Raw genomic sequence first — 92552 nt, forward strand, 5'->3', positions numbered from 1 at the left:
AAGTTTCTGGTACTCCATTTACTACTTCACCTTCACCATTAACTACTTTTACTAAGTGATATCCATTTGGTATTACTGGATTTATACTCGTGTCCTTACTTCCTACAACTCCTGTTGTAGTTTTAGCCGGTACTAATATTTCTCCATCTGTAGTTTCTACGATTGTTGTTACTGAACTATTTTTAACTACTGGTTTCTCTGGCTTAGTAGGTTTTTCTGGATTTACTGGTTTAACTGGTTTCTCTGGACTTACCGGTTTTTCTGGCTTAACTGGCTTTTCTGGTACCACCGGTTTATCAGCATTCTTTTCAACTATCCATGTTATAGTTTCCGATTTAGCTCCATAAGTTTCTGGTACTCCATTTACTACTTCACCTTCACCATTAACTACTTTTACTAAATGATATCCATTTGGTACTTCTGGATTTATACTTGTATCTTTAAATCCATTATATCCGCTTGTTGTAACTGGATTTACTAGTACATTTCCCATAGTATCTACTACTTCTGTTGTTACTGATCCTATTTCTCTTTTCACTACATGATAAACTATAGTATTTGGAGTTCCTAAAGCATCCCCTGTCACTGTAGTTCCTTCTTTACCATTTGTAGTTATTCCGACTATTTTCCATCCTCCTGGAATAGTTGGTACTACTACACTTCCAAGTTTAGTTCCAATTTTTATTTCTGCTGGTTTTGATACTGGTACTACAACCTGGCCTTTTGGTCCTACAACTTCTGTTGTTACACTTGAATATACTTGTTTAACTATAATAATTATATGGTTAGCTACGCTTCCGTCTTTTCCGACTATAGCATTTCCTTCAACTTTATTTAAAAGTTTTCCACCATCAGTTTCATAACCGATTATTTCATAATCTTTCGGTATCTTTGGTAATTTAACCTTTGATAATTCTGATCCTGTTTTTATAGTTTTCACTTTCGATGTTGGTACTACTATTGTTCCATTGTCTGTTTTAACTGTAGTATCTACATTTGTTTCATTCTTTTCTACAATCCAAGTTATTTTTTGATTTCCATCTATATAATTTGAAGGAAGTCCTGTAACATCTTTATTTTCCTCATTTACTATTTTAACTAAATGATATCCATTTGGTATTTTAGGTGCTACACTCGTATCTTTAAATCCATTATATCCACTTGTTGTAACTGGATTTACTATTACATTTCCCATAGTATCTACTGCTTCTGTTGTTACTGATCCTATTTCTCTTTTCACTACATGATAAACTATAGTATTTGGAGTTCCTAAAGCATCCCCTGTCACTGTAGTTCCTTCTTTACCATTTGTAGTTATTCCGACTATTTTCCATCCTCCTGGAATAGTTGGTACTACTACACTTCCAAGTTTAGTTCCAATTTTTATTTCTGCTGGTTTTGATACTGGTACCACAACCTCGCCTTTTGCTCCTATAACTTCTGTTGTTACACTTGAATATACTTGTTTAACTATAACAATTATTTGAACATTATAGTTTCTATATGCTGAAACAGTATTTACCTTATCCATAGTAGTTGAAATAAGCTTATTTGTATCAATATCTATTACCTTTGTCTCATCTATTTCATAACCATCAGGAATATTTATTTCTTTCCCATCAAAACTTATAGATTTTCCATTAAAACTCATTCCTGTTTTTTCGCTTGGAATTCCTGAATTCTCTATTTCTCCATGATTTAAAATTTCTCCATTTGGATATTCTACTTTTAAATCTATTTTTGTTGGTGCTTTTCTTATATAGTAAACTACCTCTTCACCACTTTGCCCTAATATTTCTGGAATAGTTGTCCCATCTGCATTAGGTGCAATTTTTTCTCCATTTATAGTTTCCTTAACTAGCTCGTACCCTTTTGGAATATCTATTTTACATAGTCCTCTATTTAAATAACTTCCAACTACTCCATTAAATACAGTATGTTCTTTAATAGTATTGGCACTTTGTATAACTTCATTTTTACTATTCACTACCTTTACACTCACTGTTACTGGTACTGATTTTAAAGGTGACATTATAAATTTAATTTTTGTAAGAGTTGTATTATTTGAAATCCCTGTGTTTTCCATCCAATTCATTACTGATTGCTCATTCATTGAATACTCACCTAAATTTCCTGGTGCAATATTTACTCCATTGACACTTATATAATCTAATTTATATCCCATTTTCTCAAATGCTTCTTTATTATTAACTGCAAATTTTATTAATTTCATTAACTTTTCTGGAGTTTTTACATCTATATTATTCTCAATATCGTCTCCATTACTAATTAAATCATTTAATTTAGGATTATTATTAAATGTATCATTTGCATTTTTAATAGTTTCATTTAATATATTTTCTGGTAATTCTGACGTAGATTCTATAATTGTTTTTCCTTTTGAATCTTTTCCATAGTTTTGAACCACAATAGATGACATCCAATCAGTTCCTTCATTTACACCATTTGGCGTTAATGTTATAACTGGTGATGTTGATCCAACATTATTTGTATTATCATAATATTTATACTCTGCATTTGTTGCTTGAAATTTTTTTATATCTACATTAGTTAGCTTTATTTTATAATGCATAGTATAACTAGCTCCTGGATTTACACCCACTTTAACCAAATATGCACCTATATTTTTTAAATCCATTCCTTTTTTATATTTAATCCAGCCTAATTTCTCTAATTCATTTTGAGTTAATCCTGCTAATGTATTTGGATATGGATTATCTAATATTTCTTTATTCCCTATCTCTTCTGTTTTTGAACTCCTTAACACCCATGTATCTGCTCCATTGGTATCTATATTCTCTAACGTAGACCCTAAATTCCCTACATTTAAATCTCCTACACTTGCTGGAAGTGTATCATTATTTGCTGATGGTATTCTTCCTGCAATTACATATGTAGTTTTTTCACTACCTAAATTATTCACAACATTTGTAATTGTTGTTGTATTGTTTTTTGCAACTCCATTACTATATTGCTGGCAAACATTCGCAGTATTATGTATAAAATTCACAGTGTCAGTAAATGCTGTATTATCAGCATATCCAGCCATTCCCCATGAATTCATATATCCATTTATTCGAGTTATAGGATATATTCCCCTTTGCTCTACTCCAGAACTATTACATGGTGCCATTGATGTTGTTATACTCTTTAAACTCATATCCGTATATTGAACTGGAATAGTTACCTTAATTAAATTAACCAATGTTCCCTTTGGTATTTTTATTACTGCATATGTATTATTAATTTGAACATCTTCACTTGGAACTACTTTCCCATTGAAAGTAATATTTCCTGTTACTATTGCATTTCCCCCAAAGTTCACTCTAATATAACTATCTTTTTTATACATATTTCCATCTGTAGCAACGTTAACTCCCATACTTCCATTTATAGTATGAGGCTGACTCAACCAATCTGCTTGTTTATATTCATTTAACCATTGTTCCGATATTCCATGACCTCTTTCATTATACGTTGTTGCTCCTTCATCAAATTTATCAAATCTTGTATCTGACACTGCCCAAGTTAAAATCGAAGAAGCAGAAACTCCATGTGAAAATTCACCGTCTCTAAAAAAAGTAGATTGAGTATAGTTCCATGGTAATACCCCATTCATTGTAGACTGTATAAGTTCATTAGGAGAGGATATTAATGCTAAAATTGAATCACTATTCTTAATTTTTTCAATTCCATCATAATCTGATTTTTTAAAAGCTTCCATTGTCTCATCAGAAATATTAGCTTTATTATATAGAATTCCTACTACAGTATTTGATGCTGAAACAGGATACATATTCCATCCTTCATAATTTTTAGGTATTTTTATATAGCTTCCACCAATAACTTTACTTTCTCCTTTTTCTATACTACTCGTTGTATATACAAAATTAGGTGAAAAATTTGTTTTTAAAGATTCGCCTTCTTTATAACTAGGATATTCATTATTTATAATCCCTTCCATTACGCTCATTTTTTCAGCTATAGTTCCTGTAGTCAATTCATTTAATATATTAGTAGGCAATTGCACATATATCATATTTTTTGAAACTAAATTTTTATTATTTTGTGTAATAACGCCTTCTCCATTAGTTATACAAGATCCAACATATGCTATTCCTGCTCCACCTTCTGAATTTATCTTTGCTGAAAATTTAGTTTTAATCCCATTAGTCATATTTCCATCGCCTAATACAATTCCACTATCTAATGATTCTAAATTAAATTTATCTTGCTTTTTATTCTCTATATTTTTTGGAATATATTGAACTGGAACTTCTCCACCTTCATAATTTACCAGCGTTCCATTTTCTGTTTCTTCACCATTATTAAACGTTGTCCCATTAGGTTCAGATATTAAATTTATTCCTATATTGTTTGAAATGGGTTTGTTCTCGTATTCTATGTTAAACAACTTCACATTTCCTTCTAATGCCTCGTTCAATAAATTTCCTTTAATTAAATATGTATTATTTTTATTTATTATAAAGTCCGGATTACTTATAGGACTTAACTTCATCCCTTCCGGTACTGATATACTAAAAGTTAAACTTTTAATATTATGTTTACTATCTATGTAGCCTAAATTATTTATGTCATACTTAGCTATATTTCCTTCATCTTTTGAGTAATTTATATGTAATGCTAATGCCCCATTTTCCAAAATAGGATTAGTTTTTATGTTTGCTGAGTATTTTTTAGTTAATAAAATTTTACCTAACGGAATACTATCTTCCTTTTTTTCACCATTAATCTTATAATTTAAAGTCATTATTGGATTTAATTGCACTCCATTTAAAGCATTATTTATTTTAATTAAAGTACTAAATATATAGCTTCCTGAACTATTCCACTCTTGACTATATTTTTGTACTTGTACATTTATACTATTTTCTAATGCCTCTACTCCTAATTGTTGCGCATTAGTTAAAGTTTTTCCATCTACTCCAGAAGGATTTAAATCTACTGTTATTGTTGGATTTTCTAAATTATATAGTTTACCTGTCTTACTACTAAATTCAATAGGTACATTATATTGAAAACTTGTTCCTGTCGTTCCTATATCTCCCGTTGCAGGAACCTGATTTTCTGGTACATATGTAGTATTCTCTGTTGTTCCATTAGATACATTTTTTAAAACTTGTATCTTTCCAACTTCTATTCCTATTTTTGATTCATTATTTTTATTATCTTTAACTTCATTTTTATTATGTACTTGTATAGGTGCTGCAGCTGCCATTATATTTGGCATCATTATACTTGCAGACACCGTTGTAGCTACTATTATTTTATTCACCTTTATTTTTTTCATAAAAGCCTCCTTGTAATAAGTCTATCGAAATATCCATTATTAATTTAAGCAAGCCAAATTTAATTTTTATGTCATTTTAACAGCATCCACAATTATCACATATTTCTCTCTATTTTATTTCACTTTCATTATTATTTAATTAAAATTTAAAAAAATTTAAATTAAATCCTATATTTTTTTGTGAATATAAAAAAAGTTGCATACTATTTCTAGTACACAACTTCCTTTTTATTTATCTAATTTCTTTTCCAAAAGGCATTAATGAAAGTTTAGCCAATTTAAAACTTTGTAATCCAAATGGTATTCCTACTATTGTTATACAAAAGATAACTCCACTGACTAAGTTACCTATACAAAGTGCTATTCCTCCAAAAATTAACCATAATATATTCAAAATAAAGCTAGTCCCGCTATCATCTACTGTTACAACTTCTTTTCCAAAAGGAAATAACTGAAGTTTTGCAATTTTAAAACATTGTAATCCCACAGGAATCCCTATAATTGTTACACACCATATTAATCCTGCGCAAAACCATCCAATTGCATTAATAAAACCTCCAAAAATAAACCATAATAAATTTCCTAAACAACTCATTACCTACTTCTCCATTTCATAAATCATTTTATATCTATTCTATCTAGTATTTATCTTCTTTTCAACTAAATTTAATAGTTATATAAGTGAAAAGGTTTATAATTAATGCTAATTTCTAATATTCGAAATTTATCTCTTTTAACTGTACTCTGCTATTAAAAAAACTTTTATACCCTAAATATACTACAATCATACTCCTATTTTTATGTCGTTGAAATATATCCAAGTAAATTTATTACTTGTCCTTCTGTTAATCTTATATTCATTTTAGCTTTTGCTAATGCATTTTCCGGATCATTTGGATATGCTTCATTTACAGTATTTATCATTTGCTCCTTAAATGTTACCCATGGAACTTCTTCTTGATATATTTGCGAACTAAATTGAGGATTCACTCCATTATCAAATAAATAATTATATATGTTAAAAGCCACTTCATTACCTTCAATAGCTCCATAATTATTAGCTTCTTCTACAGGCACTATACTTCCACCGTTATTATTTATCGCACTGTTTTCAGCCTTAATATAATTTTGCCAAATAGTATTTTGACTCTTCAGCATATTAGCTACATTAACAGTATCATTATTATTTATCTCTTCATTTAATTTTGCTCCAACTGCCAAATAATCCTTAGCAGTATCTACACCTAACGCTTGCATTCCATACCCACTTTGAAACTTTTGTTCTTGTCCAGCTTTTTCTTCCCAATTTCCTACTGCATTAAATTTATCTACAAAGCTATTTCCCACACTATTTAATTCTGGATTTGCAGCTACATTGATTGCTTTAGCTCCATCTAGTTCTATTTCAAATTCACTTTGTACATTATTATTTTTCTTTTCTACTATTGCCTTATTCTTGCTGTTAGTATTTTCATTCTCTACTTTTTTTACATTTCCCGAAGATTTTTCCGTTGCTACATTCCCATTATTCTCATTCTTAGTATTAGCTACATCCTTACTATTAGTATTAGCTACATCCTTATTATTTGTTGTCTTTTCAGAATTTATTGTTTTTTCAGAATTTGTAGGCTTTTCAGCATTTGTCGTAACTGTATTTTCTTTGTTTGTAGTTTTTGTACTTGCATAAGCTTCATATCCAATACCACTTCCTGCTATAACAACTACACAAACTACAACTATAATTCCTATAATTTACCTCTTCTATTTGCTTCTACTAGTCATCTCTTATATTAAGTAAAATCTTAATTCACCTTTATTTTACTCTTATAGTAATTTTTATAGTAACAAATAGATTAAAAACATATAACATTTTTGTAAATAATATCTTTTAAATATTTTTATTTCTATTTTTTCTAAAAAAAGCTTATTTGTGTTTTATCATAATCCTTTTTATAATCCTCTATAATATCATCCATTTTATATAAAATATTATATCTTTCACATTCCTCTTTAAATATCCCCATTAGCTTTTCATGATTTGTAGATGGACATACATAATCTTCTCCATATAACTCTTTATATCTCTTTATTATATCTTTTCCATATTGTTCTTTTATCTTTTCATAATAATAAACTCTCTGATTACTTCTTAATGTTACCCCAATTCCATGAGTATAAATAAATTTAACTCCACTTTCATAAGCTTTCTTTACTATCCCCTTTACGTTTTCCTCTGTATCGTTTATAAAGGGTAGAATAGGCATAAAAAGTATTCCAACATATATTCCATTATCACTTAGTTCTTTAACTGCTTTAAATCTTTCACTAGATGGATTTACACCAGGTTCTATAACTTTAGAAATTTCATCATCTATTGCTGTTATAGTTATTTTAATTAATACTTCTGAATGCTCTTGTATTCTTTTTAAAATATCTATATCTCTAGTAATTAAACTGCTCTTTGTTGCAATACTAATTCCAAATCTATGTTTATCTACAAGTTCTAATGCTTTTCTCGTTAATTTATATTTTTTCTCAAATAGATTATAAGGATCGCTCATAGCTCCTGTTCCTATTACACCTTTTTTTCTCTTTTTGCTTAAATCCTTTTCTATAATTTCTGCTGAATTCTCCTTTGCTCTCACAGTATCAAAATCGATTATATTATAACAATTACTTCTAGAGTCACAATAAATACATCCATGATTGCATCCTCTATAAATGTTCATTGTATAATTTAATCCAAACCATGGATTGTTATCTATATAACTTGAAACTATATTACTAGCTTTAATAAACTCCATCTCTCTTCTCCCTTATCAACTTCATCGAACTTATGTTTCTATTATATCATTCTATTTTAAAAGATTTAATATTTTAATGATATAATTTAATCATTAAATATAAGTAGGTGAACATATGAAAAGAAAATATATAAATAAAGCTTTTTGGGCAAGAATTATTGAAGGTAAGTCTATCTTAATTAATAATTTTACCCCTCGCTTTGAAGGTTATGCTGCTGCTATTTTCATAGAAACTACACACGAACCTTTAATGTGTGAAATTGAAACACATAGGATTCCTCTTGCTAATGATGGCTATACTTGGATTCAAAGATTGCCTATAGATAAAAATTATGCAATATCAACTATGTTTGATGAAAATGATAATATCATCCAATGGTATATTGACATAACTAAACAAAATTCTATTGATAAAAATAATGAACCTTTCTATGATGACTTATATCTTGATGTGGTAGTCTTTCCAAATGGAGATATCTTTTTATTAGATGAAGATGAACTCCAAGAAGCTTTAGATTGCGGAAAAATTACTAAAGATGATTTTAATTTAGCTTATCAAGAAGCTAATAAAATTTTAAACGGAATAGCTAAAGATATCCCTACACTCTCAAAAATGAGTCTTGATGATTTTAATTTTTTTAAATCATTTTTATAAATAATATGGTGATGCAAATTAATTTTGTGTCACCTTTATTTTTTACAAATATTTTTTTAATTTATGCACCTTTTCTTTTTTTCTAAATATAATATGAACATAGTTCAAATAAAAAAGTTAGGGATGATCGATTATGCCAAAAATTATTAAAGATGTAGAAAATAAAATTTTACTAGAAGCTAAAAATTTACTTGTTAATAGTAATTATGCCTCTTTTAACATTAGAGAGCTCTCAAAAAAATCTGGTTTTTCCACTGGTACTATTTATAATTATTTTACTAATAAAAAGGAATTAGTCAATTCAGTATTTTTTAAAGATTGGGATGATGCATTAGAGCGAATGTCTAAAATCAATGTAACTTACAGTACTTTTGAAGAGAAACTTTTTCAAATTTACTTAGAAATGGATAATTTTTTAAAAGTTTTTTTCCAAATTTTCTTAGAAATTTCTTCTCTTTCTCATTCCAATTGCCATCCAGCTTGTTTAAATTCCTTAAAAGATTTGCTTGATGAAATAGTTACTTGTGAAAAATTAAATAAAAATCTTACAAGCAACTTATCAAATGAAACAATCTGCAAATTTCTTATTAGTAATTTAATGTTACTTTGCACCGATAAAACATTAAACTTCGATGAGTTTTATTCAATGATTAAACTATAAATATTTTATTTATATCAACTATTTATCTAATAAACATAAACGATAAGGAGGAATATATTTATGAAGAAAAAATCTACTGTCATCGCGATTATTATTTTCTTATTAGGAATTTTTATGGGGGCCATGGACTCAGGAATTGTTTCCCCTGCTAGGACTATAATTGCTAATAGTTTAAATTTAACTGATACTATGAGCATTTGGGTTATAACTATTTACACCCTTGCATATGCAGTTTCTATGCCTATTACAGGTAAGCTTTCTGATAGATATGGTAGACGAAAAGTCTATATGATTTCAATTTCACTTTTTGCTATTGGTTCCCTTATGTGCGGATTATCTAATTTTTTAGGTAATTATGAATTTCTACTTTTCTCTAGAGTAATTCAAGCTCTTGGTGGTGGTGGAATAATGCCTATTGCAACAGCTTATATAGGCTCTTCATTTCCTATTGAAAAACGTGGTTCTGCTTTAGGTTTAGTTGGTGCAGTATTTGGGATATCAACGATTCTTGGACCTAGTATAGGATCATTTGTATTAGATATAGTTGGAACAAATAACTGGGGCTATTTATTTTTTATAAACTTACCTATCAGTATTATTATTTTAGCCCTTGCCTTTACTTTAAATGAAAATAAAAATGAAGGTCCTACAAAAAAAATGGACATACTTGGTTCTGCTGCTATAACTATAGTAATAGTTTCACTTATGTATGGATTAACAAATTTAAATTTTCATGATTTAGCAAACTCTTTTCAAAGTTTAGATGTATGGCCTTTCCTATTAATATTTATCATTTCATTACCAATATTTATTTTAATTGAGAAAAAGGCTCAAGATCCAATCCTAAATCTTCATTATTTTACTAATAAACAAATAGTTTTAACTTTAATAATTAGTTTCATTGTTGGATGTGGTTTGATGGGAACAGTATTTTTACCTCAATTTGGTGAAAATATTCTTAAAATCAAAGCTGGAAACGGTGGTTATCTAGTAACTTTATTTGCTATTTTTACTGGTTTTGCTGCTCCATTTGGCGGGAAAATCATTGATAAGTTTGGTGTAAAAAAAGTTCTTATAACTGGTTTTACTTGCACTATGCTCGGAACATTATATCAAGCTTTTATAACTGCTAATAATCCAACATTTATTAACCTTTTTATAGGTCTTGTTTTAATGGGCTTTGGTATGGGATTCACTATGGGAACTCCTGTAAATTATCTAATGATGTCTTTAGTCCCACCTGATGAAATTTCTTCTGGGCAATCTACAGTATCTTTAATTCGTTCTATCGGTGTAGCTATATCACCAAATATTTTAGTTAACTTTATATCCGATGCTGGAAGTAAGGTTCCTGATGCAATTCAAAAAGTTTTACCACCTATTACCGGCATGCCATCTGATATATTTACTAATGCAAATACTGCCTCTAATAGTTTAGCATCCTTTCAATCATCCGATGTAACTACAATCTTTAATACAGTAAAAGATTTTGTAAGTACCATGTTAGATGGATTAAAGCCTGTTTTATCTAAGGTTCCTCATATGAATTTTGATGCAGTAAAATCTAGTTATATGACTTCTCTAGACGGATCAAGATCCGCTATAGAAGGAGCATATCAATCAACTATGAATTCTGGTTTTGCCAATCTTTTTATAGCTGCTGCCATAATTGCTGCTATTGGCTTATTAGTCACTTTATTTATTAAAAATCAAAAGAAATCTATATCATAAATCATATATTTTTTTATAATAAAAAAAGGTTGTAGTTAAAACTACAACCTTCTATAATCAGAAACTATCTTCTGTTTTGTTCTTTTTTAGCTCTTCTGCAAGCAGCACATCTAGTTGGTTCGTTTTCGAATCCTTTTTCTTTGTAGAATTCTTGCTCACCTACTGTAAATACGAATTCTGCTCCACAATCTCTGCATGTTAATGTTTTATCTGTCATAATATGTTCCTCCTAAAATTAAAGAATCTAAATGGATATAATAATCTCTAATTTCTGAGAAACTATCTACCTAAATGAAACTTTTTTTGTTAGCATTTCTGCTACTCACTTAGAATAACATATCTTTTATTCTTTTACAAGCTTTTTTTTAAATATATTCTTTTCCAGCTTTTAAACATTCTTTCACATTTACTTTTATACCACCAAAAGAAACATTAATTTCATCCTTTTCAACGTCTATTCTTCTCACATTAGCATCTTCTAATATTTCTATATCTAACTCATTACAATACTTTTCTATAAATTTAAATATATCTATTTTAAAACAATTATCATCAAAAGTTATTCCTTCTAAATCTGCAAAAGCATTCCCTAAGTATCCTATTATCCTTTTAGATACTGAATTCATTAAACTAAAATTTAATACCTTAAAATCATCAATAATCATATATACATTATTATTCATTAAATCTATTATCTTTAAGGTTAAATCAAAATGAATGCTCTTTCCAAAAACTTTAACATACCCCTTAAAAATCACCTCTTTATCAATTTCTACTTTATATAATTGGACTTTACTTTGTATCTTACTAAAGATTAATATATCTTCGCCTGATAAACTTATATCAACATTTTTAACTTTCATCTATCCGTCTCCCAAATAGTTTTCTATATTATAACATATTAAAATTTTTCTTTTAAATATCATTACTCGCTTTAAAGCTCTTATATATCCTATTTACTATTGGATCAAACTCTTTTATTTTACTCTTATCGTATTCTAAAACAAATCCTTGTATCATGTTTTTACCAATCTTTTTATATTGATATATAACCATATCTCCTTCAAGCCATGATGCTACAAAAAAATCTTTCCCCTTTTCTTTATAACTAATATTATCTTTTCCATTTACTAATTCTTTCTCCATACTATCTGGTGTTTCATTTAATACGTTATATCCCCCACTTACAGTTAATTTTAAATCTTCATTTCCTACTTGTATTCCATCACCATTATCCGGATCCACCATCACTTTTAAATAATCTGGATATTCAATAGAAAATCCAAATCTTTCATTATTATATTTTTTATAGTTTATTTCTTTAGCTTTTTCACTTAATTCACTTTTTTCATCATTTTGTTTTTCTTTACTCTCTACTTTATCTATACTTACTTCTTCTACACTACACTCTACCTTTTTTTCCTTAGTAACAGCCATTCCACATCCTACCAAATTACATATGATACATACTATTCCTATACCCTTAAATATCTTATTCATTTACCTTCTCCTAAAAAAAACATTTCTTCATTTTAGTCTTAAATCACATATATTATGCTTACTTTTATCAATTTTAATATCAAAATTAAAAAATATTTCTTTCTCAAGCCAGTTTTCCTTTTATTTAGCCTGCTTTTTATCTATCTGATTAAACTAACATTATTCAGTAAAAAAATACAAGCTTTAAGATTTAAACCTCTCAAAGCTTGTATTCCTATTTTTTTGTTGCTTTTTTCATTACTTTATATCCAAACTTCCCAACTACCTTAGATATCAAACCTATCTTAACATTCTCATCATATAGCACATCTTTAGTAGCCTTCCATTTCCAATGTTTATAATCGGCACTTTCATGACTTGAATTCATAGCCATAGCCTTCCAACCATTATACATAAACACAGATTTAAGTCTTGGTTTTCTCAATTTCTTACTTTCTAACTCTAATGCAAATTCCTTACCCATTTTTTCTATCTTCTTAATATTTTTATCTGTTAATATTTCACTTCTATAAGCTATTGGTAGAACCTTTATAGAATTTATTCCCCAATATTCTAAAACTTCTTTTATATAATTCCCAACTTTCTCATGTCCTGCTCCTGCTGTTGTTGTTACTACTAAAGCTTTTTTCTCAAAATATGTTGGTCTATGAAACTTAAACGACATATGATCTAAAAAAGTCTTAAGTGTTCCTGTTACATTCATAGAGTATACTGATGAAGTAACAATTAAGCATTCTGCTTCATCTACCTTACTAATAATATTCTCCATCCTCTCACTATGAGGGCATGTCTCCTCCCCTTTTAAAATACAATTAAAGCATCCTATACAATTAGGAATTTTTTCTTTAGCTAATTCTATTACTTCAAACTCAAACTCACCATATTTATTCATTTCTTCTTTAACTTTTTCTAATACATCCCATGTGTTTCCTCTCCTTGGACTTCCATGAATGACTACGCATTTCATTAAATCTAACCTCCATATATATCACTACTATCAGTTTATTTAATCCACGTAAAAAAATTCCTCTATATTTTACTATTCACTTAATTTTTTTCTCTAATAATTTCTTTAAAAATTCTATATTTTCACTATAATACTTATGTGCTTTTTCATAAGACCAACTGCAATGTTCTATCCCCATAATCATCAAATATACTCGTAATTTTTTATAAAAACTTTCATCTACTCTCATATATTTTTTATACCCATCCAAAAAAACTTTTTCATAGTCTCTATTTTGAGTAAAATATTTAAAATATAAATTTGCTAAATCATTTTCATTATTATCAGGATAACTTTGCTCAAAATCAATTATTGCACTAATATTATAAATCCCCTTACTCTCTTTAACCAATATATTTCTTCCATCAAAATCATTATGAGTTAGTCTAAATACAGTATCACTAAATAATTCAATATAGTTTTCTCTTATAATTTTTATTGCTTTAAACAATACCTTTTCATCTGGTAATTTTTGATTTTCGATCTCTTTTATCCGCTCTTCCATTTTTTCTATTTTATATTCTATATAATCATTAGACTTTATGCTTTCGTCCCATTTCAATGCATAATCAAAAATTTTATATTTATGTAACTTTCCTAGTTCCTCTCCCATTTCTTCAAATAATGTTAATCTATTTTCATAATCTATTTCTTCTAACACTTTCTCTAATACAACACCTTCAATATATTCAATTAAAATCCACTTTTTCTTATCTTTTTCTCCAACCTTTATTATTTGAGGAGTTTTAACATCACTCTTTTCTAATATTTTCAATGAATTAATTTCTCTTACACTCTTTCCTTCAATACCATATATCTTCAAAATATAAATTCTATTATTAACCTTAATTTTATATACCGAATGTCTTCCAAGCTCACGATTTCCTACTTCAGTTATTGTGCTATTTTTTATACCTATCTCTTTTTCAATTATTCTTTCTATATCTATAATTGAATTTTGCATCTTCACACCTTCTAACCTATTTTTCCCTAAAATACAATTTATTTTCATTATATCATATTCTTTAAATAGCAAAAACACTAGAATTTTACTTCTAGTGTTCTTAAAACAAATCATTAAAACGTCCCTATTTATCTAATATCTTTATTTATATAGTTATTTCCTTGAACCTCTATTTAAAATAATTTATTCCCATACTATCTCTAACTTCATCTAAAGTTCCACTTGCTATTCCTCTTGCTTTTCTACTTCCCTTTTGTAATATTTCATATACATAGTCTATATTTTTCTCAAACTCTCTTCTTCTTTCTCTTATAGGTCTAAGTTCTTCTTGCATAACTTCATTTAAATATTTTTTTACTTTCATATCACCAAGCCCACCTCTCATATAATGAGCTTTCATTTCTTCAAGAACTTCTTTATCTTTACAAAATGCATTTAAATATATGAATACTGGATTTCCTTCAACTTGTCCTGGATCCTCAACTCTAATATGATTTGGATCAGTATACATTGACATTATTTTCTTCTTAACATCCTCTTCACTATCTGATAAATATATAGCATTTCCTAAAGATTTTCCCATTTTTAAGTTACCATCTATTCCTGGAAGTCTTCCTAATCCTTCTTTAGGTAATATAGCTTTTGGTTCTACTAAAATTTCTTTATTATAAGTTGTATTAAACGTTCTTACTATTTCTCTAGTTTGCTCTATCATTGGTAATTGATCTTCTCCAACTGGCACTATACTAGCTTTAAATGCTGTAATATCAGCAGCTTGACTTACTGGATAAATTAAAAAACCTGCTGGAATACTTAAATTAAACTTCTTTTCTTTAATTTCATTTTTTACTGTTGGGTTTCTTTCAAGCCTTGCAACAGTAACTAAATTTAAATAATGCATTGTAAGTTCATTTAATTCTGGTATTTGAGATTGCACAAAAATTGTTGATTTATTTGGATCTATTCCTACTGATAAATAATCTAATGTTACTTCTACTAAACTTTTTCTTATCTTTTCTGGATTCCTAGCATTATCTGTTAATGCTTGTTGATCCGCAACCATTATAAACGGATCATATATTTCTTTGTTTTGAAGTTCAACTCTGTTAAGTAATGACCCTACATAATGTCCTATATGTAGTTTTCCTGTTGGTCTATCTCCTGTTAATAAAATTTCTTTACTCATTAAAATCACCTTCCATTTTTAATTCTTTATAAAATAAAAAAACTCCCTCCTAAAAATATAGGACGAAGATTATATCCGTGTTGCCACCTAAATTGTATAATTTTAAAATTATACCACTCATTTTCAAGTACTAACATACTCTAGCTACTATAAGGTGTAGCACACCACTTTACTAATTTCTTAAAAGATTTCATATCGTTCCTCAAAGGTCCATTCACTAATCTCTTCTTGCTAGGATTTCACCATTTCCTACACTCTCTTTATTGAAGCTAAATTACCTACTTCTCCTTCTCACAGGATATTAAATTATTTCTTTTTTTACAATTATACACCTATAAAATTTAAATGTCTATAAAATAGTTTCCCTTAATTTTAGACTAATATAACTATATAATCCTACTTTACATAATCCATAAATAAAAAATCATCAGTTTAAAATGAATTCTTCAAAACTGATGATTTTTAGTGTATCTTATCTGTTATCTAAGTAACCTGCGATATTTAATAAGTTAAGTATTAAGTTTATTAAATCTAAGTATAAGTTTAATACAAAGATTGATAAATCATTTTTATCTCTTACATACCCACTATTCAAAGCCATTTTCATAATGCTTATATCATACATTACATATGCAGCAAAAATAACTACTGATACAGCACTTATAATTACTGATACAAAACTACTAAATACAAATATATTTATTACTGAAGCTACTATTATAGCAATAAGTCCAGCAAATAATACATTTCCCATACTCATATAATATCCAGCTTCTTTTCTAGATGCTTGGAATGCAAGAATTGCAAATAATACAATTGCTCCTGCTATTACTGAGAAAAATACTGGTGCTCCTAATGCTTGTAAATAGTACATTAATACTGGATATAATATTACTCCATATATAAATGTAAAACCATATACAAATCCAATTGGAAAACTTCTAGGTATTACAGATTTTCTACTAAACATAGATAAAACTATGAGTCCTATAAAAACTATTCCTATAAGTCTATTTGCCATATATGCTACTTGAATTGGTACAAAAAATATACCAAATAAAAATCCTAATCCCATAAATACTAATGAAATTGCTAACGAAGTAAATATAGTTTGCATTGGATTTACCATATAATTATTCGCTTTTGAATTAACGTTCATATTCATCATTCCTTTCATTTGCTTCTTATTAAATAATGATACTCTAAAATTAGCTTTATTTGGTTAAAAATTTATTAATATTTTTCCCTAAATTTAGATTTCTAATCTATTTCTCTTTTTCTATTTCTAATGACTTTTGAATTAAATTATCTAATATTCCCTTTAGCTCCATTAATTCATTTACTTCCATTCCTGTTGAGCAATAAATCTCTCTTGGAATATCTTTAACCTTTTCCTTAAGATTAACTCCTTCTTCTGTTAACTCTACTAAAACAATTCTATCATCTTCATCGCTTCGATATTTTTTAACTAAGTTCATTCCCTCAAGTTTTTTTATTACAGGAGTTAATGTACCTGAATCTAAATATAACTTATCTCCAATCTCTTTTACACTTAATTTTTTATGTTCCCATAAAACAAGCATTGTTATGTACTGTGTATATGTTAAGTTATATCTTCCAAGTATAGGTTTATATTTTTTTATAACCCCCTTAGATGCAGCATATAAACTAAAGCAAACTTGATTTTCTAACTTTAAAACTTCATCATAATTCATCTCTTACCTCTCCATTACTAAAAATACTTCTATATAAATAATATACCTTAACTTAATCTTTTTATAAAGATAAGTTAAGGTATATTTCTTATTTTAATAATTTTTCTATATCCTTTTCCATACTAAGTGGTTTTGTCATAGATGCATATCTTTCAATTACAGTACCTTCTGAATCTATTAAAAACTTAGTAAAATTCCATTTTATTTTAGAGCCTAAAGCTCCTTTTTTATTTTCTTTTAAAAATTTATAAATTGGATGTGTATTCTCTCCATTAACTTCTATTTTTTCAAACATAGGGAATGTAACCCCATAATTCAATTTACAAAAACTATCTATTTCTTCATTGCTTTTAGGATCTTGACTTAAAAATTGATTACATGGAAATCCTAATACAATAAATTTTTTCTCTTTATACTTTTTATATAATTCTTCTAACTCTGCAAACTGTGGTGTAAACCCACATTTACTAGCAGTATTTACTATAAGAATTACTTGCCCTTTAAACTCTTCCATTTTTATTTCTTTACCTTGCATATTTTTAGCATTTAAATCATAAAAATTCATTTTAAAACACCTCTTCTTAATTCTTATTAACTAATACTTCTAATAATTTTTGATGTCCTTTTTCATCTAATGCTGCACTTTTCACTAAATCAGCTGCATCACCTAATCCTAATTCTCTAATCTTTTCTGATAACTCTAAAATCTTAGGATATGCTCCTTCTTCTTCTTTTATAAACATAGGTAATACTGACATTATATCCTCATTCATCATTCCATTTAAATAAGCATATAATCCACTATGTCTTGCCTCATCGCTTCCTATTTTAGTAAAGCTTTTAGCTAATTCATCTTTTCCTTGTTCTTTAGCTATATGTGCTAATGCAAAATACATTCCAGCGGCCATTGCTTCACCTTTTGATAATTCTTCTATTACTTTTTCTAATTCTGTTCCTTTAGTCGATCCATATATTTTCATAATAATACCTCTTTTCAAATTTCAATTGTGTACAATTAAATTGTATGTCATTAATTATATTCTGTCAAATACTTTTTGTAGAAATAACAATAAAATATTTTCCTCTCCATTTTTATCTGTTTAATCTTTCCAAATATCTTCTCCATAACTCTTCCTTAAAGGGCATCCCTCCTCCAGCTTAAATGTTCTCTCCCTACTTGCTCTTAAAAATTTTATTTTCTCTTTCTTTAAATTCCAAAGTTCATCTGAAAAACTATAATTATGAGTTACAAAAAACACCATGACTTTCGATTCTATTAAACCATTAATAATATTATCTGAAATAACTTTCCCCTCCCTATCATTAGTTGAACTAAATGCTTCATTAAATAAAACTAGAGAGTCTTTTTTTATTTCTTCCATTAAATCCCTCATTCTTTTTAATTCTTCCTCAAGCTTTCCTCCTGTTAACCCTTTATCTTCTTCTCTTTTAAAATGTGTAAATATATTTTTAAACACCTTGCTTTTATACTCTGTTGCTAAAGTTATCAACCCACTTTGGAAGAGAATTTGATTTTCCCCAATACTTTTTAAGAATATTGTTTTTCCGCCTCTATTTGCTCCAGTTATAATAATTAATTCTTCATTGTTACAAACTAAATCATTTCCCTTTACATCTATATCTTTCTTTAAACTTAAAACAATTTCTTTTACATTCTTAACTTTAAAATTCTCTCCTTCTTCTCCATAAGAAATATCAATTTTATTTTCCATACAACTTTCATATAACTTTATTCCACCTATATAAAACTTTAATTCAAAACTTAAATTAATAAAAAACTCTTTTATTCCATTACAAGCATTTTCTATTACATTTCCAATTTCATTTAAACTTTTATTCTTTATTAAAGTTATTGTATCTAATGCTCCACTATCTCTTTCATTAACTAAAAAAAACTCTTTTTCTTTCTTATGAATTATTTTTCTCATTAATGAATCTTCTTTTTTCTTATCTACTAATGCTAGTTCATTCAATTTATTTCCTTTTCCAAGCCTACCTTTTATAAATATTCCTTCATTAAACTTTAGCTCAGTCAGTATTCTCTTTAATTTTTTTAAATAGCTTTCATCTAGCACCATAGCTATTTCTTTGGATAGTCTAATTAATCCTTCACTCTTTAATTCTCTTATTCTTAATTCATCTTCTATTTTTCTAAGCTTTTCTAAAAACTTTTCAATTACTAAGATTCCTCTATTCACTCTATTTATTGGATATTCTGAAAACAAACTATGGAGTACTTTCTCTTCTTCTTCTATGGCTTCATCTGCTATACTTTTTAATTTCAATGCTAACTTATCATTATTTATAAAATCTTTTAATATAGATTGCCTCCATTTTATATCTTCTATTTTAGTTAATGGATTTAAAAGTATCTCTTCTAACTCCCTATCATCCATTATCTCTAATATCCATTCCATTTCTAAATCAAATATTTTATTTTCATCATTTATAGTTTTTTTATAATTTCTTATAAAATCTTTTTCTCTAAAAAGTAGATAACTCTTAATCATTTAAAATTCGCTCCTTTATACTTTTATAGTCCAATCCATATTTTTTCACTATATCTATGGCATAAACTTCCCCTAAAGCTTCTTTTCTCTCTATTTTATAAGTTCTCTTATTGTCAGAAGCAGATGCTACTAAAGAAACTGTTTTTGGATACTCATTAAGCTCTTTAATAAATGTTACGTATATACAAATACAATCTTTCTTTACTATTTCCTCCATAACTTTTCCGCCTAAAAGAATTCCATCATCCACTGCTGTAGATGAAAACAACTCATTTAAAATGACAATAGAATCTTTTGTTATTTCATCTAAAATACTTTTTATTTTAACAACATCTTTCTCTAACATGCTTTTTAAATCCATAGCTTTTTCCCCTCTTCCAAAGTGGGTAAACATCTCTTTCCATAAAAAAAGTTTGCTTTCTCTTCCTTGAACCTTTCCACCAAGACTTGCAAAGAAATGTATTTGTCCAAATGTTTTTGCAAAGGTTGTTTTTCCCCCACTATTAGGGCCACATACTATGAAAATCCTTTCATCTTTTTCTAATAAAAAATCATTTGTTATTATCTCCTTTTTAGAATAAATATTTTTATTTGCTAAAGATAAAGAGAAAATTTCTTTCCCATATATTTCTTTATCTTTATTTATTTTGGGATAGTTAAACTTTAATTTATTAAACCTTTTCATAAACTTTAAATAAGAAATATAAAATCTCACTTCTTTATAAAATAATCTTATCTTCTCATCAATAAACTCTTTATATTTATTTTTATATTCATTTAACCTTCTGAATATATTTTCATTTTCATTTTTAATAAGATCTAAAATTCTTTTTTCTAATGAACCCATTTCTATTTTCTCATTAAAAGAACCTCTATAATCTTTATATTTATTTATAAATGGCTCAAGTACTTCTTTAATATCATTATCGCTCTCTTTATAATCTTCAAACTCTTTACTTTGAAAATTTATTAAACTTATCTTTAATCCCTTTATAGATAAAATGTATTCTATTTTTCCTAATTCCTCTTTAATGTCTTTTGTTTCTTGTAATAGTAAATTAAATCCCTTTGTTTTTACATATTCATTTATCATTCCTTTTATATAATTTAATCCTTCTGACTTTAATCTTCTTTCATTTAATCTTTCATTTAATTCTCCTATCTCTATTAGATATTCCTCTATAACTTCTAAAAATATTCTATCTTTTTGAGCTTCTAAATCTAATTTATTTACCCTTACAATACTCTTATCTATTCTATTAATTACTTGTATAAACTTTTCAATACTCTCAAACAATTTTTCATTTTCTAAATCCTTAAATATCTCTTGCCTATATAAAATCTCCTCTTTACTTTTTAATGGAGATTTATATATCTCTTCTAAAAAAGAATCATCATATTCCCCTACAAACTCTTTTATTAAATCACCTATCTCTAAATCAATTAAAATTTCCTCCTTTACTTTATTTACCCTCTTTTCTTTCTGAGCTAAATCCTTAAATAAAATACTTTTCTTTTCCATTTTATTCACCTAAACTTTCAATTTATTTTGAAAATAAAAATGACTTCTACTTAAAACTTAAGTAGAAGTCATCAGCTAAAATTAGCATTTAAGATATTATCTAAAGGAGCACTTCATTCCTCTTTTTTCTTTTATTATAACTCTTTTATTTACAATAATATCTTTTTTTTACAATTATTCATTTTTATTTTTCATTTCACTAATTTGATCAACCTTTTTCACTATTTTTTCTGCTAGGAATGCTGCTATTAATATAATAATCCAACTATTACAACTAAAGAAAAATATTAATAATACTATTGAAATCTTATAATTTCTAAGAACTCCAGCAAGCATAGTTCCCATAATTATAGATGCTGCAAAAGACATATTAAGTCCTAACATATATGCACTAGCCATACCTATAGCTGCCCCTGAAAACATAATTGGGAAAATAGGTCCACCAAGCCAGCCTGTATTTATACATATTTTACTTGCAACTGGTTTTATTAATCCAATAATTATAAGCATTCCAATCCCTAACCCCACACTTGTATTTATTAATGCTCGTAATGTATGTTCTCCTGAAAACAATACAAATGGAAGTGAAATTGCTAGTCCTCCTAAAATTAATCCACCAACAACTGCATTTGCTATTTTATATTTCTTTAATGGTTTAAATACTCTCACTATAATTTTATCTAACACAGCCATATATAAAACCATTACCAACCCTATTATAAATAAAGGAATTAAATATTCTATCTCTTTTTTACCTATAATAACTTTAGAAAACTTAGTTATAAAAGAAACTTTATCATCTAATTTTTCTAAAAGTAAAAACATTATAGTTGAAAAGAAAATAATACTTCCATATAAAACCCTCTTAAAATTTTTAATTTTCTTTTGATCAGTTTCATCAATAAAATTATAAAATCCATAATACGGTACTTCAAAAATCCTTTTAAACTTTGATTTAATCTCTACTTTCTCATGCTTTTCTCTTTTAAATCCATACTTTAAATATTCACCAGTTAAAGTTGACGTTCCACCTATAATTCCACTTAAAGCTGCTTCTGGTCCTACTGTTCCTCCAAACCATAAAACTGCAAATATTTTAACGATTGCTTTAGGTAAAGTTCTATATTCTACCCTTTTTGTCTTTTTAAATTCATGTAAAATCTCTTCCATTGATTTTGGATAACTTCCAATATACTTTTCGCATAGTCCTACTACAATTCCACCTATTATACATACTATTAAAATTAATATTTTACTGTTTTTCTCTAAAATAAAATTTTCCCAAAATATATGTATTCCTAAATAAACTAGTAATAAGAATAGCCATATTATAAACCCTATTATTGCTCCTATTAAAATAGCATATAATAAAGTCCCTATTCCTCTCAGCAATTTATTCATTTTTCTCCTCCTAAGTTTTTTTATAAATTTTCTATAATCTCATAAAATGCAATTAATCCACTTTCTAAAACTCTTATATCTCCCTTAGTTAAACACCATTGAAATGCAAGTCCTCTAGTAAAACTATCTATTATTAAAAAAACTTCACCTTTCGTTCTTCCTTTTTTAAACTCACCACTATCAATTCCTTGCTCAATTAGAAACTTTAATGGTTCTGAGTATGCCCTATTATCAAAATTACTTTTTCTATCATTTATGCTATCTGTTAAATTTGTTATAAATGCTCTAGATGTTAATTTATACCCCATTTTTTCTATATATTCATTTTCTAATTTTACAAAAAACTTTATTTTTTCTTTTATCTGAATATTATTATTTTCTAAATCAAATTTCCTATACTTCTCTAACACATATATATCTAACTTTTTAAATATATATTTACTCATATCTTCATAATAGTTAGCTTTTATAATATCGTCTTTTGACTCAAAATGTACATAAAAGGTTCCTTTAGCAACTCCCGCTTCTTTACAAATTTCACTTACAGTAATATTTTCATAGCCCTTCTTATCTACTAAATCCATTGCTACTTTAAATAATTTTTCTTTCGTTAATCTTGATTTTTCTTCTCTTTTCATTTCTCCTCCTAAATGACCGCGGTCATTTTTATATTATTATAATACTTTTATTCTTTTTTAACAATAAAAAAAACCTCAAAGCAAAATTAGTATATAACTAATCTTACTTTAAGGTCTTTATCTATCAACTTATTTTCCCAGTGTATTTATCCACTTATCTGCTATTTTTTCTTCATGTTTTTTAAACTTCTCATATTTTTTATATTTTCTTAAAACATTTTTTATTTCTTTATCTAAATCTCTAATTTCCATATATTCTACAATGCCTTCATGAGCGTAAATATCACGTATTGCTTCACTTTCTGCTCTTTTTTCCTTAACATCATTTAGGTTATTTAATAATCTCTTGAATAAATCCTTTTTACTAGCAACCTCTGGATCTGCTCCTTCATTTGCTATTGCTAAAAGAGTCTCTAACCTCTTTTTTGTATGTTTAAGTGTTACATCATTCAAATCATCTTCTATTCCATATTCCTTAAGGTACTTATGAAAATTTTCTAAATTATCTTCACCTTCAAAAACTTTTAAAATTTCTACTTTTGTTAACTCTTCCATCTTTACCACCTCAATAAAATTTAATGTTTTCTATGATTATATTTATTTCCTTCGAGTTTATGTTCAGCCTTTTCTTCTTCTTTTCTAATTTCATCTAGCTTAACTCTTTTTTTAATAACCATTTCCTCTTTATATCTTCTATCTCCTGTATTACTCATTTTTTTCACCTCTAAATTTATTTTTTTAAATTCATCATGATAAATTTTTAGAAATACAAAAAAAAGCCAATAATATCTACACGTGTAATCTTTATATATGTAGAAGTCATTAGCTTATAGCGGTTAAAGGTTAACTTCATAACCTATTATTTACTTTTTTTCTTTCTGTTATCAGTATATCTCTTTTATACCTTTTTTTCAAATAAATACTTGTTAACTTTATGTGAAGTCTTATTTCTTCACATTAAACAATTCATAAAAATAATCCCAATCTTCTTTTAATTCATCCTTTTCTTTTTTTCTTTCCTCATCTACTTCTTTATCATATACACAATATATATGCTTGCTTGTAAATCTTTCTGTAACCTCAACTTTATATGCTGTAATTACGCATTTAACATTTCTTTTATAGCTCTTTATAACAACTCTTAATATCTTTCCATTATAATTTTTTTCATAATAATAAACTTCTGATTTTCTAGATGATTTATATACATAATCTGGATTTTCTAATATATCTACTATTTTTTTTAATGTTATCTCTCCATGCTTTAAATGTATGTGCTTTTTATAATTTCTATAATATAAAACTACCTTTCTATGTAATTTAGCTTCTATTTTGAAAACCAACAATTTATTTTCGTAATAAAATCCCATACCATATTACTTCTTTCTTTACATATTTTTCTTTTATTATATCACAAAACCCATAAATTATTTTGTATTAAATCCCCATACTTTTATAGCTGCAAAGCACACACACTCTCTCTTCTAGAAATATTATTTTAACTTTATTTTATACTAAATTTTCCTTTTAATTATTTCTATTAGAAATAAACAAAAAATAAGCTAGAAAAGTAAAATACTTTTCTAGCTTTGTTATCTTATTTAAAAATAATCTGAAAAATATGCTGCTTGTTGTTCTATAGAGTCTTCTAACATATCTAAAGTCTTTCTATCACATGAAAGCCTTCCTATTTTATATAAATAATCTGGACTCTTATACCCAAGTAGCATTGTTGTCATTGTTTGTATATCTATTTTATCCGTTGTCTTTTCATTTACACGTGCAATGCTTCCTTTTCCTTCATTATCAATTTCTAACTTAAATGTTCCTTGATTCCATGATAAAATCGGATCATCCATTACAAAAGTCCATTTTCTTTCAACTGTATCTGGTTTAAATGGATACTGTTTTATAAACTCCTCTAAATCAACGATTCTCGCCATGTAATAAGGTGATATTGTTTCTTTTATATCTGCATCTTCAAGTAAAAATGCTAATGGTTCATCTGTAAATGTATTTCCTACAACCTTTGTTATCATTGAAAAATGTGCACTTATAAAATTCCATAATCCTAGACGTGCTTCTTCATTAACGAAAATCATATCTTTAATATGGAAAACTTCATCTTTTATCCAATATAAAACATATCCTTCTTCTTCATATTTCTCATTATAATATACAGCTGCTGTTAAGTCGTCTGTATCCCAAAGCCAATATTCATTCCATGCTAAATCATCTCTTATTAATGCTCCATGAGTTTGAAGAGCGAATCTTTCATAAGCCCTTTTTATTTCCTCACCCTCAACATCAACTCTTTGTACTTCACCTGTTACTCTTTTATTTTTTGGTAATTGATAATCTTTGATTTCATAAACAATCTTATCAGATATAATTTCCCAACCTTTTCTTCTATAGTAAGGTATTGAGTATGGATAAAGGTAAGATATTGTTTGATTTTTTTCTTTCATTTCTTTTAATGCTTGATATAATAATTTATGCATTAATCCTTGATTCGAATACTCTGGATATGTTCCTACTCCTGTAAGTCCACCCATATCATAAGTTCTATCAAATATTCTAACTTTCATTGGATATACTGCTACTTGTGATATTAATTTATCTTTATCAAACCACCCTAAAACTTCTGCCTTTACTAATGTAGGTGATTTAGCTCTAATCATTTCTTTTTCTTCCCAACCTACTCTTTGTAAATCTAAATCTGTTACTTGAAAAACATATCTTAATAATTGATTGTACTGCTCTAAATGTTCAATACCAACCTTTTTCATTTTTAATTCTCTTCTGCTAAACATATAATTTCCACTCCCTTTCATTATCTTTTTTATATATTATAGTTTATCTTTATTATAAATTAATACTCTTTTTTAATCCTTAAAATTTTCTTCCCACCATTTTACTTATTTAGCTTTATTTAAGTTGCCAACATTTTTGCAATTTGTTATATTTAATATCCAATTTTAAATAAGGAAGTGACTTATGAAATTATATTTCAAAAAATTTATTACTAATGAACGTTCACCACTCAAAGTTAATTTTACTGATAGTTTTATTGGCTTTATAGGTGGTTTTATAACTATTTCGATTTTAGGATATCTATCTTTCAAAAGTTCTGCCCCTTGGATTGTAGCACCATTTGGTGCCAGTTGTGTTTTAGCCTTTGGTGTTTGGAACGCTCCACTATCACAACCTCGTAATATTATAGGTGGCCATCTTATTTCGTCATTTATTGGAATATCTATTTATCAAATTTTTGGTGCTAATTATTGGTCTGTTGGATTAGGTGTTGGGCTTGCTATTGGTGCCATGCTTTTAACTAAAACTACTCACCCGCCTGCTGGTGCTGATCCTATAGTCACTATTTTAGGGAAATCTACCTTTGGCTTTTTAATTCACCCAATTCTTTTAGGTTCTATTATTATAGTAATTTTAGCTTTATTCATAAATAACTTTAGTAAAAAAAGAAGTTATCCTACTTTTTGGATTTAAATGTACATATTATTAGAGCACTTTATTTAAATAAAGTGCTTTATATTTTTTAAACTCTAAGATAAGAATATCCTTCTTGTTGTTTTTCCATAATTTCTATTACTGCTGCTTTCACTATTATTACTTCTTCTAAAAGTTCCTCTTTTTTTAAATCAAAAGTTTTAAGTGAATTATTACATGCTTTTATCTTTACATTTAAATCCTTTAATTCCTTAAATCCATCTATTAGCCCTAAATTTCCTGCTATTTTTTCTTTTAACGCTACTACTGAAGCACTATTAGCAACTATTTCAATTTCACAATCTTCTTTAATTTTCTTTGCATTTTTTGCATTTCCTATAGCTGTTTTCCACTTATCTATTTCCCCTACATGTATTAACAATTTCATACCATCATCTTCTTTCGTTAATTTTTTCTTTTAACTACTCTTATTATACTACATTATTCTATAAATTTTATTTCAAAATTTAAAAGAACAAGCCTTTTAAGCTTGTTCTTATCTATTGTATATCTAATAAATATTGTGTTTTTTCTAAGTATGGCATTTTTTCACCATACATTATTTCTTTTAAATCACCTTCATAAACTATTCTTCCTGGTAAATTTAATAGTTGTTGTGGTCTTATGAGATTTGCGGGCATATCCCATTCTACAATTCCACACTGATTTAAAATGTAATATACAAATTCTGAACATAAAAATTTGTTTTCCACACTCATTTCTTTATTTAATAATACGTAAATCAATCCTTTTGGATTATATTTATATCTATAGCTATTTATTATAAATTCATCTATTATGGTTTTAAATTTTATATATTGTTCTTTTGTAACTTCTATTTCTATTATACTGCCTGGTAATACTTTTTGATGCTTATATAATCCTTTTGTTACATTTTCTTTCTTAAACACTCCTATAAAAGGGTTATACGTATATTTTCTGCTAAACCCATACATTTCATTTAATTCTTTATCTAATGAAATAGCTGCATGAGTATATTTATCTTTTGTTATCAATTTTACAGCATTAGATAAACCAGAGTTTGTTCTAGTTAGAACCACATATATCTTCTCTTTTTTCATGTTTATTCCCCTCAAATCCCCTATACATAATATCTATTAACTCTTATAACTTCTCACTTTTATAAACTTCATTTCTTTTTTATACTACCATATTTTTTCATTTTTTGTACATCTTTTATTCATTTTTTGTACATTTTTTGCAACTTTTATAAATTTCATATTTTACAACTTCCTTTTTTCCACATTTTATATGTAATTACTAATTAATTTAATTTTTTACTTTTATTTTTTACCAAATAATGGTAAAATAGACTTAACATAAATGTAAGGGTGATTGAATTATGAAAAAGAAAAAAATTAAAAAAAGAAAATATAATAAAAAAGTCTATTTAAATAACTTAAAAGAAGAAATCATAAATTTAGAAGATGAAATACTTAACTTAGAAGAAATAACTATTGGTGATTATTTAGAAGAACAGGCAAGTAATCTTATGTTACAAGTCAAAGATCATGAAGAACCTACTTTAGATATAAAAGATTTAATCCAAAATAATATAACTATCGAGGAAATACCAACTTTAATTGACTGTAGTAGCGATATTCAAGAATCAGAACCTATTGAACAAGCTCCAGCCATGTATGAAGAGGAAGTTGCTGCTACTACTGAAATTATTCTAGATGCTGATATTAAGAAAAAAGAATTAGATTTATATCTTAAAGAGGAAACCAAGTATATGGAATTTGATAAAAAACTAATTAATCTTGCGCGTCCATCTACCGAGCCTAAAACATCTTCATTTAAAAGATATCTTGGACGTTTTTTTACAGACGATGTTAAAATTTTCAAATGATAAAATTTAAATTATAGTTATCATACTATTAATTTAAAATATATAAATTTCTACGTATAAAAACTACAATCTTAACCTTTAAAGTTAAGATTGTAGCTTTTTTATTTTCACTCATAATTCTATTTATTACGTATATTAAATGTATTTTTTTCTTTATTTTAATCTTTTATCATCATCCTCTACATATTCTAAAATTTCGGCTGGCTGACAATTTAATACTTTACAGATAGATTCTAATGTAGAAAATCTTATTGCCTTCGCTTTATTGTTTTTTAAGATAGATAAGTTTGCTTTTGTTATTCCTACTTTTTCTGAAAGTTCATTTGAACTTATTTTTCTTTTAGCCATCACTATATCTAAATTCACTAATATGGGCATGATTTTCCTCCTCTATATGGTCATATCATTTTCAATTTTTATTTTTCTAGCATTACTAAAAACCGTTGCAAGTACTGCAAATAATAATCCGATAGTTATACAAATAAATCCAATTACAACTGTAGGTCCAACTAATAATGCATCATGAAATTCAATTATATTATACTTCATAAAATTACTACAACATATAAAAATTATAATCTCTAAAAAAGATAATATTGATATAACCTTTAGAATTTTTATACTCTTTTCTGAAAAAGCTTCATCTTTCATTGTTAAACTTACTAATCTTCTTAATTTAAATAATGCTATAACATATGGTATTCCTAACAAATATCCTGATATTAATAAAATTAAGAAGGTATTACTTCCTGTTCTACTTATCATAGACACTTTTATAAAAGCTCCTACAATAAAGGGTAACCAAACTAATAATGCTATGGTTACTACAATTCCAATAATTAAAATTAAATTTAAAATTTTTGAATTAAAATTTTTCATCTTTTGTTCCCCCATTTCCTTTTACAATATTTATTATACATATTTTTTATTGTTTTTCAATATATTTTTATTTTAATTCAATCTAACTTTCAATTTTTATTATGAATTTAAATCTTCTTATGTATGTTTAAATACTTTAATTAAATAAAAAAACACTATATCGCCAAATTAGCGACATAGCATTTTATTTAAATTATTATTCCTTCAAAATGATCCATTTCATGCTGAATTATTTGTGCTGGAAAATCTGTATATATTTCTTTATGTTTTTTAAAGTTTTTATCGAAATATTCTACTTCTATTTTTTTATATCTTTTTGTTTTTCTAAATCCAATTAATGAAAGACAGCTCTCTTCTGTTTCATACTCTCCTTCATTTTTCAATATAACAGGATTAATCATAGGAATTATAACCGGTCCTATACAAAAGACTAATATTCTCTTTTTTACCCCTATCATATTTGCTGCAAGCCCAACACATCTATCTAAATTTGCTCTTAATGTGTCCATTAAATCATTAACAACATTTATATCTTCTTTTGTAGCTATTTTTGATTTTTGATTTAAAAATAATATATCTTTTACTATTTTCTTTTCCATACTTATCTACACCTCACCTTATTAATTATATATTTTTTATTATAACCTATTATGAGGCTATGTAGTACTTTCAAGAATTTAACTTATTAAAAGATATTATCTATTAAATTTATTTTTTATATGCTTTTAGTTTTAAGATTTATTTATACTTTTATTTATCTCATCTAACATTATATATGTTGATTGAATTCCTCCATCACTAATATACCAAGCTACTGTATTTAAATATATTATATTTCCCTTTTTATACACTTCACTTGAGTTAACTAATTCATTATTCAATAATTCTTTAGCTGTTTTTTTATCATTAGTTATAGCACCTTTATCTATAACAAACATATAATCCGCTTTTTGATTTTTTATATATTCATACGAGACAGTCTGTCCATGATCTGCTGCTTTAACATTCTCATCAGTATTTTCAAACCCTAGTTCATTATAAATTACACCAAATCTTGATTCTTTTCCAAATACACTTAATTCACCATTACTAGCCATTATTGTAGTTGCTGAATACCCATTTTCTTTCACCTTTTTATTTATATCTTCTACCTTTTCATTAATTTTCTTTAATTCTTCTGAAATCTCATCTTCTTTATTAAATATATCACCTAAATACTTAAGATTCTTTGTAGTTGATTCTATATATTCCCCATCTTTTTTAGCTAAAGATATTGTTGGTGCTATTTGAGATAATTTTTCATAAAAGCTATGCTGTCTTCCATTTATTATTATTAAATCTGGTTTTAGTTCATTTATTTTTTCTAAATCTGGTTCTTTTAGCCCCCCAACACTTTCATATTCATCACTTTTATACTTACTTAAATATTCTGGTATTGTTGAAGATTTTGGTATGCCTACAATACCCTCTATCCCTAATTTATCTAATGTATCTAATGCTGCAAAATCGAATACTACTATTCTTTTAGGTTCTTCATTAACTTCTGTTGTCCCTACTTCATGCTCTATTTTAACTACAGCTTTAGTTTTCTCCTCCTTATCTTCTTTTTCCTTATTTGAAAATAATAAAGCCCCTCCAAAAAGTACTGCTACAGCTCCCCCTGCTATTATCCCTATCTTTTTATTCATTTTACCCTTCTCCTTTTAATCATATTATTTATAAACTATTTTCTTTTAAAATTGATTATCTTTCTCAATTAAAAATAAACGCATATCTCTTGTCCATTTATATTTTGAATATTAAAATCCATTTCATAAATCTCTTCTAAAACATCCTTTTTTATTATTTCTTCTCTACTACCTACTTTAGCTATCTTCCCATTTTTAAGTGCTACTATATAATCTGAATAACAAGATGTATAATTTATGTCATGCATAACTAATACTACTGTTTTCTTTAACTCATCACAAAGATTTCTAAGGACTTTCATCATTTCTACAGAATGCTTCATATCCAAATTATTAAGAGGTTCATCTAAAAATATATATTCTGTATTTTGAGCTATAACCATTGCAATATATGCTCTTTGTCTTTGTCCCCCACTTAACTCATCTAAATATTTCTCTTCTATTTCTTTAAGTTTCATATATTCTATGGCTTCATCTATATATTTTTCATCCTCTTTTGTTAATTTCCCTTCACTATATGGAAACCTTCCAAAACTAACTAGTTCCCTTATTGTTAATCTTAAATTTATATTATTAGTTTGTTTTAAAATTGCAATCTTAGTTGATAATTCTTTACTATTCCAATCATCTAATTTTTTACCTTCTATTAAGATTTCGCCACCATCTTTTTTCATAAGCCTTGTAATCATTGATAAAACTGTACTTTTTCCTGCTCCATTTGGTCCTATAAAAGAAGTTATCTTACCTTTTTCTATATCTACTGATACTTTATCAACAACATTTTTATCTGTATATTTTTTTATCAAATTTTTTATTCTTATCATTTTTTATTTTTCCTCCCTTAAAAGTAAATATATAAAATATATTCCTCCTGCAAAATTTATAATCACACTTAGAGTAGTTGAGAAAGTAAATATTTTTTCAACTAGAAATTGTCCTCCTATAATGATAAATATACTTATTAAAATTGATGTACTTATTAAATAACTATGCTTATATGTCTTTAATAACTTTCTACTTACATTTACTACAATTAATCCTAAAAATGTTATTGGACCTACTAATGCCGTAGATATAGATATTAATATCGCTACTAATATAATCATTTTTTTTGAAACTCTATCATAATCTATACCTAGGTTTATGGCATGTTCCTTTCCTAATGCCATTACATCTAAATATTTCATATCATCATAAATAAATGGAATTACTATAATTAACATTACACTTCCTAGTAAAAGTATTTCTGTATTTATATTTCCAAAGCTTGCATATAAATTATTTTGAAGTGCTGCATATTCATTTGGATCTATTACTACTTGCATAAAATTTGATACGCTTTTAAATAAAGTGCTAAATATCATTCCTACTAAAAGTAAAAATACAATGTTGTTTCCACTTTTTTTAAAAAGCTTTCTATAAAGGATATAGGATACCAATATCATAGAAATTACCGATAATAAGAAATTATAATTCTTATTAGTTATAAACTTATTGCTTGTCCCTAAAACAAAAACTATTACTGTCTGAATAAGCACATATAAAGAATCTAATCCTAAAACACTTGGTGTAAGAATATTATTATTTGTTATAGTTTGAAATACCATTGATGCAAAAGCTATACACCCACCAGTTAAGATCATTGCCAAAAGTTTTGGAATTCTTTGACTCATAGCATATTCTAAATTTTCTAACTTAACACCGAATGTTAAATATATAATTGATGTTATACAAATCATGCCTATGATTATTAAAATAATTCTTTTTTGTCTAGTTTCTTTTAACATCGTATTTTTCTCTATCTTAAGCTGCATATACTTTCCTCCTAAGTATCATATAAAGGAACATTACACTTCCTATAACTCCTACAGTTAATCCAATAGGAATTTCATAAGGATATATAATCACTCTTGAAAATATGTCACAAATCAAAACAAATATTGCTCCAAATAATCCTGTATACCAAATATTCTTTTTTGTATTATCGCCTTTATACATAGAAACTATATTTGGAACTATAAGTCCTATAAATGGTATACTTCCAACTGTTATTACTATACTAGCTGTAACTATAGCCACAATCCCTAATCCTAAATTTACGATACTACTATAATTCAATCCTAAATTTGTTGCAAAATCTTCTCCCATACCAGCAATGCTAAATTTATTAGCATAAATATATGCAATAAAAATAAATGGAATCACTATATATAGCATCTCATAATTTCCTTTAAGAATCATTGAAAAATTTCCTTGCATAAAACTTGTTATATCTTGCATTAAATCATACTTATATGCAATAAAATTTGTTATTGAACCTATTATATTTCCAAACATTATACCTACTAAAGGTACTAATACAGCATTTTTAAACTTCAATCTTTTAAGAATTTTCATAAATATAAATGTTCCAATAAGTGAAAAAATAAATGCTATCACAACTTGTCCACCCATTCCTATATTAGGTAAAAACATTAATGAAAATACTAGCCCTAACTGTGCTGCATCTATAGTTGCCCCAGTAGTTGGTGATACAAACTTATTTCTGCTTATTTGTTGCATTATAAGTCCACATATACTCATTCCCATACCTGAAGCTATTATACTTATAAGCCTTGGTATTCTACTCACTCCTAAAACCATAAGTTGCTCATTAGTTAAATTAAAAATATGATTTATTTTTATATCTTGCACTCCTATAAAAATAGATATGATAGATAATATTATTATTAAAATTATCAAATATCTCTTCTTCATATATCCTCCTTAGCATCTCTTCTTCATATATTATTAATTTTTTATTCGCACTTATTATATTGATAATAATTCTCAATGTCAATATAAATTCAAAAATATTTTATACAAAAAAATACTCTATCTACTAAAAGATAGAGTATTCATCGTTCTTTATCATTTAAATATTCTTTTCTCACATAATATATGCTTATTATAAATACTATAAGTAAGCTTCCTTGTATAAAATAACTTCCCTCTGTTTCTAAAAATATACTTCCTATAAACAATATGATAGTTAAAATTGTTACTGGACTTTGTAAAATACTTTTCATTTCAATATTCCCCATATTATTTTTGACTTAAAATATTATATGAACTATATTTTCTATAGTTTCATCAATTTATATTTTTTATAACTCTTAAAATTTTATGCAAAAAAACCACAGCTATAGTTTTAGCTGCAGTTTTTTATTTTCTAAGAACTCTCTATATAAACTCATTAGATTTTTATTTACTATAATTTCTTTTACTATTTATTACTTCGATTTTTTCTCAATATAATATGTTATTTATTTAAATTCTTCATTTTTTTTCTATTTATTTTCGTTCCTATAAAATAAAAAAATACAGCGCTTCCACTTATTCCTATAAAAAATCCTAAATAATACATAAAGTTATTTATCAATTCATTAAGCATTACATACACTCCTTTATTTATATAATAACTTATAGTAATCACTCCAAATATTAACATTTATTTAATTTATTCATCTTTCTATAATTTAATTAACATTTTAAATAAAAAAGGGAAGCTTTACGCTTCCCACTGCATTCTCCACAAATGCTTTCTTATTTCATCATTACCATTAATTAATAATAATTTGTTTTTTTCATCCCTTATAATAAGATTTTCTCCTTCTTCTTCTATCATTAATCGTTTTAAATCATATTCCTCTAATTTTTTTTCATCTTCTATATACAATTTATTTTTCCATATAAACATTTCTATATCACTATTTATATTTTCTAAATACTCACTCTTAATTGATTTCATTAATATTATATACATAAGAAAAATACCTATACAAACTCCAATTCCCATGGCTCTTTCTATACTAATTCCTATTCCTATACTTAATATTACTCCTACTAAAAATGTCCCTCTAACTAAGTTTATAATAATTTTTCTAAATATTTTCCCTATACTTTCTTTAACTTCACTTAAATATCTACCTTGTATATTAATTTCCTTATTTCTATCTAGTATAGTATTCTCCTTTTCTAAATTCTTCAATATCTTTAATTCTTCTTCACTAAATTTTTCTTTATCTATCTCTAGATTATCCCCAAATATAATTTTCTTTTCTCCTATTTCAATTGCATCTATAGGATAAATACTTCTCAAGTACTCCATATTTTTCTGTATTATAATTTTTTCTTTATATATTTTAATATTTACTTCTATTTCTTCTTCATTTTTCCCATAAACTTTTTGTATATCTTTGAAGCCTTTATCTATTTTCTTTTTTTGTCTCATTCCATTAATATAAAAAATACTATATCCTATTATAATAAATACTGCTCCTATAAATCCTTTTACACTTGTTTTCCCTAAAACAAGTAATGCTGTTATATATATTATAGCCAGTTTTTTCACTTTACTATTAGAATATAATTCTTTAAATTTACTATTTGCATCTCTCTTGCCCTTTTCTAGATATTCTTCTAACTCCATTTTTTTATTTAACTCTAAAAGCACTTTCCCATTTTTTTCTTCTACAAATTCAAACACTTTTTCATTAAATAACCTTATCTGTATACTTTCCTCTTTCCTTATAATATCTAAATCTTCTCTATTTATTACTGTTATATCATCACCAATAAATATGTATGCTCTTAGTTCACCTAAATAAATTTTCATATTTCTCAAATTTAAGTTTGACATAAATTTATTTTTTTCTTTTACATTATTCAGTCCACTTATTTTAATATCTTCTGATGCAATAATAATTGGTGTAATTATAAAAAAGAGTATTAAGAATATTCCTACTCTAAAAAAATCACTTTTTAATCCACTCATTCCTAATAATACTATTATTAATCCTAAACAACTAATTTCCTTTACTACTAATCTTTCTTTTTTCATTTCTTTTTTTATATTAGCTTCAAATTCTATTGGATTTATTTCTGTTTTTTCCCCTAATATGTATTTTTTAAAATTAATTTCTTCTATTATTTTTTCTCTTATTTCATAAGGCGCTTTTTCTCTCTTTAATTTAATTAAATTTTTAAGCTCATCTATCTCTTCTTCTCTAAACATATTTCTATCAATAAAATATTTGATAGTTTTAAACTCTAATACTACATTTTCATTTTCTACTATCACATTCTTTAGAGAATCTATCCCATAAACTTTTTTTATTTTATCAAATGTTATTTCTATAAACTCATCTTTTACTTCTAAAATTCCATATACTGAAAAAGATTCTTTTTTATCATTTCCCGTTGCCAAAAGGATATCTTTATTTCTATGTCTTATAGTCTTAAATCTTTCTCTCTCAATATAATCAACCAAGAACTTGTCCCTATATTTAAAAGAACAAATTACGCCAATAGCTGAAATTAGTACTCCTAATGCTATAAATATTATTTTTTCTTTATTATAAATTCCTATGGAAATATAAAAAATAAAAATACTAAATATAAATATTCCCACACTAATCATATTTTGTATCAGACTATCTTTTCCATGATATTTTTCTCCTAAAATTATTTTTTTTAGGATAATTTCATTTTCTTTTCTCAAATCTTTTTTTAGCATTGTCTCTTTAACATTAAAATTTACTCTCATACCCACTCCCCATAAAAAACTAATTTTAACTTAATTTAATTTTAACATATTATTAAATAAAAGTTAATATTTTATAAAATTTTTCTTTTTTTCCTACCTATTTAAACTTTATATTCTATAGTACACGAAAAGATTGGGACTTATTGTAAGTCCCAACCTTTTTAAATTTCCCTATTTTCAATTTTTTTCTAAATTAACCCATCTAATGTTGTATCTTTTAAAAGTTTTTTAACTATTCCTTCTCCTGGTATTTGTCTTCCACAATTTAAAGTTTTCATAGAATTAGATAATGCACGAATATCATATTGTGAAGGATGCATTTCTGGTGCCACTTTATTAACTTTTAATAGTTCATAAGTTGCCATCATAGCTGAACGAATAGAATATTCGACTGTAAATACAACATCTCCAGGTATTTCTGAGAATTGTCCTAAAAATGCTAAGTTCTTTGAACCATCTGGTACAACTTTTGGTCTATCACCTAAAACTCTAGGCATAAACTGTGAAGTTATATATGGCATCATAACAGGTATAACTTTATCAGTTTCTAGTATTTCATCTATATCATTTTCAAGACCTAAGTGATATAGTAATTCTTTTAATAACTCTTCACCTGTACAGTCAACCATTTTTTTCTTTATATAATTTCCTTCTACATCTAAGAATAATCCATATGCCCATAATACAATTACGTCATCTGGTTGAGTTCTAAAATGTGGTTGTCTATTACAAGTTATACTCATTAACCAATTAGAATCAACCATAGTTACTACTCCACCAGTAACTGTTTTTCCTGAGTGAGGATCTCTTCCTGTTAATTCACGAATTTTATCTACTAACTTAGAATCTTTACATGTTATAGTAAATGATTCCCATTTTGATTTATCTACATCACCACAGAATACATCTGGATTACCAAAAGCTTTATCTTTTTCAGCTATATTTTTCCATAGACTCCATACTGAACCTAAGTCTCTTCTTAATTTTGGTACTGTTTTATTATCTCCCATATCAGAACATTCAGTCATTGATCCATTTGTTATCATTACTACATCATCTTTATTTACATTTATTAAAGTTTTTTCTCCATTTAAATTTAAATGAATCTTAGTAACAACTTTTTCAGTTTCTGTTATATCAATATCTAAATCTACAACTTCAGTATTATAAGTAAAGTTAACATTTTTATCTTTTAAATAATCTGTTAGTGGTGTTATAAATGTTTCATATTGATTATATTTTGGGAATACTAAACAGCTCATATCGCTGAACCCTGGAAGAGCGTGAATAAAACGATGCATATAACGTTTCATTTCAACAACGCTGTGCCAAGGTTCAAAAGCAAACATTGATGCCCAAAGGAACCAAAATTTAGTTTCAAAAAAAGTTTTATCAAAGAATTGTTCAATTGTTATATTGCCTAAATCCTTTTCTGTAGCTAAAAATAGCTTCATCATTTCTTTTGTATGAATAGATTCTAATCCTACATTGTCAACTGGAATTTTTTCTCCACAGTTATGAATTAATCTACAATTTGATGAATTTGGATCTGCATCATTTAATTCTTTAAATTCATCTAATACTGAGTAACCTGGTTTTTCTAAGGCTGGAATATCTGCAAAAAGATCCCATGTACATTCATAGAACTCTTCCATTTCTCTTCCACCACGACATACATACCCTGTTTCCGCATTTCCTGAACCATCCATAGAGCCACCTTCAATAGAAGATTTTTCTAATATGGTTATATTTTCACCTTTCATATGTCCATCTCTCATTAAATAAAAGGCTGCCGCTAGTGAACCAATTCCACCACCAACTAAATAAGCTTTTTTGTTTTCTATTCCTTCTGGAATATTAGTTTTATTTCTTCTATAATTACCCATTTTCATATCCTCCATTCTTTTTTGAAATTGTTTACTTATCCCTTATTGACATTATATCTCTCTGGTAATATCATTGAAATAATCAATTTAAACATTCTGTGGCAACTTGTCACAAATATAGAATATTGTGCATTTTTATTAAAGGTGGTGTTTATATGCAAAGTGTAGTGATTTCAAATATGACAAAGGAACTTTTCTCTAACGCATTAAAAATTCATATAAAAGTAAAACCAATAAATAAAATAACTATTCAAGAATTATCTACAGAGTGTGGTCTAAGTAGAAGAACATTCTACAGACATTTTCAAGATATCTATGACTTATTAGAATGGAGTTACCAAACTGAAATTAAAAATAAAATAGAACCTTATATGGATTTTGACCATTGGCAAAAAGGTTTATTAGATTTATTTGACTATTTCTACTCTAATAAAGAGACAAGCATTTCAATAATAAAATATTCTAGACGTGAATACTTAGAAAAATTTTTAAATTCTATTCTTATGGACTCTATTAAGCCTGTAATGGAACAAGAATCCCATTATATTAATCTTCCTAATGATAAAAAAAATTTCCTTATAAAATTTTATACTTTAAGTTTTACAACATTACTAATAAATTGGATTGAAGAAGGAATGCAAGACTCTCCTGAGAAAATTATAGATTCTGTATGGAAAATATTAAATGGAAGTATTTTACGAATTAGCTCTGATTCTCTCTAATTCTTTCTTTATAATGTAAAAAGAATTTATATATATTAATTTATTTAAAAATTCTTTTTATTCTTATATCCTTTTCCTCTCAAAGTTTAAATTTTATTTAACATTATGTTAAACGTATACAATTACCTTTGTAATCGTTGTATAATAGATTTATAGAAATACTAGTATTTCATTTAAGTTATTATAATTTTTTTATTTAAGAGGTGGTTTTTATGAACTTATATAAAGATTTTTTAATGTATTCTTCTGATGACCTTATTAATCTAGCAAAAAAATCAGGTACTTTTGAAGAAAAACACTTTTATGAATTATTAGTTAATTTATGTTTCTCTAATGATGTTCAAAATTCGATTACAGACAGAAAAATTGAAACATTAGGTCATATATCTAAAAATATATAAATAAAAGAGGTTGATTTATTTTCAACCTCTTTTATTTATTAATTTTCTTTCCCACTCTGTATCAGACTCGTACTTTCCCCTATTATTTTTTATATAATATTCTAATAACATCTTCTCTTCAATTCTAAGTTTTCTTATAAACTCATCTATTTCATCCTTCCATACGCAATTGTTCAATATTTCTATAAAATCTTCTAAGCTTCTTATTTCATCCCTTACTATAATTAATTTATCATCGACACATTTACAATTATTTATCTCTTCTATTATTTCTCTCAACTTATCATCTTCCATTTTTTCATTATCTATAAAAAATTTTTCTTCTAAAATTTCTTTTTCAAAACTTAAAAACACTTTATCTAAATTATTGTTTCTAACTCCCTCTTGAACCCTAGACACAATATTAAGAGTTACCTTTCTAATATATTCTTTTTCTTCTTCCATTTTTAAATATCTACATATTTTTTCTGTCCCATTAATCATAATTTCTTCAATATTATTATTTTCAAAAATCTTTAATAATCTTCTTCTTTGAAATTCTGTTACTTCTAATATAAATATATCTTCATTTAAAATGGCTAATCCAATTGCATTAGTTAATATTGGTTCAAATATGTTAATCAATAGCCCTACATAATCCTCGCAATAATTTTCTAAAAGTAACTCAACCTTTTCTTTCTGAAATTTATTGCAAAATTTATTTTCAATTAATAAACTTCCAAGATATTTTTTTATATACTCAATTCCCAATAACTCTTCTGATATGGGATTTGCAAGTTGATAATCTATACTACATTCTATTTCTTGTGCCAAAAATTTATAATCATACTTCTTAAATCCTAATGCAATTTCTATTAGAGTATCTTCATATGATTGATTCTCTACACCTAAATCTTCCTGTATCACATTTTGCAATAACTTCTTTCCCTCTTCTATATCCCTTTCAAAGCCTTTCCATGACTTCTTTAATTCCTCTTCTAAATCATCAATAACTAATATTTTTCTAAAATCCTTTATCTCTCTTTTTAATGAAAAACAAATAGATTTAAAAAGTTCTTCTCCTATTTCTACAGGTACAGAACTACTATCACCCATTGTATATCTCTCTATTCTTTTACCAAGAAGTTCCCATAGCCTTATTTTTATAATTTCTAAATCATCATTTTTTATATCTCTTATATTCGTATCATTAAATACTTCTAAATATATATCTCTATCCTCTTCTAACATAAACTATTCCTTTCTATGTCTAAGCCCATATCTAGTATTACGGCAAAGCTCTTCAAGATTTGTTCCTGCTAAATATTCTACTGATCCTTGACACATTCCATTAAAATATTCTTTCATAAACTGAATTAGTTCATCATCTGCAATTTGCTCCATTGCTTCTCCCTTAAAGAAATAGAAAATATCTTGAAGTTCTTCTAAAGTTTCTTCATAATTTTCTTGCATAATATAAGGTGAATCACAAAATGCATCTATTAACTCCTTCAGCACTCCATTACCTATTTCCATTCTTCCAGTACTCTTTAAACTTTCAAACCTTTTATTAATTAAATTTTCAATTTGGTTGTCTGATAAAACTACTCCATATTCCATAGTTAATTTATTGCTTTCTTTTATATTAGATATCATTTTCTGTTTCTGCATATTTTGAATAGTTACCATAATTTTTTCTTCCATATACATCACCTCTAACCTATCTTACACCTTCTTTCAAAACCTTTCCAGACTTGATTTTTTGGCAAATTTATGGTAATATATAAATATAGCAAAAGCAATGTAACCTTAGTAAATATCAAGTGTTACATTGCTTTTGCTATATTATTATTTTTTTCTTAATTCTAGACTTTGTTCATCCAGCTTCAAGGGATAATAAATTATATTCCTAGTATTTTATCTTTTGTGATATAACAATTTTTTTATTTGAATCTATTCCAGCATAAAATATTTCAGATATATCTTTTATTTTATTTTTATTTAAATATTCTTTTAGCCACTCAAAATCTAACCCTTCTGCAACTAAATTTTTTTCTATTAAAATTCCATCTATTATTAAATCTTTCAATAATCCACTACTATTTACTTCTATATTCATATCATAAGGTGTTATAGCTTTCTTTTCTGCTTTTATTAAAAGAGAAATTTGACCATCACCTTCCATTATTGCATATTGAACTTCCTCTAAGTTAAATGTTCCCTTTTCTCTAAGCTTCATCATAAGCTCATCAATACTAACTCTAAGCTTTAATAAATTATTATTTAGTATTATTCCATCTTTAACTAAAATTACAGGTTTTGAACTGATTATACTTCTTGCCTTAATACTTTTTAAACTTATATAGCTAGTAATTATAGTTAAAGCTCCAAATAAAATTAATGCTATTATTTCAGATTGTATAGGTGAATCCTTATCAATAACCGCATTAGCAATCATTGATCCCATAGATACTCCCATAACTAAATCAACAAAATTCATTTTTGAAATAATTTTTCTCCCTATTATTTTACTTAAAAGTAATGCTAACAAAAATCCAATTATACATTTTATAATAGTCAAACTATATATATTTCCCATTTTTATAACTCCTATAATTATATTATCTTTTAGTATAAACAATCGTCTTATTATTATGCTGAATTTAATATCACTTTCTATTTTTCTTTAATTAAAATTAATTCATTTATAATATTTACTATTAAATTAATTTTATTTTAATCTTATTTAAATCTTTAATTTAATTTTTCTTATTTTAACAAATAAAATAAATCCTTTATAATAAAAATATCTTATTATAAAGGAGCATTATCATATGAATAAACTATCTATTTTAATGATAATTTTATCATTAATTTTAATTATAAGTTTTATTAAATACAAAAAGAAAATGGATATTATTACAAAAATAGCTTCTAGTCTTTTATTTTTAGGAATAACTTTATCTATTTTCTTTTCAAAAGGAATCTTCTTTTCTCTTAGTCAAAGTTTCACTTCATTAGGAATAATCCTATATCTTTCAAATTTTTTATTAAAACCTGTAAACTATAAATTTACAAAACTTAATGGCTCAAGAAAATTTTCTCTAATCTTAATGCTTACGTTTTTTATTTTTATAGGTTTCTCAAGCTATCTTCCAACCTTTATTCTACCTTATCTATTAATCGGAGGTCCTATTCTTTTACCTTTCATACTTATCTTTATCTACCTAAAATGTATGAAACATGAATAGAGAGTATTAAATCTACATTTAATACTCTCTATTTCATTTTTCTATTAAATAAATTTTTCACTTTATATTTCCTTTATTCATTATCATTTCTATTTTATAGGTTAAAATAATACTAAAATAAAATTTAAAGGAGAGTTATTATGAGTGACCATAAATTTGATGTAAAAAAACTTGAAAAATTAAATAATCCTAAAAGGTTAGATGCTTTAGACTTAGATCTTTTGATAAAAAATCTAGATTTACCTAAAAATAGTACTTTAGTTGATATTGGTACTGGGACTGGATTTTTTGCCCAAGCTATATTAGATAAATTACCATCTTCAACATGTATTGGATTTGATATTTCACAAGACATGTTAAACTGGACCACAGAAAATATAGTACCTAAATTAAATTCTAGATACAGTGTTAAGTTAATGCCAGAAAATGAAATTCCAGCTAAAGATAATTCTGCTGATCTTGTATTTATGATTGCAGTTTATCATGAACTTCTTAATCCTGAAATCTTATTAAAAGAAGTGAAAAGAATCTTAAAGCCTACAGGAAAACTATTAATATGTGACTGGAAGGAAGGCTCTCATCATCATTTTGTAAAAAAAGATGATATTTTAAAAACTTTAGATCAAACAAACTTTAAAAATATAAAAGAAATCAATGCATCTGAACCTTTTTTATGCTTAATTTCTTCACTATAAAAATAAAGCTAGGAATTTCCTAGCTTTATTCTTTATTTCATAGATTTTTAATTTTATATTTCTTCATTGCTAAATAACCAATATATACTATTCCAAGAATGATTCCACATCCTAGTACCTCTCCAATTCCATAAGCAAATGAATTTAAAATAGTACTCATATTTCATTCCTCCTATCCAATAAAGACTTCATTTTAATATATAAATTATATCATCCTAATTTACAATAAATTGGATTTATATTTAATATTTTCTATTTATTAATATTTATACCTATATAAATTATTTAATATAAGTATAGAAGCTCTTTAGATATTTTCCCATATACAAAAGTGCATTCTCTTTCTACTCTAAATCTATATAAATCTCTTTCTTCACATGTTAAAATTACTTCTTTTTTATTAACATAATCTATTACACTAACATAATATAAATCTTCTCTATTTTTTCTCCCTTGTCTTCCTATACCATTACATACACCTGTTATTTTAGTGTAATTTTTAAATACCCTATCTACACCATTAAACATTTCTTTATCTGCAATTATCATACCTATTATTAATGGAAGCACTGCATCTTTTACTCCAACTATAAGTAGTATTAAAAAAAATAAATTCCAATTACCTGAAAACTTATTTTTGCCTTCTAAATAATTATTAATTCTAAGTTTTTCCCCTTCTCCTAGCGATTCACTTTTCCCATTTAAAATCCAAAATACATTAATATCTCTACTATCTATATTTCTATTATCATTTGTTATTTCTGAAGAAAGCTCACTTACAGAAAATATTGTTACAAAAAATGGTATCATATATAATTCTTCATTTCTATATATTAATCTATCTATTATAAATACTATTAAAAATACTACTCCTATTTTCATCCCCATTTGCATTTTCCATCTCTTTGAAAATTTTCTTTCCCACATTTCTCTCACCTCTCATCCTTATAATACCATTTAATTTAATATTTGTAAACTCTTTATATAGTATTAAATATCTTTTATACCATTTTTATTTAATTGAATATATTATAAATAATAGTCTAATAAAGGTGCTAACTATGAGAAATAAAAAAAAGAATCAAATAATTTTGATTCTTTTTTCATTCCTTTTATTTTAATTTTTTTAAAGGCTCTATTACTGCTATATCCGCTGGAACCCACTTTTGATTTTCTAATTTATCAAAAGTAACCCATTTAACCTTATTATGTGCATTTAATTTTAGCTCTCCTCCTATTACTTCGCATAGGAAGCAATCCATAGAAAGATGGAATGTATCATAATCATATTCTACTTTAGTTACAAAATCTGAAACCTTTATATCTAATTCAAGTTCTTCTTTTATTTCGCGAATAAGAGCTTCTTCTTTTGATTCTCCATCTTCAATCTTTCCACCTGGGAATTCCCACATATCTATAAATTCTCCATATCCTCTACGTGTTATAAATATCTCATCTTCTTTTCTTATAATAGCTGCTACTACGTTTATAGTTTTCATTTTTCTTCCTCCGTTTTATACTTTCTCTACAAATTCTCTATATAAATTTACAGGAACCTTATTCTCTAGTTTTATTAAAACTGTTATAGGTTTTTCTCCTTTATATTCTACAACATTTCCTCTACCTATATAAATATAAGATTGTACTTCTCCATCTATTTTTTTATACTTCCTTATAAATATGTGAAGATTAACGCCTCTTTTCGTATTGAATATGATATCCTTTCCTCTTTCTGAGTCTTGTTTTGTACTATTAGGTGATTCCCATTGAAGAATATCTCTACTTTTAAATTCGTCTTTATAGTTAATACTTTCTTTTATATCCTCTTCCTTATGCAAATCTATAAATAAAAAATATTCTTTTCCATTAGTTATAAGTCCACTCCCTCTAAAAGAACTATGCATCTTTTCATAATTTGATAAAAGGGCTGCCTCCCTCATTCCATATTGAGCATATCTTTTTAAAAATGGAACTCCATAATTTTCACTTCCGTACTCTCTTTCATATCTTACTAATCCATAATTTATAACATCTTCTATATATAATCTATATTCCTTTTTATTTATCAATCTTTCAAAATCTAAAAGTCTTATTAATTTATCCTCTCTAAACTGGAACATTTTTGTATATGCCTTTACTTCCCCTGAATCATAATAATTTTGACTTAAAGTTTTCATAGCATGAATTACTGTTTTATCATCCACTTCATCTAAATATTTTAATACTTCTTTTTTTCCCTCTTCTAAAGTTATATATGATTTTTTTAAAAGAGCTTTTAGTAAAACAAACTCATGTGGTCTTTTTATCCCTAATTTAATAGATATCTCTTTTTAAAATTTTATAAACTTGTCATCCTTAATATATTTCTCTAAAGTCACATCCTTTTCTACTTTAGCTATAAAGCCTAAATAAGTTTTACTTTCTGGATAATTACTAAATTTAAGTGGATCTGGTGCTCCTTCATATTCTATATAATCCATTAAATAGTATGGAATCTTTTCTCCTCTTTCCTTTTTAAATTCCATATATTCTTCCTTTAAATATTTTAAAGAATTAAAATTTTCATTATTTAACTGCTCTAATATTCTCTCTTGTGAAATTCTATCCATTTGAATATTAGTACATCCTTTTATCTTTGCAAAATCTGTTGCTACTGCTACCTTTAAACTATCTTTATCATAATATCTTCTTCCATTTAAAGCTATTGCAATTAAAAATGCTTTATTATGATTTCCTATAAAATCTAATACTGTTAAAAACTCTTTGCTTTTATGTTTTCTAAGACCTCTTCCTAATTGTTGTATAAAAACTATTGGTGAACTTGTTGGTCTTAACATTAATACTTGATTTACAGAAGGGATATCAACTCCTTCATTAAATATATCTACAGTAAAAATAACTTTTAAACTATCTTCATCACTTTCTAATCTTTTTATAGTTTCCTCTCTTTTATCTCCAGAATCTTCACCAGTTAAACAGATACTTTCTATTCCTCGTTTATTAAACTCACTTGTCATATATTTTGCATGATTAATATCTATACAAAATCCTATGCATTTTTGAACTTGTCCATCATATCCATAAAAATTCATCTTTTCTACTATAAATTCAACTCTTCTATTAATCTGCAATCTTTTTGAAACTTCTGCAATATTATCTAACTTAATATTACTTAGATCAATTCCTTCTATATCAGTTATCCCAAAGTAATGAAATGGAATAACTAAATCTTCTTCTAAAGCTTCATGAAGTCTTACTTCTAGAGCAATGTTATTATCAAATATTTCAAATATATTTCCATTGTCACTTCTTTCAGGAGTTGCAGTCATTCCTAATAAAAATTTAGGATTAAAGTATTCTAAAACCTTTGTATAACTTGGACTAGATGCATGGTGAGCTTCATCAATAATAATATATTCAAATTCATCCCTTTTAAATTCATCTAAGCTATTATTCATAGATTGAATAGTTGAGAATAAATAATCTCCATCTATTTCTTTACTTGTCCCAGTTAATAATCCCATATTCAAATTTTTATTTTTAACAAGCTTAGTAAAAGTTTCTTTAGCTTTTCTTAAAATATCTTCTCTATGTACTAAAAAAAGCATCTTTTTAGGCTTATAATTTAAAACATCAAATGCAGACATATATGTTTTTCCAGTTCCTGTTGCTGCAATTACAAGAGCCTTATCTTCTTCCCCTGCTCTCAGTCTTTGAAGATTTAGAGTAGCCTTGCTCTGCATACTATTTGGCTTTATCACATTATAATCTTCAAAAATTAATGCTTCCTTTTCATAAACTTTCTTTATTTCACTTAAGAACTTCTCATATTTACTTAAAAATTCTTCATTAACAACTTCTGTACTCTCCCAAAGCTTTTTATACTCTAGAATCACTTCATTAATAAAAGAATCTTCTCTTTTTGAAATAACAAGAACATTCCATTCAATATTGCTTTTAAGAGCACTTTGAGTAATATTAGATGACCCTATAATAATCTTATACTCTTCTTTATTCTCAAAAATATATGCTTTAGTATGAAATCCAATTTCATTAGCTACAAATACTTTTAAATCTATATTTTTAAACTCATCTAACCTTTTTAAAGCTTTTGGTTCTGTAAAATTTAAATATGTAGAGGTTATAATTTTTCCTTTTACTCCTCTTTCCTCTGCTTCTTTAAATGAATCTAATAAAAGTTGTATTCCACTAAAATTAATAAATGCTACACTAAAGTAAAACTTCTCACATTCTTCTAATGCTATTTTCAACTCATTTAAAAGATTTCCACTTTCAGAATTAGTAATTAATTTATTATTAACTAAATACTTTTCTTCTATCTCTTTATAATTTAACTCTTCATTTATTTCAATTTCTATATTTTCTAAACTTTTAATCTCATTCATCTTTTCTCACATCCAAACTTATTTATATAATTAATAATATTACTAAAATTCATTTTTTTGAATATATTTATCCATTTTTACTAATAATACCTTTAAATATTTAATTTGGAGAATTGAAATTATGACTATTGAAAGTATTATGGAAAAAATAATTCTTATAATGGATGGTATTGCTATTATCATTCTTATTTTTGGTGTTTGCTTAACTACCTTTTATTTTATTAAAGCAAGCTTAAAATCTAATGATTTAAACTCGCTTTCTCAAAACAATAAAAATTTACGTAATCAAATTGCTTCATATATACTTCTATCTTTTGAAATTTTAATAGCTAGCGATATAATTCGCTCTATAATAAAGCCTGATTTACAAGATCTTCTTATATTAGGTACTTTAGTTATAATTAGAACTTTAATATCTTACTTTTTAGATAAAGAAATGAAACAATCTTCTAAAGTATAATATTTCCACTTTGTATATATGTTTTTACATCTATATATCCATTTGATTCTAAAGCTTTCTTTAATTCACTCATTATAACTCTATTTTTCCCACCTACATTTACTCCTCGTAAAAATGCAACTACTTTTTCTTCCATCATATATTTTACTCCTCTAGCTTATCTTCTATCTCTTTTGCTTTAATCATATATAATTATAAAATATTTCAAAATAAAAAGCTGTCTTAAAGAGACAGCTTTTATATCATATTAAATTACATATTTTTCAATACCTACTGCAACTCCATCATTATATACAGTATCAGTAATTTCATTTGCATGTTTTTTCACTTCATCTGAAGCATTTCCCATAGCTATTCCACATCCAACTGTAGAAAGCATTTCTATATCATTTTTCCCATCACCAAAAGCATAGCTATCTTTTATATCTATTCCTAAGTACTCTAATGCTTTTAATATTCCTACTGCCTTTGTGTTTTTCTTTGAATAAAGTTCAAATGCTCTTATATCTACACTACTTACATAAGCATAATCTTTATTATTACTTACAATCGCTAAACATTTTTCTGATGTTTCATCATCTAAACATAACATTTCAACTTTATATGTATTTGCTTCTTCTAATGAATATTCACTCTTAAATAATGTTCTTTCAATTCCTACCTTCTTATAAAAATCATAAAATTCTTTAAATGATTCTTTCATATAACAATATTTTTCGCCTTGCAAAATATATTGAATATTCTCTTTTTCAAGAACCTCTACTAAGCTTTTAATAGTTTTTTTAGGAATATAATCACTATAAATAGTTTTATTATTTATAATAACTTGTGCTCCATTTGCTAAAACAAATCCATCAAATCCAAAATCCATTATAGCTTGACTTAAAAATGCATAAGGTCTCCCAGTTGCAATAAAAACATAATCTCCTTTTGCTTGAATTGCTCGAATTACAACCTTAACTCTCGGTGTAATATCTAATATTCCCTTAAAACAATCGATTAATGTTCCATCAATATCTAAAAATATAGCTTTTTTCAAAATCAATTCCCCCTCTTTATATTCCTCTTCATTTTATATCATTTACTCTTCCTAGTCGATAACATATGTTTTTAATTTATATAATCTTTCTAGTTTTTTTATTAAAAATGTATTATTTTTAATTTTTTTAGACAAACTATAAGTATAAATTTTATAGGAGGTTTTTATTATGGTAACTAATTTTCCTAACAAAGGTGATAATAAAAAAATTTCATTATCTAATAGTAAGTTCAGACAATTTAATTATGAATTTGCCGAATCTTTAAAAACTGACTATCCCGAAATTTGGAAAGCAGGTGGAAATCAATATGGAAATACTGCTTTTAAAAATTGGACAAAAGCCAGAAAAAAAGATTCCTCTAAATCATTAGAAAAATGGATAGTTCGTAGAGAAAGATTTTTAGAACGCCATGCTCATGATAAGAATTTACCAGGTATTGTTGCTACTATAAAATGGGGTGGAATTGTAGAAAAAGGTTCTGCTTACATGAAAAAAGTAATTAATGAAGAAAAGAAAACTTTAAAAGAAAAATAAAAAAATTGTTTTAAAACAACTTTAAAAACTTTTTAGATAAGCCCGTAGAATTTAGTTTTTCTACGGGCTTATTATCTTTATTTAATTATTTTATAAATAGATTTTTCATTTAAAAATATTCGTCTATATTTTAATAAATCAGTTAAAAGTATTTGTATATGCTATGATTTGAAGAGATCCTACATTGTTACTTGTACTTACAAATGTCATAATTCCATTTGCACTTGACGTAGGAATACTCGCATTAATTAACCTTACTGTTCTAGGTTCTGTAACTGTAATCATACCTTGTCCAACAACTTGACCTACCATAATAATTGGAAGTTCACAATGCACTAATGGATTTTGATAATTTGGTATATTGTTATCTACGCTAATAACATCAAATCCAATATATGCAACTTGTGAAATCCCCTCTATATTAACATACCAATTAAAAGTATATAGTCCTGCTTCTAATAATTGTATATCTCCATTTCCCAATAAATTAATAGCTGAAGTACTAGAAAATCCTGTAGAATTCATTACAAAATTATTATTTGATTGAGCAAAATTAATGACTCCTTGATATGGTATTATAAGTGATGGATTGTATATTAAAGAATTATTTATTGCTGAAATCTTTCCTATTGCTCCTGATGGACCCGGAATTCCTTGTACTCCTTGAGGTCCTCTTGGCCCTTGTGGTCCAACTCCTCCTCTTGGTCCTGCAATTCCTTGTGGTCCTCTATCTCCTCTTTGACCTTGATATCCTTGTGGCCCTATTGGCCCAATTTCACCTTGAATTCCTTGTGGACCCGTTAAGCCTATTTCACCTGTTATTCCTTGTATTCCCTGTGGACCCGTTGCACCTATTGGTCCTTCTGGTCCTGGAATGCTCTCATTTAATTTACTTATAGTAATACCTGCTTGTGCTGTTGTATAAAGTGCTAAAACAACAGCCGATTGTAATCCTTGAGAATATCCTGTTATATTAATTAATTGAATCTTAAATGGTATTTCACTTTCTACTAATGATAGTATTGAACTTCCTGTTATTTCTCCTGTTTTTAAAGGATTCACTGCTGCTTGATAATCATGATAACTTCCATCTGGATCTTTTCCCCTTACTGCAAATCCTACTGCATATCCTGTTTCAGCAGTTTGTGTTACTACCCACCAATTAATTAGATAATTTCCTGATTTTAATATAGTTATTTCTCCTGTAATTAAGTCTCTACTAAATGTTTCTTTATCAACTGTATAATCATAATTAAAAATAATTGGATCTTCATAATTTAATGTAGAGGTTTTTGTGGGATCCATTGTATATAAAAGACAATCTAAAACTCCACTCATAATTTATTCCTCCTAATTTTTTATATTACAGTATAATTTATGTATTATATCTTTACTATGTTAATTAAATCTACTTTGTAGATTTCTTATTTCCCCATTTTTATAAATTAATAATATTTATTAATTGATACTTTATTTACATCTTGTTTGTAATTTTTTTTTTGAAGAATGGTACACTAAATATAAATATATTTAATTTTTAAAAGGAGGAATTGGCTTTTGCCAAAAATTTATGAAAAAATCAAACAATAATTTTACAAAAAATATTACAACTCTTGGAATATTACTTGCAATCGGTATAGTCCTTCCATATTTCTTTATGATTTTTGGAACCGGTGCTGGTAAAATGTTCTCTCCAATGGATTTAACAGTTCTTTTAGGAGGATTATTACTTGGTTGGAGATATGGGCTTATTTTAGGTATATTTACACCACTTTTATCATCAATTTTAACAGGAATGCCACCTTTATTTCCCATAGCAACTACAATGATGATTCAACTTGCTATAATAGGACTTATAACTGGTTTATTAAGAAATAAAGTAAATAATTTTATCAATGTTATAATTGCTGAAATTATAGGTAATTTAATTTATGCTTTCGTTTTAACACAGTTTTTAACTCTAGCACATCATCATGCTGCTTTTACAGGAATTTTAATAAGCCTATTTACAATAGGATTACCAGGTATTATAATTCAAATAATAGCAATACCATATATTGCTAAATTGTTAAAAAAAGCAGGTATTTATAATGGATAAAATAAAAGAGTTTTTTAATTCAAAGGCTCAAAATTGGGATAAAGAATCTATTGCAGATGGGAATAAAATAAAAGCAATTTTAAATATTTCTGATTTAACTAAAGATTTAAAAATACTTGATGTTGCTTGTGGAACAGGAGTTTTAGAAGAATTTTTATCCGACTATTCTCCAAAAAAAATAAAAGCAATCGATATTTCCGAAAATATGATTAAAGTCGCAAAAGAAAAATATTCAAATACAGATATAGAATTTCTTTGTGAAGATTTACATAACCTGAAAGATGAGACTTTTGATTATATAATCATTTATAATGCTTTCCCTCATTTTTTAGATCAGAAAAAAACAATAAATCACATATATAAACTTCTAGTTCCAGGTGGTACTTTTGTCATTTGCCATGGAACAGGAAGAAAAAACATAGATGCACATCATAAGAAAGTTGCAAGTGAAATCTCTTTAGGACTTCAACCTGCAATAGATAATGCAATACTTTTAAAAGATAACTTCCATATAAAAACTCTTATTGATAAGGAAGATTTATATGTGATTTATTCGATAAAAAAATCTTTATAAATAAACTTAAATAGAAAATAAGAGCTTAGAAATTTTCCTAAGCTCTTATTTTCTATAATTTATTATATTCTTCACTATCTACTTCCTAGAATTTTATATTCTCTTAATCCTAAAAAAAAGTGATACCTTAAGCATCACTTTTCGTTGTTTTATAAAAGAATTTTTATTTCTTTTATTCTATTCCTTGTATTCTTTTTATAATTATTTTATTTCTATCCTCTTCTACAGTTAAAACATTATTTTTAAAATACTTTATATCCTTATTAAATAAATTTATTACATTTTCTCTTATATATTCTTTTAATGCAACCTTCACTTTTACTTCTCTTACTCTAATATTTATCTTAGTTTCCGTACAAAGTTTTAATGTATCTATTTGAGTTTTCTGTATAAAACCCTCTACATATTCCTCAAATAATATCTTGCTTATTTCTTTATTTAATTTCGTTTTATTTATTTCTTTTACTGTTAAATTTCCTTCTATAGCTAAATCCACTGCAATTTTTTCTATCATATCTCTGTCTTTATCCCATGCATCTAAAAGCTTTATAAGTTCATCCATTCTCTCATACTTTATTTCTTTTAAATATACTTCGTTTATATAGCCCACTATTTCATTTTTAAAATTTTCTATTTTTCTGTAATGTAGTTCATCAAAATTCATCGTAAAATCTCCTTTATAAAATGTTACCACTAATTTTTTGCCTTTTTATTAACATATACAAAAGATTATTATCTAATATTTCTTTTTACTCCAATGTTTTCTACTTACAAAAAAACTATTTATTAATTTCATCATTTTTTCCCTCATAAAATTATTGCTCTTATATAATTTTATGCAAAAATTCCTTTTTTATAATTATTACTTCCTATATAAATTCCTATAATAACAAATATTATTATGCTACTTATTACAAAAATTAAATCACCATTATTAAAATCTCTTACAAAATCTAATAGTCTTTTTTGAGGTAAAATATTTCTTACAGTTTCTATTATTTTGCTACTTCCTTCAACATTCATTAAGCATCCACTAAATAGACTAGTTATCATTCCAATTATTGCAGCATTCATTTGAACTTCATTGGTCTTTTTAAATATATTACCTATAAGAATTATCATACTACTACATAATGTTCCAAGCAAAGTAAGTATTCCTAGAAAAGTCATATAGCTCATATTAATATCTACACTTAAAATTTTTATCATTCCTATAGAAATAATACTTGCAGGCACTATAACTACTAATAAAATATATAAGATTTGCCCTAATGTATATTGAAAGAATGATACATTTCCACTTAAAACTCTTATATATATTCCATTCTCTCTATCTTGCAAAAAGAAACTTGAAGAAGCTAAAGCTCCATAAAATAAAAACATCATTAAAAATCCTGTGATTTTTTCTACAACTCCTACATTATTCTCTGAAGCTATATATTCCTTTCCATAAAAAATCGAATCTATTATTTCTTTTATATTTTGATTAGAATATTCATTTACCTTAACTTTTCCATCCTCAAATTTAATTTCTGCTAAATAAGCTCCTGTTATTAAGGATGTATTTTTTATTTCACTATTTAAAGCTTCTATTTTTATTCCTTCATTTTCTTTAAATATATTTTCAATCATCATTTTCTCTTCATTTGTAGATTTTATAACTGCTATTTTTCCTTTTACATTATTTGCACTTCCAAAATATACTCCTAAACTAACTATTATAGGAAGTACTATTATAATCATTAATAATGTAACCTTATCTTTTTTTAATCTTAATATATTTCCTTTTATTATTAATAGAATATTTCTCATATCTCTCTCCTATAAATATTTTTCTACTTTAAAAGTTTTCTTTGTAATTACTAAAAAGAATAACCCTAAAAGAATATTAATCATTATTATTATCCACAACATTCCTGTACTATTATCATAAATTGAATTTAAGATTCCTTCTATAAGATACTTTACGGGAGAAAGTTTCGTTAAAAAGCTTAAAATTCCTCCAAAACCTTCTAAAGAAATGAATGCTCCTCCTAAAGTACATAAAATTGCTTGTATTAAATTAAAAACTCCATTACAAATTCCAATCTCCTTTACTAAGCTTAAAAGAAACATTCCAAGTCCATTTGATAAAAAAGCTAATGTTATAAAGCTTAAAATTATAATCAACTCATTCCCTGCATAATTGACTTTAAATAAATATTTGAAAATCAAAATGTTTAAAACTATTGAAATAGCTGAAAATATAGTTGAGGATATTATTTGTGAAATATAAATATATCTTTTAGGTACTGGCATATACATAGTTCTTAAATTTCCACCAACTACCTCTACATCACCTAAATTATATATTCCCAAAAGACCAGCTCCCATAAATAAAAATATCATCATACTATTTGAATAATATTCATAAGAGGTTATTCCCGAATTAAAGTAACTTTCTGCTAAATATCCAATTATAAAAGTTAAGAGACTTGGATATATTACAAAATTTATTATCATTATTTTATTTTTAAATAATGCTTTTAATTGCATTTCGATCATATTTTTCATATTAAATTCTCCTCTAATCCCTTAACTTTTTACCAGTTAAACATAAAAATACTTCTTCTAAATTTTTTTCATCATTTTCTTCACAATTCTTTTCTATAACATCTCTAATACTTCCATCTTCAATAACTCTGCCTAAATCTACAATAACAACTCTGTCACAAATAGTTTGGACTTCCTCCATATAATGAGTTGTATATATAACTGTTGTTCCTTCTTCTCTAAGCTTTTTTATAGATTCTAATATATGATTTCTTGACTGTGGATCTATTCCAACTGTAGGCTCATCTAAAATCAATATTTCTGGCTTATGTGCAAGTGCACAAGCAATATTAAGTCTTCTCTTCATTCCACCTGAATAAGTCTTAGGACACTCATCCTTCTTATCTAATAGCCCTACCATATCTAATGCTTCTAATACTCTATCTTTTAATAAAGCTCCTTTTAGTCCATAAAAACTTGCAAAGTATTTTACATTTTCATATGCAGTTAGATTATGGAATAAAGCTAATCTTTGAGGCACTATTCCTAAAGCTTTCTTGTACTCTCTCACATTTTTATAAATATCTTTTCCCTTAAATTTAATCTCCCCACTATCTTTTTTTAATGTGGTAGATAAAATATTTATAGTCGTACTTTTTCCTGCTCCATTTGGACCTAAAAAGCCTAATATTTCTCCTTTTAAAACATAAAAACTAACATCCTTCACTGCTATCTTTTCCCCATATGTTTTCTTTAAATTATTAACCTCTAAAATTTTCATATTAAATTCTCTCCTTTTAATTAATTCTTTTTATACCCTTATAAATTTCTTTAATTTATTTCATTATATTTCTTGAAGCTTTTTTATATCTTAAGTTTAATGGTAGGAGTAAGTCCTAGGTCAATATATTTTTTCTATTATATTTTATGCTTATATTTTCATCTTTATTTTTAATCTGTACTAAAAAAATTACATATGCTATTGCCATAAAGGTAATAGTACTATATAGTACTATTTATACTTTTAATTTATAAAGGAGGTTTTCATTTGAATAATAAAGGTGGTTTTTTAATTAATAAAATAAATTTTTTATCTGGAAGAATGTTTAATAATATAATGAAAAATCAAGAAAATTTAGATATAAATCATTCTCAAGGAAAAATTTTATTTATAATAAGCATTTACAAAGAACTCTCTATAAATGAATTATGTAATGAACTTTCACTAAGAAAATCAACTCTAACTAGTATGTTAGATAGATTGGAATTACAAGGTTATATATCTAAAAAAATATGTGAAAAAGATAAAAGAATTACACTCATATCAAATACTGAAAAAGCAAATAAAGCAGTTAAAATATTTGATGATGTTGTAAAAAAAATGAATCTAGTATTTTATGAAAACTTTAATGATAAAGATATAGAAATTTTTGAATCCTATCTACAAAAAATATATTTCAACTTAGAAAAATTAGATTAATTAGGAGAATTAATATGGTAAAAATAGTAGTGTTTATGGGTAGTCCAAGAAAAAATGGCAATGTAGATACAATATTAGATGAAATAATAAAAGGTGCAAATGAAAATACTGTTGATATTAAAAAATATTATTTAAATGATATGAATATAAAGGGTTGTCAAGGATGCTTATATTGCAGAAAAACCCCTACTTGTGCATTCAAGGATGATATGGTAGATGTATATGAGGATATAAAAGATGCAGATTACGTAATAATAGGTTCCCCTGTTTATATATGTCAGGTATCAGCTCAAACTAAATTACTTTTAGACAGATTATATCCTTTAACTGAAATTAATAAAGCAAAACATACTCCAAGATTTGGAGTTAAAAAATTAATAATGGTCTATACTCAAGCAGCCCCTTTTGGATTTCTATTTAAAAAATATTTTAAATACACTGAAAAGCACTTAAAAGGAATGGGCTTAATCCATTATAAATCTATAATAGCAACAAAAGCCTTTGAAAAGAACTCAACTAAAAGCAATTTAAAGATATTAAAAAAAGCCTATAACCTTGGTGTTAAAATATCTAGTAGCTAAAGTTTATACTTTGTCTTTTTATTGTTTCATTGCTAGGGAATACCTAAGCTTAGATTACCTTTTGCTATAAATAAAAATATAGCTTAATATCAAAAATAAACTTCTAAATAAATACACTTATTAAATCATAATTTAATGAGTGTATTTTCTCTATTTTCCAGTTCTATTTCATCACCTTCTTTTACTTGAAAATAATTTCAAATTCTAAAAAAACAATCTAATCCTTTATGAATTTAGATTGTTTTCTATTATGTTTATTTATCATTTTAAATTTTCACTTCCCCAATCAGACATAAGATCTAAAATTGGAATGAGGCTTTTTCCTTTTTCAGTTAAAGAATATTCAACCTTTGGTGGTACTGAAGGATATTCTTTTCTAAGTATTAATTCCTCTACTTGTAAATCCTTTAAATATGAACTAAGCATTTTGTGCGAAATAGACGGCAATTCTCTTTTAAGTTCACCGTATCTAATAATACTTTCTTTGTGAATTTTACATATAATAAGCCATTTCCATCTTCCTCCTAAGACATTTAATGTATAGGAAATGGGACACTTACTTTCATCCTCTGACCAATTTTTCATATGTTACTCTCCTTCTAGTAAGTACCTTACACTAAAGTGCGTACTTACATCTCTAATCAATATCTTATATTATAATACTATGTTAACATAATTTTCAGCAAAATTTTGCATACTTTAAGGAGAGAGCAAAATGACAAAAAACGAAAAAATTTCTTTTAGTTTAATTATTCTTATACCATTTTTAATGGGGCTTGGAGTTGATTTATATGTACCTTCTTTACCTATAATTACTTCTTACTTTCATTCTACTAGTGGTATTTCTTATTTAACTGTTGGAATATATATGCTTGGCTATGGACTTGGTCAAGCTATTTTAGGACCAATATCTGATCTTCATGGAAGAAGAAAGATTCTTATAATTTCAGCTTTTATATTTTTAATTGTAAGCTTCCTTGCAATTTTTTCAATAAATATAGCCTTTTTAATATTTATGCGATTTTTACAAGGTATTAGTATAGGCGGGCTTGGTGTTTGTGTAAGATCTATTATGGTTGATGTTTTCTATGGTGAGAAACTTAGATATGTTTCAAATTACCTAACTTTAAGTTGGTCAATTGGTCCAATAATAGCTCCCTTTATCGGTGCTACTTTAGAGAAATATTTTGGTTGGAAGTCAAATTTTTATTTATTTTTTATTTATGGATTAATTATATATATCTATATTTTAAAATGCTTTAAAGAAACTCATCCAAATCATAAAAATAAAACCCTCAATAATATAAAAAATGATTTATTAGATATTCTAAAAGAAACTAGTTTCACATTAACAGTTATACTTTCTGCAATAGGCTATAGTCTAGTAATTATTTTTAATATGGTTGGTCCTTTTATAATAGAAAAAACTTTAAATAAATCAATAGAAATCTATGGATACATCGCTATGTTTTTAGGTACTGCATATTTTTTAGGCACTATAGTAAATAGAATTTTAATAAAAAAAGAAACCGAAATCCGCCTCATAAAATACGGGATTTGCTTAGTATCTATATTTTCATTTTTAATGATACTTATAAACTTAAAGCACTCATATTTACTGGTTGTCATTCTACCAGTATATTTAATTTTTATGTCAGTTGGCTTTGTAGTTCCTAATGCTGTCAGCTTTTCTATGGGGAAGTTCAAAGATAAAGGGGGTATTGCCAGCTCACTTTTTGGACTTATAAATGGTCTTGTTGTTTTTACAATAAGTAATTTAGTTGGGCTATTTAAAATTTTCCATGGTTTAGAACTTGGAATAGTTTATCTTATCTTAGGAATATTATCGATTTTAATATTTTTAGTCTTAAAAAAAGATAAAAGTTTTAATTAACTATAAAAACCACACATTATTGAACTTTTTCTTCCTTATAGGCAGTAATTCAGTTCAATAGTATGTGGTTCATCTTCTCTATTTTTCTAAATGTTTTATTGGTGCAAAGGCTTCTAAATACATAATTTCTTCTCCATTTTCAAAACTTCCTAGTATCATCTTTAAATAAACTTTTCCTAAAGATTTTAATTTCATTTCCTTCATCTTTTTTTTAAACAAATTAAAGTTTTCCATAGTAGCTTTTTCACCTTGTTCTGGTGTTTCTATAACTGGAATCTTTATCACCGAATATAAGCAGCTTTCATAAAAAAGTCCTTTATCTTTATTTTTTATTTCTTTTATCACTAAATGCTTTGCCCCTAAAATCTCTTCTTTGTTAAAACTAAATTCTTTTAATAAATTATCTAATGTATGTGCTCTCTTTGAAAGCCCACTATTTTCAAGCTTATTCTTATATTTTTTAACTACTTCATTTGCATCTTCTATAGCTCTTTCATCTATTTCTTCTAATATCTTAAAAGGACCTAGACTCTTTATAGAAAACTTCCCTATATTATTTATGATATTTAAGTAATCGCCTCTAGTTTTTTTAATTTTTTTTAAGATTTCTCTTTTTTCTTTTATTTCTAGTTCTAACTTTTCTTCTTGTTCCTTTAAAATTACATCTATTTTAATAAGCTCTTCATTATCTTTAATCTCTTTTATCCTTTTAATTTCTATATTTAATTCTCTATAAAAATTAATTAAAAAAAGATTGTGTATCTCTCCCATACTATATTTTCTATATCCATTTTCATTATCCTTTACAGAATTTATTAATCCTTTTTCTTCATAAAATTTTATAGTATCTCTTGATATACCTAGCATTTCTGAAACTTGTCCTATCCCACAATATAATTCTTTTCTCATATTCTCCCCTATCTTTCTCCATTATTAACGCTTTATCTTACAAATAATTATCCTAATAAAATTCTTTATTTTTTCTAAAAAAATCACTTTAACTAATATCTTTATTATAACTCACTTTCCAATTTAACCCAATAATTTATAAAAGCTATTAAGAAATTTTTCTTAATAGCTTTTATATTTAAAAATTTATTTTACATTAAATATTTTCTTCATCCTACAAATCTTTTCTTCATTTATGTTTTCTTTTCTTTCAGCATATAATTTCATTTTATATAGATTACTAATATCAATCCTCTTCAAAGTTTCTTCTTCTATTATATTATTAATAGATAATCCAATACCTATATTTTTTCTAATCATTAACTTTAAAGTTTCAAGACTATCACTATATACTATTTTTACATTTAGCCTATTTTCTTTTATAATTTCATCTAACATCATTTTATAATAACTACCATTCTTTAATGATATAATCGTCTTATTATTTAAATCTTTTATCTCATCTATTTTTCTTTTTCTATTAAATACTATCTCAACAGGCATATCTTGTAAAAAAATCATTACATTTCTACTTTCCGTTTTTTTAATATAACAACTCATACAATAATCTACTTCTTTTAATTCTATTACTTCATCAAATTTTTCTATAGGATACTCTTCAAAAATTATATCAACTAATTCTTCCGTATATATATTAGTTAAATATTTATTCGTTACCATAAAGCTTTCATCTTTTGGAACTCCTATGATTATCTGTTTTTTATTTGATTTTTGAATTTCTTCTTTTAAAGTCTTCAAGCTCGCTTCAAAATATTCAATAAACTCTAATAATTCATATCCACTTTCTTTAAGTAAATATCCTTTTGTAAATTTCTCTCTATAAATTAAGTTTGTTCCACATTCCTTTTCTAATCGTTGAATTGCTCTAGAAACTTTTGATTGAGAAATTCCATATCTCTTAGCCATTTCATTAAAACTTTTTGTATACATTAAATATTTAAAATAATATAAATCCTCTATTTGCATATCTTTTAACATTCTTTTTCTCCTACTGCCTCTATCTTCCTAAGCTTAAACTACGTTATCACTTCTTCTAGTTCCCCTATAACTTCTCTTTCATAATCAGTAAGATTTCTATATTTATAATATTCTAAACAAATATTTATTTTTAAACTACACTCTATTTGAATCATTTTAATCTTTTTAGATTCATTAATTTTATCAATACACAGTATGCTCCAACCAATACCTGCTTCTATTAGCTTGTTTAACGTTTCCATATCATGTACATAAATTATTTTTCTAGGCTTTATTTTATAATTTCGTATAATCTCTTCTATAACATCAAAATGTACTGATCCTCGTTTAAGAGATATTATGGTCTTATCATTTAATATCTGCATAGATACTTTTTCATCTTTTATTGTCTCTTCCTTACTCATACAAATATTAAAAGGTACTTCCTTTAATATAATCCTTTTAATTTCTTCATCTTCAATTGATGTATTTAAATAATATCCTAGTAAAAAGTTTATCTCTTTGTTTTTTATGATTTCTTTTAAGTTCATGAATGTACACTCTACTAATTCTATATAATTTTTTTCTTTATCAATTAAAGAATTTATATATTCCATAATATAGTCATTTCCACTACCTTCTACGTAACCTATTATCAATTTATTATTTTCATTTATCTTATTTATCTTTCCTTCAAGTTTATCTAACTTTTTAAGTACATCTTTAGACAATTTATAAACTAATTCTCCGTCTTTTGTAAATCCAATAATTGTTGAGAATTTCGCTCTTTTAACTAATTTTGTCTCAAAAAATTCTTCCATTTTCTTTATAGATTTTGAAATCATGGATTGTGAAGTAAAATTTTTTTCTGCAACTTTAGTAAAACTTTTTAGTTCATATAAATCAATAAAATATTTAAATTCCCTAAACCTCATTATATGTTTCCTTTCAGGTTATCTTATTTACTTTTATTCTATATTATCTTGTCTACAAAGTCTATTTCAAATCTACTTATTCAAATATGATTTTTAAATAATTTTTATATTTCTCCTATTCCTCAAAATACTTTCACATTAATTTCATATTTATATTGCTTTATTCATATTTTCCGAATACTCCAAAAATTTTTTAGGACTGTTATTAAAAAATTTTTTCAAAGGTGTTCCTAAACCATATTTCATTAGCTCTTTAGCTGTTGGAATTTTCTCATTTTCTTTTCTTTTTTTCAAGTAAATATCATTTGCTATCTGTTTATTCCAAAACCCCTTAAACATTATCTTTCTTTCAAATCCTATTCCTCCCATATAAATATCTTTTATAAATAAATATGGACTATTCCTATACATCTTTGATAATGGTGTACTTAATTTATGTTCATAAAACCAATCTTTTTTTAAATTCAATATTTCTAATCTTTTTAAATCTTTTGTATAAAATTCAAAAACTTCTTTTATATTCTCTTTATTTTTCCAATAACTCTTCGGTAAATTTTCCATTTCAAAAGCTTTTAATTTATTTGGATAACAATAATTAATTACTTCAAAAATATTACCATTAAAATATTTTTTTAATGGTATATAAATATGATTTTCTTTAAAATATCTTAATGTTAATTTCTTTAACTCTCCCTTAGAGTTTTCATTTCTTCTCAAATATTTAAACAACTCAATGAAATTTTTCTTTCCATCTATTCCAATCCATATATTTTTAGGAAATCTTCCATTATTATTTTTAACTTCTTCATATAATTGAACTATATTTTTTTTCATTTAAATCACATCCTATACATTGTCCTCTAGTATAGCAAAGATTTTTTCATAAAATAAAATTCCAATAATGAATTTTATAATACATTATTGGAATTACATGTTTCTAATTTTTTTACTTTTCTTCTTCTCTTAATTATTTTTTTATTTAACCCCACTTAAACTATTAGCTAAAGATGCAATTTGTTTTTGAAGCCCTTTAAAATGAGTATAAATATTTTTATCTATCTCATAAGCATTTGTTCCTATATCTGTAGTAGTTCCTATAAAATATTTTTGTCCATTTATTACCTTAGTGATTTTATTGTCTAAAATATTATACCCATCTACTCTTTCCTTTTCTATTGTACATATAAGACCTTCTACTGCTGGATTAGATTTATTTATATAATTAAAAGTTATACTTTCATCATCTTCTTCAACTTCATAATATCCAGACCATGATGCCGGTATAGTCATTGCCACTCCATGTCTTTTACTTGTATATGTTTTAGCAGTTGCAACTGGTTTCTCTACTTGTACACTACTTGTTGAAGTATTTTCCTTTGCTACATTAGCTTCATCAATTTGTTTTTTTGCTTCTGCTTCTCTTTTCTTGCTCTCCTCTTCTTCCTTTTTCTTCTTTTCTTCCTCTTGTTTTCTTTGTTCTTCTAATTTCTTTTTGTTTTCTTCTTCCTTTTTAGCTAAGTCTTCTTTTATCTCTTTTAATTTTTCTTTTTGCTCATCTGTAAAAGATTCTTCTTTTACTTCTTTTATTTTATTCTTTGCTTCTGTTAATTTATTTATATCTATTAACTCTTCTATATTATTTAAACTTTCATTATTTTCTTTTATTTCTTTTATCTTAGCCTCGATATTTTTCTTTAATTCATCAATATTTTCTTTTATGTTTAATTCAACATAGTTTTCCGGAATTTCATCTAATAATTTTTTTGCTTCATTTAAATTACCCTTTTCATATTCTTCTTGAGCCTTTATATAATCCTCTATTATTTCTTCTAAATTTTTAGCTCTTTCATTTTCAGGATTCTTTTTTAAAACTTCCTCAAATAAACTACTAGCCTCTTCATATCTTCCTTCATTTAAATAATCAATTCCTTTTTCCAACTTACTTTCTGCTCCGCACCCTACAGTTAAAAAAGCTGTTGCAATAACTACTCCTGCTAATATAAGTTTTGACTTTTTCATTTTCTTCTCCCCCTCTTTATTTTTAAACCTTTGTATTTAATTTAAAATTTTTCTATTGTTATTCTCATTTCTCAGATTAATTTAATCCTAATTAAATTTTACCATAATTTTATAGTAATATTTAATTTTTTACATTTTTTTATTTATTTCACAAAAGGTCTCTTTTTTGTTTTTCCTAAAAATCATTTATTTTAAATTCCTTATTAAATAAAAAAATTTACATCAAAATTAAAATTATTTTGATGTAAACTCTTCTGAATACTATTCTTATATTGATATTATTCCAGTTATTAAAAGTATTATTGATATAACTGATATTACTATAAAAACAATTGCAATTATCCACTCATACCATTTCTCAAATATTTTTTTCTTTTTCTCTTTTTTATTCCAAATAAATAATATAAGTCCAAATGAAAATACTATACAGTTAAATAATATATACTTTAAATCTGCTGCATAAAACAACCATACTGTATATATAAGAGATACCATTCCTATAATGAAATCCTTAATTTTTCTTTTATCATTCTTCTTATAACCATCATTTTTTACTATTATTTTAAGTAAATATAATGTAGTTAAAAAATATGCTACAAGTGATGCAGTTGATGCTAATGAATATATCACCTGATAACTACTATTTGAAACATAAGAAAATATAAGCCATATTTGCGTTATTCCAGTTGTTAAAATAAGCGAATTTATAGGTGTCCCATTTTTATTTTCCTTTGCTAAAAACTTTGGCATAACATTATCTTTTGCTGTTGAAAATGGCATTTCAGCAACTATTACTGACCAACCTAAAAGTGCTCCAAATATAGATACTATAAGTCCTATATTTATAACGTCTGCTCCCCACTTACCAACTGCATATTGCATTATATATGCCATAGAAGGATCATGTAGATTTGCAATAACTCCTCTTTTCATTACTCCTAAAGATAATAAAGTTACTAAAATATAAATTGTGATAATTCCTACAAGTCCTATTACAGTTGCTCTTCCAACATCTTTAGCTTTTTTAGCTCTTCCTGATAATACAACAGCTGCCTCAATTCCTCCAAAAGCCCATAATGTTGCTATCATAGTATTTTTCACTTGACTAAATACACTTCCAAGTGAAGATGTCCCATAAAATTGAAAACTAAAATTTCTTATATGCAATGCAATAATTCCTATTATTATAAAAAGAATTATTGGAACAATCTTAGAGATAGTTACTATAACATTAACAATAAGTGCTTGTCTTACTCCCTTTGTAATAAGTAGTGTTATTCCCCAAAGTAAAATGGATGCAGCAATAATAGATGCTAAATTATTTCCATTACTATTAAAGATTTTAAAGAAATAAGATAAAGCCCCAAATACTAAAGTTGCATAAGCAACATTTCCAAAAGTTGAAGAAATCCAGTAAATCCATGCCGTGCTGAACCCCATATATTCTCCAAATCCTTCTTTACTATATCTATAGATTCCATTAGTAAGCTCTGGCTTTCTATTAGATAAAATCTGAAAAGTAAATGCTAGAGCAAATATTCCAATTCCTGATATGATAAATCCTAAAATAATAGCAAAAGCTCCTGCTCCTTGTGCAAGTTGTGATGGTAAAGAAAAAATCCCTCCACCTATAACGCCTCCAATAACTAATGCTATTAGTCCAATTAAACCTAATTTTTTGTCTTTCACTTAAATCACCTCATAATTTTCTATAAAGTCATTTAAAATAGCTATTTTAAAATAAAAAAAACTCCCCCTAAAAATAGAGGCAGCAATATATCCGCGGTTCCACTCTAATTATAAAAAGCAATAAAGCTTTCTATATCTTAAACTAATTTCAAGTACATTAATAATACCCTAACTCTATAACGGGAGTTCCCGCTGTAGCCTACTTTTACTTCGGTACAGAACTCAAAGATGCATTCGCAAATCTTCCATTAAGGATTTATTTCAGCTACTAAAATCCCTCTCTTTTAACTTCTAAATCTACTACTATTTCTTATCAACGTCTTTTCTTACTATTCTGATTAAAATACTATACTATAAAAGTTGCATAGTCAACAAAATCATAATTTATTAAAATTCCATCTATAATTTATTCTTTAAATTCACAAAAATAGAGTTCTATCTAAAAAGACAGAACTCTATTTTTTATATTCTATGCTTTGTTTTCACAACCACAAACTTTTATTTTTTCTTTTACAAACTTTTTAACTTCATCCATTCCAGCTTTATTATACTTTTTAGGATCAATTGTTTCTGGATTTTCTTTTATATATTTATTTACTCCTTCTGTAAATGCAATTCTAACTTCTGTAGCATAATTTACTTTACAGATTCCCTTATCTATTGCTTCTTTAACTTTTATATCTGGAACTCCAGAACCTCCATGTAAAACTAGTGGAACTTCTACAATATCTTTTATTTCTATTAATCTTTCTATATCTAATTTTGGCTCCCCTTTATACAATCCATGAGCTGTTCCTATTGCTATTGCTAATGAATCAATACCTGTTCTTTCTACAAACTCTTTTGCTTCTATTGGATCTGTATATAAATTCCCTTCTCCTCCATCTAAATCATCTTCTTTTCCACCAACTTTTCCAAGTTCAGCTTCTACTACTATTCCTGAAGGTTTACACATATCTACTACTGCTTTTGTTAAATTTATATTTGTTTCAAAATCACTATGTGATCCATCTATCATTATTGAAGTATAGCCTGTCCTATACGCTTCAGCAGCTAATTCAAAACTTGACCCATGATCTAAATGCATTACTACTGGAACTTTTGCTTTACTTGCTGCAACTCTTGCATTTGCTAAGAAATAATCTAAACTTGCATATTTAACTGTTGATGGTGTTGTTTGCATTATTACTGGTGCATTCATTTCTTCTGCTGCACTAATAACTGCCATCACCATCTCCATATTTTCAACATTAAATGCTCCTACTGCATAATTTCCTTCTTGTGCTTTCTTTAAAATCTCTTTACTTGTTACTAACTCCATACCCATTCTCCTTAATTCTAATTACTTTTTATTTTTTTACATGCAACAAAACTTATTGCACTTAAATATATGCTATATCCTGCTATTACAATACTAATTAAAATAAATATTGTATTAAAATTTTGTTCTATCGCATTAAGAACTACTAAAACTCCAAGAACTACATATGCACAGCCCTTCATCATTATCTTTTGAGGCTCTTTAGTTCTAACTAATGCTTCTACTTTTGATACTTTTCTTTCCCTCTTAAAGTTTTTAACAACTTTTAAGCTTTTTAAATATATAAATCTAAAATATAATTCCACAGCAATTGCTGCTCCACATCCTGCTACTAATGTATTAGTTAATGTATTAAAATAATCTCCAAGTAAAACTAACACTATCAATAAAATTGCATATCTATTATAAAGAATCGTAAACTTTGGCTCTACTTCCTTACTAATTAAATACCCTTTTTTATCTGCAAAATTGTAATATACATTGTCTCCATATAAATCTAAATAAATATTGTTTCCTGCTAAATTGGATTTATTTTTTCTCATTACAACATCGCCTTTCCTAAACAATATGTTTGTTCTATTGAGTAATCTTCATTTAAAACTGCTAAATCACTATCATATCCCACACCAATTCTCCCCTTAGTTTTATGAATGCCTAGGCATTTTGCTGGATTTATAGTACATGAATTAATTGCATAATTAAATGGAACCATAGCATCTTCCACTAAAAGTTTTAATCCTTCATTCATCTTAAGTGTTGATCCTGCAAGACCTTTTGTTTCTGTTAAATGTGCACTTCCATCTTCATATATTTCTATTTCATTTCCACCAAAGATAAACTTAGATCCTGCTTCAAATCCTTTTGCCATTAAAGCATCAGTTATCATAATCCCATAGTCAGGCCCTTTTGCCATAAAGAAATTATATAATGCATTTATACTTGAATGATTTCCATCACAAATAACTTCACCATACATTCCTTTTACTCTATAAGAAAATCCAACTAAGCCATTTTTTCTATGATTAAAAGGTGTCATTCCATTATATACATGCGTTTGTGATCTAGCCCCATGTGCAAAAGCTAATACTGCTTCTTCATAAGTAGCTGCCGAATGTCCTATACTAACAACTATTTCATTTGAAAATAAATATTTAGTTAGTTCAAAGTCTTCATCTAGCTCTGTAGCTAAAGTAACATATTTAATTAAGCCTTTAGCTGCCTTTTGATAATTTTGAAACTCCTTAATAGTTGGTTTAGCTATATATTCTTTTGGTTGAGCTCCTTTATATTCCATATCAAGATATGGCCCTTCAAAATGAATTCCTAATATTTCAGCTCCTTCATATCCTTCTCCAACTACCTTTGCAACATTTGCTAATGCTTTTGTTAAAACCTCTCTGCTTTGAGTTATTGTAGTTGGAAGAATTGACGTAACACCCTCTCTAACTATCTCTCTAGTCCATTTTCTTAACCCTTTTTCATTTGCATCATTTGTATCAAAGCCATAAGCTCCATGACAATGAACATCTATAAATCCTGGAACTATTCTTTTATTTCCATAATCTATAGAATCTTCTTTTTCGTTATACATATAAATATTTACTATTTTATTATCATCGATTTCTATTTGTGCTGGAACAAACTGATCCGCTATCCAAACTTTCTTGCTTTGTATTAACATAATAATTACACCTCCTTAGGATTTCTTAAACTTATTATATCTAAGAAGTCATTTATAATATTTGCACTTTTTAACATACCTCTTATATCTTTTAGTACAAGCATTGTATTTAAAAATCTCTAGACTATAATTTAAAGTAACGAAACACTTATCCATAAACGGAGGGGATATATATGACAATTTTTAATTACTCAACTGAAGAGATGAATAATACTTCATCTACTTTTACTTTAAATGAAATTTATCAACAGCCAAAAACATGGCTTAAAACTTTAAGTCAAATTATAGATACTAAAACTGAAATAGAGAGTTTTATAAATAAAGTAATAACTCAAAATGATTTTGATATTGTTTTGACTGGAGCTGGAACAAGCGAATTTGTAGGAAATTCTTTATATTCATATTTAAATACTAAATATGATCATAAGGTAAAATCTTATGGAACAACTGATATTGTAGCTTCACCAGAAAACTATATTTCAAAAGAAAAACCTACATTATTAGTAAGTTTTGGACGTTCTGGTAATTCACCTGAATCAATTGGTGCTGTAAATGCAGCTTCTGCTGTTTGTAATAATCTTTATAATCTTTTTATAACTTGTAATAAAGATGGAGCTCTTTCAAAAATGGCTCAAGATTTAGATAATTGCTTTGCAATAAATCTTGCTGATGAAACTCATGACCAATCATTTGCAATGACTTCAAGTTTCTCAAATATGTACTTAGCTGCTTATCTTGCATTTAGTTTAGATGAGTTAGGAAAAAAAGAATCTATACTTAATGAAATTTGTAATAAAACAGGTTTTTTTCTAAATAATGGATTTGATATTGTTAATGATATTGTAAAAGATTATAATTTTAGTAGAATTGTTTATTTAGGAAGTAATACTCTTAAAGGGATTTCACAAGAATCTTCTTTAAAAATGCTTGAATTAACTGCTGGTAAAACTGTTACTATGTTTGATACACCACTTGGATTTAGACATGGTCCTAAATCTATAATTAATGATTCAACACTAGTAGTTGTTTATATGAGTAATGATGAATATACTTCTAAATACGAGTTAGACTTAATTAAAGAAATTAGTAGTGAAAGAAAAGGAAATAAATTAGTTGTTGTTGGAAGTAATTCTGACGAAAATCTATCTAAATTAGCTGATTATTTTTATTCTTACGACTTAAATAATACTTTTAATAACGTAGAACTTGGTTTAGCTTATATAACATTTGCTCAAACACTTTCAGTTTTAAAATCATTATCAATGGGCATAACTCCTGATAATCCTTGTCCTTCTGGTGAGGTTAATCGTGTAGTTAAGGGTGTTACTTTATATAATTACATTTCTAAATAAGAATTAAGAGAGGGTTAAATTTATGATAGGATTAATAATTAGTGGACATGGTCATTTTGGAACTGGGTTACAATCATCTTTAAAATTAATTGCTGGAGAATCTACAAATACTCAATTTATAGACTTTGAGGAAAGCGATTCTACAGACTCTTTAAAGAAAAAATATATACAGGCTTTATCACATTTAAATAATTGTGATGATATATTAGCACTTACTGACTTAGCAGGTGGTTCTCCTTTTAAAACTTTAGTAGAGCTTTCATATGAAAGTTCTCAGAAAATACAAGTTATTGGAGGAAGTAACTTACCTATGATTTTAGAAATATCAATGACTAAAGATATATTTTCTGATTTAGATTCTCTTTGTGAATCTGCATTAACTACTGGTAAAGACAGTGTGGTTAAATTTGCTTTAGTAGACCATACTGAAATTGAAGATGAGGATGGTATTTAATTATGAATTGGGAAGTTATCGCTTGGACATGCATTACAGTTGCTGTATTAATATTAATTATTGGTTTAATACTAATGTTTATATCAGCAAGAAACCTTAAAAAGAAAGCTTCAGAAATTAAAGATCTTCATATTGATTTGAAACCTGGAACAAAAGTTACATTCTGTGGTGGTATCTATGGAAGAGTTGTTAAGGTTGAAAATGAAACTGTAGATGTTGAAGTTAGTAAAAATACAATTTTGAAAGTATCAAGATATGCACTTCAAACTGTTGCATAATCTTTAAAATATAGGCAGTTTCGTGCCATAAATTTCAAACAGTGCATCTCTCCCCCTGATAAGAGATGCACTGATTTTATATTTATTCCTTATATACTTTTTGTGCATAATCACTTGGACTTATTTCAAAGTGCTGCGTAAAAGCTCTTGAAAAATAGTGTATTGAACTAAATCCAAGAGTAAATGCTATTTCACTTATAGTGAACTTATTTTCTTTTATCAATCTTTTACTTTTCTCTAATTTTAAATTATTTATATATTTCTTCGGTGTAGTTCCTAAGTTATTTTTAAATAATGTTTGAAGTGATGATCTTGAAAGAGAAAATTTGTCACACAATTCTTCAATTGTAATTGGTTCACAAATCATATCATCTATATAAACTATTATCTTTCCTAATAATTCATCTTGAAAATGTTGATGTGATTCTAAAGTAGGCTTTATATCTTCATGTTCTACATAATCATATTGAAATAATCTTATTATTACCTCATGAAAATTACTAAGTATTAAATTCTGTGAATACGGTATTGTTAAAGAGATATTCTTTGCAAAAACTCTAATTGCTTTATACAGTTCTTTTTCACAATGAAAAACTTTATTGCAAATTAAGCTATCATCTTCACATTCCATATCAAACATAACTGTTAGATATGAGCAAGAATTATCATTTTTCACCTCTTGTGTATGAAATTTATTTTTTTCATATACAATCATATCATAAGTATTTAAATTAAACTCCTCACCATCTATTGTTGTATCAAGATTCCCGTTATCTACAAAAGTTAGTTCATATATATTATGACTCTCCCCTTTAAACTTATAATTAGGACTCTTTATTGTATAGTAATATGCCATTATTTCTGGAATATTTATTGTTGGCAATATTCTATTATATACATATGGTGGATTTAAAAATTCTAACTTCAAATTATAATTTGCTGGAATTATTAAATTATATGATGTTTGTTCTGTCATTGAAATTATATTAAAATACATATTTCGTTTTATCTCTAAATTACGATGAATAGCAAAAAGTTTAAAATCACCATTACTAGATTCACCTATCAAAATATATGCCATTCCTTCTTTTATTTCAACATAAACTGATTCTGAAAAATTATATAAGCTAGATATAACTCTATCACTAGTAACTATCTTTCTTTTTATAAAATCATTTTTACTTATTTCTATATTTTCATCATATATTAACCCATATTTTATAAATAAAGGACTTGATGTCTTATCATACATTGTAAATCACCTCCCCCATAATTGTGTAAGTCTTATATTAACTTAGTATCCTCACCCTTACTTTCGTCCTTTTTTTCACTTAATTTATAGATTAAGTTCTCTTTATTTAAATATTTTTTAAACTTCTCTTAATATTATGTTTATTTTTTAAATTTATGAGCTAAATTAAAGAAAGAGCTTTCCAAAACTAATTTTGAAAAGCTCTTTTTTATATATTAAGTTCTTTTGATTTTATACGAACATTTATATAGTCGCTTGAAAGCTTATATATAGCACTTGCTAAAGGTATTCCAATTAAAATTCCAAGCACTCCATAGAAATAACTACCTATTATAATTGCAATCATAATCCAAATAGATGTTAATCCAACTGATGATCCAACAACTCTTGGATATATAACATTACTTTCAACTTGTTGAAGTAATACAATCGCTATTACAAATGTAATTGCCTTTACAGGACTTATCATAAGTAATAATAAAACTGCAGGTATAGTTCCTATAAATGCACCTAATATTGGGATTACTCCTGTAACTCCTAATAAGCAAGCTATTAATAAAGCATATGGTATTCTTAATATAACCATTAAAATAAATGCTAAAACAGCTATAATAAATGCTTCTGTACACTGTCCAGTAATAAATGCCGCAAATGAATTATTCAATACCCTTGCAACATGAAGAGTTTTATCTCCTGCTTTTTTACTTAGAAGAGCATAAATAACTTTCTTCCCTTGTCTTATAAGTAATTCTTTACTAAACAAGAAATAAATTGCAAGAATTAAAGACATTATGAAATCTATTATTCCACTTGCAAATGATACTGTAAATGAAAAAACTGTTGATAATCCAGTTGTAATCATTCCAGTTGCTACAGAAAGAATATTTTTCCATGCTGAAAATAATTCTTTATATATCTCATTAAACATTGCCGACTTATTAGAAATATGAAATGTCTTCTCTAATGTATCCTCAAAGCTACTAAGATATTTAGGCGCTAAACTAACAATTTGAAGTAAGCTACTTACAATCTTGGGAACAACTACAAAAATTACTGTTGAAATAATACCAAATATAATCACAATTGAAATAAGAATCGTAATTCCTCTAACTACTCCTTTAAGCTTAGTATTTTCCTTTTTTATTAAAAACCTATAAACTATTTTATTCTCTAAAAACTTAACTAATAAATTAATAATAAATGCTAATGCAATAGCCACTATAATTGGTGACATCATACTCATAAATGAATCAATATATCTATGAATATCACTAAGTTTAAAAAGAACAAAAACAAGAAGTACTAAAACAATTCCAATGTAGAGGAAATAATTTTCCTTTAAATTTTTAATCTTCAAATAAATTTCTCCTTTAATAATATTATTTTATTAATCCAAACTTAATATATTATGCACTCAAAGCTTCTCCCAATATATTAAATCATGTTTTATCATTATACAGTTTAAAAATTAATAGGAAATAGCTATCTAAAGAATATATTATTAAAAATTATAAATCAATTATCAAAAAGTCTAAAGATTATTATCTTCCCGCTTAATATAATAATGTTAAAGAGTTAAATAACTTTTAAATTTATGAGGGAGGTGATATTCATGCCAAATATAATTTTAACGAGAATAGACAACAGATTAATTCATGGTCAAGTTGCTACTCAATGGTGTGGATCTATAGGGGCTAATTTAATTTTAGTTGCAAACGATATCGTTGCGGGGGACAAACTTAGACAAGGGTTAATGGACATGGCTGCTCCAGCTTATGCTTCAACTAGATATTGGACTATCGACAAAACTATATCTACTATTCACAAAGCTAATGCTAAACAATTAATATTTTTAGTTTGTGAAAACCCAACTGATGTATTAAGACTTGTTGAGGGTGGTGTTCCAATTAAAAAAGTTAATATTGGTAACATGCACATGGCTAAAGGAAAAAGACAAGTAGCAGGTTCTGTTGCTGTTGATGATGCTGATGTAGCAGCATTTAAAAAACTTAAAGAACTAGGAGTTGAATTAGAAATAAGAAGAGTTCCTAGTGAAGGCACTGAAAACATAGAAAAATTATTTAAATAATTTTAATAAATAAATTTAATAGGGGGTATTATAGAATGGATTTTAATTTAATTCAAATCTTGTTGGTTGCAGTATTTGCATTTATTGCAGCTATCGACCAATTTAGTTTCTTAGAATCTCTATATCAACCAATTGTATCCGGTGCTGTTATTGGTGCAATTTTAGGAGATTTACAAACTGGACTTATAGTAGGTGGTACTTATCAATTAATGACAATTGGTAACATGCCAGTTGGAGGAGCTCAACCTCCAAATGCCGTTATCGGTGGAATTATGGCTGTAGTTTTTGCAGTTTCAACTAAGTTAGATGCAACAGCTGCTGTTGGATTAGCTGTTCCTTTCGCTTTAATCGGACAATACTGTGTAACAATTCTTTTCACAGCTATGTCTCCATTAATGTCTAAAGCTGATAAATATGCTGAAAATGCTGATACAGCTGGAATTGACAAACTTAATTATTTAGCAATGGGTGCTTTAGGATTATTCTTTGCGGTTGTTATCGTAATTGGATTAATCGGTGGAAGTGCTGCTGGTGAAGCTTTAAATGAATTCTCTAAAGACGCAGCTTGGTTCATGAATGGTCTTAGTGCTGCTGGTGGAATGATGCGTTATGTTGGATTTGCAATTCTTTTAAGAATTATGCTTTCAAAAGATCTTTGGGGAATTTACTTTGCAGGATTTGCTCTTGCAACTATTGTAGGTAGTATTGAAGGTCTTGGCGGACCAGCATTATTAATCATCGCATTTATTGGAGTTGGTATAGCTATCTATGACTTCCAAACTAATGTTAAGATGAAAGCTAATGTAAGTTTTGTATCAGAAGGAGGCGATGACGAAGATGGCATCTAATGCAACAAAAACTAAAACTAAAGCAGTTGAACATGATTCAACTCAATATAATGATTTAACTCCAGCACCAAATTTAGATAAAAAGACTCTAAATAAAATGGTTTGGCGTTCACTATTCCTTCAAGCTTCATTTAACTATGAAAGAATGCAAGCTGGTGGTTGGTTATATGGTATATTACCTGGATTAAAAGCAATCCATAAAGATAAAAGTGACTTATCTAAATCAATGAAACACAACCTTGAGTTTTTTAATACTCACCCATTCTTAGTTACTTTCGTTATGGGGATTATCCTTTCTTTAGAGCAACAAAAAGCTGACACAAATACAATTAGAGCTGTCCGTGTTGCTGCAATGGGTCCTTTAGGTGGTATTGGTGATGCTATCTTCTGGTTTACTTTAGTTCCTATCACTGCTGGTATTACTGCTAATATGGCAATTAGTGGATCGATTCTTGGTCCAATATTGTTCTTGCTTATCTTTAATGCTGTTCAGTTTGGTGTTAGATATTTCTTAATGCACTGGTCTTATAATCTTGGTTCTAAGGCTATCGATATTCTTACTAAGAATGCAAAAGAGTTTACTCGTTCTGCTTCTTTACTTGGAGTATTTATAGTTGGTGCTTTAACATCTAACTATGGAGCTACTAAGCTTGCAATAGTTATTCCAAATGGTGATGCTCCTATAGATATTCAAGCTATCTTAGATGGTGTTTTACCTAATATGATTCCACTTGGATTCACTTTACTATTATTCTACCTATTAAAGAAAAGAGGTTGGAGTCCTGTTAAATGTATCGTACTTCTTCTTATAGTTGGAATTTCCTTAGCAGGTGTTGGACAACTCTTTGGATTCCAAATGTGGAAAGTATAAAATAATCATTAAAATAAAAAGGATTTTTTCAAATTTGAAAAAATCCTTTTTTCTATTCTTTAAAAATAATTGTTCCCAGTTACGTATTATCTAATTTTGATAATTAACTTTTAATTCATTTTCATATGGGAATAAAACTATTTCCTTTCCATTTAAATCTACTTTTTTCATATCTACTGCATTTAAACTATTGTTTTTATAAGTATTATAGAAGTATATTTTATCTTCTAAATTCATACATGAAGTATATACAGTTATATCACTTAATTGTTGAGGTGTTCTAACTGTTCCTCTTACCATTGCTACATTATTTAATATATGGAAAAATTCATTTATATCCATAGATTCACTATCATTTGCTAATGCATTATGTCTTAAAAATGCAACTCTAACAAATCTAGATGCTGGTGTAAAATCTCCTGGTAATCCAACACATCCTGCCCCTTGACCTAATGCTGGTAAACTTTGTTCACTCCACTTTGTTTCTCCTGCTTGATTTGCATATAATCCTATATATTGTCTTAAGTTTGTTTCATGCCAATCAAATGTTGGAGAGTTTGTTAAAACACCTAAATTATTTTCAAAAACTTTTAATCCAGCTTGTTTACTCTTTTCAACTACAATACTCTTTCCACTTTTATCTGTTATTATCCAATGTAATGTTGGAATTGGTGTTTTTTCGTTAAATGGTTTATCCATAATATTTACGTTATTTAATGCTTCTCTTACCTCATATAAATCTTTAAAATTAGCTAAAATCCAAAACATAAAATCATATACTGAAACATTTTCTTTATTTTCATCTATTTCAGGCTCATAATATGCATACCCCGGAAAGTTTAATCCAGCTATTCCTAAGCCTTCCTCATTCATTCCATCTGCAAGCATTGGATGATTTTCCATAATAGTCATCATTCCTATTATTCCATATTTAGTGTGCTCTTTAGTATTTATCATTCTATTTTCATACTCAAAATTTCTAGGAATCACTCCTACACTTTGACCAAATTCAAATTCTATATCCATATTTCTTCCAAATAAATGTTTCCCGTCTTTTGTAATTAATGTTAACCCTGTACACATACGCATTCCTCACTATCATCTATATTTTTTAATATTAGTTTTATTAAAATGTTATCACAATTCTTTATTTTCCACAATATTACTATTATGTAATTATTAACTTGTTAAACTTCTATTCATATTTTTCTTATTAATATGACCTAAATAAATTATTACTTAAAATTCCATTCCTCAATGAAATCATCTAAAAACTGTTCCATAATTCTATGTCTTTTTCCCGCTAATTCTTTTCCTTTTCTCGTATTTATTAAATCCTTTAATTTTAAAAGTTTCTCATAAAAATGATTTATCGTATGATTCTTTTTATTTTTAACTTCATCTAAAGATTTAAAATCCATAGGTTCAATAGTAGGATCATAAATTAGATTCCCTTTATATCCTCCATAAGTAAATGTTCTTGCAATTCCAATTGCGCCCATAGCATCTAGTCTATCTGCATCTTGAACAATCATTCCTTCAATAGTATCTTGTTTTGAAGAAACTACTCCACCTTTAAAAGATAAAGTCTTTATTATAGAAATAACCTTTTTAATATCTTCCATTTCAACTTTTTCACTTAAAAGAAATTCTTCAATAATACTTGTATCTGATTTATTGGCTTTAGAAAACTTCCAGTCCTCTATGTCATGTAACAGCGCAGCAAGTTCTATAATATAAGAATTCCCGCCCTCTTCCCTACATAAATATCTCGCTAAATTATATACTCTCTCTATGTGGTACCAATCATGTCCACTTCCCTCATTCTCTAGTTTTTCTTTTACGAATCTTCTTGTATTCTCTATAACTATTTCTTTACTCATCTATTTTCCTCTTCTCATTTAATTAAATTCAATATTTAATTTCTTTACATTACTCTTTAATTTATATCCATAAATATTAATCCTATCTAAAGTTACATCTTCAATTTTTTTCAAGTTATTATTTAAATCTATTATCTTTTCTGGTAATATGGAAATTACCTCATTATTTTCAACCATATCTATTAAAATATCAATAGTATCCACTTCTACTATTCCTTTAATCTTAATTTTACTTTTCTCAATATATTTAAAAGTCTCTATTCTATAGGGACAATTTACATCTCTACTAACAATAACTTTATTTCTTTTACAATCTATTTTATTATTCTTAGATTGTATCCAATAAACTTTTTCTGAAAAAGTTAAAATCTTTTCAAAATCCTTATCATCTATTTCCTTATTAACAAAAATAAAATCAAGTTTTTCCTCTTTAAGTAGTTTTATTAACTCATTTATAGGTCGAGTAAAAATCTCAAACTCATCATTTAGATAATATTTACTTAAATAGATTTTTGAAATAACACCTGTTCCACCTATAGAAGTCTTTTCTTTATTTATTGAAAAATCTTTCTCCATTTTAACTACAATAAATAATATTTCCTTTGCATAAACTAAAAACTTTTCTCCATCACTTGTTAAATCCATCCCCTTATTAGTTCTAAAGAATAATTTCCTTCCTATTTCTTCTTCTAACTTTAAAATTCTTTTACTTATATTAGATTGAACATATCCTAAGCTTTTAGCAGCCTTTGAAGTCGAACTTAACTTTGCAACTTCACTGAATATTTTTATATCATTAATCTCCATAAATATCTCCTTTGCTATTCCTCTTTGGAATATCCAATATGATTTATAACCATTATACAGCACCATATTTCACTTGTATAATGAGCCTATACGAAAGGAGATTTTATTATGAATGCAATGCAATATAAAATCACATTACCAGCTGATTATAATATGGATATCATAAGAAAAAGAGTTTTTGAAAATGGTTATAAAACAGATAATTTTAAAGACCTTTTATTAAAGGCATATCTAATTATAGATACAGAAAATAAAAAACAGTATGCTCCTCTTTATCTTTGGAAAAATCATACTGGCATGAATAAATTTATATTTGAAGGTTACTATGACAATATATTAAGTTCTTTCGGATGGCAACATATAAACATAGGAATTCCACTAGAAATAAATTTTTCAAATAATTTCAAAGAGTCTGCTTATATATTAGAAATAGAACATACTATTAAAGAAACAAATAATATGAATTATCCTAAACTTTCTAATAAATACAATAACACGCTAGGACAGATCCTAATTTATAATCCTGATAAATGGAAATACGTTGAATTCTATTTCTTTAAAGAACAACCTAGCATTAATGAAAACTTTACCTCTCTATATGAAATACTTCATCTATCACTATAATTGAACTTCCTTTCAAAAGATGGTATGCTATCAATATTAAATTTAATATATAATTTCGATTAATAAGCCTTTATTTTAAAAGACTTATTATTAAAAGTGAGGTACTAAAATGATAAAAGTCGAAAAACTTTCTTACTCCTTTCCACAAAAGGATTTATATAATGATATTTCCTTTACTTTAGAAGCAGGTCAACACTGTGCTTTTATAGGAACAAATGGTAGTGGGAAAAGTACTCTAATAGATATACTTGTAGATCCTGATAAATATATGTTTGATGGAATCTTAGAAAAATCTCCAAATTGTAGAATTGGTTATGTAAGCCAAATATCTCAAATAGATGATATAAAAGATATTACAGTTTTTGATTACATTAGCGAAGATTTCATTCGTTTACAAAATAAGATAGATGCTATTTGCGAGGAAATGGCTACATCTTCTGAGCTAGAAGCTTTAATGGAAGACTATCAAGAAGCTTTAGATGCTTTTGAAGCCATAAATGGTGATCAGTATCCTAATATTATTGATAGAACTTTAAATCTTGCAAACTTAGGAAGTTATAAAGATATGTTAATATCTGAACTTAGTGGTGGAGAATTTAAACTTGTTCAAGTAATTAAATCAATGTTAAACAATCCTGATTTAATTATTATGGATGAACCTGATGTATTCTTAGATTTTGAGAACTTAACTTCTCTTAAAAATCTAATTAATTCTCACAAAGGAACAATGCTTGTTATTACACATAACAGATATTTATTAAATCATTGTTTCAATAAAATTATTCATCTTGAAAATAAAGAAATACAAGAATTTGATGGAAACTATATTGATTATAATTTCTCTTTACTTCAAACTAAAATTGAATTACAAGAATTAGCTGCAGCTGATGATGAAGAAATTGAAAGAAATGAAGTTATTATAGATAAATTAAGAGACTTAGCTACTGAAAATGCTGAAGCCTTTAGAGGAAGACATTTAAGAGCTAGAGTTAAAATTCAAGAAAGATTAGAAAAACGTAGAATAAAGGCTCCATTCGTATATATTAAAAAGCCAACAATCTACTTCTCTACAGATAAAAAACTAGGTGATGATGTTATTTTAAAAGTTACTGATTATAGTGCAGTTTTTGATGATGTAGTTTTAGAAAATGTTAGTTTTGAAATTAAAGCTGATGAAAAAGTTGCAATAGTTGGACCAAACGGTACTGGAAAAACAACTTTACTACAAGATATTTTCAAAAATAATAACCCTGCAATTGAAATAAATGAAAATGCTCAAGTAGCTTATCTTTCACAAATATTAGGGAATACATTAAATCACTCTAAAACTATTTCTGAAGAATTTATAGATTCTGGTTTTGAAACTTATGACCAAGTTCTAGAAAGTATATCTGAATATGGTTTTGATGAAAAATCTCTTAATCAAAAAATAAATGCTTTATCTGGTGGAGAAAAAATCTTACTTCAAATAGCTAAGATTTCTGCAACTGATGCTAACCTTTTAATTTTAGATGAGCCAACAAGTCATTTAGATACATATTCACAAATAGCATTAGAAAAAGCTCTTCAAAACTATAATGGCGCTATTTTAATGGTTTCACATGACTTCTATTCTATAATAAATTGTATGGATACTATTTTAATAGTTGAAGATAAGTCAATTAGAAGAATGAATATGAAAAAGTTCAAGAAAATGATTTATGCTAAACATTTTAGTAAAGATTATTTAGAAATTGAACAAAATAAAAAATTAATAGAAGTTCAAATAGAAACAGCTCTTAAGAATACTGATTTTATTCTTGCAAAAGAGTTATCTATAGAATTAGAAAGACTTATTAAGTTACTTTAAGCTACTAATCAAATAATGATAATTATTTTAAAGTAATTAAATTTAAATCTCAAAATCAATTTTGATTTATAGTTTAAATAATTTTAAAACTATAAAAAATAGCTAGTATTAAAGAAACTCTTTAATAACTAGCTATTTTTATTATTTTATATATTTTATTAATGTTTTTACTTCTTTTTCTATACTCTCTATATTCTCATGTATATAGATTCCGTTTCCACATGCAAATATAGTTTTTCTTGAAGTTTCTAAATTCCCATCTACTTCTGGTCCTGTTGTAGCTGGATTTAATTTTATATTACTTCTCATCCCTACTATTCCATCTGATAACATTCCAAGTGCTAATATTAGTGTATCGCACTCTAAAGTTTTTTCTTTATCATCTTTTTCTATTACTATAGATTGAACTCTACCTTTTCCTAAGATTTCTTTAAGTTTAAATCCTTCATAGATATTTTTAGTAAGACTATAGCTATCTTTTTCGTCGCCTATAATAGTTTTTATCTTTACATTCTTATCTTTAAAATCTTGGATTATAGTATTAAGATTTTCTGTTCCATAAATTATGATTTCATTTCCTAAAGAAATATCTCCAGCATTTAGAAATTTCTTCGCCATCCCAAGTGTGATTACTCCAGCACATCTATCTCCAGGCATATTTATAATATTTCTTCCTTTATCTTTAGCTCCATTTGCTAAAATAATATTCTTTGCTCTTAACTCCTCTATTCCTCTTTCTGGACTAGTACAAATAACTGACTTCTCATCATTTATATTTAAAACCATCGTGTTTAAAAGAGTTTCTATCTTTAACTCATTATATTCTTTTAAAAGTCTTTCTTTATATTCTTTTCCCGTAATTTTTTCATTTTCACTAATATTATAATTTGCAAGATTTAAGAATCCACCAAGTTCTAAGTCTTTTTCTATTACAATTACATTTTCTATTCCACTTCTTTTAGCTTCTATTGCTGCTAACATTCCTGAAGCTCCACCACCAACTATTATTAAATCGTAACCTACCATCTTAAACTACGCCTCCTTAAAACCTATAACATTTGAGCATTTTGAATTTTTATTTACTTCAGTAATTGGAATACCTAATTCTCTACTTATTATTTTGCTTATAGGTAATAAGCATCCTGTTCCTTGGCATCCCCCCATGGTAGCTCTTGTTCTTCTCTTAACTCCATCGACTGTTTTTGCTCCAAGTGGTCTGTTTATTGCATCAACTATTTCACCTTCTGTTATAAGCTCACACTTACAAATTATTTTTCCATAGCTCTGTTTTTCTTTTATTAATTTATTTTTTTCTTCAATACTTAATCCTGCGAATTTTATTATTCCTTTTCTAGTTTGAATAAAATCTTTCTTCTTCTTTAGTTCTATTTTTCTAGAAACAATATCCTTAACATATTTAGCTATTGCAGGTGCTGCTGTTAATCCTGGTGACTCTATTCCAACTAATGATATGAAGCTATCTTCTTCATCAATTACAAAATCTCCTTTTTCTAAATGAGGTCTTAAGCCAGCAAATGTTGTTAATATTTTTGCCCTATTAATATTAGCTACACTTTCATTAGCTTTTTCCATAATTTCATCTAAAGTATTCTTTGTATTTTCTAAACCTTCATTATAGACTTTTTTAGCTGTTGGTCCTATTAATAGATTTCCATCAACAGTTTTTGTAACTAATATTCCTTTCCCCATTTTACTTGGTGTTCTAAAAATAGTTTTATGGATTAATCCACCTGATACTTTATCTAAAAGGCAATATTCTCCCTTAATTAATTCATGTGTATATTTCTTTTCATTTATTAAATTATTTATTTTATCACTGTTTATTCCAGCTGCATTAATAACTAACTTTGCTTCAATTTCTTCTCCATCTTTTAAAACAACTTTATAGTATCCTTCCATCTTTTTAATATCTATAACTTCTGCTTCAAATTTAAAATGGACACCATTTTCACAAGCATTTTCAGCCATAGCTACAGTCATTTCATATGGATTAACTATTCCTGAATTTTTAACATACAATGCCTTACAAACTTTATCTCCCACATTCTTCTCTAAGCTTTTTACCTCTTCTAAGGATAAAATTTCTAAACCATCTACGCCTAATTTTTCTCCATTTGATTTAAGCTCTTCTAAAACTCTAACTTCTTCTCTATTAAATGCTAAAACTAAAGCTCCATTTCTTTTAAAAGAAAAATCTAAGTCCTTAGCTAACTTATCAAACATTTTATTTCCTTCTATATTAAACTTACCTTTTAAAGTTCCTAATTTTTCATTATATCCTGCATGGACAATTCCACTATTAGCTTTTGAAATCCCCTCTGCTACATCTGAATTTTTTTCAAGAAGGCTAATATCTAAATCGTATTTTGCAAGCTCTCTTCCTATTGAGCAACCAACGACTCCTCCACCAATAATAATTATATCTTTCATATAAAAACCCCCTTAAGTTCTAATATCTTATAAACTAAATTTAATCTCTTTCCTTGCTTTAAGTATATTCTCTTTTCTATTATAAGTAAAATTCCTTTTCTCTATAAAATATATACGATTTTAGCTATATGTATTTTGATTTTATGTAATAAAAAAAGTGAAGCTATAAAACTTCACTTTTAATGTTATATGGCTTATACAGCCCCTTCTAAAATTTTTCTACTAACTTCAATAGTTATTGAACCTTTTTCACCTAATCTAGTAAAACCATGAGCTTCTAAAGCTTTAACTAACTTTTCAGCTCCTTCTTTATCTATTCCATAATCAGATAATCTTGTTTTAATTCCAAGACCTTCAAAGAATTCTCTTGTCTTTTCAATTGCCATATCTATTCTTTCGTCAACTGAACCTTCTGTAATTCCAAATATTCTTTCTCCATATTGAAGAAGTTTAGCTTCCTTTTCTTTTCTCATTACATTCCATAATGAAGGCATAACTACAGCTAAAGTTTTTCCGTGGTCTACACCATACATAGCTGTTATTTCATGACCTATTACATGAGTTGCCCAATCTTGTGGAACTCCTGATCCAATAAGACCATTTAATCCCATTGTTGCACACCAAACTAAATTAGCTCTTAAATCATAATTTTCTCTATCTTCTATAGTTCCTTTTCCAATCTCTATAAGAGTTTGTAAAATTCCTTCTGCTGTTCTATCTTGGAATCTTCCATCTACAGGATAAGTAACATATTGCTCACATACATGTACAAAAGTATCTACTACTCCATTTGCTACTTGTGTTTCAGGTAAACTAAATGTTAATGTTGGATCTAAGAATGAAAACTTAGGGAATACTAATGGATTTCCAAAAGCTAACTTACTATCTCCAATACATATAACTCCTCCTGAATTCATTTCTGAACCTGTTGCTGGTAATGTTACAACTGTTCCTAAAGGAATTGTTTTTACTATCCCACTTGCTTTTCTATATAAAATATCACTAGCCTCTCCGTTATAACTAGATGCTAAAGAAATAAACTTTGTTCCATCCATAACAGAACCGCCACCAACAGCTAGAAGAAAATCAATTTTTTCTTTTTTTACTACTTCAACAGCTTTCATTAAAGTATCATATCTAGGATTTGGTTCAATTCCACCAAATTCAAAAACTGTTCTATCTTTTAATCCACTTAAAACTTTATCTAAAGTTCCAAATTTCTTTACGCTTCCTCCACCATAAGTTACTAAAACTCTTGCATTTTGAGGAATAAGAGTATCTAAATCTCCTAATCTATCTTTCCCAAATACTATTTGTGTAGGGTTATAAAAATTAAAGTCGTTCATAAAACAACACCTCCATTAATTTATTCTATATATTAATTATAAAACTTAGAGTTAACTCTAAGTCAAGACTTTTATTTAGAATCTTTTTAGTATGTCCTCTATACTAATATACATATTATCTTACAGCATCAATAAATAAACAGTACAAATTGTTATAGATAAAATCATAAGTGGAAATCCTATTTTTAAGTATTCTATAAATTTAATTTTATATCCATTTCTTTCTGCAATACTTCCTAATACCACATTAGCTGATGCACCAACTAAACTTCCATTTCCACCTAGACAAGCTCCTAAGGATACAGCCCACCAAAGTAAATGGACATTTACTCCATTTTTTTGCATTACAAGAATTAACGGTATAAGAGTTGCTACAAAAGGTATATTATTTAAAAATGCTGATACTATAGCTGAACCCCATAACATTATTATCATTAATATTATTGGAGATGATTTTCCATAACTTATTATTAAGTATGCTAATTTATCTATAACTCCTGTTTGAACAAGTCCTCCAACCATTATGAAAAGACCAATAAAAAATAATATAGAATTCCACTCTATATCTTTACTTATACTTTCAAAAGACACCTTTGAAAGTATAAGTAATACGCATGCTCCAATCATTGCTACTGCTCCAACATCAAGTCCAAGTTGAGAACTAAATATAAAGCCTAAAAGAACAAATACTATTACTATAATCCCTTTAACTAAAAGCTTTTTATCCTTTATTTTATCTTTAGGATTAAGTTTAGTTATAAATTCTTTTTGTTTTTCTTCCACTACTAGTCTCTTTCTATATCTAAAATATATACATATTATTGTTACTATTAATATAACCATAGTAATAGGAAATAATTTAGTTAAAAAATCATTAAATGTAAGATGTGCTGCACTTCCTATCATAATATTAGGAGGATCCCCAATCAATGTACTGGTGCCACCTATATTAGATGCAAATATTTCTGTTATTATAAATGGAATAGGGTTAACTTCGAGTATTTCTGTAACTATAATAGTTATAGGTCCCATAAGTAATACTGTAGTTACATTATCTAAAACAGCTGAAAAAATAGCTGTCAAAATCCCCAGTGCAAAAATAACTTTTAAACTATTTCCTCTACAAACTTTTGCCGTATAAATGGCTATGTATTCAAAAAATCCTGTTCGCTTAAAAATCCCCACAATAATCATCATTCCTAAAATAACAGCTATTGTATTAAAATCAACATATCCCATAACTTTAGATAAAGGTATTATTCTAAATGCCACCATTAAAATAGCACCTGTCAAGGAAAGAACTGTTATATCGAATTTTTCTATAATTATTCCAATTAAAATAACTATAAATATTAAACTGGCAATAATTTGCTGTCCATCCATATGTCTAAATCAATCCTCTCTTATTTTATTAAATTTATTTTACCATACTCTCTTACCAAAGATTTTATATTCACCCTTTATAAAGAAAAAGTTGCTGTCTAGCAGATTTTAATTAATCGCTAAACAACAACTTTTTTTAAGTATTAATCTGAATGGGGATTCAAATTGTTAATATTTTGAGAGTTCTTTTCTTAAGTTATATTTTAATTCTTTCCAGCTCTCCATTTTATATTCACATGTATTTAAATTTTTTCTTTTTAATCTCTATTATTTTATTTAATATGTTTCAATAAATAAGCCTATAAATAAACTTTCATTATTAAAAGTTTCATTTATAGGCTTTCTAATACTTTATTTTTTTATTCTTTAGTTAAAAACTCTTTTTCTAATTTTATAATATCAAATAAAACTTCAATAGTTTTTAAAACATCACCTTGAATGTCTAATCCATGATTAGCATCAGTAATATTTACTAATTTAACACCTTTAACATCTTCTATTTTATTAAGACTCTCTTCACTTAAAAGTGGATCTTTAGTTCCTGTAATAACTAATGAATCTTCACAAACTCCATGATGTGCAGTTTTATCAATAGGACTTATATAAATATTTTTAACTTTTTTATCTTTAAACAGTCTATTTAACATAACTTGAACACAAGTACCAATGCTCTTACCTATAATAACTATATTTTCATAATCTTTAGATATAGCATTTTCTATTGCTTCAATAGTTTCTTTTGCCATTTGATGGAATTCTGTAGAAATATCAAATTTTGTTCTATTTATATGGAATCCATATTCAATTGCCATTACATCATATCCTAATTCATCTGCTAATTGTCTTGAGTAATCTAAATATGATCTATCGATTAAATATGCTACTCCTGGAAGTACTATACATAAAGTGGTGCTATTATTATCCTTAAACATTGGATTAAGTTCTACACCCCATTTAGACATAACTTTTTTTGTTTCCATAATATATTTCTCCTTTGTTTACCTGTTAAATTTCTATAATATTATTTTTTCTCTGTTTCTCTATTATATACCTTTAACCTTAATAAATAAAATCATCATTCTCAATTCCATTAATAACTATTTACCTATCATTATTTTCCACATTTATCTTCCTATAAATAGTTTAATAAATTTCTAAAGAATAATCGCTAAAATAATAATTTAAATTATTCTCTCTCAATACTGTATTATAAATTAAAAAGCCCCCTTTAAAAATTTTATTTACTATGCAATACTTAGGATAAATACCATATTATTAAAGTTACATAATACTATTCTCTTAAAAAAGGAGTGAATTTAAATGAATATAGGCGAAAATAATTTAATTACTAAAATAGCTTTCTTTATTTTCATTATAGCTTTATTCTCAAGTTTAACTTTCTACATAGATCCTTTAGCACAAACTATAAATGATTATACTGAAACTGAAAAAAATGAATCTTCTAAAATAAATTCTTCTATGAAAAAAAATCTAGGTTCTTTAGAAATATTAAAAGTCGATATTGCATCTAATAAACCTTTAGAAGGTGCAATATTAAAGATAACTGGACCTAATAATTATTCTACAACTTCAATTACAAATAAAAATGGGCGCATCTCTATTCCTAATGTACCTTTTGGTTCTTATTCTATTAAAGAGATTAAAGCTCCTATAGGATACAAGGATAATGCAAACATTCAAACAATAATCATAGATAAAAGCTCAAAGCCCGTACATAATCTTACTTTTAAAACAGAACGAATCATTGGCAATAGATATATTAGTTCTAGTAAAGTTCCTGAACCTTTAAATGATGTTTCTAGTATTGATAGCCTTATTTCTAATAATACAAACTTACCACGTCCTACTAGTTCTAACATTACTTTAAGGAACTTTTCTAATCCATTAACTAATACAAAAACTCTATTTCTTTATCTATTATGGATGATTTTTTTAATTCTTTTTGGTGGTTTTTCACTATTTCTTAAAAGAACTCATAAATAAATCCATCAAATAAAAGAATGATGCATTTAAAATATATGCATCATTCTTTAATTTTTTTATTATATAATTTTACTATCTAACCCACTCTACAACTTCAGACATATCTCTTCTAGTCTTTTGTCCTGGTTCACTTACTCTATAACCAAATGCAGCGATTATTGTAACTTCAAATTTTTTCGTATCTAAAACATTATTATCAACTAATATTTTTTCTACTTTTTCTTTATCTATTCCACCAATAGCACATGAATCTATCTTCATTAATGCTGCAACATCCATCATTGTCCCTAATGGTAAATAACATTGTTCTCTTGAATATTGATCTATAAGCTCATCATTTCCTTTAAATCTGCTATCTTCAATATCCTTCATAATGTTTTTCATCATACCTTGAACATCTTCTGGAAGCTTTTTAGTATCTCTTAATAAACTATCTATATATTCTGAATTATGCTTTAACTCATCAGCTTTTCTATTTAATATAATCACAACATGACTAGCTGATGGTATTTGTTTCTTTCCACCCCAGCATACATTTGCTATTTCTTCTCTCATCGCTTCATTTTGAAGCACTAAAAACTTCCATGGCTCTATTCCCATTGAACTTGGTGCAAGTCTTCCACTTTCTAAAATAAATTCAAAGTCTTTTTCATCTATTTTCTTAGATTTATCAAACTCTTTACATGCATGTCTAAAATTTAATCCTTCTAAAATTTCTTCTTTTTTCATATGTTATATCTCCTTTAATCCAATAAAATATTTATAATGGTTGTGCCCATCATTCTTCTTCATTCTAATATACGACTATTTTGCTCAGATATCAAGTACGCACCTCTAGGTAACTATCTTATATATGATTGGCTGGATAAATCCAAATGTCATTTTGTCATTATTAAAAAATGCTTCACTTACATACATAGCCTCATTTGTTATAGTTTCACGTAACTCAAATCTTGTTGATTCTGTAAAGTTACTAATACTTTCACCTTTAAAACCATTTTCTATTTTTTCATATACCATTGGTGTAAACTTCTTAGAAACCTCTAATTTAGTATACTCTAAAATAATATTTTTATTATTATTTCTAAAATCCTCTTTTGAGATTTCTTTAGGTATATCATAAGATGTTAATACAACTTTATTTTCACTATTTACAGTAAATAAAAATAAGTGTGGTAATGTATTTTTGAACGTTCCCATAGTATAATAACTTTCTTCAATTACAAAATATCCATTAAAATCTTCAGGCAAATTCTTAATTTTGTCATTACAAATTCCATTTATATGTCTTGCTATTGGATGCTTAACTTTTCCTTCTTTTTCCTCAGCCTTTATTTGCTCTTCATTAGTAAACTCTCCACATAAATGTTCCATAAACTCTTCTAAAACTTTCATAATTTACGCCTACTTTCATATTTTTACTATATATTTCTAATTATACACCTTTAAAATAAGTAAATCTCCATATTCTAGTCTATTTCTCTTTATATATTAGATAATTTTATTTATCTTTAATTTGGTGTAAATGATCCTATTAATGTTACAGGATATGACACATTTTTATTTGAAGCGGGGATATAAACTCCACTCATCTGCTTTCCATTTTTACTAATATTCAGTTCATATTCTCCAGTTATCTTACCTTCAAACTCTTCATTAAAATATGCATTATATTTTTGAGACTTTTCTTGATAATTATAATTTATATTAAATAGATTATTGTCACCTGCATACTTTTCATAATATCCACCATAATTTACTCCTGGTATAAATGTTACTGGCGTATTATTTACAATACCACACATAAAAGGATATGATTCCTCATTAGTATATGCTTGTAAAGAAATACCGATAACATTATCTGATCCTGGTTTTGAATAAGTACCATGCAATGAGATTTCCCCTATTGAAGATGTTGCTTTTAATTTAAAAATACCAGTATTTACTCCATTGTAGTATTCATAAAAGGTATAATTATTATTTCCTTCTGAATCTATTTTAAGAGTGAAGACTTCATTCAATCTATCTACATAATACTCTTTAAGGATCAATTGATTGTTTACAACTGTTCCATCATTTAAAGGAATTATTATAGTATCACCTTCAATATTCCCACTAAAATATTTAGCTCCATTAACTATAGATGCAAAATTTCCTGTTCCATTATCTGCAGTCGTTGAAGTAGTATTTGCAGCAGTACTTGTACCTGTTGTAGCACTTGTATTTATCACATTTGTAGTTGAATTATTTTCAGCAGTATTAGCTGACTTTATTTCATTTTCATTTGTATTAGCTTTTGAATTTGATGCAGTTATAGCATTTTCTTTTGATGTAGTTTTAGAAGTTGTATTTGTACTATTGGATGCATATATAAATGCACCAATTCCTGCCCCTATTATTACAATCACTAAAACTACAATTATAATTATTTTTTTCATAATCTAGCATCTCCTTAGCTTTTATAGAGCTAGGATATCATTTTAAAATGAATAGGTAATAGAAGGAAAGTTAGTTTTTTATTTCTAAAAAGTATCAAATTTGTCATAACTATATGGTACCTTTTAATTATTTTTATATAAAAATAATTATTCTCTTGTAATTTTCATATTATATTTATCTTCTAAATAATAAATTCCATGATTATGATATAATAAAATAAATTCGAAAATGTTTACATGGAGGGGTTATTTATGCGTATAGGAATAATAGGAATTGGTGATATCTGCAAAAAAGCATATTTACCAGTATTAACAATGAGAGATGATATAGAACTTATACTTTGTACAAGAAATCAAACTACAATCAATGATATTAAAAATAAATATCGAATAAAAGAAGGATATACCTCTATCACTGATTTAATAAATTCAAAAATTGATGGAGTTATAATAAATTCAGCAACTACGTCACACTTTGAAATCGCTAAAAAATTATTAGAAAATAAGATTCCAGTCTATCTTGATAAACCTATAAGTTTAAATTATAAAGATAGTGAGGAACTTTATAAAATTTCTAAAGAAAATGATACAAGAATTATGGTTGGATTTAATAGAAGATTTGTTCCTAAAGTTAAAGATTTAAGAAATGAAGAATATCCAGATATTATAATAATGGAAAAAAATCGACTTAATTTACCAAATAACGATACAAGAGTCTTTATTTATGATGATTTTATTCATGTTGTAGATACAGTAAGATTTTTAATGGGACAGCCTCACGAAGATATGTCTATTAAATATAAAAAAGATGAAAGAGGTCTTTTAAATATAATTTTGACATTATCAAATAAATCCACTACCGCTATTGCTATAATGAATCGAGATAATGGTTGTAATGAAGAAACTATAGAATATATGTCTTCTGGTAAAAAAACAATCGTTACATCCCTTGTAAAAACAACTAGATTAACTAAAGAAGGAGCAACTGTTTCTGAATTTGGCGACTGGATTCCTACTCTGTATAAGCGAGGTTTTGAAAGTATTCTAGATGAATTTATTTCTGGAATAAAAGAAAATAGAGCTTTTAATGTAAGTTTTGAAGATTCACTTATCTCCCATAAGATTTGCGAAGAAATAATTCAATATATCCAATAATCAAAAAAGATATGCCATTATTACGCATATCTTTTTTAAATTTAATTTGATATTACTTTAAACGTATAGCCTTTCTTTTTGAAATGCTCTATTATTTTTGGTAATGCCTCTACAGTTGTTTTCTTTCCACCTGCATCATGCATCAATAAAACTATGTCTTCTGAATTTCTTACGGCTTTAATCG

General features: G+C 26.5%; 97 protein-coding genes, 1 pseudogene, 2 riboswitches and 1 other annotated feature. Of the genes and pseudogenes, 25 read left to right on the plus strand and 73 right to left on the minus strand.

Features of this window, described 5'->3' with window-relative positions:
• The 4 genes and pseudogenes from Q0W06_RS05550 to Q0W06_RS05565 form a co-directional block, all read right to left on the minus strand.
• Window positions 1-5332, minus strand: a pseudogene (locus Q0W06_RS05550) (hypothetical protein); the annotation flags it as partial.
• Between the two features lie 232 nt (window positions 5333-5564).
• Entirely contained in the window at window positions 5565-5927 is a 363-nt protein-coding gene (locus Q0W06_RS05555; protein WP_297632516.1) for a YccF domain-containing protein, read from the minus strand.
• Window positions 5928-6130: 203 nt separating this feature from the next.
• Window positions 6131-6679, minus strand: coding sequence for a hypothetical protein (locus Q0W06_RS05560; protein ID WP_297632519.1), 549 nt, complete (start codon window positions 6677-6679; stop codon window positions 6131-6133).
• Window positions 6680-7245: 566 nt separating this feature from the next.
• On the minus strand, window positions 7246-8136 hold the full coding sequence (locus Q0W06_RS05565; RefSeq protein WP_297632521.1) for a radical SAM protein: 891 nt from the start codon (window positions 8134-8136) through the stop codon (window positions 7246-7248).
• A gap of 115 nt (window positions 8137-8251) precedes the next feature.
• On the opposite strand from Q0W06_RS05565, the gene Q0W06_RS05570 reads away from it, so the two are divergent.
• The 3 genes from Q0W06_RS05570 to Q0W06_RS05580 all read left to right on the plus strand — a co-directional run bounded on the left by Q0W06_RS05570 (window position 8252) and on the right by Q0W06_RS05580 (window position 11183).
• Window positions 8252-8791, plus strand: a complete 540-nt coding sequence (locus Q0W06_RS05570) for a DUF402 domain-containing protein (protein ID WP_297632523.1) — start codon at window positions 8252-8254, stop codon at window positions 8789-8791.
• 133 nt (window positions 8792-8924) lie between these two features.
• Window positions 8925-9452, plus strand: a complete 528-nt coding sequence (locus Q0W06_RS05575; RefSeq protein WP_297632525.1) for a TetR/AcrR family transcriptional regulator — start codon at window positions 8925-8927, stop codon at window positions 9450-9452.
• A gap of 60 nt (window positions 9453-9512) precedes the next feature.
• On the plus strand, window positions 9513-11183 hold the full coding sequence (locus Q0W06_RS05580) for an MFS transporter (RefSeq protein WP_297632526.1): 1671 nt from the start codon (window positions 9513-9515) through the stop codon (window positions 11181-11183).
• A gap of 64 nt (window positions 11184-11247) precedes the next feature.
• Here the strand turns inward: Q0W06_RS05580 and Q0W06_RS05585 are convergent, their stop codons facing one another.
• The 18 genes from Q0W06_RS05585 to Q0W06_RS05670 form a co-directional block, all read right to left on the minus strand.
• Window positions 11248-11400: a zinc-ribbon domain-containing protein gene (locus Q0W06_RS05585; RefSeq protein ID WP_297632529.1), complete on the minus strand. Its 153-nt coding sequence runs from the start codon at window positions 11398-11400 to the stop codon at window positions 11248-11250.
• 148 nt (window positions 11401-11548) lie between these two features.
• Window positions 11549-12046, minus strand: a complete 498-nt coding sequence (locus Q0W06_RS05590) for a hypothetical protein (protein WP_297632531.1) — start codon at window positions 12044-12046, stop codon at window positions 11549-11551.
• Window positions 12047-12098: 52 nt separating this feature from the next.
• Window positions 12099-12683 carry a hypothetical protein gene (locus tag Q0W06_RS05595; RefSeq protein WP_297632534.1) on the minus strand — a complete coding sequence of 195 codons (585 nt, stop codon included), beginning with the start codon at window positions 12681-12683 and terminating at the stop codon, window positions 12099-12101.
• A gap of 214 nt (window positions 12684-12897) precedes the next feature.
• Complete coding sequence (locus Q0W06_RS05600) at window positions 12898-13650, minus strand: flavodoxin family protein (RefSeq protein ID WP_297632537.1); 753 nt, start codon at window positions 13648-13650, stop codon at window positions 12898-12900.
• 76 nt (window positions 13651-13726) lie between these two features.
• Window positions 13727-14653: an aminoglycoside phosphotransferase family protein gene (locus Q0W06_RS05605; protein ID WP_297632540.1), complete on the minus strand. Its 927-nt coding sequence runs from the start codon at window positions 14651-14653 to the stop codon at window positions 13727-13729.
• Window positions 14654-14822: 169 nt separating this feature from the next.
• A complete protein-coding gene (trpS, locus tag Q0W06_RS05610; protein ID WP_297632543.1) occupies window positions 14823-15839 on the minus strand; it encodes a tryptophan--tRNA ligase in 1017 nt (338 codons plus the stop codon).
• A gap of 472 nt (window positions 15840-16311) precedes the next feature.
• Entirely contained in the window at window positions 16312-16998 is a 687-nt protein-coding gene (locus tag Q0W06_RS05615) for a Bax inhibitor-1 family protein (RefSeq protein ID WP_297632545.1), read from the minus strand.
• A 106-nt stretch (window positions 16999-17104) separates the two neighbouring features.
• Entirely contained in the window at window positions 17105-17554 is a 450-nt protein-coding gene (locus Q0W06_RS05620; RefSeq protein ID WP_297632547.1) for a MarR family transcriptional regulator, read from the minus strand.
• Between the two features lie 88 nt (window positions 17555-17642).
• Window positions 17643-18119 (minus strand): glutathione peroxidase, encoded by a 477-nt coding sequence (locus tag Q0W06_RS05625; RefSeq protein ID WP_297632550.1) that lies wholly within the window; start codon window positions 18117-18119, stop codon window positions 17643-17645.
• Between the two features lie 16 nt (window positions 18120-18135).
• On the minus strand, window positions 18136-18534 hold the full coding sequence (locus Q0W06_RS05630; protein ID WP_297632553.1) for a ferritin family protein: 399 nt from the start codon (window positions 18532-18534) through the stop codon (window positions 18136-18138).
• 120 nt (window positions 18535-18654) lie between these two features.
• Entirely contained in the window at window positions 18655-20085 is a 1431-nt protein-coding gene (locus Q0W06_RS05635; RefSeq protein ID WP_297632555.1) for a hypothetical protein, read from the minus strand.
• The gene (locus Q0W06_RS05640) at window positions 20078-21607 is read right to left on the minus strand and encodes a hypothetical protein (protein ID WP_297632558.1); all 1530 of its coding nucleotides are present in this window, start codon (window positions 21605-21607) and stop codon (window positions 20078-20080) included. The genes Q0W06_RS05635 and Q0W06_RS05640 overlap by 8 nt, the downstream gene beginning before the upstream one ends.
• Window positions 21608-21662: 55 nt before the next feature.
• Window positions 21663-21737: riboswitch (Fluoride riboswitch) on the minus strand.
• 44 nt (window positions 21738-21781) lie between these two features.
• Window positions 21782-23008, minus strand: a complete 1227-nt coding sequence (locus Q0W06_RS05645) for a chloride channel protein (protein ID WP_297632561.1) — start codon at window positions 23006-23008, stop codon at window positions 21782-21784.
• Window positions 23009-23028: 20 nt separating this feature from the next.
• Entirely contained in the window at window positions 23029-23646 is a 618-nt protein-coding gene (locus Q0W06_RS05650; RefSeq protein WP_297632562.1) for a TetR/AcrR family transcriptional regulator, read from the minus strand.
• Between the two features lie 129 nt (window positions 23647-23775).
• Window positions 23776-24201 carry a hypothetical protein gene (locus Q0W06_RS05655; RefSeq protein WP_297632564.1) on the minus strand — a complete coding sequence of 142 codons (426 nt, stop codon included), beginning with the start codon at window positions 24199-24201 and terminating at the stop codon, window positions 23776-23778.
• A 20-nt stretch (window positions 24202-24221) separates the two neighbouring features.
• Entirely contained in the window at window positions 24222-24359 is a 138-nt protein-coding gene (locus tag Q0W06_RS05660; RefSeq protein ID WP_297632567.1) for a hypothetical protein, read from the minus strand.
• Window positions 24360-24452: 93 nt separating this feature from the next.
• Window positions 24453-24512: riboswitch (Fluoride riboswitch) on the minus strand.
• A 78-nt stretch (window positions 24513-24590) separates the two neighbouring features.
• A complete protein-coding gene (locus tag Q0W06_RS05665; protein ID WP_297632568.1) occupies window positions 24591-25016 on the minus strand; it encodes a DUF4258 domain-containing protein in 426 nt (141 codons plus the stop codon).
• A gap of 231 nt (window positions 25017-25247) precedes the next feature.
• Window positions 25248-26459, minus strand: a complete 1212-nt coding sequence (locus Q0W06_RS05670) for a GNAT family N-acetyltransferase (protein WP_297632570.1) — start codon at window positions 26457-26459, stop codon at window positions 25248-25250.
• A 184-nt stretch (window positions 26460-26643) separates the two neighbouring features.
• Here Q0W06_RS05670 and Q0W06_RS05675 point away from each other — a divergent pair, with 184 nt between their 5' ends.
• Window positions 26644-27153 carry an HPP family protein gene (locus tag Q0W06_RS05675; protein WP_297632573.1) on the plus strand — a complete coding sequence of 170 codons (510 nt, stop codon included), beginning with the start codon at window positions 26644-26646 and terminating at the stop codon, window positions 27151-27153.
• A 49-nt stretch (window positions 27154-27202) separates the two neighbouring features.
• Here the strand turns inward: Q0W06_RS05675 and Q0W06_RS05680 are convergent, their stop codons facing one another.
• Complete coding sequence (locus Q0W06_RS05680) at window positions 27203-27541, minus strand: DsrE family protein (RefSeq protein WP_297632576.1); 339 nt, start codon at window positions 27539-27541, stop codon at window positions 27203-27205.
• A 112-nt stretch (window positions 27542-27653) separates the two neighbouring features.
• The gene (locus tag Q0W06_RS05685; RefSeq protein ID WP_297632579.1) at window positions 27654-28235 is read right to left on the minus strand and encodes a hypothetical protein; all 582 of its coding nucleotides are present in this window, start codon (window positions 28233-28235) and stop codon (window positions 27654-27656) included.
• 281 nt (window positions 28236-28516) lie between these two features.
• On the opposite strand from Q0W06_RS05685, the gene Q0W06_RS05690 reads away from it, so the two are divergent.
• Complete coding sequence (locus Q0W06_RS05690; protein ID WP_297632582.1) at window positions 28517-29026, plus strand: hypothetical protein; 510 nt, start codon at window positions 28517-28519, stop codon at window positions 29024-29026.
• A gap of 153 nt (window positions 29027-29179) precedes the next feature.
• Here Q0W06_RS05690 and Q0W06_RS05695 read toward each other — a convergent pair whose 3' ends face one another.
• From Q0W06_RS05695 to Q0W06_RS05745, 11 genes are all read right to left on the minus strand, one after another.
• Window positions 29180-29404: a helix-turn-helix transcriptional regulator gene (locus tag Q0W06_RS05695; RefSeq protein WP_297632585.1), complete on the minus strand. Its 225-nt coding sequence runs from the start codon at window positions 29402-29404 to the stop codon at window positions 29180-29182.
• A 12-nt stretch (window positions 29405-29416) separates the two neighbouring features.
• A complete protein-coding gene (locus tag Q0W06_RS05700; RefSeq protein WP_297632587.1) occupies window positions 29417-29905 on the minus strand; it encodes a DUF2975 domain-containing protein in 489 nt (162 codons plus the stop codon).
• A 188-nt stretch (window positions 29906-30093) separates the two neighbouring features.
• Window positions 30094-30504, minus strand: a complete 411-nt coding sequence (locus tag Q0W06_RS05705) for a peptide deformylase (RefSeq protein ID WP_297632590.1) — start codon at window positions 30502-30504, stop codon at window positions 30094-30096.
• Window positions 30505-30636: 132 nt separating this feature from the next.
• Window positions 30637-31593 (minus strand): ABC transporter substrate-binding protein, encoded by a 957-nt coding sequence (locus Q0W06_RS05710; RefSeq protein ID WP_297632593.1) that lies wholly within the window; start codon window positions 31591-31593, stop codon window positions 30637-30639.
• Between the two features lie 68 nt (window positions 31594-31661).
• Window positions 31662-32417 (minus strand): ATP-binding cassette domain-containing protein, encoded by a 756-nt coding sequence (locus Q0W06_RS05715; RefSeq protein ID WP_297632596.1) that lies wholly within the window; start codon window positions 32415-32417, stop codon window positions 31662-31664.
• Between the two features lie 3 nt (window positions 32418-32420).
• The gene (locus Q0W06_RS05720; RefSeq protein WP_297632598.1) at window positions 32421-33407 is read right to left on the minus strand and encodes an iron chelate uptake ABC transporter family permease subunit; all 987 of its coding nucleotides are present in this window, start codon (window positions 33405-33407) and stop codon (window positions 32421-32423) included.
• Entirely contained in the window at window positions 33397-34350 is a 954-nt protein-coding gene (locus tag Q0W06_RS05725) for an ABC transporter permease (protein ID WP_297632602.1), read from the minus strand. Before Q0W06_RS05725 ends, Q0W06_RS05720 begins: the two co-directional genes overlap by 11 nt.
• Before the next feature lie 140 nt (window positions 34351-34490).
• Window positions 34491-34661, minus strand: coding sequence for a hypothetical protein (locus Q0W06_RS05730; protein ID WP_297632605.1), 171 nt, complete (start codon window positions 34659-34661; stop codon window positions 34491-34493).
• A 233-nt stretch (window positions 34662-34894) separates the two neighbouring features.
• On the minus strand, window positions 34895-35026 hold the full coding sequence (locus Q0W06_RS05735) for a hypothetical protein (protein WP_297632607.1): 132 nt from the start codon (window positions 35024-35026) through the stop codon (window positions 34895-34897).
• 117 nt (window positions 35027-35143) lie between these two features.
• Window positions 35144-37180, minus strand: a complete 2037-nt coding sequence (locus tag Q0W06_RS05740; RefSeq protein ID WP_297632608.1) for a hypothetical protein — start codon at window positions 37178-37180, stop codon at window positions 35144-35146.
• Window positions 37181-37368: 188 nt separating this feature from the next.
• On the minus strand, window positions 37369-39066 hold the full coding sequence (locus tag Q0W06_RS05745) for an oleate hydratase (RefSeq protein ID WP_297632609.1): 1698 nt from the start codon (window positions 39064-39066) through the stop codon (window positions 37369-37371).
• A gap of 155 nt (window positions 39067-39221) precedes the next feature.
• Between Q0W06_RS05745 and Q0W06_RS05750 the strand changes: the two genes are divergently transcribed.
• Both Q0W06_RS05750 and Q0W06_RS05755 read left to right on the plus strand, forming a co-directional pair.
• Complete coding sequence (locus tag Q0W06_RS05750) at window positions 39222-39788, plus strand: TetR/AcrR family transcriptional regulator (RefSeq protein WP_297632610.1); 567 nt, start codon at window positions 39222-39224, stop codon at window positions 39786-39788.
• Between the two features lie 212 nt (window positions 39789-40000).
• Window positions 40001-40189, plus strand: a complete 189-nt coding sequence (locus tag Q0W06_RS05755; protein WP_297632612.1) for a hypothetical protein — start codon at window positions 40001-40003, stop codon at window positions 40187-40189.
• A 21-nt stretch (window positions 40190-40210) separates the two neighbouring features.
• Here Q0W06_RS05755 and Q0W06_RS05760 read toward each other — a convergent pair whose 3' ends face one another.
• The 3 genes from Q0W06_RS05760 to Q0W06_RS05770 all read right to left on the minus strand — a co-directional run bounded on the left by Q0W06_RS05760 (window position 40211) and on the right by Q0W06_RS05770 (window position 42767).
• Window positions 40211-41419, minus strand: a complete 1209-nt coding sequence (locus tag Q0W06_RS05760; RefSeq protein ID WP_297632615.1) for a DUF6179 domain-containing protein — start codon at window positions 41417-41419, stop codon at window positions 40211-40213.
• 3 nt (window positions 41420-41422) lie between these two features.
• Window positions 41423-41872, minus strand: a complete 450-nt coding sequence (locus tag Q0W06_RS05765) for a DUF6323 family protein (protein WP_297632618.1) — start codon at window positions 41870-41872, stop codon at window positions 41423-41425.
• A gap of 205 nt (window positions 41873-42077) precedes the next feature.
• Complete coding sequence (locus tag Q0W06_RS05770) at window positions 42078-42767, minus strand: DUF421 domain-containing protein (protein WP_297632621.1); 690 nt, start codon at window positions 42765-42767, stop codon at window positions 42078-42080.
• A 792-nt stretch (window positions 42768-43559) separates the two neighbouring features.
• On the opposite strand from Q0W06_RS05770, the gene Q0W06_RS05775 reads away from it, so the two are divergent.
• Complete coding sequence (locus Q0W06_RS05775; RefSeq protein ID WP_297632624.1) at window positions 43560-44114, plus strand: class I SAM-dependent methyltransferase; 555 nt, start codon at window positions 43560-43562, stop codon at window positions 44112-44114.
• A 37-nt stretch (window positions 44115-44151) separates the two neighbouring features.
• Here the strand turns inward: Q0W06_RS05775 and Q0W06_RS05780 are convergent, their stop codons facing one another.
• The 5 genes from Q0W06_RS05780 to Q0W06_RS05795 all read right to left on the minus strand — a co-directional run bounded on the left by Q0W06_RS05780 (window position 44152) and on the right by Q0W06_RS05795 (window position 48520).
• Complete coding sequence (locus tag Q0W06_RS05780) at window positions 44152-44274, minus strand: hypothetical protein (protein ID WP_297632627.1); 123 nt, start codon at window positions 44272-44274, stop codon at window positions 44152-44154.
• 125 nt (window positions 44275-44399) lie between these two features.
• Window positions 44400-45041 carry a hypothetical protein gene (locus Q0W06_RS05785; RefSeq protein WP_297632630.1) on the minus strand — a complete coding sequence of 214 codons (642 nt, stop codon included), beginning with the start codon at window positions 45039-45041 and terminating at the stop codon, window positions 44400-44402.
• A 185-nt stretch (window positions 45042-45226) separates the two neighbouring features.
• Window positions 45227-45613: a (deoxy)nucleoside triphosphate pyrophosphohydrolase gene (locus tag Q0W06_RS05790; RefSeq protein WP_297632633.1), complete on the minus strand. Its 387-nt coding sequence runs from the start codon at window positions 45611-45613 to the stop codon at window positions 45227-45229.
• A 15-nt stretch (window positions 45614-45628) separates the two neighbouring features.
• On the minus strand, window positions 45629-46438 hold the full coding sequence (locus tag Q0W06_RS19635; protein ID WP_366516756.1) for a DUF3427 domain-containing protein: 810 nt from the start codon (window positions 46436-46438) through the stop codon (window positions 45629-45631).
• A gap of 6 nt (window positions 46439-46444) precedes the next feature.
• Window positions 46445-48520 carry a DEAD/DEAH box helicase family protein gene (locus tag Q0W06_RS05795; protein ID WP_366516753.1) on the minus strand — a complete coding sequence of 692 codons (2076 nt, stop codon included), beginning with the start codon at window positions 48518-48520 and terminating at the stop codon, window positions 46445-46447.
• Between the two features lie 121 nt (window positions 48521-48641).
• On the opposite strand from Q0W06_RS05795, the gene Q0W06_RS05800 reads away from it, so the two are divergent.
• On the plus strand, window positions 48642-48980 hold the full coding sequence (locus tag Q0W06_RS05800; RefSeq protein ID WP_366516754.1) for a DUF1622 domain-containing protein: 339 nt from the start codon (window positions 48642-48644) through the stop codon (window positions 48978-48980).
• Here Q0W06_RS05800 and Q0W06_RS05805 read toward each other — a convergent pair.
• Together Q0W06_RS05805 and Q0W06_RS05810 are read right to left on the minus strand one after the other, a co-directional pair.
• Window positions 48970-49119: a DUF1697 domain-containing protein gene (locus Q0W06_RS05805; protein WP_366516755.1), complete on the minus strand. Its 150-nt coding sequence runs from the start codon at window positions 49117-49119 to the stop codon at window positions 48970-48972. The two genes, Q0W06_RS05800 and Q0W06_RS05805, sit on opposite strands and share 11 nt — an antisense overlap.
• Before the next feature lie 108 nt (window positions 49120-49227).
• Window positions 49228-50019, minus strand: coding sequence for an HAD family hydrolase (locus tag Q0W06_RS05810; RefSeq protein WP_297632636.1), 792 nt, complete (start codon window positions 50017-50019; stop codon window positions 49228-49230).
• Between the two features lie 169 nt (window positions 50020-50188).
• On the opposite strand from Q0W06_RS05810, the gene Q0W06_RS05815 reads away from it, so the two are divergent.
• Window positions 50189-50554 carry a hypothetical protein gene (locus Q0W06_RS05815; RefSeq protein ID WP_297632639.1) on the plus strand — a complete coding sequence of 122 codons (366 nt, stop codon included), beginning with the start codon at window positions 50189-50191 and terminating at the stop codon, window positions 50552-50554.
• 138 nt (window positions 50555-50692) lie between these two features.
• Here Q0W06_RS05815 and Q0W06_RS05820 read toward each other — a convergent pair whose 3' ends face one another.
• On the minus strand, window positions 50693-51892 hold the full coding sequence (locus Q0W06_RS05820) for a hypothetical protein (protein WP_297632641.1): 1200 nt from the start codon (window positions 51890-51892) through the stop codon (window positions 50693-50695).
• Between the two features lie 232 nt (window positions 51893-52124).
• Here Q0W06_RS05820 and Q0W06_RS05825 point away from each other — a divergent pair, with 232 nt between their 5' ends.
• Together Q0W06_RS05825 and Q0W06_RS05830 are read left to right on the plus strand one after the other, a co-directional pair.
• Complete coding sequence (locus Q0W06_RS05825) at window positions 52125-52652, plus strand: ECF transporter S component (RefSeq protein WP_297632644.1); 528 nt, start codon at window positions 52125-52127, stop codon at window positions 52650-52652.
• Window positions 52645-53226 carry a class I SAM-dependent methyltransferase gene (locus Q0W06_RS05830; RefSeq protein WP_297632647.1) on the plus strand — a complete coding sequence of 194 codons (582 nt, stop codon included), beginning with the start codon at window positions 52645-52647 and terminating at the stop codon, window positions 53224-53226. The genes Q0W06_RS05825 and Q0W06_RS05830 overlap by 8 nt, the downstream gene beginning before the upstream one ends.
• A gap of 172 nt (window positions 53227-53398) precedes the next feature.
• Here the strand turns inward: Q0W06_RS05830 and Q0W06_RS05835 are convergent, their stop codons facing one another.
• The 4 genes from Q0W06_RS05835 to Q0W06_RS05850 form a co-directional block, all read right to left on the minus strand.
• The gene (locus Q0W06_RS05835; RefSeq protein WP_297632650.1) at window positions 53399-53890 is read right to left on the minus strand and encodes a hypothetical protein; all 492 of its coding nucleotides are present in this window, start codon (window positions 53888-53890) and stop codon (window positions 53399-53401) included.
• A 170-nt stretch (window positions 53891-54060) separates the two neighbouring features.
• Window positions 54061-55038, minus strand: coding sequence for an ABC transporter permease (locus Q0W06_RS05840; RefSeq protein WP_297632653.1), 978 nt, complete (start codon window positions 55036-55038; stop codon window positions 54061-54063).
• A 9-nt stretch (window positions 55039-55047) separates the two neighbouring features.
• Entirely contained in the window at window positions 55048-55779 is a 732-nt protein-coding gene (locus Q0W06_RS05845) for an ABC transporter permease (protein WP_297632656.1), read from the minus strand.
• Window positions 55780-55792: 13 nt separating this feature from the next.
• A complete protein-coding gene (locus Q0W06_RS05850) occupies window positions 55793-56539 on the minus strand; it encodes an ABC transporter ATP-binding protein (RefSeq protein ID WP_297632659.1) in 747 nt (248 codons plus the stop codon).
• Window positions 56540-56806: 267 nt separating this feature from the next.
• Between Q0W06_RS05850 and Q0W06_RS05855 the strand changes: the two genes are divergently transcribed.
• Together Q0W06_RS05855 and Q0W06_RS05860 are read left to right on the plus strand one after the other, a co-directional pair.
• The gene (locus tag Q0W06_RS05855) at window positions 56807-57238 is read left to right on the plus strand and encodes a MarR family transcriptional regulator (RefSeq protein WP_297632662.1); all 432 of its coding nucleotides are present in this window, start codon (window positions 56807-56809) and stop codon (window positions 57236-57238) included.
• A 14-nt stretch (window positions 57239-57252) separates the two neighbouring features.
• Window positions 57253-57819 (plus strand): flavodoxin family protein, encoded by a 567-nt coding sequence (locus tag Q0W06_RS05860; RefSeq protein ID WP_297632664.1) that lies wholly within the window; start codon window positions 57253-57255, stop codon window positions 57817-57819.
• Window positions 57820-58080: 261 nt separating this feature from the next.
• On the opposite strand, the gene Q0W06_RS05865 is transcribed toward Q0W06_RS05860, so the two are convergent.
• Window positions 58081-58404 (minus strand): helix-turn-helix domain-containing protein, encoded by a 324-nt coding sequence (locus Q0W06_RS05865; RefSeq protein ID WP_297632667.1) that lies wholly within the window; start codon window positions 58402-58404, stop codon window positions 58081-58083.
• 130 nt (window positions 58405-58534) lie between these two features.
• Here Q0W06_RS05865 and Q0W06_RS05870 point away from each other — a divergent pair, with 130 nt between their 5' ends.
• Complete coding sequence (locus tag Q0W06_RS05870; protein ID WP_297632669.1) at window positions 58535-59713, plus strand: Bcr/CflA family efflux MFS transporter; 1179 nt, start codon at window positions 58535-58537, stop codon at window positions 59711-59713.
• A gap of 78 nt (window positions 59714-59791) precedes the next feature.
• Here the strand turns inward: Q0W06_RS05870 and Q0W06_RS05875 are convergent, their stop codons facing one another.
• From Q0W06_RS05875 to nagA, 9 genes are all read right to left on the minus strand, one after another.
• Window positions 59792-60622: a MerR family transcriptional regulator gene (locus tag Q0W06_RS05875; RefSeq protein ID WP_297632671.1), complete on the minus strand. Its 831-nt coding sequence runs from the start codon at window positions 60620-60622 to the stop codon at window positions 59792-59794.
• 186 nt (window positions 60623-60808) lie between these two features.
• The gene (locus Q0W06_RS05880) at window positions 60809-61660 is read right to left on the minus strand and encodes a LysR family transcriptional regulator (RefSeq protein WP_297632674.1); all 852 of its coding nucleotides are present in this window, start codon (window positions 61658-61660) and stop codon (window positions 60809-60811) included.
• Between the two features lie 38 nt (window positions 61661-61698).
• Window positions 61699-62574, minus strand: a complete 876-nt coding sequence (locus Q0W06_RS05885; protein ID WP_297632676.1) for a LysR family transcriptional regulator — start codon at window positions 62572-62574, stop codon at window positions 61699-61701.
• Window positions 62575-62724: 150 nt separating this feature from the next.
• Window positions 62725-63408, minus strand: a complete 684-nt coding sequence (locus Q0W06_RS05890) for a hypothetical protein (protein WP_297632679.1) — start codon at window positions 63406-63408, stop codon at window positions 62725-62727.
• A 141-nt stretch (window positions 63409-63549) separates the two neighbouring features.
• Entirely contained in the window at window positions 63550-64593 is a 1044-nt protein-coding gene (locus Q0W06_RS05895) for a tetratricopeptide repeat protein (RefSeq protein WP_297632682.1), read from the minus strand.
• Between the two features lie 267 nt (window positions 64594-64860).
• The gene (locus Q0W06_RS05900; RefSeq protein WP_297632684.1) at window positions 64861-66282 is read right to left on the minus strand and encodes a basic amino acid/polyamine antiporter; all 1422 of its coding nucleotides are present in this window, start codon (window positions 66280-66282) and stop codon (window positions 64861-64863) included.
• Window positions 66283-66354: 72 nt separating this feature from the next.
• Window positions 66355-66608 (minus strand) — a binding site (T-box leader).
• Window positions 66609-66751: 143 nt separating this feature from the next.
• Window positions 66752-67603, minus strand: a complete 852-nt coding sequence (gene gatY, locus Q0W06_RS05905) for a tagatose-bisphosphate aldolase subunit GatY (protein WP_297632687.1) — start codon at window positions 67601-67603, stop codon at window positions 66752-66754.
• Between the two features lie 17 nt (window positions 67604-67620).
• Window positions 67621-68145: a hypothetical protein gene (locus tag Q0W06_RS05910; RefSeq protein WP_297632689.1), complete on the minus strand. Its 525-nt coding sequence runs from the start codon at window positions 68143-68145 to the stop codon at window positions 67621-67623.
• Entirely contained in the window at window positions 68145-69284 is a 1140-nt protein-coding gene (nagA, locus tag Q0W06_RS05915) for an N-acetylglucosamine-6-phosphate deacetylase (protein WP_297632691.1), read from the minus strand. The genes Q0W06_RS05910 and nagA overlap by 1 nt, the downstream gene beginning before the upstream one ends.
• A gap of 173 nt (window positions 69285-69457) precedes the next feature.
• Between nagA and Q0W06_RS05920 the strand changes: the two genes are divergently transcribed.
• The 3 genes from Q0W06_RS05920 to yajC are packed head-to-tail and all read left to right on the plus strand — an operon-like array spanning window position 69458 to window position 71368.
• Window positions 69458-70636 carry an SIS domain-containing protein gene (locus tag Q0W06_RS05920; protein ID WP_297632693.1) on the plus strand — a complete coding sequence of 393 codons (1179 nt, stop codon included), beginning with the start codon at window positions 69458-69460 and terminating at the stop codon, window positions 70634-70636.
• A 22-nt stretch (window positions 70637-70658) separates the two neighbouring features.
• Complete coding sequence (gene agaF / locus Q0W06_RS05925; RefSeq protein WP_297632696.1) at window positions 70659-71090, plus strand: PTS galactosamine/N-acetylgalactosamine transporter subunit IIA; 432 nt, start codon at window positions 70659-70661, stop codon at window positions 71088-71090.
• 2 nt (window positions 71091-71092) lie between these two features.
• Complete coding sequence (yajC, locus tag Q0W06_RS05930; protein ID WP_297632700.1) at window positions 71093-71368, plus strand: preprotein translocase subunit YajC; 276 nt, start codon at window positions 71093-71095, stop codon at window positions 71366-71368.
• Window positions 71369-71450: 82 nt separating this feature from the next.
• Here the strand turns inward: yajC and Q0W06_RS05935 are convergent, their stop codons facing one another.
• Both Q0W06_RS05935 and Q0W06_RS05940 read right to left on the minus strand, forming a co-directional pair.
• Window positions 71451-72620, minus strand: coding sequence for an AraC family transcriptional regulator (locus tag Q0W06_RS05935; RefSeq protein ID WP_297632703.1), 1170 nt, complete (start codon window positions 72618-72620; stop codon window positions 71451-71453).
• 208 nt (window positions 72621-72828) lie between these two features.
• The gene (locus tag Q0W06_RS05940; RefSeq protein WP_297632706.1) at window positions 72829-73977 is read right to left on the minus strand and encodes an AI-2E family transporter; all 1149 of its coding nucleotides are present in this window, start codon (window positions 73975-73977) and stop codon (window positions 72829-72831) included.
• A 255-nt stretch (window positions 73978-74232) separates the two neighbouring features.
• Between Q0W06_RS05940 and agaV the strand changes: the two genes are divergently transcribed.
• From agaV to Q0W06_RS05955, 3 genes are read left to right on the plus strand one after another with little or no spacing between them, the layout of a single operon-like run.
• Window positions 74233-74709 carry a PTS N-acetylgalactosamine transporter subunit IIB gene (gene agaV / locus Q0W06_RS05945; protein WP_297632709.1) on the plus strand — a complete coding sequence of 159 codons (477 nt, stop codon included), beginning with the start codon at window positions 74233-74235 and terminating at the stop codon, window positions 74707-74709.
• Window positions 74710-74744: 35 nt separating this feature from the next.
• On the plus strand, window positions 74745-75557 hold the full coding sequence (locus tag Q0W06_RS05950; RefSeq protein ID WP_297632711.1) for a PTS sugar transporter subunit IIC: 813 nt from the start codon (window positions 74745-74747) through the stop codon (window positions 75555-75557).
• On the plus strand, window positions 75547-76428 hold the full coding sequence (locus Q0W06_RS05955; RefSeq protein WP_297632757.1) for a PTS system mannose/fructose/sorbose family transporter subunit IID: 882 nt from the start codon (window positions 75547-75549) through the stop codon (window positions 76426-76428). Before Q0W06_RS05950 ends, Q0W06_RS05955 begins: the two co-directional genes overlap by 11 nt.
• Before the next feature lie 90 nt (window positions 76429-76518).
• On the opposite strand, the gene bsh is transcribed toward Q0W06_RS05955, so the two are convergent.
• From bsh to Q0W06_RS05970, 3 genes are all read right to left on the minus strand, one after another.
• The gene (bsh, locus tag Q0W06_RS05960; RefSeq protein WP_297632713.1) at window positions 76519-77511 is read right to left on the minus strand and encodes a choloylglycine hydrolase; all 993 of its coding nucleotides are present in this window, start codon (window positions 77509-77511) and stop codon (window positions 76519-76521) included.
• A gap of 152 nt (window positions 77512-77663) precedes the next feature.
• A complete protein-coding gene (locus Q0W06_RS05965) occupies window positions 77664-78311 on the minus strand; it encodes an HD domain-containing protein (protein ID WP_297632716.1) in 648 nt (215 codons plus the stop codon).
• A gap of 18 nt (window positions 78312-78329) precedes the next feature.
• Window positions 78330-79118, minus strand: coding sequence for a LysR family transcriptional regulator (locus tag Q0W06_RS05970; protein WP_297632718.1), 789 nt, complete (start codon window positions 79116-79118; stop codon window positions 78330-78332).
• 108 nt (window positions 79119-79226) lie between these two features.
• On the opposite strand from Q0W06_RS05970, the gene Q0W06_RS05975 reads away from it, so the two are divergent.
• A complete protein-coding gene (locus Q0W06_RS05975) occupies window positions 79227-79742 on the plus strand; it encodes a DUF4865 family protein (RefSeq protein ID WP_297632721.1) in 516 nt (171 codons plus the stop codon).
• Window positions 79743-79851: 109 nt separating this feature from the next.
• Entirely contained in the window at window positions 79852-81591 is a 1740-nt protein-coding gene (locus Q0W06_RS05980; RefSeq protein ID WP_297632723.1) for an ABC-F family ATP-binding cassette domain-containing protein, read from the plus strand.
• 141 nt (window positions 81592-81732) lie between these two features.
• Here Q0W06_RS05980 and Q0W06_RS05985 read toward each other — a convergent pair whose 3' ends face one another.
• From Q0W06_RS05985 to Q0W06_RS06005, 5 genes are all read right to left on the minus strand, one after another.
• Window positions 81733-82617 (minus strand): FAD-dependent oxidoreductase, encoded by an 885-nt coding sequence (locus Q0W06_RS05985; RefSeq protein ID WP_297632726.1) that lies wholly within the window; start codon window positions 82615-82617, stop codon window positions 81733-81735.
• Between the two features lie 6 nt (window positions 82618-82623).
• Complete coding sequence (locus Q0W06_RS05990; RefSeq protein ID WP_297632730.1) at window positions 82624-84042, minus strand: NAD(P)/FAD-dependent oxidoreductase; 1419 nt, start codon at window positions 84040-84042, stop codon at window positions 82624-82626.
• 194 nt (window positions 84043-84236) lie between these two features.
• Window positions 84237-85388: an iron-containing alcohol dehydrogenase gene (locus tag Q0W06_RS05995; RefSeq protein ID WP_297632732.1), complete on the minus strand. Its 1152-nt coding sequence runs from the start codon at window positions 85386-85388 to the stop codon at window positions 84237-84239.
• 120 nt (window positions 85389-85508) lie between these two features.
• Window positions 85509-86771 (minus strand): ArsB/NhaD family transporter, encoded by a 1263-nt coding sequence (locus Q0W06_RS06000; RefSeq protein WP_297632735.1) that lies wholly within the window; start codon window positions 86769-86771, stop codon window positions 85509-85511.
• A gap of 359 nt (window positions 86772-87130) precedes the next feature.
• A complete protein-coding gene (locus Q0W06_RS06005; RefSeq protein WP_297632737.1) occupies window positions 87131-87751 on the minus strand; it encodes an alpha/beta hydrolase in 621 nt (206 codons plus the stop codon).
• A gap of 340 nt (window positions 87752-88091) precedes the next feature.
• Between Q0W06_RS06005 and Q0W06_RS06010 the strand changes: the two genes are divergently transcribed.
• Window positions 88092-88775, plus strand: coding sequence for a prealbumin-like fold domain-containing protein (locus Q0W06_RS06010; RefSeq protein ID WP_297632740.1), 684 nt, complete (start codon window positions 88092-88094; stop codon window positions 88773-88775).
• Window positions 88776-88847: 72 nt separating this feature from the next.
• Here the strand turns inward: Q0W06_RS06010 and Q0W06_RS06015 are convergent, their stop codons facing one another.
• The 3 genes from Q0W06_RS06015 to Q0W06_RS06025 all read right to left on the minus strand — a co-directional run bounded on the left by Q0W06_RS06015 (window position 88848) and on the right by Q0W06_RS06025 (window position 91213).
• Window positions 88848-89504, minus strand: a complete 657-nt coding sequence (locus Q0W06_RS06015) for an NAD(P)H-dependent oxidoreductase (RefSeq protein WP_297632743.1) — start codon at window positions 89502-89504, stop codon at window positions 88848-88850.
• A 105-nt stretch (window positions 89505-89609) separates the two neighbouring features.
• Window positions 89610-90170 carry a hypothetical protein gene (locus Q0W06_RS06020; protein WP_297632746.1) on the minus strand — a complete coding sequence of 187 codons (561 nt, stop codon included), beginning with the start codon at window positions 90168-90170 and terminating at the stop codon, window positions 89610-89612.
• Window positions 90171-90286: 116 nt separating this feature from the next.
• Window positions 90287-91213, minus strand: coding sequence for a hypothetical protein (locus Q0W06_RS06025; RefSeq protein ID WP_297632748.1), 927 nt, complete (start codon window positions 91211-91213; stop codon window positions 90287-90289).
• A gap of 252 nt (window positions 91214-91465) precedes the next feature.
• On the opposite strand from Q0W06_RS06025, the gene Q0W06_RS06030 reads away from it, so the two are divergent.
• Window positions 91466-92368 (plus strand): Gfo/Idh/MocA family oxidoreductase, encoded by a 903-nt coding sequence (locus Q0W06_RS06030; RefSeq protein ID WP_297632751.1) that lies wholly within the window; start codon window positions 91466-91468, stop codon window positions 92366-92368.
• Window positions 92369-92552 lie beyond the last annotated feature (184 nt).

Source organism: uncultured Clostridium sp. (genome assembly GCF_947072515.1).
Taxonomy (GTDB): Bacteria; Bacillota; Clostridia; order Clostridiales; family Clostridiaceae; genus Clostridium.

Coding starts and splice junctions, on each gene's coding strand:
- yajC (WP_297632700.1), top strand. CDS start 71,093: ATGAATTGGGAAGTTATCGCTTGGACATGCATTACAGTTGCTGTATTA.
- Q0W06_RS06030 (WP_297632751.1), top strand. CDS start 91,466: ATGCGTATAGGAATAATAGGAATTGGTGATATCTGCAAAAAAGCATAT.
- Q0W06_RS05935 (WP_297632703.1), bottom strand. CDS start 72,620: ATGTATGATAAGACATCAAGTCCTTTATTTATAAAATATGGGTTAATA.
- Q0W06_RS05750 (WP_297632610.1), top strand. CDS start 39,222: ATGCAAAGTGTAGTGATTTCAAATATGACAAAGGAACTTTTCTCTAAC.
- Q0W06_RS05655 (WP_297632564.1), bottom strand. CDS start 24,201: ATGGAAGAGTTAACAAAAGTAGAAATTTTAAAAGTTTTTGAAGGTGAA.
- Q0W06_RS05640 (WP_297632558.1), bottom strand. CDS start 21,607: ATGGAAAAGAAAAGTATTTTATTTAAGGATTTAGCTCAGAAAGAAAAG.
- Q0W06_RS05820 (WP_297632641.1), bottom strand. CDS start 51,892: ATGAGTGGAGTTTTAGATTGTCTTTTATATACAATGGATCCCACAAAA.
- Q0W06_RS05620 (WP_297632547.1), bottom strand. CDS start 17,554: ATGAATTATGATGAAGTTTTAAAGTTAGAAAATCAAGTTTGCTTTAGT.
- Q0W06_RS05980 (WP_297632723.1), top strand. CDS start 79,852: ATGATAAAAGTCGAAAAACTTTCTTACTCCTTTCCACAAAAGGATTTA.
- Q0W06_RS05845 (WP_297632656.1), bottom strand. CDS start 55,779: ATGAAAAATATGATCGAAATGCAATTAAAAGCATTATTTAAAAATAAA.
- Q0W06_RS05555 (WP_297632516.1), bottom strand. CDS start 5,927: ATGAGTTGTTTAGGAAATTTATTATGGTTTATTTTTGGAGGTTTTATT.
- Q0W06_RS05635 (WP_297632555.1), bottom strand. CDS start 20,085: ATGATTAAGAGTTATCTACTTTTTAGAGAAAAAGATTTTATAAGAAAT.
- gatY (WP_297632687.1), bottom strand. CDS start 67,603: ATGGAGTTAGTAACAAGTAAAGAGATTTTAAAGAAAGCACAAGAAGGA.
- Q0W06_RS05740 (WP_297632608.1), bottom strand. CDS start 37,180: ATGAGAGTAAATTTTAATGTTAAAGAGACAATGCTAAAAAAAGATTTG.
- Q0W06_RS06010 (WP_297632740.1), top strand. CDS start 88,092: ATGAATATAGGCGAAAATAATTTAATTACTAAAATAGCTTTCTTTATT.
- Q0W06_RS05790 (WP_297632633.1), bottom strand. CDS start 45,613: ATGAAAACTATAAACGTAGTAGCAGCTATTATAAGAAAAGAAGATGAG.
- Q0W06_RS05785 (WP_297632630.1), bottom strand. CDS start 45,041: ATGTGGGAAAGAAAATTTTCAAAGAGATGGAAAATGCAAATGGGGATG.
- Q0W06_RS05770 (WP_297632621.1), bottom strand. CDS start 42,767: ATGGGAAATATATATAGTTTGACTATTATAAAATGTATAATTGGATTT.
- Q0W06_RS05895 (WP_297632682.1), bottom strand. CDS start 64,593: ATGAAAAAGTCAAAACTTATATTAGCAGGAGTAGTTATTGCAACAGCT.
- Q0W06_RS05735 (WP_297632607.1), bottom strand. CDS start 35,026: ATGCTTAATGAATTGATAAATAACTTTATGTATTATTTAGGATTTTTT.
- Q0W06_RS05600 (WP_297632537.1), bottom strand. CDS start 13,650: ATGAAATGCGTAGTCATTCATGGAAGTCCAAGGAGAGGAAACACATGG.
- Q0W06_RS05585 (WP_297632529.1), bottom strand. CDS start 11,400: ATGACAGATAAAACATTAACATGCAGAGATTGTGGAGCAGAATTCGTA.
- Q0W06_RS05575 (WP_297632525.1), top strand. CDS start 8,925: ATGCCAAAAATTATTAAAGATGTAGAAAATAAAATTTTACTAGAAGCT.
- Q0W06_RS05765 (WP_297632618.1), bottom strand. CDS start 41,872: ATGGAAGAAAAAATTATGGTAACTATTCAAAATATGCAGAAACAGAAA.
- Q0W06_RS05730 (WP_297632605.1), bottom strand. CDS start 34,661: ATGAAAAGTATTTTACAAAGTCCAGTAACAATTTTAACTATCATATTG.
- Q0W06_RS05840 (WP_297632653.1), bottom strand. CDS start 55,038: ATGAGAAATATTCTATTAATAATAAAAGGAAATATATTAAGATTAAAA.
- Q0W06_RS05955 (WP_297632757.1), top strand. CDS start 75,547: ATGGCATCTAATGCAACAAAAACTAAAACTAAAGCAGTTGAACATGAT.
- Q0W06_RS05920 (WP_297632693.1), top strand. CDS start 69,458: ATGACAATTTTTAATTACTCAACTGAAGAGATGAATAATACTTCATCT.
- Q0W06_RS05760 (WP_297632615.1), bottom strand. CDS start 41,419: ATGTTAGAAGAGGATAGAGATATATATTTAGAAGTATTTAATGATACG.
- Q0W06_RS05615 (WP_297632545.1), bottom strand. CDS start 16,998: ATGAACGTTAATTCAAAAGCGAATAATTATATGGTAAATCCAATGCAA.
- Q0W06_RS05650 (WP_297632562.1), bottom strand. CDS start 23,646: ATGAAAAGAGAAGAAAAATCAAGATTAACGAAAGAAAAATTATTTAAA.
- Q0W06_RS05985 (WP_297632726.1), bottom strand. CDS start 82,617: ATGGTAGGTTACGATTTAATAATAGTTGGTGGTGGAGCTTCAGGAATG.
- Q0W06_RS05720 (WP_297632598.1), bottom strand. CDS start 33,407: ATGCAGCTTAAGATAGAGAAAAATACGATGTTAAAAGAAACTAGACAA.
- Q0W06_RS05665 (WP_297632568.1), bottom strand. CDS start 25,016: ATGGGATTTTATTACGAAAATAAATTGTTGGTTTTCAAAATAGAAGCT.
- Q0W06_RS05870 (WP_297632669.1), top strand. CDS start 58,535: ATGACAAAAAACGAAAAAATTTCTTTTAGTTTAATTATTCTTATACCA.
- Q0W06_RS05570 (WP_297632523.1), top strand. CDS start 8,252: ATGAAAAGAAAATATATAAATAAAGCTTTTTGGGCAAGAATTATTGAA.
- Q0W06_RS05910 (WP_297632689.1), bottom strand. CDS start 68,145: ATGAGAAAAAATAAATCCAATTTAGCAGGAAACAATATTTATTTAGAT.
- Q0W06_RS05590 (WP_297632531.1), bottom strand. CDS start 12,046: ATGAAAGTTAAAAATGTTGATATAAGTTTATCAGGCGAAGATATATTA.
- Q0W06_RS05700 (WP_297632587.1), bottom strand. CDS start 29,905: ATGAAAAATTTTAATTCAAAAATTTTAAATTTAATTTTAATTATTGGA.
- Q0W06_RS05645 (WP_297632561.1), bottom strand. CDS start 23,008: ATGAATAAATTGCTGAGAGGAATAGGGACTTTATTATATGCTATTTTA.
- Q0W06_RS05965 (WP_297632716.1), bottom strand. CDS start 78,311: ATGAGTAAAGAAATAGTTATAGAGAATACAAGAAGATTCGTAAAAGAA.
- Q0W06_RS05990 (WP_297632730.1), bottom strand. CDS start 84,042: ATGAAAGATATAATTATTATTGGTGGAGGAGTCGTTGGTTGCTCAATA.
- Q0W06_RS05695 (WP_297632585.1), bottom strand. CDS start 29,404: ATGCCCATATTAGTGAATTTAGATATAGTGATGGCTAAAAGAAAAATA.
- Q0W06_RS06000 (WP_297632735.1), bottom strand. CDS start 86,771: ATGGATGGACAGCAAATTATTGCCAGTTTAATATTTATAGTTATTTTA.
- Q0W06_RS05975 (WP_297632721.1), top strand. CDS start 79,227: ATGAATGCAATGCAATATAAAATCACATTACCAGCTGATTATAATATG.
- Q0W06_RS05745 (WP_297632609.1), bottom strand. CDS start 39,066: ATGGGTAATTATAGAAGAAATAAAACTAATATTCCAGAAGGAATAGAA.
- Q0W06_RS05705 (WP_297632590.1), bottom strand. CDS start 30,504: ATGGAAAAGAAAATAGTAAAAGATATATTATTTTTAAATCAAAAATCA.
- Q0W06_RS05860 (WP_297632664.1), top strand. CDS start 57,253: ATGGTAAAAATAGTAGTGTTTATGGGTAGTCCAAGAAAAAATGGCAAT.
- Q0W06_RS05950 (WP_297632711.1), top strand. CDS start 74,745: ATGGATTTTAATTTAATTCAAATCTTGTTGGTTGCAGTATTTGCATTT.
- Q0W06_RS06015 (WP_297632743.1), bottom strand. CDS start 89,504: ATGAAAAAAGAAGAAATTTTAGAAGGATTAAATTTTAGACATGCATGT.
- bsh (WP_297632713.1), bottom strand. CDS start 77,511: ATGTGTACAGGGTTAACATTAATTACAAAAGACGGGAAACATTTATTT.
- Q0W06_RS05605 (WP_297632540.1), bottom strand. CDS start 14,653: ATGCAAAATTCAATTATAGATATAGAAAGAATAATTGAAAAAGAGATA.
- Q0W06_RS05885 (WP_297632676.1), bottom strand. CDS start 62,574: ATGAGGTTTAGGGAATTTAAATATTTTATTGATTTATATGAACTAAAA.
- Q0W06_RS05685 (WP_297632579.1), bottom strand. CDS start 28,235: ATGAAAAAAGAGAAGATATATGTGGTTCTAACTAGAACAAACTCTGGT.
- Q0W06_RS05675 (WP_297632573.1), top strand. CDS start 26,644: ATGAAATTATATTTCAAAAAATTTATTACTAATGAACGTTCACCACTC.
- nagA (WP_297632691.1), bottom strand. CDS start 69,284: ATGTTAATACAAAGCAAGAAAGTTTGGATAGCGGATCAGTTTGTTCCA.
- Q0W06_RS05630 (WP_297632553.1), bottom strand. CDS start 18,534: ATGAAAATATATGGATCGACTAAAGGAACAGAATTAGAAAAAGTAATA.
- Q0W06_RS05715 (WP_297632596.1), bottom strand. CDS start 32,417: ATGATAAGAATAAAAAATTTGATAAAAAAATATACAGATAAAAATGTT.
- Q0W06_RS05690 (WP_297632582.1), top strand. CDS start 28,517: ATGAAAAAGAAAAAAATTAAAAAAAGAAAATATAATAAAAAAGTCTAT.
- Q0W06_RS05880 (WP_297632674.1), bottom strand. CDS start 61,660: ATGTTAAAAGATATGCAAATAGAGGATTTATATTATTTTAAATATTTA.
- Q0W06_RS05805 (WP_366516755.1), bottom strand. CDS start 49,119: ATGATGGAAGAAAAAGTAGTTGCATTTTTACGAGGAGTAAATGTAGGT.
- Q0W06_RS05755 (WP_297632612.1), top strand. CDS start 40,001: ATGAACTTATATAAAGATTTTTTAATGTATTCTTCTGATGACCTTATT.
- Q0W06_RS05865 (WP_297632667.1), bottom strand. CDS start 58,404: ATGAAAAATTGGTCAGAGGATGAAAGTAAGTGTCCCATTTCCTATACA.
- Q0W06_RS05580 (WP_297632526.1), top strand. CDS start 9,513: ATGAAGAAAAAATCTACTGTCATCGCGATTATTATTTTCTTATTAGGA.
- Q0W06_RS05850 (WP_297632659.1), bottom strand. CDS start 56,539: ATGAAAATTTTAGAGGTTAATAATTTAAAGAAAACATATGGGGAAAAG.
- agaV (WP_297632709.1), top strand. CDS start 74,233: ATGCCAAATATAATTTTAACGAGAATAGACAACAGATTAATTCATGGT.
- Q0W06_RS05565 (WP_297632521.1), bottom strand. CDS start 8,136: ATGGAGTTTATTAAAGCTAGTAATATAGTTTCAAGTTATATAGATAAC.
- Q0W06_RS05825 (WP_297632644.1), top strand. CDS start 52,125: ATGAAAAAATCAAACAATAATTTTACAAAAAATATTACAACTCTTGGA.
- Q0W06_RS05725 (WP_297632602.1), bottom strand. CDS start 34,350: ATGAAGAAGAGATATTTGATAATTTTAATAATAATATTATCTATCATA.
- Q0W06_RS05995 (WP_297632732.1), bottom strand. CDS start 85,388: ATGAACGACTTTAATTTTTATAACCCTACACAAATAGTATTTGGGAAA.
- Q0W06_RS05890 (WP_297632679.1), bottom strand. CDS start 63,408: ATGAAAAAAAATATAGTTCAATTATATGAAGAAGTTAAAAATAATAAT.
- Q0W06_RS05780 (WP_297632627.1), bottom strand. CDS start 44,274: ATGAGTACTATTTTAAATTCATTTGCTTATGGAATTGGAGAGGTACTA.
- Q0W06_RS05660 (WP_297632567.1), bottom strand. CDS start 24,359: ATGAGTAATACAGGAGATAGAAGATATAAAGAGGAAATGGTTATTAAA.
- Q0W06_RS06005 (WP_297632737.1), bottom strand. CDS start 87,751: ATGGAAACAAAAAAAGTTATGTCTAAATGGGGTGTAGAACTTAATCCA.
- Q0W06_RS05710 (WP_297632593.1), bottom strand. CDS start 31,593: ATGAATAAAAAGATAGGGATAATAGCAGGGGGAGCTGTAGCAGTACTT.
- Q0W06_RS05970 (WP_297632718.1), bottom strand. CDS start 79,118: ATGGAGATTAATGATATAAAAATATTCAGTGAAGTTGCAAAGTTAAGT.
- Q0W06_RS06025 (WP_297632748.1), bottom strand. CDS start 91,213: ATGAAAAAAATAATTATAATTGTAGTTTTAGTGATTGTAATAATAGGG.
- Q0W06_RS05830 (WP_297632647.1), top strand. CDS start 52,645: ATGGATAAAATAAAAGAGTTTTTTAATTCAAAGGCTCAAAATTGGGAT.
- Q0W06_RS05795 (WP_366516753.1), bottom strand. CDS start 48,520: ATGAATGAGATTAAAAGTTTAGAAAATATAGAAATTGAAATAAATGAA.
- Q0W06_RS05815 (WP_297632639.1), top strand. CDS start 50,189: ATGGTAACTAATTTTCCTAACAAAGGTGATAATAAAAAAATTTCATTA.
- Q0W06_RS05625 (WP_297632550.1), bottom strand. CDS start 18,119: ATGAATTTTTATGATTTAAATGCTAAAAATATGCAAGGTAAAGAAATA.
- Q0W06_RS05835 (WP_297632650.1), bottom strand. CDS start 53,890: ATGAATTTTGATGAACTACATTACAGAAAAATAGAAAATTTTAAAAAT.
- Q0W06_RS05775 (WP_297632624.1), top strand. CDS start 43,560: ATGAGTGACCATAAATTTGATGTAAAAAAACTTGAAAAATTAAATAAT.
- Q0W06_RS05800 (WP_366516754.1), top strand. CDS start 48,642: ATGACTATTGAAAGTATTATGGAAAAAATAATTCTTATAATGGATGGT.
- Q0W06_RS06020 (WP_297632746.1), bottom strand. CDS start 90,170: ATGAAAGTTTTAGAAGAGTTTATGGAACATTTATGTGGAGAGTTTACT.
- agaF (WP_297632696.1), top strand. CDS start 70,659: ATGATAGGATTAATAATTAGTGGACATGGTCATTTTGGAACTGGGTTA.
- trpS (WP_297632543.1), bottom strand. CDS start 15,839: ATGAGTAAAGAAATTTTATTAACAGGAGATAGACCAACAGGAAAACTA.
- Q0W06_RS05680 (WP_297632576.1), bottom strand. CDS start 27,541: ATGAAATTGTTAATACATGTAGGGGAAATAGATAAGTGGAAAACAGCT.
- Q0W06_RS05875 (WP_297632671.1), bottom strand. CDS start 60,622: ATGAGAAAAGAATTATATTGTGGGATAGGACAAGTTTCAGAAATGCTA.
- Q0W06_RS05670 (WP_297632570.1), bottom strand. CDS start 26,459: ATGTTTAGCAGAAGAGAATTAAAAATGAAAAAGGTTGGTATTGAACAT.
- Q0W06_RS05595 (WP_297632534.1), bottom strand. CDS start 12,683: ATGAATAAGATATTTAAGGGTATAGGAATAGTATGTATCATATGTAAT.